82 protein-coding genes, 1 tRNA gene, 5 pseudogenes and 1 other annotated feature (1 of these 89 only partly in view) are annotated in these 94,676 nt (G+C 43.9%); of the genes and pseudogenes, 80 read left to right on the top strand and 8 right to left on the bottom strand.

Going from position 1 to position 94,676, the window contains the following annotated elements; all coding sequences use genetic code 11:
* The first annotated feature begins 608 nt into the window (after window positions 1-608).
* On the top strand, window positions 609-2,576 hold the full coding sequence (gene thrS, locus DXA18_RS06125; RefSeq protein WP_118383147.1) for a threonine--tRNA ligase: 1,968 nt from the start codon (window positions 609-611) through the stop codon (window positions 2,574-2,576).
* 92 nt (window positions 2,577-2,668) lie between these two features.
* Here thrS and DXA18_RS06120 read toward each other — a convergent pair whose 3' ends face one another.
* Entirely contained in the window at window positions 2,669-3,556 is an 888-nt protein-coding gene (locus tag DXA18_RS06120) for a LysR family transcriptional regulator (protein WP_118383146.1), read from the bottom strand.
* A 240-nt stretch (window positions 3,557-3,796) separates the two neighbouring features.
* Here DXA18_RS06120 and DXA18_RS16715 point away from each other — a divergent pair, with 240 nt between their 5' ends.
* The 22 genes and pseudogenes from DXA18_RS16715 (at window position 3,797) to DXA18_RS06025 (ending at window position 26,342) form a co-directional block, all read left to right on the top strand.
* Entirely contained in the window at window positions 3,797-4,252 is a 456-nt protein-coding gene (locus DXA18_RS16715) for a hypothetical protein (RefSeq protein ID WP_330424437.1), read from the top strand.
* Window positions 4,253-4,275: 23 nt separating this feature from the next.
* Entirely contained in the window at window positions 4,276-4,632 is a 357-nt protein-coding gene (locus DXA18_RS16710) for a hypothetical protein (protein ID WP_330424436.1), read from the top strand.
* Window positions 4,633-4,669: 37 nt separating this feature from the next.
* Window positions 4,670-6,640 carry an FAD-dependent oxidoreductase gene (locus DXA18_RS06110; protein ID WP_118383145.1) on the top strand — a complete coding sequence of 657 codons (1,971 nt, stop codon included), beginning with the start codon at window positions 4,670-4,672 and terminating at the stop codon, window positions 6,638-6,640.
* Window positions 6,641-6,722: 82 nt separating this feature from the next.
* Window positions 6,723-7,598, top strand: a complete 876-nt coding sequence (locus DXA18_RS06105; RefSeq protein WP_118383144.1) for a shikimate dehydrogenase — start codon at window positions 6,723-6,725, stop codon at window positions 7,596-7,598.
* A gap of 27 nt (window positions 7,599-7,625) precedes the next feature.
* A complete protein-coding gene (locus DXA18_RS06100; protein WP_118383143.1) occupies window positions 7,626-8,912 on the top strand; it encodes an MFS transporter in 1,287 nt (428 codons plus the stop codon).
* Between the two features lie 254 nt (window positions 8,913-9,166).
* Complete coding sequence (locus DXA18_RS06095; RefSeq protein ID WP_118383142.1) at window positions 9,167-10,570, top strand: hypothetical protein; 1,404 nt, start codon at window positions 9,167-9,169, stop codon at window positions 10,568-10,570.
* 161 nt (window positions 10,571-10,731) lie between these two features.
* Window positions 10,732-10,854: a hypothetical protein gene (locus DXA18_RS16325; protein WP_278337062.1), complete on the top strand. Its 123-nt coding sequence runs from the start codon at window positions 10,732-10,734 to the stop codon at window positions 10,852-10,854.
* A gap of 71 nt (window positions 10,855-10,925) precedes the next feature.
* Window positions 10,926-11,606 (top strand): orotate phosphoribosyltransferase, encoded by a 681-nt coding sequence (pyrE, locus tag DXA18_RS06090; RefSeq protein ID WP_118383141.1) that lies wholly within the window; start codon window positions 10,926-10,928, stop codon window positions 11,604-11,606.
* Between the two features lie 14 nt (window positions 11,607-11,620).
* Complete coding sequence (locus DXA18_RS15775) at window positions 11,621-11,773, top strand: hypothetical protein (protein ID WP_199665545.1); 153 nt, start codon at window positions 11,621-11,623, stop codon at window positions 11,771-11,773.
* Window position 11,774: 1 nt separating this feature from the next.
* On the top strand, window positions 11,775-12,257 hold the full coding sequence (locus DXA18_RS06085; protein ID WP_118383140.1) for a VanZ family protein: 483 nt from the start codon (window positions 11,775-11,777) through the stop codon (window positions 12,255-12,257).
* Window positions 12,226-12,621, top strand: a complete 396-nt coding sequence (locus tag DXA18_RS06080) for a DUF6142 family protein (RefSeq protein WP_118383139.1) — start codon at window positions 12,226-12,228, stop codon at window positions 12,619-12,621. Before DXA18_RS06085 ends, DXA18_RS06080 begins: the two co-directional genes overlap by 32 nt.
* Window positions 12,622-14,688 carry an aminopeptidase gene (locus DXA18_RS06075; RefSeq protein WP_118383138.1) on the top strand — a complete coding sequence of 689 codons (2,067 nt, stop codon included), beginning with the start codon at window positions 12,622-12,624 and terminating at the stop codon, window positions 14,686-14,688.
* A gap of 124 nt (window positions 14,689-14,812) precedes the next feature.
* Complete coding sequence (purE, locus tag DXA18_RS06070; protein ID WP_118383155.1) at window positions 14,813-15,325, top strand: 5-(carboxyamino)imidazole ribonucleotide mutase; 513 nt, start codon at window positions 14,813-14,815, stop codon at window positions 15,323-15,325.
* 91 nt (window positions 15,326-15,416) lie between these two features.
* Window positions 15,417-16,442, top strand: a complete 1,026-nt coding sequence (purM, locus tag DXA18_RS06065; protein WP_118383137.1) for a phosphoribosylformylglycinamidine cyclo-ligase — start codon at window positions 15,417-15,419, stop codon at window positions 16,440-16,442.
* Window positions 16,436-17,065, top strand: a complete 630-nt coding sequence (gene purN, locus DXA18_RS06060) for a phosphoribosylglycinamide formyltransferase (RefSeq protein ID WP_118383136.1) — start codon at window positions 16,436-16,438, stop codon at window positions 17,063-17,065. The genes purM and purN overlap by 7 nt, the downstream gene beginning before the upstream one ends.
* 23 nt (window positions 17,066-17,088) lie before the next feature.
* Window positions 17,089-18,360 carry a phosphoribosylamine--glycine ligase gene (purD, locus tag DXA18_RS06055; RefSeq protein WP_118383135.1) on the top strand — a complete coding sequence of 424 codons (1,272 nt, stop codon included), beginning with the start codon at window positions 17,089-17,091 and terminating at the stop codon, window positions 18,358-18,360.
* A gap of 126 nt (window positions 18,361-18,486) precedes the next feature.
* On the top strand, window positions 18,487-19,908 hold the full coding sequence (locus DXA18_RS06050; protein ID WP_158567098.1) for an MATE family efflux transporter: 1,422 nt from the start codon (window positions 18,487-18,489) through the stop codon (window positions 19,906-19,908).
* 58 nt (window positions 19,909-19,966) lie between these two features.
* Window positions 19,967-20,341, top strand: coding sequence for a GntR family transcriptional regulator (locus tag DXA18_RS06045; RefSeq protein ID WP_118383133.1), 375 nt, complete (start codon window positions 19,967-19,969; stop codon window positions 20,339-20,341).
* Between the two features lie 6 nt (window positions 20,342-20,347).
* Window positions 20,348-22,779 (top strand): annotated as a pseudogene (locus tag DXA18_RS06040) (ATP-dependent Clp protease ATP-binding subunit).
* A 75-nt stretch (window positions 22,780-22,854) separates the two neighbouring features.
* A complete protein-coding gene (locus tag DXA18_RS06035) occupies window positions 22,855-23,268 on the top strand; it encodes an endosialidase (protein ID WP_118383132.1) in 414 nt (137 codons plus the stop codon).
* A 106-nt stretch (window positions 23,269-23,374) separates the two neighbouring features.
* Window positions 23,375-24,731 (top strand): annotated as a pseudogene (radA, locus tag DXA18_RS17340) (DNA repair protein RadA).
* Between the two features lie 252 nt (window positions 24,732-24,983).
* Entirely contained in the window at window positions 24,984-26,342 is a 1,359-nt protein-coding gene (locus DXA18_RS06025) for a sn-glycerol-1-phosphate dehydrogenase (protein ID WP_118383131.1), read from the top strand.
* A gap of 237 nt (window positions 26,343-26,579) precedes the next feature.
* Here DXA18_RS06025 and DXA18_RS06020 read toward each other — a convergent pair whose 3' ends face one another.
* The 3 genes from DXA18_RS06020 to DXA18_RS06010 are packed head-to-tail and all read right to left on the bottom strand — an operon-like array spanning window position 26,580 to window position 29,468.
* The gene (locus DXA18_RS06020) at window positions 26,580-27,254 is read right to left on the bottom strand and encodes an allulose-6-phosphate 3-epimerase (RefSeq protein ID WP_118383130.1); all 675 of its coding nucleotides are present in this window, start codon (window positions 27,252-27,254) and stop codon (window positions 26,580-26,582) included.
* A gap of 21 nt (window positions 27,255-27,275) precedes the next feature.
* The gene (locus DXA18_RS06015) at window positions 27,276-27,833 is read right to left on the bottom strand and encodes a hypothetical protein (protein ID WP_118383129.1); all 558 of its coding nucleotides are present in this window, start codon (window positions 27,831-27,833) and stop codon (window positions 27,276-27,278) included.
* Window positions 27,834-27,848: 15 nt separating this feature from the next.
* Window positions 27,849-29,468 carry a BglG family transcription antiterminator gene (locus tag DXA18_RS06010; protein WP_243007051.1) on the bottom strand — a complete coding sequence of 540 codons (1,620 nt, stop codon included), beginning with the start codon at window positions 29,466-29,468 and terminating at the stop codon, window positions 27,849-27,851.
* A gap of 797 nt (window positions 29,469-30,265) precedes the next feature.
* On the opposite strand from DXA18_RS06010, the gene DXA18_RS06005 reads away from it, so the two are divergent.
* From DXA18_RS06005 to DXA18_RS05985, 5 genes are all read left to right on the top strand, one after another.
* Window positions 30,266-30,703, top strand: coding sequence for a PTS sugar transporter subunit IIA (locus tag DXA18_RS06005; RefSeq protein ID WP_118383127.1), 438 nt, complete (start codon window positions 30,266-30,268; stop codon window positions 30,701-30,703).
* 1 nt (window position 30,704) lies between these two features.
* Window positions 30,705-31,217, top strand: coding sequence for a PTS system mannose/fructose/N-acetylgalactosamine-transporter subunit IIB (locus tag DXA18_RS06000; RefSeq protein ID WP_243007050.1), 513 nt, complete (start codon window positions 30,705-30,707; stop codon window positions 31,215-31,217).
* Window positions 31,218-31,249: 32 nt separating this feature from the next.
* The gene (locus tag DXA18_RS05995) at window positions 31,250-32,056 is read left to right on the top strand and encodes a PTS mannose/fructose/sorbose/N-acetylgalactosamine transporter subunit IIC (RefSeq protein WP_118383126.1); all 807 of its coding nucleotides are present in this window, start codon (window positions 31,250-31,252) and stop codon (window positions 32,054-32,056) included.
* A 16-nt stretch (window positions 32,057-32,072) separates the two neighbouring features.
* Complete coding sequence (locus DXA18_RS05990; protein WP_118383125.1) at window positions 32,073-32,915, top strand: PTS system mannose/fructose/sorbose family transporter subunit IID; 843 nt, start codon at window positions 32,073-32,075, stop codon at window positions 32,913-32,915.
* Between the two features lie 206 nt (window positions 32,916-33,121).
* On the top strand, window positions 33,122-33,688 hold the full coding sequence (locus tag DXA18_RS05985; protein ID WP_118383124.1) for a DUF4428 domain-containing protein: 567 nt from the start codon (window positions 33,122-33,124) through the stop codon (window positions 33,686-33,688).
* A gap of 249 nt (window positions 33,689-33,937) precedes the next feature.
* Here DXA18_RS05985 and DXA18_RS05980 read toward each other — a convergent pair whose 3' ends face one another.
* Complete coding sequence (locus tag DXA18_RS05980; RefSeq protein WP_118383123.1) at window positions 33,938-34,831, bottom strand: PD-(D/E)XK nuclease family transposase; 894 nt, start codon at window positions 34,829-34,831, stop codon at window positions 33,938-33,940.
* Between the two features lie 554 nt (window positions 34,832-35,385).
* Between DXA18_RS05980 and DXA18_RS05975 the strand changes: the two genes are divergently transcribed.
* The 26 genes and pseudogenes from DXA18_RS05975 (at window position 35,386) to DXA18_RS05855 (ending at window position 61,089) form a co-directional block, all read left to right on the top strand.
* Window positions 35,386-36,576 carry a MalY/PatB family protein gene (locus DXA18_RS05975; protein ID WP_330424438.1) on the top strand — a complete coding sequence of 397 codons (1,191 nt, stop codon included), beginning with the start codon at window positions 35,386-35,388 and terminating at the stop codon, window positions 36,574-36,576.
* Window positions 36,569-37,351, top strand: coding sequence for an ABC transporter ATP-binding protein (locus DXA18_RS05970; protein WP_118383121.1), 783 nt, complete (start codon window positions 36,569-36,571; stop codon window positions 37,349-37,351). The genes DXA18_RS05975 and DXA18_RS05970 overlap by 8 nt, the downstream gene beginning before the upstream one ends.
* A gap of 149 nt (window positions 37,352-37,500) precedes the next feature.
* Entirely contained in the window at window positions 37,501-38,607 is a 1,107-nt protein-coding gene (locus DXA18_RS05965) for an ABC transporter substrate-binding protein (RefSeq protein ID WP_118383120.1), read from the top strand.
* A gap of 23 nt (window positions 38,608-38,630) precedes the next feature.
* Window positions 38,631-39,392 (top strand): ABC transporter permease, encoded by a 762-nt coding sequence (locus tag DXA18_RS05960; protein ID WP_118383119.1) that lies wholly within the window; start codon window positions 38,631-38,633, stop codon window positions 39,390-39,392.
* A 176-nt stretch (window positions 39,393-39,568) separates the two neighbouring features.
* Window positions 39,569-40,393 (top strand): MetQ/NlpA family ABC transporter substrate-binding protein, encoded by an 825-nt coding sequence (locus DXA18_RS05955; RefSeq protein ID WP_118383118.1) that lies wholly within the window; start codon window positions 39,569-39,571, stop codon window positions 40,391-40,393.
* A gap of 54 nt (window positions 40,394-40,447) precedes the next feature.
* On the top strand, window positions 40,448-41,410 hold the full coding sequence (locus tag DXA18_RS05950; protein WP_118383117.1) for a methionine ABC transporter ATP-binding protein: 963 nt from the start codon (window positions 40,448-40,450) through the stop codon (window positions 41,408-41,410).
* Between the two features lie 9 nt (window positions 41,411-41,419).
* The gene (locus tag DXA18_RS05945) at window positions 41,420-42,091 is read left to right on the top strand and encodes a methionine ABC transporter permease (RefSeq protein ID WP_118383116.1); all 672 of its coding nucleotides are present in this window, start codon (window positions 41,420-41,422) and stop codon (window positions 42,089-42,091) included.
* 25 nt (window positions 42,092-42,116) lie between these two features.
* A complete protein-coding gene (locus tag DXA18_RS05940) occupies window positions 42,117-43,232 on the top strand; it encodes a uroporphyrinogen decarboxylase family protein (protein WP_118383115.1) in 1,116 nt (371 codons plus the stop codon).
* Window positions 43,229-44,092 (top strand): uroporphyrinogen decarboxylase family protein, encoded by an 864-nt coding sequence (locus DXA18_RS05935; RefSeq protein ID WP_118383114.1) that lies wholly within the window; start codon window positions 43,229-43,231, stop codon window positions 44,090-44,092. The genes DXA18_RS05940 and DXA18_RS05935 overlap by 4 nt, the downstream gene beginning before the upstream one ends.
* Before the next feature lie 19 nt (window positions 44,093-44,111).
* Complete coding sequence (locus tag DXA18_RS05930; RefSeq protein ID WP_118383113.1) at window positions 44,112-44,762, top strand: corrinoid protein; 651 nt, start codon at window positions 44,112-44,114, stop codon at window positions 44,760-44,762.
* A 12-nt stretch (window positions 44,763-44,774) separates the two neighbouring features.
* Window positions 44,775-45,791: a methylcobamide:CoM methyltransferase MtbA gene (locus DXA18_RS05925; protein ID WP_118383112.1), complete on the top strand. Its 1,017-nt coding sequence runs from the start codon at window positions 44,775-44,777 to the stop codon at window positions 45,789-45,791.
* Window positions 45,784-47,382, top strand: coding sequence for an ASKHA domain-containing protein (locus DXA18_RS05920; RefSeq protein WP_118383111.1), 1,599 nt, complete (start codon window positions 45,784-45,786; stop codon window positions 47,380-47,382). Before DXA18_RS05925 ends, DXA18_RS05920 begins: the two co-directional genes overlap by 8 nt.
* 113 nt (window positions 47,383-47,495) lie before the next feature.
* Window positions 47,496-47,708 (top strand) — a binding site (T-box leader).
* Between the two features lie 110 nt (window positions 47,709-47,818).
* Entirely contained in the window at window positions 47,819-49,258 is a 1,440-nt protein-coding gene (gene proS, locus DXA18_RS05915) for a proline--tRNA ligase (RefSeq protein ID WP_118383110.1), read from the top strand.
* Between the two features lie 99 nt (window positions 49,259-49,357).
* Entirely contained in the window at window positions 49,358-50,683 is a 1,326-nt protein-coding gene (locus DXA18_RS05910) for a CCA tRNA nucleotidyltransferase (protein WP_118383109.1), read from the top strand.
* 72 nt (window positions 50,684-50,755) lie between these two features.
* Window positions 50,756-51,742 carry a MarR family transcriptional regulator gene (locus DXA18_RS05905; protein ID WP_118383108.1) on the top strand — a complete coding sequence of 329 codons (987 nt, stop codon included), beginning with the start codon at window positions 50,756-50,758 and terminating at the stop codon, window positions 51,740-51,742.
* A gap of 125 nt (window positions 51,743-51,867) precedes the next feature.
* Complete coding sequence (locus DXA18_RS05900) at window positions 51,868-52,143, top strand: HU family DNA-binding protein (RefSeq protein WP_118383107.1); 276 nt, start codon at window positions 51,868-51,870, stop codon at window positions 52,141-52,143.
* 121 nt (window positions 52,144-52,264) lie between these two features.
* Window positions 52,265-52,504, top strand: a complete 240-nt coding sequence (locus tag DXA18_RS05895; RefSeq protein ID WP_118383106.1) for an RNA-binding S4 domain-containing protein — start codon at window positions 52,265-52,267, stop codon at window positions 52,502-52,504.
* A gap of 115 nt (window positions 52,505-52,619) precedes the next feature.
* Entirely contained in the window at window positions 52,620-52,904 is a 285-nt protein-coding gene (gene yabP, locus DXA18_RS05890; protein ID WP_118383153.1) for a sporulation protein YabP, read from the top strand.
* Between the two features lie 9 nt (window positions 52,905-52,913).
* Window positions 52,914-53,234, top strand: coding sequence for a spore cortex biosynthesis protein YabQ (gene yabQ, locus DXA18_RS05885; protein ID WP_118383105.1), 321 nt, complete (start codon window positions 52,914-52,916; stop codon window positions 53,232-53,234).
* Between the two features lie 96 nt (window positions 53,235-53,330).
* Window positions 53,331-53,654 carry a septum formation initiator family protein gene (locus DXA18_RS05880; RefSeq protein ID WP_118383104.1) on the top strand — a complete coding sequence of 108 codons (324 nt, stop codon included), beginning with the start codon at window positions 53,331-53,333 and terminating at the stop codon, window positions 53,652-53,654.
* A gap of 75 nt (window positions 53,655-53,729) precedes the next feature.
* Window positions 53,730-55,131 (top strand): annotated as a pseudogene (locus tag DXA18_RS17335) (SpoIIE family protein phosphatase).
* Between the two features lie 48 nt (window positions 55,132-55,179).
* Window positions 55,180-55,356: pseudogene (locus DXA18_RS17330) on the top strand (hypothetical protein); the annotation flags it as partial.
* Window positions 55,299-56,657, top strand: a complete 1,359-nt coding sequence (gene tilS / locus DXA18_RS05870; protein WP_330424428.1) for a tRNA lysidine(34) synthetase TilS — start codon at window positions 55,299-55,301, stop codon at window positions 56,655-56,657. The pseudogene DXA18_RS17330 and the gene tilS, both read left to right, overlap by 58 nt.
* Window positions 56,641-57,168: a hypoxanthine phosphoribosyltransferase gene (gene hpt, locus DXA18_RS05865; RefSeq protein WP_118383103.1), complete on the top strand. Its 528-nt coding sequence runs from the start codon at window positions 56,641-56,643 to the stop codon at window positions 57,166-57,168. Before tilS ends, hpt begins: the two co-directional genes overlap by 17 nt.
* Window positions 57,169-57,183: 15 nt before the next feature.
* A complete protein-coding gene (gene ftsH, locus DXA18_RS05860; RefSeq protein ID WP_118383102.1) occupies window positions 57,184-59,025 on the top strand; it encodes an ATP-dependent zinc metalloprotease FtsH in 1,842 nt (613 codons plus the stop codon).
* Window positions 59,026-59,046: 21 nt separating this feature from the next.
* Window positions 59,047-61,089 carry an alpha-glycosidase gene (locus tag DXA18_RS05855; protein WP_118383152.1) on the top strand — a complete coding sequence of 681 codons (2,043 nt, stop codon included), beginning with the start codon at window positions 59,047-59,049 and terminating at the stop codon, window positions 61,087-61,089.
* 38 nt (window positions 61,090-61,127) lie between these two features.
* Here the strand turns inward: DXA18_RS05855 and map are convergent, their stop codons facing one another.
* Entirely contained in the window at window positions 61,128-61,937 is an 810-nt protein-coding gene (gene map / locus DXA18_RS05850; RefSeq protein ID WP_118383101.1) for a type I methionyl aminopeptidase, read from the bottom strand.
* Window positions 61,938-62,178: 241 nt separating this feature from the next.
* Here map and dnaX point away from each other — a divergent pair, with 241 nt between their 5' ends.
* From dnaX to DXA18_RS05820, 6 genes and pseudogenes are all read left to right on the top strand, one after another.
* Window positions 62,179-63,741, top strand: a complete 1,563-nt coding sequence (gene dnaX / locus DXA18_RS05845) for a DNA polymerase III subunit gamma/tau (RefSeq protein ID WP_118383100.1) — start codon at window positions 62,179-62,181, stop codon at window positions 63,739-63,741.
* A gap of 25 nt (window positions 63,742-63,766) precedes the next feature.
* The gene (locus DXA18_RS05840) at window positions 63,767-64,114 is read left to right on the top strand and encodes a YbaB/EbfC family nucleoid-associated protein (RefSeq protein WP_118383099.1); all 348 of its coding nucleotides are present in this window, start codon (window positions 63,767-63,769) and stop codon (window positions 64,112-64,114) included.
* A 2-nt stretch (window positions 64,115-64,116) separates the two neighbouring features.
* Complete coding sequence (gene recR / locus DXA18_RS05835) at window positions 64,117-64,713, top strand: recombination mediator RecR (protein ID WP_118383098.1); 597 nt, start codon at window positions 64,117-64,119, stop codon at window positions 64,711-64,713.
* A 144-nt stretch (window positions 64,714-64,857) separates the two neighbouring features.
* Window positions 64,858-65,694, top strand: coding sequence for a transketolase (locus tag DXA18_RS05830; protein ID WP_118383097.1), 837 nt, complete (start codon window positions 64,858-64,860; stop codon window positions 65,692-65,694).
* A pseudogene (locus DXA18_RS05825) lies at window positions 65,682-66,619 on the top strand (transketolase family protein). Before DXA18_RS05830 ends, DXA18_RS05825 begins: the two are co-directional and overlap by 13 nt.
* 299 nt (window positions 66,620-66,918) lie before the next feature.
* Complete coding sequence (locus tag DXA18_RS05820) at window positions 66,919-68,784, top strand: AAA family ATPase (RefSeq protein ID WP_118383096.1); 1,866 nt, start codon at window positions 66,919-66,921, stop codon at window positions 68,782-68,784.
* Between the two features lie 55 nt (window positions 68,785-68,839).
* On the opposite strand, the gene hcp is transcribed toward DXA18_RS05820, so the two are convergent.
* Window positions 68,840-70,477, bottom strand: a complete 1,638-nt coding sequence (hcp, locus tag DXA18_RS05815) for a hydroxylamine reductase (RefSeq protein WP_118383095.1) — start codon at window positions 70,475-70,477, stop codon at window positions 68,840-68,842.
* A 220-nt stretch (window positions 70,478-70,697) separates the two neighbouring features.
* Here hcp and DXA18_RS05810 point away from each other — a divergent pair, with 220 nt between their 5' ends.
* The 13 genes from DXA18_RS05810 to DXA18_RS05750 all read left to right on the top strand — a co-directional run bounded on the left by DXA18_RS05810 (window position 70,698) and on the right by DXA18_RS05750 (window position 86,367).
* Window positions 70,698-72,428: an ABC transporter ATP-binding protein gene (locus tag DXA18_RS05810; protein WP_118383094.1), complete on the top strand. Its 1,731-nt coding sequence runs from the start codon at window positions 70,698-70,700 to the stop codon at window positions 72,426-72,428.
* Window positions 72,425-74,164: an ABC transporter ATP-binding protein gene (locus tag DXA18_RS05805; RefSeq protein WP_118383093.1), complete on the top strand. Its 1,740-nt coding sequence runs from the start codon at window positions 72,425-72,427 to the stop codon at window positions 74,162-74,164. Before DXA18_RS05810 ends, DXA18_RS05805 begins: the two co-directional genes overlap by 4 nt.
* Before the next feature lie 223 nt (window positions 74,165-74,387).
* Complete coding sequence (locus DXA18_RS05800; protein WP_118383092.1) at window positions 74,388-75,533, top strand: LysM peptidoglycan-binding domain-containing protein; 1,146 nt, start codon at window positions 74,388-74,390, stop codon at window positions 75,531-75,533.
* An 83-nt stretch (window positions 75,534-75,616) separates the two neighbouring features.
* A complete protein-coding gene (locus DXA18_RS05795) occupies window positions 75,617-76,873 on the top strand; it encodes a DUF5711 family protein (protein WP_118383091.1) in 1,257 nt (418 codons plus the stop codon).
* A gap of 10 nt (window positions 76,874-76,883) precedes the next feature.
* Window positions 76,884-77,801 (top strand): CvpA family protein, encoded by a 918-nt coding sequence (locus DXA18_RS05790; protein WP_118383090.1) that lies wholly within the window; start codon window positions 76,884-76,886, stop codon window positions 77,799-77,801.
* Window positions 77,802-78,156: 355 nt separating this feature from the next.
* Window positions 78,157-79,032, top strand: coding sequence for a pyridoxal 5'-phosphate synthase lyase subunit PdxS (gene pdxS / locus DXA18_RS05785; protein ID WP_118383089.1), 876 nt, complete (start codon window positions 78,157-78,159; stop codon window positions 79,030-79,032).
* Between the two features lies 1 nt (window position 79,033).
* Entirely contained in the window at window positions 79,034-79,600 is a 567-nt protein-coding gene (pdxT, locus tag DXA18_RS05780) for a pyridoxal 5'-phosphate synthase glutaminase subunit PdxT (protein ID WP_118383088.1), read from the top strand.
* A 136-nt stretch (window positions 79,601-79,736) separates the two neighbouring features.
* Window positions 79,737-79,808: transfer RNA gene (locus tag DXA18_RS05775), tRNA-Asn, on the top strand.
* Window positions 79,809-80,051: 243 nt separating this feature from the next.
* A complete protein-coding gene (locus DXA18_RS05770; RefSeq protein WP_243007048.1) occupies window positions 80,052-81,608 on the top strand; it encodes an ABC transporter substrate-binding protein in 1,557 nt (518 codons plus the stop codon).
* Between the two features lie 23 nt (window positions 81,609-81,631).
* Complete coding sequence (locus tag DXA18_RS05765; RefSeq protein WP_118383087.1) at window positions 81,632-83,473, top strand: dipeptide ABC transporter ATP-binding protein; 1,842 nt, start codon at window positions 81,632-81,634, stop codon at window positions 83,471-83,473.
* A 49-nt stretch (window positions 83,474-83,522) separates the two neighbouring features.
* Complete coding sequence (locus DXA18_RS05760) at window positions 83,523-84,479, top strand: ABC transporter permease (protein WP_330424425.1); 957 nt, start codon at window positions 83,523-83,525, stop codon at window positions 84,477-84,479.
* On the top strand, window positions 84,476-85,291 hold the full coding sequence (locus tag DXA18_RS05755) for an ABC transporter permease (protein WP_118383085.1): 816 nt from the start codon (window positions 84,476-84,478) through the stop codon (window positions 85,289-85,291). Before DXA18_RS05760 ends, DXA18_RS05755 begins: the two co-directional genes overlap by 4 nt.
* A gap of 131 nt (window positions 85,292-85,422) precedes the next feature.
* Window positions 85,423-86,367, top strand: a complete 945-nt coding sequence (locus tag DXA18_RS05750; RefSeq protein WP_118383084.1) for a DMT family transporter — start codon at window positions 85,423-85,425, stop codon at window positions 86,365-86,367.
* Between the two features lie 63 nt (window positions 86,368-86,430).
* On the opposite strand, the gene DXA18_RS05745 is transcribed toward DXA18_RS05750, so the two are convergent.
* Window positions 86,431-87,393, bottom strand: a complete 963-nt coding sequence (locus DXA18_RS05745; RefSeq protein ID WP_243007047.1) for a helix-turn-helix domain-containing protein — start codon at window positions 87,391-87,393, stop codon at window positions 86,431-86,433.
* Between the two features lie 368 nt (window positions 87,394-87,761).
* Here DXA18_RS05745 and DXA18_RS05740 point away from each other — a divergent pair, with 368 nt between their 5' ends.
* The 7 genes from DXA18_RS05740 to DXA18_RS05710 form a co-directional block, all read left to right on the top strand.
* Window positions 87,762-88,880, top strand: a complete 1,119-nt coding sequence (locus DXA18_RS05740) for a phosphotransferase enzyme family protein (protein ID WP_118383083.1) — start codon at window positions 87,762-87,764, stop codon at window positions 88,878-88,880.
* Complete coding sequence (gene nagA, locus DXA18_RS05735; protein ID WP_118383082.1) at window positions 88,870-90,003, top strand: N-acetylglucosamine-6-phosphate deacetylase; 1,134 nt, start codon at window positions 88,870-88,872, stop codon at window positions 90,001-90,003. Before DXA18_RS05740 ends, nagA begins: the two co-directional genes overlap by 11 nt.
* Before the next feature lie 20 nt (window positions 90,004-90,023).
* A complete protein-coding gene (gene nagB, locus DXA18_RS05730; RefSeq protein WP_118383081.1) occupies window positions 90,024-90,752 on the top strand; it encodes a glucosamine-6-phosphate deaminase in 729 nt (242 codons plus the stop codon).
* Between the two features lie 157 nt (window positions 90,753-90,909).
* Window positions 90,910-92,238 carry an ABC transporter substrate-binding protein gene (locus DXA18_RS05725; RefSeq protein ID WP_118383080.1) on the top strand — a complete coding sequence of 443 codons (1,329 nt, stop codon included), beginning with the start codon at window positions 90,910-90,912 and terminating at the stop codon, window positions 92,236-92,238.
* Between the two features lie 92 nt (window positions 92,239-92,330).
* The gene (locus DXA18_RS05720; RefSeq protein ID WP_118383079.1) at window positions 92,331-93,233 is read left to right on the top strand and encodes a carbohydrate ABC transporter permease; all 903 of its coding nucleotides are present in this window, start codon (window positions 92,331-92,333) and stop codon (window positions 93,231-93,233) included.
* Window positions 93,233-94,075 (top strand): carbohydrate ABC transporter permease, encoded by an 843-nt coding sequence (locus tag DXA18_RS05715; protein WP_118383078.1) that lies wholly within the window; start codon window positions 93,233-93,235, stop codon window positions 94,073-94,075. The genes DXA18_RS05720 and DXA18_RS05715 overlap by 1 nt, the downstream gene beginning before the upstream one ends.
* Before the next feature lie 50 nt (window positions 94,076-94,125).
* Window positions 94,126-94,676: the 5' portion of a Gfo/Idh/MocA family protein gene (locus DXA18_RS05710; protein ID WP_118383077.1), read on the top strand. Its footprint extends 481 nt past the window's final position; only the first 551 of its 1,032 coding nucleotides appear in the window; the start codon lies at window positions 94,126-94,128; its stop codon lies beyond the right edge, outside the window.

Raw genomic sequence — 94,676 nt, 5'->3', positions numbered from 1 at the left:
GTGGTAACACATGTAGCTGACTGATACTAATCGGTCGAGGGCATAACCAAGACGGAGATAGGTAAGAAGATGTAGAGTTTCTTGTATACGGTTTTGAAGGTATATATGAGTAAGGCTGTAGACCATAAGGTTTGCAGTCTTTTTTAAAGAATAAGAAATCAGTAAGATTCATATTGACTATTGGGGTGTTTCGTACTAATATATTAAAGAACACGAAGAAGAGACGAGTAGCATGTGTTGAAGGACACAGAGAAAGAAGCATTTGGTGGAAGCTTCTTGACTGATCATATGTGAAGACCAGCTCTGAGTGACCCTAATCCGGTCCGGTGATACCGTTATCATCAGTAATGAGATTTTCCATAGATGATTTATACATAAGTAATTTATGCATGGATAATTCTAGTTGAGATATGACTTAGGAGATGGAAGATGAAGATGGGTGGAACCACGATAGATATATCGTCCCTGACATTGTTTTAAGACAGTGCCAGGGACTTTTTTATATGGCAAAGAGGGTAGAAAGTCAGAGGCACGATCTTAAAATCAGAAGTATCTATTTTATGCTCATATACAGGAGCGCACATTTATATCATGAGGAGGAAATTAAAATGAAGATCACATTAAAAGACGGATCTGTCAAAGAGTATGCAGAAGCAAAATCAGTATATGATATTGCATCAGACATCAGTGCAGGTTTGGCAAGAGTTGCCTGTGCAGGAGAAGTGAATGGAGAAATCGTTGATCTTAGAACGGTAGTAGATCAGGATTGCGAATTGAATATTGTAACAGCTAGTGATCCGGAAGGACTCAGAGTTATCCGTCATACAGCATCTCACGTGCTGGCTCAGGCGGTTAAGAGAGTGTTCCCAAATGCGAAGATCGCTATCGGACCGGCAATCGACGATGGTTTCTATTATGATTTTGAAGCAGAACCATTTTCAAGAGATGATCTGGATAAACTGGAAGCAGAGATGAAGAAGATCATCAAAGAAGGACATGAATTAAAGAGATTTACACTTCCTAGAGAAGAAGCAATTGCATTTATGAAAGAGAAAGATGAGCCATTCAAGGTAGAGTTGATCGAAGATCTGCCGGAAGGTGAAGAAATCTCATTCTATGATCAGGGAGAATTTGTAGACCTGTGTGCAGGACCGCACCTGATGAGCACAAAGGGCATCAAGGCATTTAAGCTGACATCATCATCTATGGCATACTGGAGAGGTGATTCCGAAAAAGCACGTTTGCAGAGAATTTATGGTACTGCATATAATAAGAAAGAGGAACTGAAAGCACACCTCGAGAAAATGGAAGATGCAAAACGCAGAGATCACAATAAACTTGGCCGTGAGATGGAATTATTTACAACGGTAGATGTGATTGGACAGGGACTTCCACTCTTCCCACCGAAGGGAACGAAGATGATCATGAAGCTGCAGAGATGGATCGAGGATCTGGAAGATAAAGAGTGGGGCTATGTACGTACCAGAACTCCGCTGATGGCCAAATCTGATCTGTATAAGATTTCCGGACACTGGGATCACTACAAAGACGGAATGTTCGTACTGGGTGATGAGGAGAAAGATAAAGAAGTGTTTGCACTTCGCCCGATGACTTGCCCATTCCAGTACTATGTATATAAGAATACACAGAAGTCATATCGTGATCTTCCTTACAGAATGAGTGAGACATCTACGCTGTTTCGTTCAGAGGATTCAGGAGAAATGCACGGACTGACACGAGTTCGTCAGTTTACAATTACTGAGGCTCACAATGTTATCCGCCCGGATCAGGCTGAAGAAGAATTGAAGAACTGTCTGGATCTGGCATACTATGTGCTGACTACATTAGGACTGCAGGATGATGTGACATATCGTCTGTCTAAATGGGATCCGGCTAATAAAGCAAAATACCTTGGTGATGACAATTACTGGAACAGCACACAGGATGCGTTGCGTGCCGTACTTCATGAGAAGAATGTGCCATTCGTAGAGGCTGACGGAGAAGCTGCATTCTATGGTCCAAAGATCGATATTCAGGCTAAGAATGTATATGGTAAAGAAGATACCATGATCACAATTCAGCTTGACTGTGCGATTGCTGAGAACTTCGATATGTATTACATTGATCAGAATGGCGAGAAGAAACGTCCTTACATCATTCACAGAACATCAATGGGGTGCTACGAGCGTACACTTGCATGGCTGATCGAGAAATACGCTGGCAAGTTCCCGACATGGCTGTGTCCGGAGCAGGTACGTGTACTTCCTATTTCTGAGAAATACGCAGACTATGCGAATGAAGTATGCAAAGAGCTGAAGAAAAATGATATCGACGCTACAGTTGATAATCGCTCAGAGAAGATTGGATTCAAGATCCGTGAGGCGAGACTGGATAAGCTGCCATATATGCTAGTAGTCGGACAGCAGGAAGAAGCAGACGGAACAGTGTCTGTAAGAAGCCGTTATGCAGGCAATGAAGGAACCAAGCCACTTGCTGAGTTTGTTGATGCAATCTGTAAAGAGATCCGAACAAAAGAGATCAGAAAAGAATTGCCGGAAGAAGAAAAGGCAAGATAATAATTAGAATGAAAATAGCTGGTACACAGTGCTGTTAAGAATCGTAGATTCAATGTGCTGTGTACCAGCTATTTATTTGCATTTGGCATGCATTATACTTCGGCATGGTCGGAGACATACTTTTTAAAATTCATAACAACCGGTGCCTGGTATACATTTTTTAAAGTAGCCATATAGAAGAGTCTTTCCCAGGATGGGGTTGCGATGTCTATGATGGATACAGGCATGTAGGAAAGAATCGGCATCTTCGGAACGACAGCAATACCAAATCCGGCACCGACAAGTCCGGCAACACCCTGATCTTCTTCCATAGAATAAGCAATCTCCGGATAGCCGCCACATTTTTCAAATAGTTTATCAATGACCTGCCTTAGACCACTTCGTTTAGAAAAGACGATATGTGGATAAGCAAGTGACTCTTTCAAATCTATAGAAGTCTTACCTTCCAAAGGATGTTCTTTGGGTACAATCAGTACGAGCTCCTGTTTGGCAACAGGGGTAAATTCGATCAAGGGCTCATTATCCATCTTTGAACAGAATGCAATATCATATTTCCGCTCTTTTAATCCCTGGATCATGTCAGAGGTAAGACCGATCGAACTGTGAAAATAAAAATCAATCTTCTTATTAGGTGTGGAATCTAAAAAACCTTTCACAAAGTTAGGTACAACAGTGCTGCTGAGTACACGAAGTTCAGCAATGTCTATCCGACCTTCCCCCAATCCTGTCATTTGAAGCTTATTGACGCTGGAATCAAGCATATCCAGAGCCTGTTCAACATCAATCAGAAAAGCCTGTCCACATTTGGTAAGTACCACATTGCGGCCATCCTTTTCAAAAAGCTTGACACCGAGTTCCTTTTCCAGAGATGAGATTGCATGACTCAGGCTGGGCTGGGTAATGGATAGGATTTCAGCTGCTTTTGTATAATGTTCCAGATGAGCGAGAGTAGCAAAATATCTGAGATGATAGAGATTCATAAGATATTCTCCTTTTCTGATTAATATTTGTATCTTCCCGTTATTTGTAAGTGAGTATTCAGTTATATTATCGTACCATGAATTGCCAATAAAATCCATAAACAAAATCTATTGATTGTGACAGAATTATCAATTTGTCTTTTATTTAACGATTGAGTATAATACAGGCATAGAAAATATTACAAGATTGAACAACCAAATCAACGGTATAGTATTCAATTTCACAATGGAGGTAGAATTATGTCAAAGAAGAACCCAATCACAGTAAGCTCATGGACACTTGGAGATCAGTGTAAATTTGAAGATCGTGTAATTGCTGCCAAAGAAGCAGGATATGAAGGAATCGGTCTTCGTGCAGAGACTTATGTTGATGCTTTGAATGAAGGACTTCATGATGAAGACATTCTTGCAATTCTTGACAAACATGACATGAAAGTAACAGAGGTAGAGTACATTGTTCAGTGGTGTGAAGAACATCGTTCATACGAACAGAAGTACAAAGAGCAGATGTGTTTCCATATGTGCGAACTCTTTGGAGTAGGTCACATTAACTGCGGACTGATGGAAAACTATTCTGTAGAGTACACAGCTCAGAAGTTAAAAGAACTGTGCCAGAGAGCCGGCAAATACATCATTGGTGTTGAGCCGATGCCATACAGTGGAATTCCGAACCTCAGAAAGGATGGGAAGTTGTAAAAGCTTCCGGATGTGACAATGCAATGCTGATTCTTGACACATGGCACTGGGTAAGAGCTGATCAGCCGTATGATATTCTGACACCGGAAATTGCTAAGAAAGTTATTTCTATCCAGATTAATGATGCTTATGACAGACCGTATGCAGCTTCAATCTTAAGAGATGAGTCTATGCATGATCGTCTTGCACCGGGAACAGGAGCAAAGGATACAGCAGGATTTGTTAAGATGATCAAAGACGCCGGAATCGATCCAAAGGTTGTTGGTGTAGAAGTAATCTCTGATGAGATCCTTGGAAGAGGAATTGATGCAGCAGCTGCTTATACATATGAAAACACAGAAAAAGTATTAAAAGAAGCTTGGCCAGAACTGGTAGACTAATTTAGAAAACAGATTCATTGAAAAGAGAGGTAAAATAATGAAATTCAAAAATATGTTTTCTCCGATTCAGATCGGACCTATGACAGTTAAGAATCGTTTTGTAGTTCCCCCGATGGGAAATAACTTTGCTAATTCAGATGGAACATGGAGTGATCAGTCCGTTGCATATTACAGCGAACGTGCAAAAGGACAGTTTGGCCTGATTACGATTGAAGCAACTGTAGTACATAAAGGTGCTAAGGGTGGTCCTAAGAAGCCTTGTCTGTATGATGACAACAGTATTGAAAGCCTGAAGAGAATTACAGACGCCTGTCACGCAGAGGGAGCTAAGATTTCTATCCAGCTTCAGAATGCAGGACCGGAAGGAAATGCTAAGAATGCGGGAGCACCAATCGAGGCAGCTACAGCAATTGCTTCAGCAGATGGAAAAGACATTCCGGAAGCAGTACCAACAGAAAAAGTGTATGAACTTGTAAAAGGATATGGTGATGCAGCAGTTCGCGCGATGAAGGGCGGCGCTGATGCAGTAGAAATCCACATGGCACATGGTTATCTTGTGAATTCATTCATGTCACCAAGAACCAATAAGCGTGTTGATGAATTTGGTGGAAGCTTTGAAAACAGAATGAGATTTTCTCGTCTGATCATTGAAGAAGTTAAGAAGAAAACAGAAGGAAAGATTGCCGTTCTTGCACGTATCAACAGTACAGAAGATATGTTTGGCGGACTTGATAATCACGATATGTGTGCAGTAGCAGCTTACCTGGAAGAGTGTGGAATTGACGGACTTCATGTATCTCGTGCAGTACATCTGAAAGATGAGTATATGTGGGCACCTACAGGTATCCACGGCGGTTTCTCTGCAGAGCTGGTTGCTAATATTAAGAAGTGTGTATCTGTTCCGATTATTACAGTTGGTCGATATACAGAACCACAGTTTGCAGAACAGATGATCAAACTTGGCAATGCAGATCTGGTAGCATTTGGACGCCAGTCATTGGCTGATCCTCATACTCCGGAAAAAGCGCAGGAAGAAAGACTGGAAGATGTGACACCATGTATCGCCTGTCTGCAGGGATGTGTTGCCAATATGTATGCCGGTAAGCCACTTTGCTGTCTGGTGAATCCAGTACTTGGTCGTGAGGTTGAAGGACTTCCGAAGGCTGAAAAAGCGAAAAAAGTATACGTGATCGGTGGCGGTGTAGCAGGTATGTGTGCAGCATTCACAGCTAAGAGACGTGGTCATGATGTTACTTTATTTGAAGCAACAGATAAACTTGGCGGTAATATGAGACTGGCTGCTTACCCACCGGGAAAAGGTGATATCACAGGCATGATCAGAAGCTACATTGTAAAATGTGAAAAAGCCGGCGTTAACATCAAGATGAATACAAAGGTGACAGCACAGATGTTAAAAGAAGACACACCGGATGCAGTTATCCTTGCAACAGGATCAGAGACATTAGTACTTCCATTCATCAAAGGTATCCACAATCCGGATATTGTATATGGTGTTGACTGTCTGGAAGGAACACGCCCGGTAGGACACAAAGTCTTAGTTGTTGGTGGCGGTATGGTAGGTGCAGAGACTGCGGACTTCCTTGCAGAACAGGGACATGAAGTAGCTGTTATCGAAATGAGAGATGCGATCGGACCGGATGTAATTCATGAGCACCGTGTATTCCTTATGGAAGCATTTGAAAAATATGGTATCAAGCAGATCACAAGTGCTGCTGTATCAGAGATCTTCTCAGATGGTGTAAGCTACAAGAATGCTGCAGACAAATCTGACGAGACAATCTATGAGGCAAGAGGATTTGATACCGTAGTTCTGTCTATGGGATTCAGCTCACGCTATACACACCGTGATGGTCAGAACGTAGTATATGACTTCGCGGAAGAATTAAAAGACATCGTACCAGAAGTTCACTTGGTAGGTGACGCTGTAAGAGCACGTCGTGCACTGGATGCTACAAAAGAAGCATACGATGTAGCATTAAAATTGTAAATCTTATAATAACATACATATTCATATGGCAGTCCGTGATATACGGGCGCTCATAAAAAAGAAGACCAGGAGGATTAGGATCATGGAAAAAAGAATTTCCGGACACACAGGCTTAATGGGATTATTTGGAACACCGGTAGGACATTCAGGATCTCCGGCAATGTACAACTTCAGTTTCCAGCATGACGGACTGGATTATGCATATCTGGCATTTGACGTAACGGAAGAAGAGATGCCAAAAGCATTTGATGCAATTCGTTTATTCAAAATGCGTGGTGGTAACTTTACTATGCCATGCAAAAATATTGCGGCAGAGTTAGTAGATAAGCTTTCTCCGGCAGCAGAGATCATTGGTGCCTGCAATGTATTTGTTAATGATGACGGTGTGATCACAGGTCATATTACAGATGGTGTTGGATTCGTTAAGAATCTTGAACTTAACGGAGTACCTGTAAAAGATAAAAAGGTAGTTGTACTTGGCGCCGGCGGAGCAGCTACAGCTATCCAGGTTCAATTAGCACTTGACGGAGCAAAAGAGATCAATATCTTCAGCATTCAGGATAAGTTCTTCGAGAGAGCAAAAGGAACACAGGCTAAATTAGCAGAGAAGTGTCCGGAATGCGTTGTTACCGTTGATGATCTGGATGACAAGGCAAAACTGGAAGAAGCAGTTAAGGCTTGTGATATTCTGGTAAATGCAACAATTATGGGAATGAAGCCACATGAGGATGTAACACTGGTTGACAAATCATTGTTCCGCAAAGACCTGGTTGTAGCAGATACAGTATATAATCCGGAGAAGACAAAGATGATCGTTGAAGCAGAAGAAGCCGGATGCAAAGCAATCGGTGGTGTAGGAATGCTTCAGCAGCAGGGTGCAGTAAACTACGAACTGTTCGTTGGAAAAGAGATGCCACTTGCCGAGTATCAGGAATTTCAGAAGGCACAGGCAAAATAAAACAATTCGACAAAGGAGATTGAGGGAATGAAAGCAAAAAAATATTTATTGTCTATCATTTGTGTCTATTTTTGTTATTTGACACATGGTATTCAAGCTATTATTTTAAGCCAGAATAACGTAAATTTTGCTAAACAGTGGGGATTCAATATGTCAGACCCACAGTCTGCAGCATATGCAGCGGGTATTGCAGCGGTTAGTACAGCAGTTGCATGGACCGGTTTCGGTAAATTCGTCAGTGTGTGGATCGGTGGAGAAATCTCTGACCGCGTAGGACGTAAGAAATTAATGATCGGCGGAGCTATCTTATATATCATCTGCTTCCTCGGATTCCTATTTACAAGCAGTGCTGTAGTTGCTTCTGTCTGTGGATTTGTTGCTGGAGTTGCAACCTCAGGATTCTGGGATGCATCCGGATACCCGGCTGTACAGGAAGCTTATCCTGCAGCACCTGGTTCTGCACTGATCGGAATCAAATTCTTCGTTTCATTGTCTGGTATGGTGTATCCGCTCCTGGTTGTACATAACGCAAGCAATGGAAACTGGAAATTAAATGTAATCATTCCGGTTGTATTGTCAATCGTTTGTTTAGTACTTGCAATTGTTGCTCCATTTGTTTATGATGATCAGAAGAAGGCATCAGAAGAAAAAGGTGGCAAATCAAATGATGCAGTACAGGCAGAGATTGATGCAGCTAAGGCAGCGATGCTTACTAAGCCAAACAAATTTGTAGTATTTCTGGTAATGTTTTATGCATTCCTTTGCATGGCGATCATGTATGGTGCACAGCAGTATACAAAGGCATTTGGATTATCCGTATGTGGACTTTCCGAGATGCAGGCAGCTGGTATGACTTCCATTTATACAATTGGATCTATCTGTGCAGTAATTTTCTGGGCATTCATGATGGCTAAATTAAAATGGAGTCCGCTGAAAGTTATCCTGATCGATTCTATCTGTACAGCAGCTGCACTTGCAGGTGTACTGTTTATCCATCAGGTAGCAATCATTTACATCGCAATTGCAATGTTAGGATTCTTTGCAGCAGGTGGTGCTCTTCAGACAGGTCTTGCAGTAGTTCAGTTGTTTAACCCAGGACCAAAGGGAAGAAACACGGGTATTTATTACACATTCATGGGTGCAGCAAGCTACCTGATCCCGGTAGTAGCAGCACAGCTTACAAAAGCATCAGGTGAGGCTAATGCAGTTTACACCCTTATGATCATGTTATTAGTATTTGCAATCCTTGCTATTTTAAGTTCCCTCTACTTAGTAGCTCAGCACAAGAAAATCTTCGGAAAAGGTGCAGTGTAGAATATAATAAAGAAAATTGGGACTGGCGTTCCGAAAGATGTTATCATCTATAAGAATACAGTCCCGTTTTTTTTAGAATGTATTGTTAAAAAAAAGACATTCATAAAAATTACAGTTAAAATAAGAGGAAAACCCAGTTATTCTATAAAATTTATCTATAAAATAACTGGCATTGTGTTTAGGCGACTGAATTGCTGGAAGTATATAGTACAATACTGTGTAATAAATTATAAGATAAAGGAGGACGCTCAAAGATGAGTCCGAAAAGAGCAAAAAGAGCTAATGAACTTCCATATATTCCACTTGGCCCATTTCAGTGGAGAATTCCAGGGGTTCATTATAAAATTGAGTATGTAGAGTTTTTTCAGGGTCTGATCCTTGGCGCTACAGCTTTAAGTTCGATTCCGTACCTGACTGATAATCTTGGACTTCCATATGAACTTGCATGGAGCTGTGTCATCATTGAAGTATTTATGTATATGCTTCACGGATGGCTGGGAGATCCGGTTGTTCCTGGATGGATCACCCCGACCCTGCCATTTACTTTGGCATATTTGAATGGATTTGAAAAAGGACCTGAGCGAATTCAGGCAATGATCGCATTGCAGCTGCTGGTAGCCTTTGTATTTATATTTATGGGAATCACTAAGCTTGCAGATAAATTTGTAAATGGTGTGCCGAATTCTATCAAAGGTGGTATTTTGATCGCAGCACCGATTACAGTATTGCAGGGACAGTTGTCTGACGGAAGTCAGTTGATGACTGCACCGATAGCGACACTTGCAGGTACCTTGTTACTTGCATTTCTGAGTTTTTCACCGTTCTGTGAAAAGAACAGAGATAAATATAAAATACTGGATATTATGGCGAAATATGGTAATTTATTCCCATATCTTGTTGCTATGTTAGCCGGAGTTGCACTTGGAGAATTGTCAAAACCGGTTCTGGAACTTGGAACAGTTATCAGAATTCCTGATTTCAGTAATATCTTCCATACAGTCAGCATTTTTGCAGTCGGATTCCCTCCGATTTCAAAATTCATCAGTGCACTTCCGTTAGCATTGATCTGCTATGTACTGGCATTTGGAGATTTTGTTACGTCTAAGACACTGGTAGCAGAGGCACAGGAGAGCCGAAGTGATGAATATATTGACTTTAACTCAAGCAGATCGAACCTGATCAGTGGTCTGAGAAACCTGATCCTTGCAATATTCGCACCGTTCCCACCACTGGCCGGACCGCTCTGGGTAGGTATGACAGTATCCGTTGCTATGCGTTATAAAGAAGGAAAGAAAGCAATGAAATCTCTGATCGGTGGAATGAGTTCTTTCCGTATGGCAACATTTCTCAGTGTTATTTTGGTGCCGATCGTGTCATTCATGAAGCCGATCATGGGTGTTGGTTCAGCAATCACTCTCTTATTCCAGGCATATGTATGTGCAAGAATCGGTATGGAATATTGTAAGACAAGCACTGATAAGAGTATTGCAGGTGTTATGGCAGCAGTTCTGGCATTCAAGGGTTCAGGCTGGGCATTGGTTGTAGGTTTTGCAATGAACCTGATGTTATCGAACATGGAATTCCAGAAGAGAAAACTGGGATTGGTTGACACAGAGAATGTAGATCAGATTGAAACAAAGGACAATGAGCCTTCATAATATATGACAGCGTAACAGGGAAAACCGGAATGAGTCCGGCTTTCCCTGTTTTTCAGTTGTGAAAAGATTGCGACCAACCTCTTCCTATGGTAGAGTATATTATATGTAGAGAATACTATTATTATCATATATTAATAGAGAAAACAGTCGGAGGAACGGACATGAGACAGGAAGCATGCGCAATGTGTGATTCCACGTCGGGAATGATGCTTGCAGCTGATCTTACAGAAGTTGCGTTGGAGGACGTTTGCAAATTGGCCGGAGTTCACAGATACTTCATTTGAAAATGTGTATCACTTGTGGTAAAATTGTAGAGTTAATAAAAGATTGATAATGTGATGGAGGTTAATAGATAATGGAAGCATATAAACAGGAATTTATTGAATTTATGGTAGAGAGTAATGTATTGAAATTTGGCGAATTTACATTAAAGAGTGGCAGAAAATCTCCGTTCTTTATGAATGCAGGAGCATATGTGACCGGTTCGCAGCTTAAGAGACTGGGGGAGTATTATGCAAAGGCGATCCATGATACTTATGGTGATGATTTTGATGTGCTGTTCGGACCAGCATATAAGGGGATTCCACTTAGTGTAGTGACTGCTATTGCATACAGTGAGCTGTACGGAAAGGAAGTGCGTTACTGCTCAGATAGAAAAGAAGAGAAGGATCATGGTGCAGATAAGGGTAAATTCCTTGGAAGCAGCCTGCAGGATGGTGATCGTGTAATCATGATCGAGGATGTAACCACTTCCGGTAAATCAATGGAAGAGACTGTACCGAAGGTAAAAGGCGCAGCTAATGTCGAGATTGTAGGCCTGATGGTATCTCTGGACCGTATGGAAGTCGGCAAAGGCGGCGTGAAGTGTGCGCTGGATGAAGTGAAGGATCTGTATGGATTTGAGACAAAAGCGATCGTTACGATGAAAGAAGTCGTAGAGCATCTGTATAACAGAGAGTGTCAGGGTAAGGTTGTGATTGATGATACTTTGAAAGCTGCGATTGATGCATATTATGAGAAGTATGGAGCAAAATAGCAGGAGGTGTAAGTATGAACGAAAAGGCATATAAGACAATGGGACTTACGGGAGCAGCGAATATCGCGATCGGTATCGTGGTGATGGTTATCGGCGTGGCAGCCGGCGTGGTAGCTGTGATCGGAGGAGCAAGACTTCTGAAGAACAGAGAGGGACTGATGTTCTAATATGAGTAGAAATAAAAGGGGAAAGGGCATGCGCCTTCTGGGGAAGGTGCTGTTCGTATTATATATAGGATTTATCATTTATTTCCTCCTGTTTTCAGATCTCTATGGTCGAACAGGTGTTATGGAGGAATATCGATATAATCTGGTACTGTTCAAGGAAATTAAAAGATTCTGGCAGTACCGTGAACAGCTTGGATGGTATGCGATGTTCACAAATCTTTTTGGAAATGTGATTATTTTTATGCCATTTGGGTTCTTCCTGCCGATGGCGAGTAAATACCGCAGCTTTTTTGCAGCGGTATTTTACAGTTTTACACTGAGCCTGTGCGTGGAGACATTTCAGTTGTTGACGAAGGTGGGAAGTTTTGATGTGGATGACCTGCTTCTGAATACAATCGGTGGAGTGGCAGGATATATTATATTTGTTATTTGTGCAGCAGTAAGGAGGCGGCATGTTAGACTATCTACGAGAAAGCGCAGATGAAAGAGCGATACGAAGAGAACATACGAAGCGCGAAAAGGAACGCAGGAAGAGAAGAATACACAAATACGGTCAGATGGAACTGAAGTATTCCAGAAGAGGATGCGTCTCCTGTATGCTGGCAGTTCTGTCTGCGTTTTTGTTGATCAGTATTTTCTCTGTGTCATATCTCAGACATGGTAATGTGAATATTCTGATCGGCATTGCAGGGCTTCTGGCACTTGTGCTTGCCGTATCCGGACTCAGACGGGGAATCGAAGGCTTCAAAGAACGCAATAAAAATTACATAACCTGCAAGGTCGGAACGGCATGTAATGGAATCCTTTTGCTCATTTATCTTGCAATATTTATAAGGGGGCTATTTTAAATGACAACAGAACGATATGAACTGGCAGCAGAGCGAATCAGACAGATACCGAAGGAAGAGGCGGTCAGCCTTCCTTTCCGGCGGTATTTTCAGAGTGTGTCTGAATTTGTTCTGCTGCTTCTTGATTTGAAGAAAATGATGGAAAACGGAAGCTATGGGAAGCTTTCGATAGAAGAAAAGAAAGAATGGAACTATAAGCTATATGCAGATATTCTGCCGGAGCAGTATGAAGAGAGTTATGCGAATCCGACATATGCAGTGGAGGAGCTTGGCGAGGATTACGGCCAGATCTTAAGCTTCCTGTATGCAGAAGTTCGTGGAGGAATTGCCTGGGTATTTGAAGGAAAAGAAGAATACCTGACGATTCTGATGGAACTTTTTCTGGAGGTCTATAGCTGCTTTGCGGTGGCAGAGGCTGAAGAAGGGCGTGAGGTTTCACTTCATGAACTGAAAGATATTCTGTATTGGTATGCCAGTGATTACTGTGATGTATTTGCGGCGGATCGAATCTGTGATCAGATTGATCCGTCCAGGGATTTTGCACAGAACATTATTGAGAATGCAGATCTTACGAACGCAGAGTATTTGTACAGCTTTGGGGAATATATTGGCGAGAACCAGATCCGTACAGCAGAGCATCTGGCAGAGCTTCCGGAGGAAGTGATCCGTAAGATGGCAGAGGTGTATACCGAAGGTTACCGCATCGGTTTTATTAATACGGGCAAAGATCTGTCTAAGAAATCGGTTGTCAGTATCCGTTACGTGCTGGGATTTGAACGCGTGATCAAGCTTGCGATTGCAAACTTTGCGAAGATGGGACTGAAGCCTGTAATCTATCGCGCGGGCGTCAGCGTCCTGACAAAAGCGAGAAATGGACGCGCCGGATATTATGGAGGTATCCCGAATCCACAGTATGATTATGACCATAAGGATGATATGGGATTATTTTTGAATAAACGATTCATCGAGCGGAAGCTGGAAGTAATGAAGCATACGTATGAGGAACACAAGGAGCTGGCAGCGCAGTTTGCTGGACCGGCAGTGATCGAGACCTTTGGCGAGAAACCATTTATCCCGGAAGTTAAGGAAGAAGCGGTAACGCTGAATGAGAAGCAGGAAAAGATCTTCCTGTCTTACACCAGCAAAGCGGGGCAGCTCATGAATACCTATATCAAGGGTGAGGAAAGAAGCTTCACGATTGTGGCTTATCCGGTGCCGGAGATTGGCTCGAAGTATGAAGAAATCTTCAACGAGACGATCCGGATCAATACGCTGGATGCGGCATTGTACACGAAGGTACAGCAGACGATCATCGATGCGCTGAATCAGGGAACTTCTGTGCATATTCTCGGACGTGGCAAGAATAAGACAGATCTTACCGTACAGTTGCATACGCTTCAGGATCCGGAGAAGGAGACTATATTTGAAAACTGTGTGGCAGATGTGAATATTCCGGTGGGTGAGGTGTTTACTTCACCACAGCTACAGGGAACGAATGGTAAGCTGCATGTGACACAGGTATATCTGGGTGAATTGCAGTACCTGGATCTGGAAATGGATTTCCTGGATGGTAAGATCGCAGATTACCGTTGCAGTAATTTTGATAATGAAGAAGATGGTAAGAAATATATCGCAGACTATGTACTGCATAATCATGAGACACTTCCGATGGGTGAATTTGCCATTGGCACGAATACGACTGCCTATGTGATGGGAAGAAAATATGGCATCGAGGACAAGCTGCCGATCCTGATCGCGGAGAAGACGGGACCGCATTTTGCAGTAGGCGACACCTGCTATAGCTGGTGTGAGGATGTCAGAGTCTATAATCCGGATGGAAAAGAGATCATTGCAAAGGATAATGAGATATCCCTGCTCCGGAAAGAGGATGTGTCGAAAGCATACTTCAACTGCCATACGGATATTACCATTCCGTATGATGAGCTGGGAAGTATCCGTGTGCAGACAGCAGAGGGAAAAGAACTCTCAATAATAGAAGACGGAAGATTTGTGCTGCCGGGCACAGAGGTGCTGAATGAGCCGCTGAACCAGGAAAATGCATTATAACTGGTCATTAATTCATCTAATAAGTAACTTGGGTAAATGCATTGAATAATTAGTTCTGCTTATGCTATGATATGAGCGTAAATAGGAAAACAGACACATTTTCGGAAGAGAAAGGATGAAAAAGATGCCAAAAGTAGGAATCGTAATGGGCAGTGACTCGGACTTAAAAGTAATGAGCAAAGCCGCTGACATGCTGGATAAACTTGGAATCGAATATGATATGACGATCATATCCGCACATCGTGAGCCGGATGTATTTTTTAAATATGCGGGATCAGCAGAGGAGAAAGGCTATAAAGTAATTATTGCGGGCGCAGGAATGGCAGCACATCTGCCGGGAATGTGTGCAGCGATATTCCCACTTCCGGTCATCGGCGTACCGATGTCCGGCAAGAATCTGGATGGACAGGACGCACTCTATTCTATCGTACAGATGCCGCCTGGAATCCCAGTTGCGACAGTAGCAATCGACGGAGGCATGAACGCAGCAATCCTGGCAGCCAGAATGCTGGCTGTATCTGATCCAGAGCTCCTTGACAGACTGAAAGCATATACGACAGAGATGAAAGAGACCGTACAGGGTAAGGATGCAAAGCTTCAGAAACTCGGACATAAGGAATATATGGAACAGAAATAGTAACTATTCAGCCCCGCCAGAACACGTGCGGTTCTGCGAATGGACGGGCGGGGCTGATTTGTTACTAAAAAATAGATAAAGGAGATTCGAAATGGATTATAAGAACGCGGGCGTAGATATAGAAGCAGGTTACAAATCAGTTGAGCTTATGAAAGAGCATGTAAAGAGAACCATGCGTGCAGAAGTACTGGGCGGTTTAGGTGGATTTTCCGGTGCGTTTTCACTGGCAAAGATCAAAGAGATGGAAGAGCCGGTACTGCTTTCCGGTACAGACGGATGTGGTACAAAGGTAAAGCTTGCATTTCTGATGGACAAGCATGACACGATCGGTATCGATGCAGTGGCAATGTGTGTCAATGACATCGCATGTGCCGGTGGAGAACCATTATTCTTCCTGGATTACATTGCATGTGGCAAGAACTATCCGGAGAAGATTGCAGCGATCGTAAGCGGTGTGGCAGAGGGCTGTGTACAGTCTGAGGCGGCGCTGATCGGCGGCGAGACAGCAGAGCATCCGGGACTGATGCCGGAGGAAGAATATGACTTGGCTGGATTTGCAGTTGGCGTATGTGAGAAGAAAGAACTGATCACAGGCGAGAATCTGAAGGACGGAGATGTGCTGATCGGAATGGCATCTACCGGTGTACATAGCAATGGATTCTCACTGGTCCGCAAGGTATTTGAGATGACAAAAGAGTCTCTGGATACTTATTATGATGAACTTGGTAAGACTCTTGGTGAGGCACTGATCGCGCCGACCAGAATCTATGTAAAAGCACTGAAGAGTGTAAAGAATGCCGGCGTTACGGTAAAGGCATGCAGCCATATTACCGGCGGTGGATTCTATGAGAATATTCCGCGTATGCTGAAGGACGGTGTACGTGCAGTTGTTGAGAAAGACAGCTATCCGATCCCGCCGATCTTTACCCTGATGGCAAAGAAAGGTGATATCACAGAGCAGATGATGTATAACACATTTAATATGGGAATCGGTATGGTAGTTGCAGTTGATCCGGCAGATGTGGACAAGACCATGGAAGCAATCAAGGCAGCCGGAGATCAGCCATATGTGATCGGACATATCGAGGCTGGAGAAAAAGGAGTTACATTATGCTAAGAGTACTGGTGATGGTATCTGGCGGCGGTACGAATCTACAGGCAATCCTGGATTCCGTGCAGTCAGGAGAGATCACAGATACTGAAATCGTAGGTGTGATCAGTAATAACCCAGGGGCGTATGCATTGGAACGCGCTGAGCATGCCGGGGTATCTGCAGCATGTATTTCTCCGAAGAGTTATGCATCCAGGGCAGAATTTAATCAGGAATTTTTGAAAGCAATTGATAGTTACGAGCCGGACCTGATCGTACTTGCCGGGTTCCTGGTAGTGATTCCGCCGGAGATGATCCAGAAGTACAGAAACCGGATCATCAATATCCATCCATCACTGATTCCGTCGTTCTGCGGAACCGGCTTCTATGGGCTGAAGGTGCACGAAGCAGCACTTGCCCGTGGAGTGAAGGTGGTTGGAGCTACGGTGCATTTTGTAGATGAAGGAACGGATACCGGTCCGATCATTTTGCAGAAGGCAGTGGAAGTGCAGAACGGAGATACACCGGAAGTGCTTCAGAGACGTGTAATGGAACAGGCAGAGTGGAAGATCCTTCCGAGAGCGATTGATCTGATCGCCCACGGCAAGGTCAGTGTGACAGGCGGAAAAGCCATTGTGTCAGAGGATTAGATGACACAGAAGGAGTAGATAGAATGAAAGTACTGGTAGTCGGAAGCGGCGGAAGAGAACATGCGATCTGCTATTGCGTCGCTAAGAGTGAAAAGGCAGATAAGATATATTGTGCACCGGGTAATGCGGGCATTTCTGCACTGGCAGAATGTGTGCCGATCGGCGCAATGGAATTTGATAAGCTGGTGGCATTTGCCAAAGAGCAGCAGATTGATCTGGTGATCGTAGGTATGGATGATCCGCTGGTAGGCGGTCTGGTAGATGAGTTGGAGGCAGCAGGCATCCGCACATTCGGACCACGCAAGAATGCAGCGATCCTGGAGGGGTCCAAAGCATTTTCTAAGGATCTGATGAAGAAATACAATATTCCTACTGCAGCGTATGAGAATTTTACCGATCCGGACAAAGCACTCGCATATCTGGAGACAGCGAAGTTCCCGATCGTATTAAAAGCGGATGGACTTGCACTGGGTAAAGGTGTACTGATCTGTCAGAATCTGGAAGAAGCCAAAGAAGGCGTGAAGACGATCATGCTGGATAAGAAATTCGGCACAGCCGGTAATGAGATGGTCATCGAAGAATTTATGACCGGACGTGAAGTATCTGTACTGTCATTTGTAGATGGCAATACGATCAAGACCATGACTTCTGCACAGGATCACAAGCGCGCAGGAGATGGGGATACAGGACTGAACACAGGTGGAATGGGAACATTTTCTCCGAGTCCGTTCTATACAAAAGAAGTAGAAGCATTCTGTGAGAAATATATTTATCAGGCAACTGTAGATGCGATGAAAGCAGAAGGCAGACCATTCAAGGGAGTTATCTTTTTTGGTCTGATGCTGACAGAGGATGGTCCGAAGGTGCTGGAATACAATGCAAGATTCGGAGACCCGGAGGCACAGGTTGTACTTCCGAGAATGAAGAATGATATCATCGAAGTGATGGAAGCATGTATCGATGGAACACTGGATCAGGTAGATCTGCAGTTCGAGGACAATGCGGCTGTCTGTGTGGTACTGGCGAGCGAAGGCTATCCGGTATCTTACGAGAAAGGCATTCCGATCAGCGGACTGGAAGAATTTGACAGGCATGAGGGCTATTACTGTTTCCATGCAGGAACCAAATTCGACGGAGACCAGCTTGTGACCAACGGTGGACGCGTGCTTGGCGTGACTGCTAAGGGAAAAGATCTGAAAGAAGCCAGAGCCAATGCCTATGCGGCAACCGAGTGGGTACAGTTTGCCAACAAATATATGCGTCACGATATCGGTAAGGCGATTGATGAAGCATAAAGCTATATCAGATGGGAGTTAATCTCCCAGCTGATATAGCCTCCGGCAGGATTGCAGAGGTGCGCAGTTGAAGTATGTCATGCAATTGCATGACGCGCACCTCGCAGCAAGAATGCCGAGGCATTCTTGAATAGAGCTATAAATATTAATAAAAGTAACTGTATGGTTACGGATGATAAAGAGCAGCCTGTGGAGAGCCACAGGCTGTTTGAGTTAGGAGAGTACGTAAGAATGAAGACCAATGATCTGACACAGGGAAGTATCGGGAAAGGATTTGTGCTGTTTGCGATACCGCTATTTCTGGGAAGCCTGTTTCAACAATTGTATAACACGGTAGATATGCTTTTTGTGGGAAATGTGCTTGGCAAGAACGCGGCGGCAGCTGTAGGCGCGAGCAGTATTCTGGTGACCTGTCTGATCAATCTGTTTACCGGAGTGGCAGTAGGAGCTGGGATCGTAATCTCGCAGCTCTTTGGCGCGAAAAAAGAAAAAGATATGAAAGAATCCGTATGGATTGCAGTCCTGGCGGGAGCTGTGGGAGGACTAATCCTTACGGTGATCGGTGTGACCTGTTCCCAAGCAGTATTAGTCAGGCTTCACACGCCAGCTAATATCATTCCGGATGCGGTTCTCTATGTGAGGATTTATTTTCTGGCGGCAATCCCGATGGTGCTTTACAACATGTGTTCCGGTATCCTGCGGGCACAGGGAGATTCCAGGACTCCATTTCATGCACTGGCAGCAGGAGGCGTGCTGAATGTGATTACGGACGCTGTGTTCCTGATATTGCTGGACTGGGGAGTTGCCGGAGTCGCAGTGGCTACGTTATTTTCCCAGAGCATGACAGCAGTATTTCTGTTGATCCATATGCTTCATCATCGCATATTGACTCGTCAGCGTCTGCGGTGGGATCTGCTGGGCAAAATTATCTGTGTGGGAGTTCCGGTAGGGATCCAGTCGATGATCCTCACGCTTTCTAATGTAGTGGTACAATATCATATCAACGGATTTGGGGAAAATGTGATCGCTGCATTTGCAGTATATTTCAAGGCAGAGAATCTGCTGTGCCTGCCAATCATTGCATTCGGTCAGGCGATGGTCACATTTACCGGACAGAATTATGGCGCGGGTAAATATGAGCGCATCCAAAGAGGTATTTTAGTGTGCAATGGAATCGCGGCAGCAGTGCTGGTGGTGTTATCCTGGTCAGCATTAGCAGCAGGTAACTGGATCCTCAGTGCATTCTGTCCGGATCAGCAGGTTGTAGCAGAAGGAATGAGGATCATTAGCGTGACATTTCCGGTGTATTTTGTCTACAGTCTGTTTGAAGTGACCGGAGGTGTGGTGCGTGGAATCGGCAAGTCGGTGCCATCTATGGTCATTGTCATTGTGAACTTATGTGTAATCCGTATTCTCATGCTGGAGATCAGTGACCGGGTATTCCACAGTGTGCAGGCGGTGGCAGCGGTTTATCCTCTGACGTGGCTGATGGCAACATTGTCATTTGTAGGATATTATCTGTATGTCCGGAAACAGATGTTGCAATGAAATAATGCCTGTGCTACTATGGGTATAACAAAATTGTAACAAAGGAAGCGATGAGACGATGATTATTGAAATTGACTTCAATAGTGATGAAGCAATCTACATACAGCTCAGGAATCAGATCATTATGGGAATCGCCACATCTGAGATACAGGAGGGTGAATCTCTTCCATCGGTGCGTCAGCTTGCAGAGACGGTGGGCATTAATATGCACACGGTCAACAAAGCCTATACGGTACTGAAGCAGGAGGGATATATTCAGCTTGACAGAAGGAAGGGAGCTGTGATCTCTCTTGATGTGAATAAGATCGAGGCGGTGGAGAAGATGAGAGCACAGCTTCGAATCCTGTTGGCGAGAGGACTCTGCAAGGATATCAGCAGAGTAGAAGTACACGAGATGGTGGATGAGATCTATGACGAGATGATAGGAGGATAATACAGAATGAATTATACAACACAGGCACAGGAAGTGCTGAAGCTTGCGGCTGAGTCGGCGAAGCTGATGCAGCATCCTTATATCGGCACGGAGCATTTGCTGATCGGGCTCAGCAAGATCTATTCCGGCGTGGCCGGCCAGGTGCTGGATATGAATGGAGTCAAAGAGGAAGACATGCTGAAGATCATGAATGAACTGGTGACTCCGCCGGAAGATATGGAGATATCCGGCAAGCCGATGGAGAGTCCGAGACTGCAGTTTATCTTAGAAGAGGCAGCAGGAGAAGCGCAGCATCTGAAAGCAAAAGAAGTTGGAACCGAGCATTTGCTCCTTGCTGTTTTAAATGATGCTGACTGTGTGGCGTCCCGGATCCTGCAGACGTTAAATGTGAATATGCAGAAGCTGTATCAGGATATTATGCTGGCAGTGGGTGCAGATATAAATGAATATATGTCAGATCTTCAGGGTGAGGGAAGAAAGAAAGGTGTGCTGGAGCAGTTTGGTACAGATCTTACGGAACAGGCAGCAGAGGGAAAGTTAGATCCTGTGATTGGGAGAGAGCAGGAGATTGGCAGACTGATGCAGATCCTCAGCAGAAGAACCAAGAACAATCCGTGTCTCGTAGGGGAGCCGGGTGTCGGCAAGACCGCAGTAATCGAGGTCTGGCACAGCGCATTTCCGGCGGACTGGTGCCGGAAGGCATGAAAGAGAAGAAGATATTTACCATGGATCTTGCCAGCATGATCGCCGGTTCCAAGTACCGTGGTGAATTTGAAGAGCGTATGAAGAAGCTGATCCAGGAAGTAAAGGCAGCAGGTAATGTGATTCTATTTCTGGATGAGGTGCATACCATTATCGGTGCTGGAGGTGCAGAGGGAGCCATGGATGCGTCCAATATCCTGAAGCCGTCGCTGGCAAGAAGTGAGATCCAACTAATCGGTGCGACGACCATTGGTGAGTATCGCAAATATATCGAAAAAGACGCAGCGCTGGAACGGAGATTCCAGCCAGTTACGGTGGAGGAACCAACCAAGGAGCAATGTCTGGAGATTCTGGAAGGTTTAAAGAGTCGTTATGAGAATCATCATCATGTGACGGTAGAGCAGGAAGCATTGGAAAGTGCGGTCGCATTATCCGTGAGATATGTGAATGACCGTTTCCTGCCGGATAAGGCAATCGATGTGTTGGATGAGGCATGCTCAAAGGTAAGCCTCCGTGGCTTCAAAGTGCCGGACAGTATCGAAGAACTGGAGCAGGTGATTGATAATCTGAAGGTCCAGAAAGAAGAAGCAATCCGGGAAGGCAATATGACAGAGGCATCGACTCTCCACAAAGAACAGATTGCAGCAGAAAAGAAATTAGATCAGGCGCGTAACCGTTTTCAGAAGAAGAATAAAGACCGTCAGGTTACAGTTACCGAAGAAGATATCGCTGCTGTTGTATCAGAGTGGACGAAGATTCCGGTGCAGAAACTTGCAGAATCAGAGAGCGAGCGTCTGCGCAAGCTGGAAAAGACACTGCACAAACGTGTGATCGGTCAGGACGAAGCCGTTACAGCAGTTGCAAAGGCAGTAAGACGAGGCAGAGTCGGATTAAAAGATCCAAACAGACCGATCGGATCTTTCCTGTTCCTGGGTCCTACCGGGGTTGGTAAGACAGAGCTGTCAAAAGCACTGGCGGAGGCATTGTTTGGTGATGAAAATGCCATGATCCGGGTAGATATGTCTGAATACATGGAGAAGCACAGCGTGTCGAAAATGATCGGTTCGCCTCCGGGATATGTAGGCCACGATGATGGCGGACAGTTATCTGAGCAGGTGAGAAGACATCCGTATTCAGTAGTCCTGTTTGATGAGATTGAGAAAGCGCATCCGGATGTATTTAACATTCTGTTACAGGTACTGGATGATGGTCATATTACCGATTCCCAGGGAAGAAAAGTAGATTTTCGCAATACGGTAATCATTATGACCTCCAATGCCGGAGCACAGGCAATCATTGACCCGAAGCGCCTTGGATTCGTGACCAAAGAAGACAAAGGTGCGGACTACAAGCGTATGAAGTCTAACGTGATGAATGAGATCAAGCTGGTATTCCGTCCGGAATTTCTGAACCGAATCGATGAGATCATCGTATTCCATTCACTGGGATCAGATGAGATGAAGAAGATTACAGGACTCATGTGCAAAGAAATAACGAAGCGCGCTAAAGAGCAGCTTAATATCACGTTGACCATCCGTGATTCTGTGAAGAAGCACATCGTAGAGACCGGAACCAACCAGAAATACGGCGCCCGCCCGCTCCGCCGTGCGATCCAGAATCAGTTAGAAGATGCACTCGCAGATGCGATCCTGTCCGGAGAGATTAAATCCGGCGATCATGTAGAAGCGGGACTTCATAAAAAAGAAATAAAATTCTTTGTAAAAGTTGAAGCGTAACGGGGAACGATGTGGTACAATGAGCGTATAGCGACGAACGCGCTAGATGAACAGAAATTCCAGGAGGATAAAACTATGGCAGTAGTAAAAGAACTGTTGAGAGCAGAAAATGACGGAACACTTAGCTTTGGAGATTACACATTGGGATCCAAGACCAAACTGGATGGATTCGAATTTCAGGGCGATATATATAAAGTAAAGACCTTTAACGAGATCACGAAGCTTGAAAAGAACGGCATGTTCGTATACGAATCCGTGCCAGGAACAGCGGTAGAGAACTTCAAAGCATCTGCAGATGAAGTAGTATTCAATGTATCTGCTGATAAAGATATTCAGGTAACACTGGAGCTTGAAGCTGATACAGAGTATGTGATCTACATGGACGATGTCAATATTGGAACCATGAAGACGAACCTGAGTGGTAAGATCAGCGTGAGTGCTGAGATGGATCCGGACAGAACCGTAGAAATCAAGGTTAAAAAGAAATAAGTAAAATATGTAAGAGATTGCGAGGGGCAGCAGATTGCGGCCCCTCGTTGCATCATAGTTGGGGACTTGTGAGTTCAACAGCATAATGTTAATGGGAGGTAACCGGGTGGCGAAAGCGAAAAAGAGTATATATTTCTGCCAGAACTGCGGACATGAAGAAAGCAAATGGCTTGGGCAGTGTCCGATGTGCAGGGAATGGAATACATTTGTAGAGGAAAAGGTGACGGTATCAAAGGGTACGGCTGCAAAGAATACAGTGCGTGAAGCAGAGGTTGTGACATTATCCAGCGTGTCTACCGATCAGGAAGACCGGATGCAGACGGAGATTGAGGAATTAGACCGTGTATTGGGCGGTGGAGTCGTACCGGGATCACTGGTGTTGGTTGGTGGAGATCCGGGAATCGGGAAGTCAACCTTGCTGTTGCAGGTGTGTAAGCGGTTATCAGATCAGGGACGAAAGGTGCTTTACATTTCCGGTGAGGAGTCATTAAAGCAGATTAAACTGAGAGCGAATCGGATGGGGACATTCAGTGACCATCTGCTGTTGTTGTGTGAGACGAATCTGGAAACAATTCGCCAGGTGATCGAGAGAGAGCATCCGGCGGTGGCAGTGATTGACTCGATTCAGACCATGTACAGTGAGGAAGTGACAGCGGCACCGGGAAGTGTGTCGCAGGTGCGAGAGGCGACTAATACGCTGATGCAGATTGCAAAGGGATTAAATATTACCATATTTATTGTAGGTCATGTGACCAAGGAAGGTACCGTGCAGGGCCGAGAGTGTTGGAGCATATGGTAGATACCGTGCTGTATTTTGAAGGAGACCGTCATGCGTCATATCGTATTCTGAGAGGCGTGAAGAACCGTTTTGGATCCACCAATGAGATCGGTGTGTTTGAAATGAGGGAGACCGGACTGGAGGAAGTGCCGAATCCGTCGGAATATATGTTGAACGGTCGCCCGGAGGATGCATCCGGATCAGTCGTGGCATGCTCAATGGAAGGAACACGCCCGATTCTGATGGAGATTCAGGCACTGGTGTGTCGGAGTAATTTTGGTATGCCAAGGCGTACAGCAGCAGGTACAGATTATAATAGAGTGAACCTGCTGATGGCAGTGCTGGAAAAGCGAGTGGGACTTCCGCTTTCGAATTACGATGCATATATCAATATTGCGGGTGGTATCCGCATGAATGAGCCTGCGATCGATCTGGGAATTGTCATGGCGATCGTGTCCAGCTACAAGAACCAGTCGATCTCGCCGGGACGATCGTATTCGGTGAAGTGGGACTGAGCGGCGAAGTGCGTGCGGTGAGTATGCCGGAACAGCGTGTGGCAGAAGCAAGAAAGCTTGGATTTAAAACATGTATTATGCCACAGGTGTCCAAAGATATGCTGAAAAAGATCGAAGGAATTGAAGTCATTGGCGTAAAATCGGTAAATCAGGCAATGAATCTGATCTAAATTGGGAAGTGGAAAAATAAATCAGTGTGGTAATGCAGGAAATAGCTTACAAATAATGATTGCGTAATTGAAATATCAATTACGCAATTTTTTTGCGCAAGTCGTTAAAAAAATATTTTGCATTGCGAATTTTATTCGGAGTGTCTGAAGCTTTATGTTTGATAGACTAGGTTAAGGATAGCGTGGACTTGTAATTTTGGTTTGCGTTTTTAGAGAGAACAGATTTTATTAAATTGAAGGAAGGTTAGTGTGATGAGTAAGACATTAAAGCTTGCAGATTATCTTGGAAAACCATTTGATTGTTCATGTGGAAGAACACATTCTACTACACTGGAAGGTGTAACAGTTAGCGCAGGAGCTATGAAGGCACTGCCAGAATATGTAGAGAAATACGGATTTAAGAATTTATACATCGCATGTGATGAGATTACATACGGTATTGCGGGAGAGAAAGTAATGAACATCCTGAAAGATGCCGGAATCAAAGCAAAAGCACATGTATTCAAGGGAAAGAGATTTATCCCGGACGAGAAAGCACTGGGAGAACTTATGATTGATGCAGACAGAGATTGTGATCTGGTTGTAGCAGTAGGAACAGGTTCTATCAACGATATGTGCCGTTTCTTCAGCTTCCAGATGGGAGTTCCTTATGCAATCGTTGCAACAGCAGCACCGATGGATGGATTTGCTTCTTCAGGAGCAGCTCTGATCATCAACAGCATGAAGACAACAATCCCGGCTCAGACACCGCTGTTTATTATCGGAGATACAGATATTCTTTGTGGAGCACCTGCAAGAATGGTATCTGCAGGACTTGGAGATCTGCTTGGTAAATTCACATGTCTGAATGACTGGAGAATCTCTAAGGTAGTTAATGATGAGTACTACTGTGATGAGATCGTAAATCTCGTAACAGATTGTATTGAAAATGTATTAGCTGACGCTGATAACGTAGCATCAAGAGATCCGAAGGTAATCGGAGACATTATGGAAGGACTTGTACTTACTGGTGTAGCAATGAGCTTTATCGGTAACTCTCGTCCGGCAGCGGGATGCGAGCATCATATGTGTCATTTCTGGGAGACACTGGAACTTCAGGAAGGCAAGATCCCGGTACTTCACGGTACAAAGGTAGCTGTAGGTACAGTTATGATCCTGAAGATGACAGAGTTCCTGCGTGAGAACAGACCAGACTTCGATGCAGCACGTGAAAAAGCAAAAGCTTACGATCAGGCAGCATGGGAAGCTAAGATCAATGAAGTATACGGTGCATCTGCAAGCTCTATCATTGCACTGGAGCATGAATCTCAGAAGAATGAGGTGAATGGCAGACTGAAACGTATCGATGCAATCGAAGCTCACTGGGATGAGATCGTTAAACTGATGGATGACAACATGCCAACAGCAGCTCGTATGATCGAGATCCTGAAGAGTCTGGATGCTCCATACCTTCCATCACAGATTGGATTTGATGATGACCGTCTGTATAATGCAATGCTTTACGCAAAAGAGACTCGCGCACGTTACACAATGCTGTCTATGATGGCTGACCTTGGTGTGACAGAGGATCTTGCTAAAAAGGTAGTAGCATTCGTAAATGAGGAAGCCTAATTTACTTATTTATAGTATCCTAATATGCGACCGTTCAGAGACAAGCAGATTTACAGGAAAAGGCAAATTGTGCTTGCACAAATGAGACTTTTTCCTGTAAAATCTATTTGGCGGATACGCTACACCTTCAAAGTGCTGTATAGCAATTTGAAGGTTGCTCTGAAGGGAAGCAAAAAAAGACATTGTTTTGTGGATGGACAATCATCCTTGAAACACTGTCTTTTTCTTTATCATAATTTATGCATTTTCAATATTTCTTATAAGCTGGTAATAAGCTTCGTCCAATGTCAGTCCTTGTTTCATCAGACCAAATAATCCGCTGCCGACAATGTAGGATTCCACACCGACCTGCTTTAATTCCGTGAAATGTTTTTCGTTACACTGTCCATCAGCTTCTACGATGTAATGATAGCCTTTTTCTTTTCTTAATTCCTTCAGCTTACGAACGGTATCAAGAGCTTCCGGGACGAAGATACCTCCAGAAAATCCCGGATCGACCATCATGACGGTGATCTTGTCCAGATGTGAAATGTAAGGATAGATCATTTCAATCGGAGCGCCCGGTACCAGGACTACGCCAAGCTTGCGCCCGTGTTTGTGCAGGTAGTGCGCTGTGCGGAATGCTTCATTCATGAGCATTTCCGAATGGAAGGACAGATAAGTGCTTCCGGCTTCGATCATATCATCCAGATAATAGAATGGATCGGTTAACATTACGTGAATATCGAGGGCAGCGTTTGTAATCTTGCGCATGGCCGCGATAAATGGCAGCGTGATGGAAAAATTCTTGAGATACACGCCATCGATAAAGTCTACATGATACATCGATACGTGTTTGTTAAGTGTCTTAATCTGCTCGCCAAGGTTCATAAGATCCATACACATGACGGAGGGACTGATAATGTAATCCATAATGAATCTCCTTATTAATGTCTATTCGTTGAAGTCATCGGAGTTAAAATCCATAGAAGCTTTTTTCTGTAATTCGATCTCTTTTTTGTCAGAGAATTCTTTGGCTTTTTTCTTACGCTGCTGATTTAGACGTTGTTGTTTGAAAAAGCTGGCATTTAAGATATTTCCGCGAGCGTCTAACTTTAATGAAGTAAGATCGTCTCCGTTAATTCTTGCAACGTGCGGAGAGAGGTTGGCACCTACGTCAGGATCTACGCTCATGGCGAAGGCTTCCTTTCTGGTACGGAAAGTTACTTTGTACTGCATGATCATGCTGGTCTCTTCGCAATTCTCCAGATCACGGATATTCATGCAGATGTCGCGTTTGATACCCGGAATTCCGCATGCAGCGATGACTCGTTGATCGGTAATTACAACGATTCCCGGGAATTTATCACGGCGTGTATAAATATTGGCAATGGCTGCTGCTTCAGGTTTTTCACCTGGAAGCAGCAAAGTCTCAGCGTAATTAACAGAGGCTTTATTAATCAAGCCAGCCTTTTTTTTCTGTGTTTGGGCTAATGCCTCTTTTACTGTCATGTAATGACCTCCTGTTTATTTTTGAAAACTTCCGGCTATTGCTTCTTTCAGAAGCGCAATAAAATGTTCATAGCTCGGATCCGGAAGCAGACGTTCCACGAAGTGCTTGTCTGAAAATACTTTGGCCAGATAGTTCCACAACTGAAAAGCCTTGGAACTGTTCTTGCCGACACAGACCAACAAAACCAGATTGACCATATTTTTCTGATCATCCCATACAACTGCCTGCGGCAATTCCGTAACAGCTACAAAAGAGTCGGAAGATACAGCAGTCAATGGATGCGGTACGGCAATACCATTGCCCCAGTAGGTACTACGCATATTTTCACGCTGGAAGACTGCATCTTTGAATTCAGCTCCGTCCAGTTCGAAGTATTCACTGGATTTCTGACACATGTTTTCAACGATTTTTTCACGTTTTTTGCCATCACCGATACTGTACAGATCTTTGTAGAATATTGAGGTAATATCTTCAATGCTCTGGAAACCATCAATTGCAAGCTTCAGGTTTAGATAATCCTGCTGTCCTGGGAAAGGATCCACATAAAAGGCAAGTCCGGCATCGTAATAATGATTGCGTTCCGTTGTGAGAAAAATGTCATAATCATCCATATCTTTATCTTCAATCTGTTCTGGTGTCTTGAATGTAAGCTCTGAAGTAATATCAGAGAACCAGTTCAAAAGTGTCTGCTTCAGTAGGATATTTTCACTTTGGCGCATGGAAGATATTACTAGCACTTTCTTGTTTTCGCCTTCTTGATGCTGGTTTGCAAGAGCTGTGTACAGATGAATTGCAAGGAAAGCAATCTCATCATCCGTCACTTTTTTATGAAATACTTTCTGCAAATGCGAAGCAAAGTAAATACCAAGATCATATCCCTGCGGGAATGTCTGTTTGATATAATCTACCAGATGGTTCTTTAACTGCATGTTGTATTTGATACGTACAATCAGTGACGCAGTATGTAATGACAATGCAATACGAAGATTCAGATTGTCAGTAAGATCAATATTATACTGGTCACGAATTTCTTCTAATGCATCCAGAATCAACTTATCTACATCGGAAGAAATGACATCGGAAGAATTGAAGCTTCCTTGCCCCTTCATATATAAAGCAAAGTAATTAATCTCAGTCTCAGGAATGCGAAGGAAGAATTCTTTACCTATCCGGCTGAAGATTTCTTTGGAAATCGTATATTCCGGCTCCAGATTCTCGGCAATCTCCATATCGGATGGTTCAATAAAGAACCAGTCCTGCATACGTTCTAATGCGACATACAACTGAATAATCGCATTATTTAATGATGCTTCTGTAATTGGATGCTTGAACGAGACGAATGTTTCTACAAGTATATTTTTTATCTTTTCGATAGAAGAATTACTACCTTGTTCAGATAAAGCAGCAACGGTATTTGTGATAATCAGATTCTGATCCATCAGACAAAGGCGTTTGTTAATTTCGCTTCCATCAATAATTACTTTATTAGAACTGCGTAATAATTCCAGATTATATCTGGCAACTACTTCGGACACGCCTTTCAGGTCATTTAACAAAGTAGAACGAGATACAAATACAGCAGATTCCAGATCATAAAGTGAAATGGCACGATGTTCCTTTAATAACAGATGCAAGATCTGATTGACTCTTCCGTTTGGATAGTTCAATGTTGCAGAACTGAACTGTTGATAATAAGAGTCTTTTAATGCAGAGAAAAGGGAAGAATCCTGAATTAAGATTCTACAGCCTTTTCGCGTAGTAGACTCGAATATTACGCAATTTGTTGATTCGAGCTCAGTTTTGATTTGCCGTATATCATTTTGGATTGTGCGCAGACTACACTGATGTTTACTGGAAAAGTAGGAAGCAGTCATATAAACTTCCGGTTTTTCAAATAATTCTAGTAAAATTTCTAATTGTCGTTGGTTTAATAGCAATATTATACACCTCTCAATAGTTAAGCCCAAAGTCAAATAAATGGAATAATACAAACCACAGCTTAATATATAATAATACATATTACAGCTTATCATTAATAATATAAAGAATTATCCGAAGATATTACGAGTATTTGGCGATAACGCGAAAAAAAGTAATAGAGTAATTGCGTAAATCCATAATTAAGTAATTACTCTATTACAGTGTGGTTGTTTGAGTGAAATTGTGGAAACTGTCAGATGCATATCTGAGGGACTTGCAATTATTGTGCGAAATGACTGAAGAGGGCATTTCGCATATTGCGTAATTATGGCGAAATATATTAAGTCCGAGTCTCTTGAGAAAGATGTTATTATTGATAACAGCATAAGCCACGTTGCATATGACGACAAAGATTGTGCGTCATAACAGGTACGCTGGTTCTCTCTAAACCGTAAGCACGAGCTGGCTTGTGATGAGTAAATAGACAGATAGAGAAAGGAAGAGTTACACAATGGCTGATTCAAAAATTCGTGTAGTACTGGTTTCTCATGGAGAACAGTCAAAAGGAATGTTGAACACGGTACAGATGCTTCTTGGGGAGCAGACAAATATTGCTGCATATTCTTTATATCCAGAGCAGACAATTGATGATCTGACAAAGGTATTAAGAGAGGAAATTGAGAAATACGGAGCGGAAAATATTATTTTCCTGACAGAGTTGAAACATGGCTCTCCGTTCAATGCAGTCGTATCGCTCACAAGAGACTACGACGTTTATCATGTGACTGGAACCAATCTGGCAATGCTGATGACAATCGTGCTGGAACGTGATTTCGAGGGAGCAACCTGTGAGGGACTGTGTGAAGCGGCAATCAACGCAGCTGCAGACAGCTACGTGGATGTTAGAAAAATGTTAATGGATTCTGATGATGACGAGGAGGACGAATAAGATGGCAGAGATGAGAAATGTCGTATTGGCCCGTGTTGATGACCGTCTGATCCACGGAGAAGTGGTAACAGCATGGACACCAACTTTCAAAGCAAACAAAATCATTATTATTGATGATGAAGTTGCAAAGGATACTTTTAATGTACGTGTAGTAAAGGCACTGGCTCCGGCTGGTACAAAAGTAATCGTATACAATGTAGAAAAGGCAGCTGAGAAACTGATGGTTCAGGGTGTGCCTGGAGAGAGACTTCTGCTTTTAGCAAAGACTCCGACTACATACAATCGTCTGATCAAAGCGGGAGTTCCGTTGAAAGAGGTTAACCTCGGAGGAGCTGGTATCCGTGGAGAGAGACAGCCATTCATTAATAACGTAGCATTAAATCCTGAAGAAGTTCTGGCGTGTGAGGAAATGCAGAAAGCTGGCGTTAATGTATATTACCAGCTCGTTCCGGAACAGTCAGTCGTCAAGATTGATGATGCGTTAAAAAAAGCTAAAGATAACTTTGGCTTATAAAAAACTCAATAACTAAAAAGGAGAGATGAAAAATGAGTTTAGGTGTAGCGATTCTTTGTGGAATCATTTATTGGCTCGCTGAAGCAAACCTTCCATTCGTTGGACTTTGGACACTCCAGAGACCACTGGTTTGTGGATTTCTTACAGGATGTTTGCTGGGACAGCCTGTAACAGGTGCGGTTGTAGGTGCAACAATCAACCTGGTATACCTCGGATTTATTTCCGCTGGTGGATCAATGCCTGCAGATATGGCATTGGCAGGTGTACTTGGTGTTGCATACGCAATCACTGGTAACCTTGATGCAGATACAGCTCTTGCAATCGCAGTTCCGATTGGTCTGCTGGGAACAATCGTATGGTATCTGCGTATGACAATTGACTCTGTATTCGTACATATGGGAGATAAATGGGTTGCAGAAGGTAAGTTCAATAACCTGTACCTGTCAAACGTAATCCTGCCACAGATCTTCTCTGCAATTATCTGTGTAACTCCTTGTACACTGGCTGCATACTTTGGTGCTGACTACATTCAGTCATTCATCGATATGTGTGCTGGTAAGCCACTGCAGATCTTCCAGGTAATCGGTGGATTAATGCCTGCACTTGGTATTGCAATCACACTGCAGTACATCTTCAAAGGCGAGGCTCGTATCTTCCTGTTTTTAGGATTTATGATTGCAACAGTTTCTGGAATGACACTGATCGAGCAGGGTATTGTAGGTCTGATCATGGCTATCATCTACATTCAGCTTGCAGGTGGAAAGACAGCAGTAGCTGCTACAGCTGGAGCACCAGCTGATGGAGCATACGACCCGGATTATGATCCGGATGAAGACTAAGAGGAGGTAGAGCGAAATGGCAAAGAAAGAATGGAAACAGAGATTGATTCCTAAGAAAGCCCTGTTTAGAGCCTCCTTAATCTGGGAGACCTGGGTTCAGACATGTTACAACTATGAGCGTATGATGGGTATGGCTTGTGCCTACACATTCCTTCCGGTAGTAAAATACTTATACCCGGATAACAAAGAAAAACAGATTGATGTAATGACTCGTGAAATGGAGTTCTTCAACGTACATCCTGAGTTTGGTTCATGTATCCTTGGTCTGGCTATTTCTCTTGAAGAGGAAAAAGCTATGGGCAACGATATTCCGAATGAATTCATTACAAATATCAAGACTTCCCTGATGGGACCTCTTGCTGGTGTTGGTGATACTATTTGGCAGGGAGTTTTGATCCCGATTCTGCTGGCTCTGTGTATTGATATTACACGTTCCGGTGATGGAAACATCTGGGGAGCAATTATTTACGCAGTACTGATGTTCTTCATTACATATATTTTCTCATATCTTAACTTTATGTTTGGATATAATGCCGGTAGTGAGGCTATCATGGACTTCCTAGAAAAAGGAATTCTGAACAAGCTTCTGAAAGCAGCTTCTATCATGGGTTGTATGGTAATGGGTGGTCTGATCGTTAACTATGTAAAAGTTAAATGTGGTATCACGATTTCTACATCAGGATCAGATTTCTCACTGCAGGAGAGCCTGTTTGACGCAGTACTTCCTAACATTCTTCCACTGGCAGCAACCATGGGTATCTATGGTCTGATGCAGAAGAAATGGACATCTATCAAGATTATTCTGTTAATCGTAGTAGTTGGTGTTGTATGTGGATTCTTCAACATTCTGGTTGCTTAATTGTAACAACGGTTTAAAGAATCAAAAGATATGAATCGAGTAGGAGCAATCCTACTCGATTTTTATCGTTATATCATGTATAATATGGTGATGCTAGTGGAGTGCAAAGCACAAAACAATCCGAAGGAATTCTATAATACGTATTGATTACAGGACTCAATAGTATAAAATGGGAATTACCTCGTTAGAAATGTCAGGAGAGAATTATGGCTGGAAATTGTGATATCTGTGGAGAGAAACTTGGATTTAGAAAATTCCATTGTCAGGATGGTGTAGTATGTAAGAAGTGCTACGCTGTAGTAAGTAATGGATTTACAGAGACCATTACAAAGAAAACACTTGCTGAACTGAAAAAAACATATAAGGCAAATGCGGTTCCGATTGATCTGGGCGAAGATGGTTTTGTAGTTACCCGTAAAATACAGTCACTGTTACTGATCGATGAGCAGAATAAGAAGTTCTGTATTTCTGGAAATCCGACAGTTTCAAAAGAATACAGCAGACCGGAAATCTATCATTATGAAGATCTGATGGGATATATGCTGATTTGTGAGCCTGAGCTTACACCGGAAGAACTGGTACATCTGAAAGAAGATAAAAAGACGGTTAAGGTTATCAAAAAGCTGAAAGTACGCATGAAGATCAAAGGCGTAGGTATCAAGGATCTGGTGGTACTTGCCAGTCCGGTAAGATCATCAACATATGCATTCCGTAAGTCTTATCAGGTGGCGATGGATATATTGAAAGAATTGAATGCAATTAAAGAAGCATAAAGAATAAAAATGTGCTGTTATACTTGTGATTGTTTGAAATTATGAGAATAACAGCACATTTTTATCTCGGTCGAGAAGACTCCCACCTCTTCAGGTGGTGAGTAATAGCAAATTTGTCTCAGTGGGAGTCCAATCTTCGACTGAGATAAACGCTCCGCGAGGATGCGCAGTGATTCTGATAGGAATATGTCAGCTTCGCTGACTAGAATCACGCGCCAAGTCTCACGGACGTTCGACTTGAATTTAATACTATTTCACTGATACACAGTCAGCAGAAAGCCATTCCTGAATCATTTGGACACTGACATTCAAAGCCAGGGAAATCTGTTCCAGAGCCATGCCCATATGTTGCAGATTTTTTGCTGTTTCTTTTTGGGTATGCAGGATACCTTGGGCTTCTCCGATTAGGATACCGCGCTTTTCACCTTGAGCTTCACCAATTAAGATTCCTTCATTTCTTTCTTCTACAATCAGTTCATTTAATTTATCACACATAATATCAACTCCTTTTTGCGTTTCTTTTAGTTCTTTTACTCTTCGAGCGAGAATCTTGCTATACATATCTTGTGAATTGGGGCAATGCAGGTCATGCATAAGTCTGCCGAGGGCAGTATCATCCTGGACAGATGAATTAACATAGATGATATGTAGTTGATCAGGGCAAGACTGCCCGGTTTCTTCGAATATTCGGTTAATGTGACAGATTGGTAGATTGAATCCAAGGGTATCATTTGTCGTAATGAAAATGATATAGGTATCAGGTAGATCGTTAGGAACCTGACCAGTTTCCAATGTGGTGGCATCCACTAAGCTACCGTGATAGCGGGCTCTTTTCAAAGAGGCACCGCTGTCTGCATTCTGAAATTCAATGTTATATTTTCTGCCGGAATTATCTAAGGCTATGCAATCAAGTATGGAAGAACGTCCTTGAAGATTTTTGTAGTCCGCCTGAAGGATCTGGTCTTCTAATTTTAAATTATCCTGGTCCATAATGACCTTTAATATGTATTCTGTACAGGCACTGTCTTTTAGAACGTTGCGCATAAAAATATCGTCCATGATAGTGAGGTCTTTTAGAATACTCAGGTAAATTTCACGTTGTAGTAGTAGCGTGCCTGGCTGCAAGGATGTAGCTGTTGTCATATAAGAAAATACCTCCGTGTATGAATGGTGAAAGCATTTTCGTTTAGAATAGTATATCATCATAAACGATGCTTTGCAATGTGAAAAATGAAGATTACGGTACCGGGTAGAAACAATATAGCATAACTATGTGAACTGATCAAGAACTTTATGTTGAAAAATAAAAATAATTTATGTGAATTAAATAGAAATGTAATATAAGAAAATGGTAAAAGAAAATGCTGATGATATCCATTAGGATTACCGCAAAATGATGATTTAAATGGAACATTTCTGCGCGGAGACTAATTATAATTATCTGCTGAAGTAGCGTGTGTTTATAGATGACATCTATTAATAGATGTGAAAAACCTATTATGCACACTCTCTTAAATTTGATATAATTTTTAATAGAAAGAAACAAAAGATTTTAAGTTGTCCTTCCCCCAGCTACTTACACGTATGCGGACACCCAGGTGAAAATCATACATGCTATGAGAATATGGAAAAGGACAATTTTTTTGTGTCTTATTTCGGAGAATAAAAACTGAATAAAGGATGTGCAAGGAGTGGAAATGATGGAAGAACTGATATATGTAGACAGACGAAATTCTAACTGTAATAAGTGGGATGGTCAGACGGCGATGTTTGGCGAGGAAGGACTTCACGCTATGTGGGTTGCTGACATGGATTTTAAGATTCCGCAATGTGTTCAGAAAGCATTACATGATTATGTGGATTTTGGAACAGTTGGTTATTATCGGATTCCAGATGGATATTATGATGCATTTATTAACTGGGAAAAGGCACATTTTAATTTCGAAGTGAAAAGAGAATGGCTGCGTTTCGCACCGGGTGTGGTAGCTGCATTTAACTGGATGCTCCAGATTCTGACAGAGCCAGACGAGGCAGTGATCGTAATGACTCCTGTGTATTATCCATTTTTGCAGGCAGTAACAAATAACGAACGTAAGCTGATCACATCGGAACTGGTGAATGAAGATGGTAAATACACGATTGACTTTGAGGATTTTGAAAAGAAAATAATAGACAACGATGTAAAAGCGTTTATTCTGTGCTCACCACATAACCCAGTGGCAAGAGTCTGGACGAAGGAAGAACTCACAAGGATGTTTGAAATCTGTCACAGACATCATGTGTATGTAATCTCCGATGAGATTCATCAGGATTTTGTGTTTGGTGACAAAGTGCAGATACCGTCTTACCAGGCAACAGAGCATTGGGATGAAATGGTTGCGATCACAGCTCCGTCCAAGACATTTAATCTCGCGGGAGGTCAGAATTCATTTATGATCATTGCGGATGAAAAGCTTCGTGCGAGATGGGATGATTTCGCTAAGAGAATCCGTCTGATGACAGGTAATGCGTTTGGGTTTGTGGCTGCGGAGGCGGCTTACAAAGGCGGTCAGGACTGGCTTGATAAAGTAAAGAAGCAGATTGTCGATAACGATCAGTATTTGAGAGAGCTGTTTAAAGAGAATCTTCCGGAGATTGTGGTAACCCCGCTGGAAGGTACTTATCTGGTATGGATTGATCTGCGGGCATATGTGAAGCCGGAAGATACGAGAGAGTTTATACAGAAGAAATGCCGTCTGGCGGTAGACTTTGGAGACTGGTTCGGTGGTGAACAGTTTAATGGATTTATCCGCATGAATCTTGCCACTTCGAGAGAGAATGTAGAGATTGGTGCGAAGCGTATTATGGATGGGATTTTGAAAGAGAGAAAGGCTTTTATACATGAGTAGTATTAAGATTAACAACTTATCATTTGCATATGAAAGTGGCGGCAAATTAATTTTAAAAGATATTAATACGGAGATTGGAGACGGAGAATTTGTCTGCATTCTGGGACAGTCCGGATGTGGGAAAAGTACACTTCTTCGTCTGTTGGCTGGTCTTGAGACGGCAACAGAGGGCGAGATTTTGAATGATGGTGAGGTGATCGGTAGCCCGAGCCTCAACAAGGGAGTGGTATTCCAGGATTACGGTCTGTTTCCGTGGATGACAGCAGGTGAAAATATCATGCTGGCATTGAAACAGAAGTTCCCGAAAAGGGATAAAAAGGAATTAAAGGAAATTGCTATCAACATGATAAAAGCTGTTGGATTGGATGAAGCAGTATATAAGAAGCTTCCGAAAGAACTGTCTGGTGGTATGAAGCAGAGATGTGCAATCGCACAGGCATTTAGTATTGATCCGCCAATCCTGTTGATGGACGAGCCGTTTGGCGCATTGGATGCGGTAACTCGTGCAAGACTTCAGGATTTGATCCGAGAACTCTGGGCACAGGAAGAAAAGAAGAAAACGGTATTTTTCGTAACACATGATGTGGATGAAGCCCTTCTACTGGCGAACCGTATTCTGGTACTTGGACAGTCACCGAGTCATATTATTTATGATGTTACGATTCCGGAAGAACAGCATCCGACTCGTGACACATTGTTTGAAAATATGGAAATGATGAAGCTGCGGATGACATTGATCAATCAGATCAACAAAGATGTAACGACACATATTTAAAATGGCGATGCGTAAGGATGAGCGGAGCTAATTATGGTATATACAGGGACGCCTGTTATATATAATGCGTTATCCGAAAATGAATGGAGTAGCTGACCATCAGATGGGTAATGTGGTAGGTTTATTTATTTTTTAGAAGGAGAAAGATTATGAAGAAGAGAGTATTAGCAATGGTGTTAGCACTCGGCATGACTTTTGGACTTGCAGGATGTGCTGGCAGTGACAAAGCCACAGACACAAGCGACAAGAAAGCAGAATCAGCTGACACAGAATCTAAGGATGAACTTACAACTGTAAAATGGAACTATGGTTCAAGTGGTAACGTTCTGGTAACGATCGCAGAGGAAGAAGGATACTTTGAAGACGAAGGAATCAAGATCGAGCCGGTAGAAGCTACACAGAACATGGATGCTATGGCACTTCTTGCGGCTGGTAAGGTAGACGTAGTATCAAATGCAGGTACATCTAACCCACTTCAGCAGATCGCACAGGGTGTAGACCTTACAATCTTCGGCGGACACATGGTAGAAGGTTGTATGCCGGTTATCGCAAAAGCAGGAACAGAGTGGAACGGTATTGAGTCATTCATCGGTGAGTCTGTGGCTGTAAATCCAAGCTACTTTGCATTCACAGGTGCGGTTATGGATCTTGGATATGACAATCCTCTGGATGTAGTAGACTGGAAAGTATACTCAAGCTATGATGATGCTCTTGTTGCTGTACAGAACGGTGAAGTAAAATACGCTCTTATGGGAACACAGAACAACTATGGTATCAAAGAGCTGGTAGACGCTGGCGAGATCGAGATCGTAAGCTACCAGAGCGAGATCATGGAAAACTACTCTTGCTGCCGTATGGTTGGACAGACAGAGTGGGTAAATGATAATCCTGATACAGTAAAGGCTATAATCCGCGCATTACTTCGTGCTCAGTCATGGTATGAGGCTAATAAGGAAGAGGCTGTTTCTCTGCATGCTAAGAAGATCGGTCAGGATGATGACTATGTTGCAGCATACATGCTGGATGACGAGCATTACTTTGTAAACGTTGATCCACTTAAGAACAGCGTTGTACGTGCATGGGGCATCCTTGACAAGACAGGATACCTTGGTGATGACTGCCAGATCAACATTGAAGATCATATTAACACAGATCTTTATGAAGAAGCTCTGTCTGAAGCGAAAGATGCTTACGGCGATGAGGCACCGGACTTCTACGATGCACAGCAGAAATTCTTTGAAGAAAATGACAAATAGTATATTTTAGGAGAGATGGGTAAATGAAAACGATTACAGGCTTTGTAAAAAAATATTGGATTACAGCGTTGATCTTCGTCGGATTAGTGTTTACATACTACTATGTGGCAGATGTGAAGAAACTGAATCCGTATTTGTTTCCGGCAACGGAAAAGATTGTGACAGCCTTTATGTCGAACAAGCATGAGATGCTGACAAATATGTTCGCATCATTCAGATTGCTGATCCCATCTGTGATCATTTCTCTGGTGGTAGCAGTTGTGCTTGGTACAATCATGGGAATGAATAAAAAGATTCGTGAAGTGTTGCATCCGGTAATTTATGCATTTAGTGTAATTCCATCGATTTTGTTATCGCCGTTTGTATTGTTGCTGTCACCGAGTTTGTTTTCAGCATCCGTATTTCTGGTTGTATATAATATTGTATGGGCAACATTATTTGCTACAATTACGGGAATCATGACGATCGATAAGCGTTATCTGGATAAAGCAGCTACGTTGGAACTGACAGGGGTAAAGCGCTTTGTGAAGGTAATATTGCCAGCAGCAAGCCCGTCGATTCTGGCTGGATTTGTAAATTCACTGAGAAGTTCATTTGTAATGCTCGTATTCGCTGAGATGTATGGCGGTGGTTCCGGAATGGGTTATTTTGTAAAAAAGAATTCCGAACTTGGAGTATTCGCAAATACCTGGGTTGGATTTGTATTCATGGTAATTGTATTGGTGGTTGTGATGCAGATATTTGAGAAGATAAAAGAACGTCTGCTCAAGTGGACAATCGACTAAAATATTGTGTAGGAATAAGGCGGGTGTCAGGGTTGGCATTCGCCTTTACTGATAAAAATTATCATGTATTGATAGAATCTATAAATGAAGATTATTATTGGAATTGTCGATTTTACTTCTCAAATGGGTGGGAGTATAATATTGAATGTAATCATTGACTAGATAGGGAGGGCAATATGAAAAAGAAAGTATTAGCAGCTATGCTGCTTGCAGCAATGACAGTTTCGTTGGTTGCATGTGGAAGCAACAGTGACAAATCAGACAAAACAGAGAGTGATAACGGTGAGAAAACCAAGATTGTAATGGGTACAAGCTCTGTGTCAAAAGATCTGGCTGAGTCTGGAAAAGAAGAACTTGAGAAAAAAGGTTACGAAGTAGAGATCAAAGTGTTTGATGATTACGTACTTCCAAACGATGCATTGGTAGAGGGAAGTTTGGATGCAAACTTCTATCAACATGAACCGTATATGAACAATTACAATGATTCTAATAATGCGGATATCGTTATGTTAGAGCCAAAGTTATATAATTATTATTCAGGATTATATTCAACAAAAGCAGATACATTGGAAGATCTTCCAGAAGGTGGAAAAATTGGTATTGCAGAGGATGCATCTAATATCAGCGAGCAGTTGCAGCAGATTGAAGAAGCCGGATTGATTACATTAAGTGATGAGCCATCATCTGGTGAATTCTATACAGTAGCAGATATTGTAGAAAATCCGAAGAATTACGAGTTTGTATCTGGTGACGGCAATAAATATAAAAACATGGATGATTACACAGCTATTATTGGAACATCTAATACTATGGCTGAAGCCGGAGTAGATCCGACAGAACATCTGTTAAAGAAATTTGTTAATAATGACCTTGCACAAGGCATTTGTGTTATGAAGGCAAATAAGGATGCAGACTGGGTAAAGGATATGATGGACGCATATGCATCTGATGCTGCAAAAGCAAATGTACCAGCATCAAGTGGTTTTGAACCAGCTGAGTAAGAATAAGAAAAAATGCAGCAGATAATGCTGCATTTTTTGTTTATGGAGAAAATAATGATAGAGATAACTAATTTGAAAAAATCATTTGGGAATTTAAATGTATTGACTGATATTAATCTTCAGATACAAGATGGAGAGATTTATGGTCTGGTTGGAAGAAGTGGTGCGGGAAAATCAACACTCCTTCGTTGTATTAACAGACTGGAAGAATATACAGCCGGAAGTATTAAAGTGGACGGCGTAGAAGTAAATTCGTTAGATAAAAAAGAAATAAGATTATTTCAGAAAGATATTGGTATGATCTTTCAGCAGTTTCCGCTTTTATCGAGGAAAACTGTGTATGAAAATATTGCATTTCCAATGAGATGTTGGAAATACAGTAAAACAGATATAGATACCAGAGTAAGGGAACTTGCAGAAATTGTTGGTATTGTTGATAAATTAAACGAGAAACCATCTTCACTTTCTGGTGGACAGAAGCAAAGGGTTGCAATCGCAAGGGCATTATCAATGAATCCTAAGATTTTGTTAAGTGATGAGGCAACATCTGCGTTGGATCCTGTGACAACGAAATCAATACTGGATTTGCTAAAGCAGATTAATGAACAGTTGGGAATTACGATTGTAGTAGTTACTCATCAGATGGAAGTCGTTCGTCAGGTATGTCAGAAAGTTTCACTGTTAGAAAATGGGAAATTGGTACTCAGTGGAGCTGTGGAAGACCTGTTTATCCAACAGCCGCCGGAATTGAGGAGATTTCTCGGAGAAACAGCTGAGGTGCAGTTAAAAGATGGAGCAAACTATCAGATATTATTATCAGATGATGATAAATCTAAAAAAATATTGTATCATCTTGCTAAGGATCTTAATGTTGAATATGAAATATGCGGTGGCAAGACGGAAATGTACAGAGAAAAGGAACTTGGCTTATTAATGATTAATGTGGATGTATCTGAAGCTTCGAAAGTAGAAAAATATTTTACAGAAGAGAAGATTACATTTTACAGACGTAAGTAGGGAGAGCGTATGCAGACATTATTTGGACCTAATGCAGGAAACTTCTGGAAAATGATTATGATTCCTGCTTTTGAGGCAACTTTTGAAATGGTAATCATTACAACAATTGCAGGCACACTGTTGGGATTCCTGGTAGCAATTATTTTGTTAGTGACAAATGAAAATGGAATGTATCCCAATCGGATTATTTACAGACTCATGGCATTTGTGGTAAATGTAGTTCGATCTTTTCCATTTATTATACTAATGGTGTTTTTGATGCCGTTTACAAAGGCTGTGATGGGAACATCGATTGGAGTAAAGGCAGCGGTAGTACCGTTGACAGTTTCGGCAACGGCATTTATTGGGAAATTGATTGAAGGAGCTATGCAGGAAGTGGATCCGGCGCTTGTGGAAGCTATGAGATCATTTGGAATATCAGATACACAGCTGATAGTTAAAGTAATTATATCAGAGGCGGCTCCGGCGATCATATCTGGAATAATTTTGGCAACAATATCAATTCTTGGAGCAACTGCCATGGCAGGAACTATGGGCGCAGGAGGAATCGGAAGCGCAGCTATTACATATGGATATCAGAGCTTTAATTATGAAGTAATGTATACAATTGCGTTGATACTGGTTGTTTTTGTAGAAGGTATTCAGGGAATTGGAAATGTTGTGTACAGAAAAATGAAATAGAAAAATGAAACAGGAATGAGTATTGATGACAAAAGAAGAATTATATGCTGAATTAAAAGCTATGAAGCCGGAGCTGACTCCGGATGAACGTATTGCAGAATATTTAAAAGGGAATGATGTGGATTGTATTCCGTATGCATTTTTAGCACCAGATGATGCACTTGCAGTAATCTGGGGATATTCAAAGGGTGATCTGCGTCGCTCATTTGAGGCACGGTGCAATATGATTGAACGGAAAAAGGCAGAGTATGGTTTTACCGGTTTGTCAATATCTATGGGATTGAGAGGAATAGGAGAGGCGGCAGGATCTATTTTGAAATATCCAGAAAATAAAACAGATTATGTCGAAAAATATGTTGCGGACAATTATGATAACATTGATCTTTCAGAACCATTGAATGTGCATAGTCATTCAATATTAATGAATAAGCTGGAAAATGGAAAACGTATGATGGAACGTTTTCCAACAATGGGTATTAGCACGGATGTGGCAGGACCGATTACGACAGCATCTGCGATCAGACCAGTTGAATTAATATTGCGTGATATGAGAAAAAATCCAGAGAAACTGAATGAATTATTGCAATACTCTGTAGATTCTTCTTTGGAATGGGTAAAGGTTTTTGTGGAAGAAACGGGAAGCAGATCAGTAGGAATATCAGATCCGGTAACTAGTACGGATGTTTTGGGTTATAAGTATTTTCTTGAATATTCACAACCGTATTTTGATAAATTGTTTTCTGGGATTGTACAGATTACAGGGGAAAAACCATCTGTACATATATGTGGTCATACAAAGAAAATATGGAAAGATCTTCAGAAAATAGGTGTTGATAATTTCAGTATAGATAACTGTGAGGATATGGAAGAGGCAAAATGTATGATTGGCGACTCTGTATTCCTGTCAGGAAATATTCCACCGGTGGACGTGATGTTGAATGGAAGTATCGATGACGTGATTGAAGCAGTGAGAACGACCATAGCAAAAGCAGCAGACAGTCCGAATGGGTTTATGCTCATGACGGGATGCCAGGTGCCGATGGGAACGCCGAAGGAAAATATGGATGCATATGTATATGCGGCACAGAAATATGGTGCTGGAGCGAAGCTTGGAAAGATACCGGAGGCGTTGAATATATGATATCAGATTTTCGTTGTACATTTGATAATGCAATCGGTATTTCTACGGAGATTACAAAAGATTTGAAGCTGTCCTTTCCGGATGCTTATATGCATGCGGATACTATGGCGAAAATCGCACATGCTATGAAGCAGAAAGAAGGAGCAGCTTTTTGCATGCTTCCGTTCTGCCATACAGTAGAAGCAGAAGCGATGGGGGGCATTGTTAATATGGGAGATGGTAATTTGGGTCCGCGGGCAAAGGAATACTGTTGTACCTCTGCGGCAGAATTACTGGAACTTCCGGAAATTGATTGTTCAAAAGGCCGGATTTATGAGGTGCTTAAAGCGTGTCAGAGACTTCGGGAACAGGGAGAGCATGTGGCATTGATGATCTCCGGACCGTTTACGATATTCAATGTATTGATTGATCCGAAATATGTCTTTAAGGCAATGCGCAAACAGCCGGAACTTATGCAGGATATCTTTCAAAAGATAGAAAGAGAATTACTAACCTATATTAAAATTGCTGTTGAGTATGGTGTGGATATGATCAGCTATGCAGATTCATCGGGTGGGGTGAATATTCTCGGACCGAAGATGGCAGAACAGGTAGTGATGGATTTTACGTATGACTTTTTGAAAAAGGCTATAGAGTTGTTGGATGGAAAAGCAATGCTGTTATTGTGCCCGAAGACTACTCTTGCGCTGATCGGCACAGAAAAAGCCTGTTATGTGGATCATGAATTGCCGGAAGTGATGCGTTACGGCGAAGCTTGTGTATCATTGATCGGACAAGTTCCAGTGGCAGGACAGATGTGCATTAAGAATATTGATTATCAATTGGAAAATAAAAAGTTTAGAGAAATCAGGCTTTATTAAGCAGAGGGAGGAAAAGCTTATGAGCACAAAGGAAGAACTGTTGAAACGTCTTTCAGAGGGTGTGTTGGAAATGGAAGAGGATGATGTGGCGGAGGCTGCGCAGGAATATATCGATGCGGGATATCCGGCACTGGATGCGATTAACCAGGGATTGATCGATGGAATGAACCAGGCCAGCGAATTATTTGAGGAAGAGGAATATTTTGTAACAGATCTGCTTCTTTGCTCGGATGCCATGTATGCAGGAATTAATGTGCTCCGTCCATATTTGCCGGAAGAAAAGAATGATGTTAAGCATAAATGTGTGATTGGCGTTGTAGAAGGAGATACTCACGATATTGGTAAGAACCTGGTCAAGATTATGTTGGAAACAGCAGGTTTTGAAATGATCGATCTTGGCAGGGATGTTCCGCTGCAGAAGTTCGTGGATACCGCGAAGGAAAGAGAAGCGGAATTGATCTGCCTGTCTACGCTGATGACAACTACCATGCCTGGAATGGAAGAAATTATTCATCTGCTGGAAAAGGAAGGACTCCGTGACAAAGTCAAAGTTATGATCGGAGGCGGACCGGTTTCACAGAATTATGCGGATAAGATTGGTGCAGATGGATATTCAACGACAGCTGTAGAAGCGGTTAAATTAGCGAAACGTCTGCTGGCAATTGCATAAGAGGGAATAAAAGTGAATCCAAAGAAACGATTAAAAATGAGCCTGAACGGAGAGCGCGTAGATCGTCCGCCGTGTATCTGTCCGGGTGGAATGATGAATATGGTTACGGCAGAGTTGATGGAACGGGTGGGAATCTATCTTCCTGAGGCGCATACGGATGCTAGGAAAATGGCGGATCTTGCGAAAGCAGTATATGAGCAGGGCTGTTTCGAAAACTGTGGTGTTCCATTCTGCATGACTATTGAAGCGGAAGAAATGGGAGCGAGGGTGGATCTTGGTTCTCAGATATATGAACCGCATGTGGTAAAATATGCGATTGATTCAGTATCTGATTATAAGAAACTGACGGGGATCGATCTGACGAAAGGCCGTGCAAAGGTAGTGCTGGATGCAATCGGAATATTAAAAGAAGAAGTGAAAGATATGCCGATCATCGGTAATCTCACTGGACCAATCAGTACGGCGAGTTCAGTTATTGAGCCAGTCGTATTTTATAAAGAATTGCGCAAAAAAAATGCAGAGGCACATGCGTATATGAATTTTGTGACCGAGCAGCTGATCGCATTTGGCAGGGCGCAGGTGGAAGCGGGTGCAGATGCCATTACAATCGCGGATCCAAGCGGTACCGGAGAGATTCTCGGGCCACGATTTTTTAAAGAGTTTGCAGTGAGGTATATTAATCAGCTGCTGGACGGACTGGCAGATCTGCATGTGGAGACGATCGTGCACATTTGCGGACATATGAAGAATGTATACAAAGAAGTAAGTGAAGTGCACAGCAATGCATTGAGTTTCGATTCAGCGGTGCCGATGATGGATGCGAGAAAGAATCTGGCTGACCGTGTGCTGATGGGAAATGTCAGTACCTATACGTTAGAGTTTGGCAGTGAAGAAGCAGTCAGGAGACTGGCTGGAAACTGCATAAAATGTGGCTCTGATATTGTGTCACCTGCGTGTGGACTCGGCATGAGTTCTCCGCTTCGCAATATTCAGGCACTGCTTTCAAGTGTGGAGGAATCTGATGGTTAGGATTGTGATTGTAAATGATGGGACGGTCAGAAACTGCGAAGAAGGTGCAAATCTGTTGGCAGAATTACTGCGGGCAGGAGCATTTGTGGATAACCCATGCAATGGAACGGGTATATGTGGAAAATGCAAAGTGCGAATTGTAGATGGAGAGGTGTCGAAAGTATCTGCGACAGAACAGAAATTACTCAGTCAGGAGGAACTGACGCAGGGTATCCGTCTGGCATGTATGACATGTGTTTCCGGTGATATTCAGGTTGAATTGCTGCAAAAAGAACGGAAGCATAAAGTTCTGACAGAAGGATATGTTCCAGAATTTACTCGTGATGAGCATGACAGAGGATATGGTGTTGCAATTGATATCGGAACGACAACAGTTGTTACGTCGCTGGTAGAACTGGCGAGTGGAAGAGAGATTACATCCGCATCTATGATCAATGCGCAGAAGCATTTTGGATTGGATGTGCTGACACGGATCACTTATGAATATGAGCATGCAGAAGAGGGAATTGAACACCTTAGATGTGCAATCGTAGATTCTGTAAATGATATGCTTGCGCAGGTGTGTAGGGACGCAGGAATTTCAACAGAAGAGATTCTGGAAATAGATATAGCAGCTAACTGTACCATGATGCATATGTTGTTGGGAACGGACGCCAGAAGTATCGGGCGTTCCCCATATCAGCCGGTGTTTTTAGAAGCGCAGAAGCGCAGTGCCGGTGAGATCGGTCTGCACGCTGGTATGGATAACAGTGCGTTGGTATATTGTCTGCCGCAGGTATCTGCGTTTATCGGTGCGGATATTGTGGCAGGAGCCTATGTATGTGAATTGGAAAAACAGAATGGGAATGTTTTGTTTATTGATATAGGAACAAACGGAGAGATCGTTTTGTCACAGAAGGGCAGATTATTATGTTGTTCCTGTGCGGCAGGACCGGCACTGGAAGGTATGAATATCAGTTGTGGAATGCGGGCGGCAGAAGGTGCTATCGAAGATGTGAAGATCACAGAGCATGGAGTAGAGTTTACCTGTATCGATGGAAAAGAACCGGTGGGTATCTGCGGAAGTGGAATTCTGGCAGTGCTGAAAGAACTGATCCGGACAGGACTTGTCAGAAAAAATGGCGCATTTGTCAAAAAAGAAAATATTCCTGAAGAAGATTACCGTTATCCGATGATACGCATGAACGGAAAAAAGAGAGAATTCTTGATATGCGAGGCACCAGAACTGGTGGTGACACAAGGAGACATCAGACAGGTACAGCTTGCAAAAGGTGCGATTCTGTCAGGCTTTCTGGCGTTGTTAAATAAAGCCGGGATTCGCATGGAAGAACTGGATAAAGTGATGATCGCAGGACAGTTTGGCGCACATCTGCCGGCTGAATCATTAACGGGAACGGGTATTCTGCCAAAAGAAGTGGAGAATAAAATTATCTATGTGGGTAATTCATCCAAGACCGGTGCATATATGACATTACTCTCTGAACAGGTGAAGGAAGAGATGGAAGGGCTCGCTGAACGAATGGAATATATTGAACTTGCGGAGACGGAGAATTATGAGAAGATATTTGCCGAGAGTATGCGGTTTGTATAGCCAGAGTAGAACTTGGAATTTAATCCTCACTTCACCCCTTGACAAACATCTGTCTTTCTATTAAAATTACGTTTAATGAAAATATCTGCCGGTAATGATAGTTACAGAAAGCAGAGTTGGTGTTGAAAAGGACTAGTAATCGTGAGGACGTTCCACAGAGAAGAGATTGTTAGCTGAGAGATCTCCGAACCGAGAGACGGTGAACCTGCCTTGGAGCCTCTGTATGAAAGTACAGCGTATGCATTGGCGTTAACGATGTGAAGAGAGAACTGCAGCTATATATGCAGTTAATTAGGGTGGTACCGCCGAATATTTCGGTCCCTTAGCGGGGACAGAAGTGTTCGGCGTTTGTTTTTATACAACAAAAGTCACGAAGGAATCCCCCTCAACAAGCAGTGGAGCAAGGGCTCTGCGAAGAAAGAAAAGGAGAAGAGATATGGCTAAGGAAAAAATGGTAAAGAACATTACTTCAAGAGAAGAGAATTTTGCACAGTGGTACACAGATGTAGTACGCGAGGCAGAGCTTTGTGATTACTCTAGTGTAAAGGGATGTCTGAATTATCTGCCGAACGGATATGCGATCTGGGAGCTGATTCAGTCAGATCTTGACAGAAGATTCAAAGAGACAGGTGTAGAGAATGTATCATTGCCAATGTTGATTCCAGAATCATTATTAGAGAAAGAAGCAGATCATATTGAAGGATTCGCACCGGAAGTAGCATGGGTAACTCACGGTGGAATGGAGAGACTTCAGGAGAGACTTTGTATTCGTCCTACATCAGAGACTCTGTTCTGTGATCTGTGGGCAAGAACTGTAAAGTCTTACAGAGACCTTCCAAAGGTATGGAATCAGTGGAATTCCGTTCTTCGTTGGGAGAAGACTACAAGACCATTCCTTCGTTCCAGAGAGTTCCTGTGGCAGGAAGGACATACCATTCATGCAACATATGAAGAAGCAGAAGAACGTACTATTCAGATGTGGCATGTATACGAAGATTTTTATAAAGAAACTATGGCTATTCCTTATGTGTCAGGAAGAAAAGCAGAGCATGAGAAATTTGCCGGAGCACAGGATACTTATACAGTAGAAGCACTGATGCATGATGGTAAGGCACTGCAGTCTGCTACCAGCCACTTCTTCGGTAACGGATTCCCGGATGCATTTGATATTAAATACGTAGATAAGAATAACCAGCTGCACAGTGTATATGAGACTTCCTGGGGATTATCTACAAGAAGTATCGGAGCGCTGATCATGGTACATGGTGATGATGATGGTCTTGTATTACCACCGCATCTTGCACCGGTTGAATGTCGTGTGATTCCGATCGCTCAGCACAAGGAAGGCGTGCTTGACAAAGCAAATGAACTGTTTGCTGAACTTAAGAAAGCCGGATACAGAGTGAAGATCGATGATTCTGAGAAGAGTCCGGGATGGAAATTCTCTGAGCAGGAGATGCTTGGTATCCCAACACGTATCGAGATCGGACCGAAGGATATTGAGAATAATCAGGTTGTAGTTGTACGTCGTGATAACCGTGAGAAGATCGTAGTATCTATGGATGAGATCGCAGTGAAATTACGTGAGATTCTGGAAACTATCCAGAATGATATGTATAACAGAGCGAAAGACTTCCTGGATACTCATATTTACACAGCAACCAATCTGGATGAGATGAAGGAAGAATTTACTAAGAAACGTGGATTTGTAAAGGCATGCTGGTGTGGAGATCCGGAATGTGAAGGCGAAGTGAAGTATGTAACCGGCGGAGCAGCTACCAGATGTCTGATCGAAGACGAAGAATTTGTATCTGACAAATGTATCTGGTGTGGTAAGCCGGCGAAACATATGGCATACTGGGGCAAATCATACTAAAACGTATTCAAAGATATGTTATGGGAAAAGGGCTGTTTGAAAAAACAGCCTTTTTCTTTTATAATGAAATAAATATGATGAAATGAGAGGAAAAGTTACATGGTTGAAATACAGATCCCTGAAAAAGTAAATAAGATCATTCATACACTTCAGGAACATGGTTATGAAGCGTATGCAGTAGGTGGGTGTGTGAGGGATTCGTTTCTCGGAAGGGAACCAATGGATTGGGATATCACGACATCTGCGATGCCGGAGGAAACAAAGGCATTATTCCCACATACATTTGATACAGGGATCGAGCATGGAACAATCACGGTGCTTCTCGATCACGAAGGCTTTGAAGTGACAACCTATCGTGTGGATGGCAAGTACGAAGACAGCCGTCATCCGAAAGAAGTTATATTTGTCCGCAATCTGCAAGAGGATCTGCTACGCCGGGATTTTACTATTAATGCGATGGCGTACAATGAAAAAGAGGGGCTTGTAGATATCTTTGGCGGTATGGATGATCTGAGAGCAGGCATCATCCGATGTGTAGGCAATGCACAGGCGAGGTTTTCAGAAGACGCACTTCGTATCTTGCGAGGAATCCGTTTCGCAGCGCAGCTTGGGTTTGAACTGGAAGATGAGACCAGAGAAGGCATGCGGCTGCTGGCACCGACGCTTAGGAAGATTAGTGCAGAACGAATCCAGGTAGAACTGGTGAAGACATTGACTTCGTCAAGACCGGATCTGCTGCGGGAGGCATGGAAGCTTGGCATTACAAAAGAATTTTTGCCGGAATTTGACCTCGCCATGGAGACAACGCAGGAGACTGCTCATCATATGTACACGGTGGGCGAGCATATCCTGCATACACTGCTGGAGGTAAGACCGGATCGGATTTTACGTCTGACGATGCTTCTCCATGATATAGGTAAGCCATATATGAAGACAATGGATGCAGATGGAGTTGCGCATTTTAAGGGACATCCAGAGAAGAGCAGTGAGCTAGCCAATGAAATTCTGCATCGGCTGAAATTCGATAATGATACGATCCGTAAGGTGACGAAGCTGGTGCGTTATCATGATCACAGGATGCCTGTGACTCCTGCACATGTGCGCCGTGCGGTTCATGAGATTGGAGAAGATTTGTTCCCGCTTTATCTCGAGGTGCGCCGTGCGGACGTGGCGGCACAGAGTATGTATCAGCACAAGGAAAAAGTTGCTGATATTGACGGCGTGGAAAAACTCTATCATGAGATTATGGAGAGAAAGGAATGCGTGTCGTTAAAGATGCTGGCAGTGACAGGTAAAGATTTGATCGCTGCCGGAATGAAACCGGGAAAAGAGATTGGTCAGATGCTGGAACATTTTCTGGATCTGGTGCTGGAACATCCGGAACTTAATCAGAAAGAAGAGCTTTTGAAGCGGATAGAGTTATAAGTATAAAGTCATAATAATCCCCCTGCCCTCATACATTGAAAAGAATGGATTGTGAGGTGCGGGGGGATTGTTATGCAGGAATATGAACTGAAAATACTGGATCGCTATGCTTTGAATGTGAAAAGCACCCGGAGAGTCAGGGGTGCATTTTTTTGCGAGGCAGAGGAGGGATTGTTCCTGCTTAAAGAGGCAGGAATATCCGAAAAGCGGGCAGACGCATTATATAAATTAGGGGAAATGTTGATTGCAGCCGGATATCGGGGAATTGATCAGTTGAAGCCGAATGTGGAAGGCGGACTGGTCACCGTCTCAGAAGAAGGCGGACGCTATCTTGTGAAGCGGTGGTTCTCAGCCAGGGAATGTGATGCCAGAAGGACCAGAGAACTTATGATGGGAGCAAAGAATCTTGCAAGACTTCATCTTTTAATGCGTGAACCAACAGATGGTGTGACCATGCAGGACGAAAGTCTGAAACAGATATATGAACGTCATAACAGAGAGCTACGGAAGGTGAGAAGCTTTGTGCGCAGCCGCAGGACGAAGGATGAGTTCGAACTCCGGTTTCTTCAGGAATATGAGGGCTTGTATCAGTGGGCAGAAATTGCTATGGAGGTACTGCTTGAATCCCGATGTGAGGAACTGTATCAAGACAGTCTGCGCGAGAGGGTAATGGTTCACGGAGAATATAATTATCACAATATTCTGATCTGCACAGACGGAATCGCGACATCGAATTTTGAAAAATTCCGTATTCATGTGCAGATGGAGGATTTTTATTATTTTCTAAGGAAGACGATGGAAAAGCATGAATGGGACGCGAGATTATTTGATCATATGATGAATGCATATAGTGCAATCTGCCCGGTAACTGACCGGGAAATGGAATATCTGAAAGCCCGGTTTATTTATCCGGAAAAATTCTGGAAGATTGCAGGATCATATTACAAATCCAACAAAGCATGGACATCTGTAAAGAATGTAGAAAAGTTCCAGATGTCTGTATCACAAATGAAAGAAAAGGAAAAACTACTGGAAGAAATATTTGGTTTTCACAGGTAGTGGAAAACCTCGATAAATCCCATGAAATAAGGGATTTCAGACTTTATTTCCTTGACAAGGATATGGAAAACTGTATAATAAGACTAGAGCATAATGATGCCAAGAGACAAGAGGAGGAAATATACATGAATAAAACAGAATTAGTAGCAGCAATCGCAGAGAGAGCTGAGCTGTCAAAAAAAGATTCAGAAAAAGCTTTGAAAGCATTTGTAGATGTAGTAGCAGAAGAATTGAAAAAAGGTGAGAAGATTCAGTTAGTTGGATTTGGTACTTTCGAAGTTTCTGAAAGATCCGCAAGAGAGGGAAGAAATCCTCAGACAGGCGAGACAATGAAGATCAGTGCTTGCAAGGCTCCTAAGTTCAAAGCTGGTAAGGCTCTGAAGGATGCTGTTAACGCTTAATAGTGTTTTGAAGAATGTGTATATGATGGCATCGGGATTTTCCCGGTGCCTTTTTGTATCGCGTCGAGCAGGCGTCAGCCTGCTCGATTAGCGTGGCGAGTCAATAAATGAGGAGAATGATATGAGACTGGACAAATTTTTAAAGGTATCCCGGTTGATCAAGAGAAGAACCGTGGCTAATGAAGCCTGTGATGCAGGAAGAGTTCTGGTAAACGGAGCAGTTGCCAAGGCGTCTGCAAAGGTAAAGGCGGGAGATATTATTGAAATTCAATTTGGCACAAAGTCGGTAAAAGCTGAAGTACTTGATATCCGTGATACGACAAAGAAGGAAGAGGCAAAGGATCTGTTCCGTTATCTGTAAGTCAGATGTTACTGCCGACGAATGAATAAACAGTAATAAATCTTCGCAGCTGTTCATAACCTTATTTACAGGACAACGATAAGGCAGAGTGAGAAGGGGAAAGGTTGTGAAGAATATGGAAGAGAAGCAGGTACGTGGTCCGCACAAGCTGGTGATCAACAACCGGCAGACAAGTCTGGTGACAGGGGTGCTGGATGTATTGTCATTTGATCTGAATGAGGTGCTGTTAGAGACGGAACAGGGGATGCTGATGGTAAAAGGAATGGATCTGCACGTGAACCGCCTGAATCTGGAAAAAGGCGAAGTAGATCTGTCGGGGAATATTGACAGTGTGGCGTATTCGGAGGCTGGCAGCAGAGGGAAAAACGAAGAGTCTCTGTTTGGTAAGCTGTTCCGTTAGGTGGTCGGGATGCAGGAGCTTGGAACCGAATTAAGAGGTTTGGCGACAGCGGTACTCAGTGGGATGACGATGGTATGTGCATATGTATGTATCAGGAACCTGAGGAAGGTATTCCGACATTCCAGAATATTGGTAAATGTGGAAGATGCGGTATATTGGATCTGTATGGCATGGTATCTGTTTGAACAGATTTATCATGTGAGTAATGGCGTGATCCGGTGGTATTTTGTGGTTGGAATTATTGTGGGAGCTGCTGTATTTTATACAGTAGAAAAAAGGATTCGAAACAGGGTAAACAGATACGTCAAAAAAAGAAAAAGAATTCCCTGAAAACTATTGAAATCGACTATAAAAAAAGATAAGATAAATATAACATTATGATAAGGGGTAATCCGATAGGGGTATCGGAACAGGGTGAGTATATAAATGAATAAGATTAAACAAAAGAGTCAGGCGAGGCGGAAGAAGAACCGGCTTCGCAGACATAAGGCAAGCGTATTGGCAGTCAGCGGAGTATTGCTTTTGCTGGTAGCTGTTGTTACCGTCAGCAGTATATCACTGCGGGCAAAGAATAAGGCATACATTGCACAGGAACAGGAGCTGCAGGAGCAGATTGACGCAGAGGAAGAAAGATCCAAAGAGATTGACAGCGTAGAAGAGTATGTAGGTACAGACGAGTACATTGAACAGACTGCTAAAGATAAATTGAATCTTGTGCATGAGAACGAGATCATATTTAAAAAGAAATGATAAAAGAATAAAGAATCAGGCAAAAGAGAATGTGTGAAAGCACATTCTCTTTTTTGGCAGAAAAGGAGAAATGGTATGGAGTATGTGAAGGACCGGGAATTATTTTCCAATCCATACATTATACAGATGGATCGTTTTGCAGAGTCTCTGAAGCATCTGTCAGAGACGTTCTTGTATTTGGAGGATTATAAAGGGAGTTTCACGAAAGATGAGATTGAGGAGATGTTCCGGCGAGTGTCGGAGCGTGTCTGTACGAATTGCGAAAAGCGGAACTGGTGTCTGTGTGAGAACCGCATTCAGACCTGCCAGATGGTCTGTGAGATTCTGTGTACGGCAGAAGAGTTTGGCGCGGAACTGAATGTGGAGATAAAACGGAAACTGCAGAAAAAATGTGATCGTGCGCCAAGGTTTCTAAGAGAGACGCTGGAGGTCTTTGGAGATGCCAAACAAAAGCTTCTGTGGAATAACCGGATCGTGCAGAATCGGGAAGGCTGTGCCAGGTCGCTGATCTCGTTTGCAGATACTATCAGTCAGGCAGCGAGGGAGCTCGGAGCCGGGATTTATTCGGACGAACGGTTGGAAAAGAAGATTGTCAATCAACTGAAAAAGGTCGGGATACGGGTAATCAGCAGTGTGTTTTATATGACAAAAGCGGGAAAATGTGAGGTGCATCTTACGCTGAAAGCGGCAAAAGGACACTGTGTGGCTACCAGAGAAATGGCGAAAATAGTCAGTAATTGTGTGGGCAGATCCATGTATCCGGAAGCGAGAGAACAGCCAATTATATGGGAAGAATACACAACTATTATTCTGCGGGAAGCGGCAAGATATCATACCCTGCAGGGAGTGGCAAAGATCGGAAAAGGCTGCGAGCAGATCTCAGGGGATACATTTCTGATGACGTATCTGCCGGCGGCAGGGAGAGCGTGATGTTATCGGATGGAATGGGATCCGGGGAAGAAGCATTTCGTGAGAGCGCTATGGTGGTAGAAATGGCGGAGGAACTGTTGGTGGCAGGATTCCCGGAGAAAATGGCAATTCAGCTTTTGAATACTGCACTGGTTATGGGACGGGAGGAAGTGTATTTCTCGACGGTGGACATGTGTGTGTTCGATCTCTATGAGGGAAGCTGCAAATTCTTAAAGGCGGGGGCGTCGACGACATTTATCCGTCATGGCGGAAAGGTGGAGAAGATTACTTCGACTACTTTGCCTGTGGGAGTGATGCAGAATATAGAGATTGACTGCGTGACCAGAAAATTATCGGATGGGGACTTTGTGGTTATGGTCACAGATGGTGTGATGGATGCGCTGCCAGTGGGAGAACAGGAAGCACAGATTGGCGGATATCTGTGCGAACTGAGCAGTCAGAATCCGAAAGAAATGGCGCATCATGTGCTGGAACGAGTGCTGGAGAGTACCGGGGAATTGCCAATGATGATATGACAGTTATAGTGATCGGAATCTGGGAAATGTAGCGGAATCAGAGGTTATCCTATATTTTTCCATATAAGCATGATAAAATAATGCTGTTATGGAAAGGGAAAGCTATGTATGAGAAGATAAAAACGTATATACGCAGATATAGCATGATAGAAAAAGAAGATGTGGTGATTGCAGGCGTATCCGGAGGAGCTGACTCGGTATGCCTTCTTCTGCTTCTGGAAAAATTGAAAAAAGAATGGGACTTTGGACTGGCAGTGGTGCATGTGAATCACTGCCTGCGGGCAAGGATGCGGATGCAGATGAAACATTTGTACGGAATCTCTGTGAAAAAATGGATATTCCGATCCTGTGTGTACGGGAAGATGTAAAAGCCTATGCAGAGCAGTATAAACTGTCAGAGGAAGAAGCTGGACGTGAGGTGCGCCGGGCAGCGTATCGTCAGGCAATGGATGCTTATAACGGCACGAAGATCGCACTTGCTCATCATATGGATGATAATGCTGAAACGATGCTCTTGAACCTGGCAAGAGGTACCGGCATGAAAGGTATGGCAGGGATTCGACCGGTCAATAGCAACTATATCCGACCGCTTCTTGCTGTGCGCAGAAGTGAGATTGAGGAATATCTCCGGAAACAGCATACAGGATATCAGACAGACAGTACGAATCTGGAGGATGCATATACCCGCAACCGTATCAGGAATCATGTGATTCCATATCTGGAGAGTCATGTGAACCGGAAAACGGTCGAGCATATGCAGGAATATGCAGAGCAGATGGAACAGGCAGCGGGCTATCTGGACCGTCAGACGGATAAGCTGTGGAATGCATGTGTGAAAGATTCGGATATAGGATATCAGATTGCGCTGAAACCATTTCGGGAAGAGGACAAGGCATTGCATCCCTACCTGATTCGTCGGGTGATCGCAGCAGCGGCAGGAAGAGAGAAGGATATTGAGTCAGTTCATGTGAGAAATGTGGCAGAACTCTGCGACAGACAGAGTGGAAGGCGTGTGATGCTCCCTTACGGACTGGAAGCCGTGCGGGAATATGATACGATATGGATACGAAAAAAGAAGTCAGAAATGGAACGATGGGGAAATGGAAAAAATGGAGTAAAAGAATGCGAGGGAAAGTTGTCAGAAGTGCTGCTCTGTAGACCTGGCAAGGATGCATTTGACCGTCAGACGGAGGAAGGAGTGCACTTGCGGGTATTTACCTGCGAAAAAATCCCGGATGCATTTGAGGAACGACTCTACACGAAATGGTTTGATTATGATATAATACAGAGTAACGTTGTCTTACGGGGACGCAGATCGGGAGATTATCTGCAGATTGATGCGCAGGGACATACGCAGAAGCTGAAGAATTATCTGATCAATGCAAAGATTCCAAAGGGGCAGCGAGACCAGATACCGCTGATCGCAGTGGGACAGGAGATTCTGTGGATCATAGGATACAGACAGAATCAGAAATACCAGGTGACAGAACATACAAAGAGGATCCTGGAGATTCAAGTAGAAGATTACGGAGGAAAAGAAGATGGCAGAGCATATTAAAGTATTAGTATCTGAAGAAGAAGTAGATAAAAGAATCAGAGAACTCGGCGAGCAGATCAGCAAAGATTATGCAGGGAAAGACGTGCATATGATCTGTGTACTGAAGGGCGGAGTATTTTTTATGTGTGAACTGGCAAAGAGAATTACCGTTCCAGTCAGCATGGACTTTATGAGCGTATCAAGCTATGGGGATGATACGAAGTCGAGCGGTGTGGTACGAATTGCAAAGGATCTGGATGAACCGCTGGAAGGCAAAGACGTACTGATCGTAGAGGATATCATTGATTCAGGAAGAACATTGTCTTACCTGATGAAAGTATTACAGGAGAGAAAGCCGGCGAGCATGCGTCTGTGCACACTGTTGGATAAGCCGGACAGACGTGTCAAGATGGTGGATGTAGATTACACAGGATTTAACATTCCGGACGAATTTGTAGTAGGATATGGTCTGGATTATGCACAGAAATATAGAAATCTTCCGTTTATTGGTGTTGTGGAAGGTGTAGAGTAGGAGGAATATACAGATTTGGAGAATAATAAAAGACGTGGAGCGGGTGGCATCACATTTCTGATGTTGATTGTGATCCTCTTTGGTGCGCTCTGGTTTACCAATCAGATAGAACAGAAGGAGCGGGAACTGAGTTACAGCGAATTCCGTTCTCTGGTGGAAGAGGGCAATGCAGTGGATGTGACGGTCGTGCAGAACCGGGATGTTCCGACCGGACATGTAGAATTGAACAAAAAAGGTGATGATTCCGGTAATGAATGGCAGTTAAATGTAGCAGATGTCAAAGAAATCTGTAATTATCTGGATGAACAGAATGTGGAATATCAGTTGGAGGATGTGCCGGAAGAGAACTGGATGGTGACATCTCTGCTTCCATCGGTCATTATGATTGGTGGTATTCTGTTGTTGTTCTACATGATGAACCGTCAGAATGGAGCCAATAATAAAGCAATGAATTTCGGCAGAAGCAGAGCAAAGCTTCATACAGGCGGAAAAAGTGTGACATTTGAAAATGTTGCAGGACTTCAGGAAGAAAAAGAAGAATTGGAAGAGATCGTAGATTTCTTAAAGAATCCGAAGAAATATATCCAGGTGGGAGCACGTATCCCAAAGGGTGTCCTGTTAGTAGGACCTCCGGGAACAGGTAAGACGCTTCTTGCCAAAGCAGTCGCAGGTGAGGCGGGGGTACCGTTCTTCAGCATTTCCGGATCTGATTTTGTGGAAATGTTTGTCGGTGTCGGTGCTTCACGAGTGAGAGATCTGTTTGAAGAAGCCAAGAAGAATGCACCTTGTATCATTTTCATCGATGAGATTGATGCGGTGGCAAGACGACGTGGTACCGGTATGGGCGGCGGACATGATGAGCGTGAACAGACACTGAATCAGTTGCTGGTGGAGATGGACGGATTCGGTGTGAACGAAGGTATTATCGTAATGTCTGCGACTAACCGTGTGGATATTCTGGATCCTGCAATTCTGCGTCCGGGAAGATTTGACCGTAAAGTGGGCGTTGGACGTCCGGATGTAAAGGGAAGAGAAGAGATCCTGAAGGTGCATGCCAAGGGCAAGCCGCTTGGTGATGATGTGGATCTGACGCAGATCGCACAGACGACAGCAGGATTTACCGGAGCGGACCTGGAGAATTTGATGAATGAAGCTGCGATTACAGCAGCAAAAGAGAATCGCATGTATATCCGTCAGGCAGATATCCGCCAGGCATTTGTCAAAGTGGGTATTGGAGCGGAGAAGAAGAGTAAAGTAATCTCTGAGAAAGAAAAGAAGATTACTGCATATCATGAAGCAGGGCATGCGATCCTGTTCCACGTGCTGCCGGATGTGGGACCGGTGTACAGCGTATCCATTATTCCTACGGGAATGGGTGCGGCCGGCTATACGATGCCGCTGCCGGATCAGGATAATATGTTTGAGACACGGGGCAGTATGCTTCAGGATATTACAGTTGCACTTGGAGGACGTATCGCAGAAGAAGAAATCTTTGGAGACATTACAACTGGCGCATCACAGGATATTAAACAGGCGACCGCAACAGCCAAATCTATGGTGACGAAGTTTGGTATGTCTGAGAAGCTTGGCCTGATCAATTACGATAATGACGGTGATGAAGTATTTATCGGACGTGATCTGGCACATACTGGCAGAGGTTACGGTGAAGAAGTGGCTGGTGAGATTGACAGAGAGATCCGAAGTATTATCGATACCTGTTATCAGCGTGGACAGTACATTATCCGTAAGTATCATGATGAACTGGATGCATGTGCGAAGCTTCTTATAGAAAAAGAGAAGATTACAAGAGAAGAATTTGAAGCCCTGTTTGAAGGTGTGGAGATATCAGAAGATTAGAATTGTGTGGCGAGAGATGTTATGAACAGAGATGCATTATTTTGTGACGGAACGGGAAGCTACGTTATTCCCCCGGAGCCGAATGAGGAAGAGACGATAGATCTGCTCTTCCGTACTGCGGCATCGGATGTGGACTGTGTGGAACTGTATACGGACGGCAACTATTATGAAATGAAGAAGACAGATATGGGGTCTGTATTCGACTATTACCGGATCAGCTGGAAGCTCGGAACGGATATGATGAAGTATTCTTTTCGGGTGACTTCCGGAGATGAAGTGGTATATTTTAATCGTTTTGGCGTAACTGATAAGTGGATTGAGATGTATGACTTTCGGATTACTCCGGGATTTACAACGCCGAACTGGGCGAAAGGTGCCGTTATGTATCAGATCTTTACAGACCGATTCTGTAACGGTGATCCGTCCAATGATGTGCTGGAACGGGAATATTCCTATATTCACGAGCCAGTAAGAAAGGTCGATGACTGGAATCATTATCCGGAAGCTATGGATGTACGTAATTTTTATGGAGGTGATCTGCAGGGAGTCTGGGATAAGCTGGACTATCTGCAGGATCTGGGAGTAGAAGTTATTTATTTTAATCCGCTTTTTGTCTCTCCGTCTAATCACAAATATGATATACAGGATTATGATTATATTGATCCGCATTTTGGAGTGATCAGGGAGGACGCAGGTGATGTGCTGGCGGAAGGTGATCTGGATAACAGACACGCAACCCGCTACCAGAGCCGTGTAACTAACTGGGAAAATCTGGAAGCAAGCAATGAATTCTTTGCGCAGTTAGTGGCAGAGATTCATCGCAGAGGTATGAAGGTGATTCTGGACGGCGTGTTTAATCATTGTGGTTCTTTTAATAAATGGATGGACAGAGAACAAATTTACGAAGGGAAGGACGGTTATCAGCCGGGTGCTTATGTGTCTGCGGACAGTCCATATCATACATTCTTTGATTTCCGGGGTGCAGGTCCGGAACAGTGGCCGTATAATGGTAATTATGACGGATGGTGGGGACATGATACACTGCCGAAATTAGACTATGAACATTCTGAAGCTTTGGAAAAGTATATTCTGCATATTGCCAGAAAATGGGTATCTGAGCCATATAGTGTAGATGGCTGGAGACTGGATGTGGCAGCAGACCTGGGACACAGCAACGAATATAACCATGAATTCTGGAAGAAGTTTCGTAAGACAGTAAAGGAAGCGAATCCTGATGCGCTGATTCTTGCGGAACATTATGGCGATCCGGCAGAATGGCTGGATGGTGAAGAGTGGGATTCGGTTATGAATTACGATGCATTTATGGAGCCGGTGACCTGGTTTCTGACTGGTATGGAGAAGCACAGTGATGAAGAACGTGCTGACCTTAGAGGCAATGGATATGCCTTCAGTCATTCAGTAGCGCACAACATGGCAAGTTATCTGAACTCGTCCATGCAGGTGGCTATGAATGAATTGTCTAATCACGATCATTCCAGATTCCTTACCAGAACCAATCATGTGGTGGGACGAATCGGAGCTTTCCGGCCGGAAGATGCTGAGCAGAATGTGAATCCGGCGGTTATGCGGGAAGCGGTTGCGATCCAGATGACCTGGGTGGGTGCGCCGACCGTATACTATGGCGATGAAGCCGGTGTGTGTGGATTTACTGATCCGGATAGCAGAAGGACCTATCCGTGGGGAGATGAAGATCAGGAGATGATCGCGTTTCACAGAGACATGATCGCAATCCACCGTAAGTATCCGACACTTCGCATTGGATCAATCAAATTGCTGCTGGCTGGAGATAATGTGCTGGCGTATGCCAGATTTGATGACCAGGCGCAGATCGTTACAGTGGTGAATAACAGTGATGAACTGCAGCAGGTGTGTATCCCGGTGTGGCAGGCAGAATTGCCGCAGAAAGGCAGTATGCGGAGATTGATCTACAGCTATGAAAATGGGTATACGACAGAACACGAAGAATATCTGATCCAGGATGGAGAAGTTGTTGTGAATCTGGGAGCGTACTCGGTGTTAGTGCTTAAGAATATGGAATACTGATAAAAAGGCAGCCCATTGGGCTGCCTTTTAAATGTCATTTATTTGGTCAGTACTTCTACACCTTTTTCGGTTACCAGTACCATGTATTCGATCTGTGCGGATAAACCGTCATCCAAGGTATATACAGTCCAGCCATTGTCTTCATCTACGAAGAACTCTGGTGTACCTTCGTTGATCATCGGCTCGATGGTGAACATCATGCCCGGTACCAGTACCATCTCAGTGCCTTTCTTGGTAACGTAGCTGACGAAAGGTTCTTCGTGGAATTCCAGTCCGATACCATGTCCGCCGATCTCTTCTACTACAGAATAGCCATTCGCCTGTGCATGGGAATTGATTGCATGAGCAATATCTCCCAGGTGACCCCAAGGCTTAGCTGCTTTTAATCCCAATTCTACGCATTCTTTTGTGACACGCATAATCTTCTCGCTGCGTTCGTCAAGATTGCCGATAGCGAACATACGTGATGCATCAGAATAATAGCCATTTAATATAGTGGAAACATCTACATTGATGATATCGCCATCCTGAAGAATCTCATCTTCGCTTGGAATACCATGGCAGATTACGTTGTTAATAGAAGTGCATACGCTCTTCGGAAATCCTTCATAGTTCAATGGAGCCGGAATGCCACCGTGCTCGGTTGTAAAGTCATATACTAATTTATCAATCTCGGCAGTTGACATGCCTGCTTTGATGTGTGCTGCTACGTGATCAAGAACAGCAGTGTTCAGATCTGCACTCTTTCTGATCTCAGCGATCTGTTCCGGTGTCTTGAGTAAACTTCTGTCCGGTACGATCTGTCCTTTGGATGCAAGATTCCAAAGCTTAATATCTAATCTATCCATGGATATATCCATCTCCTTTACCATTCTCGCTATCGTTTATTGTAGCACAATTCCGGGGGGTATGCTATAATAGATTTGCTTTTGGCAGACATTGATAAAATGTTATAAATTAAGGAGTAACTGATTCAGCTCCCAAACACACATGAGCAAAATTAGCTGCGAAGCAGCGAGAAAGCACGAAATTGTGCGGTTTTGCGAATGTGTGCAGGGGAGCAGAACGGTTCAACAGGGAGTTAGATACATGGGTTATACAGCATTATACCGCAAGTTCCGACCGACTGAATTCGAGGATGTGAAGGGACAGGATGCGGTTGTTAAGACATTAAAGAATCAGATCAGGACAGGCAGGATCAGCCATGCATATCTGTTCTGTGGAACAAGAGGTACCGGCAAGACGACGGTTGCCAAGATATTTGCCAAAGCGGTGAACTGTGAACATCCGGTGGACGGAAGTCCGTGCGGAGAATGCGAGATGTGTAAGGCAATCGCAGCAGGCACATCGATGAATGTGATCGAGATCGATGCGGCGTCTAATAACGGCGTGGATAATATCCGAGAGATCCGTGAAGAGGTAGCATATCGTCCGACGGAAGGCCGATATAAGGTTTATATTATCGATGAGGTGCATATGCTGTCGGCGGGAGCGTTCAATGCGTTGCTGAAGACACTGGAAGAACCGCCGGAGTATGTTATTTTTATACTTGCGACTACAGAGGCACATAAGATTCCGGTTACGATTCTGAGCCGTTGTCAGCGATATGATTTCAAGAGAATTTCGATTGAAACCATCTGTGACAGATTGAACGAACTGATTGAGAAGGAAGGTCTGGATGTAGAAGACAAAGCAGTCCGCTACATTGCCAGAATGGCAGACGGAGGCATGCGTGATGCACTGAGTCTGCTGGATCAGTGTGTGGCGTTTTATATCGGAGAGCGTCTGACCTATGACCGGGTACTGGAAGTGCTTGGCGCGGTAGATGTGGATGTGTTCAGCCGCATTTTTAAAGAGCTTGTGGCGAGAGATGTAAAAGGCGTGATTGAGACACTGGATGAGCTGATCATGCAGGGACGGGAGTTGTCGCAGCTTGCGGCTGATTTTACCTGGTATCTGCGTAATCTTCTGTTGTTGAAGAGTTCGGAGAATATGGAAGATGTGCTGGATGTTTCGACAGAGAATCTGGCAAGGATGAAGGAAGAGGCGGAATTAATCGAGATGGATGAATTGATCCGCTATATCCGCATTTTCTCGGATCTGACGAATCAGTTGAAGTTTTCATCGCAAAAGAGAGTGCTGTTGGAAGTAACATTTATCAAGCTGTGCAGACCGCAGATGGAGAGTGGACCAGATGCATTATTATCCAGAATAAGGGCATTGGAAGCAGAAGTGGAAAAAGGACTTTCTGCGCCGCAGACAGAGCGGGTTGTGTACCGGGAAGCAGTGGAAGAGAAGCCGGCCGGACCGAAGCCGGAGCTTCCGAAGGCATTATCCGAAGATATTCGGAATGTGGCAAAGAACTTCCGCAGTATCGCAGATAATGCGTCGATGATGCTGAAGCAGTATCTGAAACAGGCAAGACTCAGCGCAGGTGAGAATGACAGGCTGCTGATCGTGTTGCCAGATGAAGTAAGTGCCGGATTCGTGGCGAAGCCGGAGCACAAGGAAGAGATTATACATCTCATTGAAGAAAAAATCGGCAAGACTATGGAGATAGATGTCCGCCACGTGGAAGAAGGCAGACATTTTGAAGATAGTTTTGTGGATATACAAAAAATGGTTCACATGGATATTACCATTGAAGACTAACAGAGATTAAAGGAGGATACAGACCATGGCAAAACGTGGTGGATTCCCAGGCGGAGCAATGCCTGGAAATATGGCAAATCTTATGAAACAGGCGCAGAAGATGCAGCGCCAGATGGAAGAACAGGCAAAAGAAATGGAAGCGAAAGAGTACACGGCTACAGCCGGAGGCGGTGCGGTAGAGGTGAAGGTATCTGGCAAAAAGCAGCTTCTTTCTGTAAAGCTTGACGAAGAAGTAGTAGATCCGGATGATGTTGAGATGTTAGAAGATCTGATCGTAGCTGCTGTCAATGAAGCGTTGACACAGGTAGATCAGGCTGCAGCAGGAAGTATGTCTAAGCTGACAGGCGGCATGAATATGCCGGGAATGTTCTAATTATGGATTATTATAGTAGTCAGATTTCGAAACTGATCGAAGAACTGTCCAGACTTCCGGGCATTGGTCCGAAGTCTGCGCAGCGTCTGGCATTTCACCTGATCCATATGCCTAAAGAGCAAGTGAAAGAGCTTGCAGATTCTATGGTTGACGCCAGAGAGAATGTAAGATATTGCAGCTGCTGTTACACACTTACGGATCAGGAACTCTGCCCGATCTGTCGCAACAGCAAGCGTGATCATAAGACCATTATGGTAGTAGAGACGACCAGAGATCTGGCGGCTTATGAAAAGACGGGCAAATACGAAGGAGTCTATCATGTGCTTCACGGAGCTATCTCGCCGATGCTCGGTATCGGTCCCGGAGATATTAAGTTGAAGGAACTGATGCAGCGTCTGCAGGGAGATGTGAACGAAGTGATCATTGCGACTAATTCCAGCCTGGAAGGCGAGACAACAGCGATGTATATCAGTAAGCTGATCAAGCCGACCGGGATCAAGGTCAGCAGGATCGCGAGTGGGGTGCCGGTCGGAGGCGATCTGGAGTATATTGATGAAGTGACATTGCTTCGCGCGCTGGAAGGCAGAACAGAACTCTAAGTGAAATAAAACGCAAATGTGTTCTGAACATTTGCATAAAATGTGGCAATTTTGGAACATCTATTGACCGATATTATTTTTGTGGATATAATAAAAATACTTGGGTTACTAAGAAGGAAGCAAACATAATAGGAGGCAATTTTCATGAACAAAGTTGAATTGATGAAGACTGCTAATGAAGTACGCAAAGGCATCATTGAGGCCGTACATAGCGCAAAATCCGGACATCCGGGTGGTTCATTATCAGCAGCAGATATTTACACATATCTGTATTTTGAAGAAATGAATGTAGATCCAAAAGATCCTAAGAAGGCAGACAGAGACCGTTTTGTATTGTCCAAAGGACACACAACTCCAGGTTACTATTCTGTACTGGCACAGAGAGGATATTTTCCGGTAGAAGATCTTAAGACATTCCGTCATGTAGGATCTTACCTGCAGGGACACCCATGTATGCAGCATACTCCAGGTGTAGATATGTCTTCAGGTTCTCTGGGACAGGGAATCTCAGTTGCAGTCGGTATGGCTCTTTCAGCTAAGCTCTCTGGAGAGGACTATCGTGTATACACACTCCTTGGAGATGGAGAGATTCAGGAAGGACAGGTATGGGAGGCATCTATGCTTGCAGCTCATAAGAAACTGGACAACCTGGTAGTGATCGTTGATAATAATAACCTGCAGATCGATGGAGAGATTACAAAGGTTAATTCTCCATATCCGATCGATAAGAAGTTTGAAGCATTCAACTTCCATGTGATTAATGTAGACGGACATGACTTTGATCAGCTTGCTGCTGCATTTAAGGAAGCAAGAGAGACAAAAGGACAGCCGACAGCAATTATCGCCAAGACTGTAAAAGGTAAGGGCGTATCCTTTATGGAGAATCAGGCTAAATGGCATGGCTCAGCTCCGAACGATGAGCAGTATGCTATTGCTATGGAAGATTTGAAGAAAGTAGGTGAAGCGATATGTCAGAAGTAAAGAAGATTGCAACAAGAGAAAGTTACGGTAATGCATTAGCAGAACTTGGTAAAGAGCATGCAGACGTTGTAGTACTGGACGCTGACCTTGCCGGCGCTACTAAGACAGCTGTATTTATGAAGCTTTCCCGGAGCGTCATATCGACTGTGGTATCGCAGAGGCTAATATGATGGGTGTGGCAGCAGGACTTGCTACTACAGGTAAAGTACCATTTGCAAGTACATTTGCAATGTTCGCAGCAGGACGTGCATTTGAGCAGGTACGTAATTCCATCGGATATCCACACCTGAATGTTAAGATCGGTGCTACACATGCTGGTATTACAGTAGGTGAAGACGGTGCTACACATCAGTGCAATGAGGATATTGCTCTTATGAGAACAATTCCGGGAATGACAGTTATCTGCCCATCAGATGATGTTGAGGCAAGAGCAGCTGTATTTGCAGCATATGAATATGAGGGACCTGTTTACATGAGATTTGGTCGTGCAGCAGTTCCGGTAATCAATGACAAGCCGGATTACAAGTTCGAGATTGGTAAAGGAGTTACCCTCAGAGAAGGTAAAGACGTTACAATCATCGCAACAGGTATCCTGGTAGCTAACTGTCTGGAAGCAGCTGAGAAGCTTGCAGCAGATGGAATTGATGCAGAAGTAATCAACATCCACACAATCAAACCTATCGATGCTGATCTGATCGTTGCATCAGCTCAGAAGACCGGTAAGGTTGTTACAGCAGAAGAGCACTCTGTAATCGGTGGACTTGGCGGAGCAGTAGCAGAAGTTCTTACTGAGAAAGCGCCTACAAAGCAGCTTAGAATCGGAATCAACGATGTATTCGGCGAGTCTGGTCCGGCAGCGGAACTGGTTAAGAAATATGGCTTAGATGCAGACAGCATTTATGAGAAAGTAAAAGCATTCGTATAAGAGATATATGATATGTAGGACAGGCGTCCCGGCAATAGCCGGGGCGTTTTTGCTTTACAGGAAATTGCTTTCCTGTAAAGTAAAAACCGCTCCGCGAGGATGCGCACTGCGGCAGATAAGGTAGATGTCGCAAGCGACCGCCGCAGGCGCGAGAATGTGCCAAGGCACATTCTTTGTTCTGCAAAAAGCATATTATAATCCGCAAAATATCAAAATAAATTGATATTTTGCGGATTGCGGAGTATAATATTCGAAGAAAGTAATATACTTATCGATATAAACGTGGGGAGGTGCCCGACATGAAAACCTGTAAAGAGAAAGCAATGGAATGGGGGATTTCAGACCGTTCCGTGAATAACATGTGCAAGACTGGGAAGATACCAGGTGTGATGAAGGAAAAAGGTGTCTGGAAGATACCGGATGATGCAAGCAGACCTGTAGATAAAAGAGTCATTTCAGGAAAGTATATAAAAAGAGAAGTGCAGGGAGAGATAAAGCCGCTTCCTATCGGTATCTCGGATTATGTGCGTGCGCAATCAGAATATTACTATGTTGATAAGACATTGCTGATTAAGGAATTTCTGGATCAGAAGCCGTTAGTGTCATTATTCACACGACCAAGGAGATTTGGCAAGACCCTAAATATGGATATGCTCCGAGTATTTTTTGAGATCTCGGAGGAGAATACAGCGAAATATTTCGTGGATAAAAAGATATGGAGATGTGGTGCGGAATATCGCGCGCATCAGGGAAAGTATCCGGTTATATTTCTTACATTTAAGGATGTGAAGTTTGACACATGGGAAGCAACGCTTGATAAGATCCGTGGTCTCTTGCAGGAAGAATATGGGAGACATCAAGAACTGATCACCAGTGACAGACTTGTGGAATATGAAAAAGAATATTTTCAGAAGATACTTAGTGGAACTGCGGGTGAAGTGGAGCTTACAACGTCCCTGGAAAGATTGTCAAAGATGCTTTGTACTTATTATGACAGAGCACCGATCATTATTATTGATGAATATGACACACCGATTCAGGAGGGGTATTCTAAGGATTTCTATGAAGAGATTATAGGATTCATGCGCAATTTCTTCTCGGGAGCATTTAAGGATAATAAGAATCTTTCGTATGGCTTTCTGACGGGCATCCTTCGGATAGCACAGGAAAGTATTTTCAGCGGCCTTAATAATTTGACGGTTAATTCTGTGATGGACGAGGAATATGATAATTATTTTGGCTTTACTGAAACGGAAGTACAGGCGATGCTGGAATATTATAAAGTGCCTGAGAAGAAAAAGGAACTTCGTGAATGGTATGACGGATATTTATTTGGTAAGGAAGATATCTACAATCCGTGGTCAGTCATTAATTATATTTCCAGAGGATGTATACCGCAGGCATACTGGGTGAACACCGGGAAGAATGAGATTCTGGAAGACGTGTTAAAGATTGCCACAGACGATATAACCGAGAAATTATATTCACTTCTGCAAGGCGAAAAAGTAGTTGCGAGGATTGACCAGAATGTAGTCTACAGATCGATCGCAGAAGATCCGGCTAATATTTACAGCCTGCTGTTAGTAGCTGGATACTTGAAGACACCCAAAAAGGAACTGCAGATGGACGGTTCGTATCTGTGTGAGGTATCAATCCCTAACAGAGAGATCGCAGCAGTCTATAAGACGGAGATTCTGTCACATTTGCTGCAAATCGGAGTGATTACAAGAACCACAGCCAATAAGATCGCGGAAAGTCTTTTTACAAACGATCACAGTAAGCTTCAAAAGGCAATTGGTGAGTACATGGATAAATCCATCAGTTTTTATGATGCCGGGGCAGAAGGATTCTATCACGGTCTGGTATTGGGACTGATCGCATTGATGGATAATCAGTATAAGATAACATCGAACCGGGAATCCGGAGATGGAAGATATGATATCAGTATGTTTCCGAGAGAAGCGAGATATCCGGGAATTATCATGGAACTTAAATGGCAGAAAGACATGGATATAGAATCTTTGGATGTGCTTGCAGATGAAGCGTTGGACCAGATTGATCGTAAAAGATATGATGCTGATATGAAGAACGATGGGATGAAAGATATATTGAAGTTTGGAATTGCATTTTCAGGGAAAAAAGTAAGTGTAAAGATGAACAGATAAATAAAACGGATGTGTAAAATCAAAGTAGATTTTTGCACATCCGTTTTTTGCATAGTTAATTACCGAAAAACAGATTCATATCTTCTTCTACGGTAGTAATTCCTGCGATTCCAAAGTTCTCAACCAGCACTTTGGTAACATTTAGGCTTAAGAATGCTGGCAGTGTCGGGCCGAGATGGATATTCTTGATTCCGAGAGACAACAGCGCCAGCAGCACCAATACAGCTTTCTGTTCATACCAGGCAATATTGTAAATGACCGGAAGCTCATTAATATCATCCAGACCGAACAACTCCTGCAATTTCAGCGCGATGACGGCAATGGAATAAGAGTCGTTACACTGTCCGGCATCCAGTACACGTGGGATACCGTTAATATCGCCGAGATCTAATTTGTTGTAGCGGTATTTGGCGCAGCCGGCGGTCAGGATGACAGTATCGTCCGGGAGTGCTTTGGCAAATTCCGTATAATATTCGCGACTGTTAAAACGTCCGTCGCATCCTGCCATGACGACGAAGTTGCGTATGGCACCGGAACGGACGGCGTCTACGATCTGGTCGGCGAGTGCGAAGACCTGTGCATGGGCGAAACCGCCGACGATCGTGCCGCTTTCCAGTTGCTCCGGAGGTGGGCATTTTTTTGCGTGCTCGATGATCTCCGAGAAATCTTTCTCTTCTCCGATTCCGCCCGGAATGTAATGGCAGCCAGGATAGCCCACAGGACCAGTGTTGTAGATACGGTCCTGATAACTGGAATTTGGCGGAACGAGACAGTTGGTGGTCATGAGGATCGGACCGCGGAATGCTTCAAATTCTTCTTTCTGTTTCCACCAGGAACCGCCGTAATTGCCATAGAAATGATTGTATTTCTTGAAGGCGGGATAGTAGTTGGCAGGAAGCATTTCGGAGTGGGTATAAATGTCGATGCCACTGTCTTTTGATTGCTCTAAGAGCATTTCCAGATCCCGCAGGTCGTGACCAGATACCAGAATGCCCGGGCGTGTTCCAACATCAATTCGGACGTTGGTAATTTCAGGATTCCCGTAAGCGTCGGTGTTAGCTTTGTCCAGGAGTGCCATTCCCTCGACACCGTGTCTGCCGACTTCCAGAGTCAGATCTACAAGTTCAGGAACAGTCAGTTCATCATCTAAGGTATCGGCTAATGCCCGTTGGATAAATGCATCCAGTTTTTCACTGTCCTGAAGCAGGGCGTTGGCGTGCTTTGTGTAAGCGGATAATCCTTTGAGTCCGTACGTAATCAGAGCCCGAAGCGAGTTGATATCGTCATCATCACTGGATAAGATGCCAGATTCTGCAGCTTTTTCGGTAAAGGTATCGACAGCCCCATACCAGGTCGAAGCGTCCGGAAGATCAGAAGTATCCTTTAACTGACGTAGAAGAAGCTGCGTCTGTTCGAGAGTTTTAATGATGCGATCAGTAATGAAGTCTTCGTCGAAATTGGCATTGGTGATTGTCACAAACAGATTGAATGTAACAAGATGGTTGACATTACCGGAGACTGGCATTCCTTCCTCACGGAGTCTGGTTGTAACTGCGGATAGTCCTTTTGTGACATACACTAAGAGATCCTGCAGATTCGATACGGAAGGCCGTTTGCCGCAGACACCGACGCGTGTACAGCCGGAGCCTCCGGCAGTTTCCTGACATTGATAACAGAACATGTTGTAATCCATAAATGGTTCCTCCTTGAATTGTGTCAATAATATCATAGGTAGTTTCTCCCATTTTTTCAGTTGTTAAACGTGGTTTGGAATACAATTTTCAGGGCAATATAAAGTAGTAATATTTGAAGTTCAAGGCGATCTGTAATATACTGGAAATGTTATAAAGTTATAGAATGTAAAATGCAGGTAACTGTATGGAACAGTTACGGGACAACAGGAGAATGAGAACGTGAAATATCTGATACCGTATTTGAAAAAATACAAAAAAGAAAGTATACTTGCGCCGCTGTTTAAGATGCTGGAAGCATGCTTTGACTTGATCGTGCCACTGATCGTGGCAGATCTGATCGATGTGGGAATTGCGGGCAGGGATACACATTATATACTGACACATTTCGGATTACTGCTTGTGATGGCACTGCTTGGACTTACCTGTAGCTTTACCGCACAGTATTTTGCGGCGAGAGCGGCAACGGGAACATCCGCAGGACTTCGGCATGAACTGCTGGACAAGATCCAGAGTCTCAGCCTAACGGAATTTGATCAGACAGGAGCGGCAACGCTGATCACACGTATGACCAGCGATGTGAATCAGGTGCAGAATGGACTGAATATGACATTACGTCTTTTCATGAGAAGCCCGTTCATTGTATTTGGCGCGATGATCATGGCATTTACGATCAATGCGAAGATGGCATTGCTGTTTGTTGCAGCGATTGTGGTACTGTTTATTATCGTGTTTGGTGTAATGAAGCTGACGGCTCCGTTATATAGACGTACGCAGCAAAAGCTGGATAAGATCACCGAGGCGACAAGGGAAGATCTGACAGGTGTACGTGTGATTCGTGCATTTGGAAGAGAAGAGACGCAGATTACGAACTTTGCAGAACGCAACAGTAAGCTGCTGCACGCGCAGATTCATGTGGGAGATATGTCGGCAATCATGAATCCACTGACTTATGTGACAATTAATGCAGTTATCATTGCTGTTCTTTGGTTTGGTTCCGATATGGTAGAGGGGGGTGTGCTCTTTTCCGGAGACATTATTGCACTGATCAACTATATTAATCAGATTCTGGTGGAACTTGTGAAGCTTGCTAATCTGATCGTTATCATCAGCAAGTCACTTGCAAGTATGGGACGTGTCGGTCAGGTATTGGATATGGAAAGTTCAATGACCTTTGAGGGAAATGCAAAAGGAACTGAGACAGCAGAGGCAGTTCGGTTTGAACATGTAGATATGCGCTATGCAGGTGCGGGAGCAGACTCCCTGACGGATATTACATTTACGGCAAAGAAAGGACAGACGATCGGAATCATCGGAGGTACGGGAAGTGGTAAATCTTCGCTGGTGCAGTTGATCCTGCGATTTTATGATGCGGCGAAGGGGAATGTCTATTTGAACGGTGAGCCGATCCAGAACTGGAGTCAGGAGGCGTTGCGGGAGAAGGTGGCAATCGTGCCTCAGAAGGCACAGCTGTTTACCGGGACAATCCGAAGTAATCTTCTAATGGGAAAAGCGGATGCTACAGAGGATGAGATGTGGAGAGCATTGGAGATTGCTCAGGCAGCTGAAGTGGTCCGCGGAAAGGCTGGCGGACTGGATGAGCCGGTAGAACAGGGCGGCGCTAATTTCTCCGGCGGACAGAAACAGCGTCTTACCATTGCAAGAGCGTTGATCGCCCAGGCGGATATCCTGATATTAGATGACAGCTCATCGGCGCTGGATTACGCGACCGATGCGGCACTTCGGAAAGCATTAAAAACATTGCCGGAAGAAACAACCGTGTTTATCGTCAGTCAGCGTGCAGGAACGATCGCTCATGCAGATCAGATTCTGGTACTGGATGACGGACAGATGGCAGGTATTGGCACTCACGAAGAACTGCTTGCATCTTGTCAGGTATACCGGGAAATTTATGAAAGTCAGTTTGAAAAGAAAACGGAGGTGAGATCATGAAAGAAAAACGTACATGGAAAAAGATATTATTTCTGATCCGCCCTTATAAGTTATATGTGCTGTGCAGCCTGCTGTGTGCACTGCTCAGCGTAACGGCGAGTCTGCTGATCCCGGTGTTTACGGGGAATGTGATCGATACCTTTGCAGAAGGAGCAGCGGCGCATGGCGACCGTGATCATTATCTGCTCATCCTTGGAGTGGTAGCTGTGATCGCGGCAGCAGCGCAGTATATTATGGCGGCATTTAATAACCGGGTTACGTACCGGGTGTGCCGAGATATGCGTGATAAGGTCAGCAGGAAAATGCATCGTCTGCCACTTGCTTATCTGGATAATCATCCGACCGGAGATCTGGTCAGCCGTATGGTAGCGGATGTGGATACCTTTGCGGACGGTCTGCTGATGGGATTTACCCAGTTATTTTCCGGAGTGATCACGATTGTAGCGATTCTTGGAATTATGCTGTATCTGAATACACTGATTGCACTGACGGTATTGATATTGACGCCGCTGTCTATCCTGGTTGCAAGATTTATTGCTTCCGCAACTCATAAGTTTTTTGAGGCACAGGCGGCAATCCGTGGTGAGCAGACTGCCATGATCAATGAGCTGGTAGAAGGACAGCGTGTAGTCAAAGCATTTGGTCTGGAAGAGGAGAAACTTACAGAATTCGATGAGGTAAATGATAAATTACAACAGGTGGCGATGAAGGCAACATTCTTTTCCAGCCTGACCAATCCCAGTACCCGTCTGGTGAATAATATCGTGTATGCGGTGATTACATTGATTGGAGCATTTTTTACAGTATCCGGCGGTATTACCATCGGGCAGTTGAGCGTGTTCCTGAATTATGCCAGTCAGTATGCGAAGCCATTTAATGAGATCAGCAGTGTGGTAACAGAGTTGCAGAATGCGATTTCCTGTGCGGAACGTATTTTTGATATTCTGGAAGAGGCAGATCAAGTGTCGGAAAAAGATCTGGCAATCAGCCTGGAGTGTAAAGGTGAGGTGGAACTTGACCACGTAGCATTCCGGTATGTGCCGGACAGACCACTGATCAAAGATCTGAATCTGAAGGTGAATTCTGGTGAGCGTGTGGCGATTGTCGGGCCGACCGGGTGTGGTAAGACAACGATCATCAATCTGCTGATGAGATTCTATGATGTGGATTCCGGTGAGATCCGTGTAGATGGCGCAGATATCCGGGATATGACAAGACATGATCTGAGGGGAAGATATGGGATGGTGCTTCAGGATACCTGGCTCTGCACCGGAACAGTTCGGGAGAATATCGCTTATGGCAAACCAGATGCCACGGAGGAAGAGGTTATAGAGGCAGCGAAGGCAGCTCATGCAGATTCCTTTATCCGCAGACTTCCGAAGGGATATGACACCATGATCACAGGTGGCGGCGGTAATCTGTCAGCCGGACAGAGACAGCTGTTGTGTATTGCGAGAGCCATGCTGTGTCTGCCAATGATGCTGATTCTGGATGAAGCAACATCTTCCATTGATACACGTACGGAAATGAAGATTCAGTCTGCATTTGCAAAAATGATGAAGGGACGTACCAGCTTTATTGTAGCACACAGACTCTCAACGATCCGAGAGGCAGATGTGATTCTGGTTATGAAAGACGGAAGTATTATCGAGCAGGGGAACCACAAAGAACTGCTGGCAGCAGGCGGTTTCTATGCGAATCTGTATAACAGTCAGTTTGTAACTGTTCAGAGCTGAGCAGATTTTCAGGTGCTCTGAACAGTTGTAGATATCAGAGATATTTCGACATCATCAATAGAATAACGACAGAAGAGAAGCGCCTGCGGCAATTGCCGGGGCGCTTTTTCGCATACCGCAGGAGAAAAAGAAGAAACTTTGTGAAAACAGATTTCACCGATTGCTAAAATACGCGCAGATCACGTGCTATGATAGGCGCAAATATTGGGTGAGGTGAGTATAAATGGAGAGACAATTTCCAAAAAATGTAAAACAGATCGGAAATGTCAGTGACAGTCCGCGCATTTACGTGGAAGATTATGTGGAGACATTTCTGAATCAATTGGAAGAACAGGGAAGAGAAGTGACGATAACGGCATTTTTGCTGGGAGAAAAGGTGCAGATTGAGGGAGAAGAATGTATCTTTGTGACCGGTGCCTTGCAGGTGAAGGATAGTATTTTGGAGGAAATAGATCCAGTGATCACGAAAGAAGAATTGGAAACGGCAAAGGTGGAGAGCCGGGAATATTTCCATGAAATGGACATTATAGGATGGTTTCAGACTGTACCGGACAGACCGCTTGCATTAAGTCGGGAAATGGCAAAAGCGCACGAAAAATTAATGCCGGAAAAGAACAGTTTATTGATCTTGAAAGGACAGGAAGAAGAACTGTATTTTGCCTATAAATTTAAAGAACTGATGGAGATTGGCGGGCATTATATATTTTATGAAAAGAATCCGGACATGCAGAGTTACATGATCCGGGAACGCAGGCAGATTGGCGTGACACCCAGCGAAGTGGTTGAGGATCGAGCTGCAAAGGATTTTCGCAGCACCATAAAAGGGCGGATGGAAGTCAGAGAGCAGAGGCGGGAATCCAGATACGTATATCTGACAAGTGTCCTGTTAGTTGTAATAGTGCTTGCAATCGGTATCTCAACTATGAATAATTATGATAAAATGAATTCCGTGCAGAATTCGATCGAAACGTTGTCTTCGAATATGGGAGCAAACGGATCATCCGGAAAAAATGCGCAGAATAATCAGGATACACAGGAAACGCAGAGCCAGGATGCGCAGAATTCAGATGAGCAGAGTGATCAGCAGATCGCAGAACAGACCGGGCAGGGTGACCAGGGAGAGAATGCGGGCGGAACTGATGAAGCATCGCAGGAGACGAATGGAGGAACCACACCGGATCCGTCTACGATTCAGGAGGAACTGCAGGGCTCATCTGAGGATTATTATGTGGTACAGAAGGGAGATACACTGGATCTGATCAGCAAAAAGCTCTATGGGACAACTTCAGAAACGGATGCAATCTGCAGGATGAATGGATTAAAAGATGGGAATCTGATATTCATCGGACAGAAATTGTTATTGCCATAAAAGTGTGGTATGATAAGGAAGTCTAAGTAGGCAGTAAATGGAATGTTGAATAAAACCGTTACTATAGAGTAAAGGGGATAAAAATGAGACGAAAGAAGAAATCAGATATACATATAGTAGAGAATCATGAGGATGAGACCGATGCACTGATTGATGAAGTGTTGAAGGAGCTCCGGGAAGAGGATGGCGTGCAGGAGGAGATTGACGAACAGGTGCGTAAGCATAGGAAGAGTCAAAAGACAAAGAGGATTATCGCGGCGGTTCTGATCGTCGTCGTAGTTGTAGCAATGGTATTGGTGGTTAATCTGAGAACCTATACGACATCCAGAGTCAGTACGACTTATGAGATCAATGCAGAAGGGAATGTAAGCTATCTGGAATTTGGTAATGGAGTGTTGAAATACAGTAAGGATGGTATCGCGCTGGTGAACCGTAAGGGTGATGAAGAGTGGAATCAACCTTATCAGATTAAGAATCCCATTGTAAATATGTGGCAAGATGAAGCAGCGGTTGTAGCCGACAAAGGTGGCAATACGATCATGGTTATGGATAAAAAAGGTCTGAAAGGCGAGATGCAGACGGCACTTCCGGTAGAAAGGGTATCCGTGTCTTCACAGGGAATTGTCTGTGCAGTACTTACGACCAATGCCTCACCGAAGCTGGTCTGCTATGATGCAGAAGGGAATGTGCTTGTAGAGCTTACCACATCTCTCTCTGGTACGGGATATCCAATGGATGTCAGTCTGTCGGAGGACGGCAAGATGCTTCTGGTATCCTATCTCAGTGTACAGAAAGGTCAGATTCTGACCAAAGTAGTATATTATAGCTTTGATGGAACCAAGGAGAAGAGTCAGGATTATGAAGTGACATCAGACGAGTATCCTGGAGTTGTGGCTGCATCAGCATATTATATGGATGCGGATACATCAGCAGTAGTGACAGATAACAGTCTGCTCATTTACAAAGGTGCAGAGAAGCCGAAGCTTTCCAAGAATATTACAATAAATAAAAAGATCAAGAGTGCATTTCACAGTGACAAATATATCGGTCTGGTTTTAAAAAATGAAGGAAAAGGCGGATACGAACTGTGCCTGTATAATAAATCGGGCAAGAAGATCCTGTCGGAAGACTTTACCGGTGACTATGCCAATGTGAAGATCAGTGGCAGTCAGGTGTTGATGTACGATGGTAAAAAATGTAGTGTTTATACTCGTAACGGCATTCATAAATATCAGGGTGAAGTGGATGATGTTATTCTGGAGATATTCCCTACATTCGGAGTGAACAAATATATAGTGATGAGTGCAAATGGGATGGAAGTTGTCCGGTTTGTAAAGTAAGGAGAAATATATGGATAACTGGTTAGTGGCCGTTGTGGCAGGAGCTTTTTTGCTTGGTCTGATCATAGGTATTGCAAGAGGGGCGATTAAAATCACAGTATCACTTCTGGCAACAATCGTGACATTTGTGCTGGTCTTCTTTTTGACACCGTATGTGAGTAAAGGAATTACAAAGATGACACCTGCACAGGATGTTCTGGAGACAAAGATAGAGTCTACAATTGCCGGGATGGTCATGGGAGACAGCGAAGAAGGCGGAACGAACAAAGAAGACCAGATTCGGAGTGCGCTGAAAGCAGCGGGCGTGGACGAAGACAGACTAAATGAACTTGGCATTACCGTAGAAGATATTGCGAACGGTAGTATCAGCAAGAATGATCTGGCAGAAATGGGAATTTCGCGGAATATTCTGGATGGCATTAATCAGCAGAGTGCAGATAATGGGACTGAGTCACCGGAAAACATCGAAATTCCACGAGATATGCAGATCTCGGCAATCGAGAATGCGGACATACCATCAGTATTTAAGAATCTGCTTCTGACGAACAACAACAGTGAGATCTACGATAAGCTTGGTGTGACCGGATTCGTGAGTTATGTGTCTGCTTATATGGCAAAACTGATCATCAACGTAGCGGCATTTTTGCTGACATTTATAGTTGTTTCGATCATACTTCGGGCGATTATTTTCTCGCTGAATGTGGTGTCGGAGCTTCCGGTAGTTGGTCTGGTGAATCGCCTGGCAGGAGGTGTGCTTGGTATGCTGATGGTACTGATAATCGTGTGGCTGGTATTTCTTGTGATCACAATGTTGTACACAACCGGAATCGGAAAAAGTATGATTGCTATGATTCAGGAAAATGAATTTCTTAAAACGATTTATGAGTATAATCCGGTGCTGAAGCTGGCGACATCCATGAAACTGTAAAATATGCTATTGAGTATAATGGAGACAAAACTAATGATCTCTAATGTTCAGATAGTCTGGAAAAGTTTAAGGAATGCTTTGAATTTTCGAAGCATTCTTTTTTTTGTGCAATAACCAGCTATGCGAGATGACCTTGCAATGAAAAACTGGTCTGGTTAAAAATATAAAAACTGGATATTCAAAACAGTCCATGTTTGGAGTAACATTCATACTAATCCTATAGGTAAGATGTTGGGGGCGGGTCCCAAGGTCTTTCATCCACTTATGAGCGAGCTCATGTGGATTTAGACCTTTTGACCCTGGCATCATAGGTAAATAACGATAATAAATGATAAAAAGCAGGAGGGCTCTGAAAATGAGTACAGAAAGATATGAATTAAATAAACAGCTGGCGCAGATGTTAAAAGGTGGAGTTATCATGGATGTTACGACACCGGAGCAGGCAAGGATTGCAGAAGAAGCAGGTGCATGTGCGGTCATGGCGCTGGAGAGGATTCCGGCAGATATCCGTGCCGCAGGCGGTGTATCTCGTATGAGTGATCCGAAAATGATCAAAGGGATCCAGGAAGCCGTTTCCATCCCGGTTATGGCCAAATGCAGAATCGGACATTTCGTAGAAGCGCAGATTTTAGAGGCCATCGAGATTGACTACATAGATGAAAGTGAAGTGTTGTCACCGGCGGATAATGTATATCATATTGACAAGCATCAGTTCAAGGTTCCATTTGTATGTGGAGCAAAGGATCTCGGTGAAGCACTCAGAAGAATCAATGAAGGTGCATCCATGATCCGTACTAAAGGAGAACCTGGAACCGGAGATGTGGTTCAGGCAGTGACACATATGAGAAAGATGAATCAGCAGATCGCACAGCTTGTGGCGATGAGAGACGATGAACTGTTTGAGGCAGCTAAGACACTTCAGGTGCCATATGAGTTGGTGGAATATGTACATAGTAATGGAAAACTTCCGGTTGTAAACTTTGCAGCAGGCGGTGTGGCAACTCCGGCTGATGCGGCACTTATGATGCAGCTTGGCGCAGAAGGTGTATTTGTAGGTTCTGGTATCTTTAAGTCCGGTGATCCGAAGAAGCGTGCAGCAGCGATCGTAAAAGCCGTTACGAATTACAAGGATCAGAAGATGCTGGCAGAACTTTCAGAAGATCTTGGAGAAGCAATGGTCGGAATCAATGAACAGGAGATTAAACTGCTGATGGCAGAGAGGGGCAAATAAAGTGAGAGTAGCGATACTTGCAGTACAGGGCGCGTTTATCGAACATCGGAAAAAACTGGAATCACTTGGCGCAGAATGTATTGAGCTTCGGAAAAAAGAAGATCTGGAACAACCATTTGACGGTCTGGTACTTCCGGGAGGTGAGAGTACCGTACAGGGAAAGCTTTTGCGAGAACTTGAGATGTACGATTTCTTAAAAGAAAAGATTGAAAGTGGAATGCCGGTACTGGCAACCTGCGCGGGACTGATTCTTTTGGCAGAACATTTAAGCAATGACGAGCACGTGTACTTTGGTACACTGCCTGTCACTGTGCGGCGAAATGCTTATGGGAGACAACTGGGAAGCTTTCATACAGATGCAGAAGTTAAAGGCATCGGAGAAGTGCCGATGACATTTATCAGAGCACCTTATATTGAGACAGCAGACGAGCAGGTTCAGGTGCTCGCCCATGTAGATGACAGAATCGTGGCAGTGCAGTACGGTGCGCAGATCGGCTTGTCATTTCACCCAGAACTGGATGCGGATAATCGGATTCATGAAAAATTCTTGGAATTGATAGCTGACTGAATCATTGACCGTCCGTTATAAAACACAGTTCGAATATAAAAACAACAATTGTAGAAAAAATTAAAAAAATTTGCAAAAACCCCTTGCATTTTTTTACGCAAGGGGTTATATTAAACGAGTGATATGAATCACGTATTCCTCGATAGCTCAATGGTAGAGCACACGGCTGTTAACCGTGGGGTTGTTGGTTCGAGCCCAACTCGGGGAGCTTAAGACCTGTAAAGCATAGCTTTACAGGTCTTTTATATTGTGATGAGATGAAGTTGACAGATGACAGATGACAGATGACAGATGACAGGTGCGGGACAATTGTGTTCCGCGCTTTTGTATTATAAGGTAAACCTGCCTCCTTAACCCTAAGGGGGGCTTGTCTCAGGTCTTTGAAATTTGATAAATTAATATCATAAATCTGGGATATTATCAGATCAATAACGGACAGGAGAGTAAAAGGATGAAGAGATTGTTAGCAGGAGCGTTAGTGCTCAGCATGGCGGTGGGATTAGCAGGCTGTGGGGCATCATCGGAAAAAGGAAAAGGTGAGAATGCGGCAAAGGAAAGTAACGCATTAGTTTATGGAAGCAATGATTATACGAGGATCAATCCGGCGATGGACGAACATGGAGAGATCAATATCCTGTTGTTTAATGGATTGACTGCGCATGATGGCAATAATGAGGTTGTACCGGGACTTGCCAAGAGTTGGGAGTTTGATGAATCAACATACACATATACATTTCATCTGGAAGAGGGTGTAAAGTGGCATGACGGGGAAGATTTTACAGCTGATGATGTGAAATTTACCATCGAGTCTATTATGGATCCGGATAATGGTTCGGAAAATGCACCGAATTATGAAGATGTGCAGGAGATTAATGTGGTGGATGATCATACAATTACATTCAAGCTGGATGCACCGAATGTGGCATTTTTGGATTATATGACAATGGCGATTCTGCCAAAGCATCTCCTGGAAGGAGAGGATATGCAGGAGTCAGAGTTTTTCCGGCATCCGATTGGAACAGGACCTTATAAGTTGGACAGCTGGGACGAAGGACAGGCGATTACGCTGGTAAAAAATGAGGACTATTTTAAAGGTGCACCGAACATTGACAAGATCATATTCAAGATCGTGACAGATGATAATGCCAAAGCAATGCAGATGAAGTCGGGTGATCTGGATCTGGCACTTTTGACTCCAAAGGATGCAAAGGAATTTGCAGATAAGGAAGGGTACACCTGTTATGATATGAAGACTTCCGATTACCGGGGAATTCTTTATAATTTTGCAAATGAGTACTGGCAGGAGAATAAAGACATTATTCCGGCGATAAATTATGGAATTGACCGGCAGGCAATCGTGGATGCGGTACTGCTGGGAGAAGGAATGACAGCGTATAGCCCGATCCAGCGTAATGTGTACAATGATGAAAATATGGAGCATTTTGATTACGATCCGGAGAAGGCAGAAGAGATTCTACAGTCTGTTGGATGTGAGAAGAAGGATGATGGTTATTACTACAGAAATGGCGAGAAGCTTGGATTTGTAATCTGTGTGGGTGCCGGCGATCAGGTTCGTGTGGATATTGCGCAGGCCGCAGCACAGCAGTTGAAAGCAATCGGTATTGATGTGACAGTGGAAGTTCCGGCACAGGTAGACTGGGAAGGACAGATGGCATATCTGATCGGATGGGGAAGTCCGTTTGATGCAGATGACCATACCTATAAAGTATTTGGAACCGGAAAAGGTGCGAATTATTCCAGTTATTCAAATGAAAAAGTAGATCAGTATCTGACAGAAGCGCGTCAGTCAGCAGATCCGGAGGTGCGAAAGGCGGCTTATGCAGGATTCCTGCAAGAGCTTACGCAGGATCCGCCGTATACATTTATCTGCTATATCGATGCTAATTATGTGGCAAAGTCATCGATCAAAGGAATTGAGCCGGACACTGTTATGGGACATCACGGTGTGGGTATCTTCTGGAATGTAGCAGACTGGACGATAGAATAAGCAGGGATAAAGAGGAATGTTAGATGGCAGCAGTACTGGAATTACAGGACTTATCTGTACAATTTCATACAGGAAAAGAGATCGTGCAGGCGGTGCGCGGCGTCAGTCTGGAAGTGCAGGAAGGCGAAGTACTGGCAATCGTGGGCGAGTCAGGATGTGGTAAGAGCGTGCTTTGTAAGAGCGTAATGAAGCTGCTCCCACAGACGGCTCATATTGCAGGCGGACGTATCCTTGTAGATGGCGCGGATATTACCGATTACCGGGAGCGGGAGATGGAGAAGCTTCGGGGAAATGTATTCTCGATGGTGTTTCAGGATCCGATGACTTCACTTAATCCGACGATGAAGATTGGTGCACAAATCGCAGAAGCAGTGCGTGTGCATGAACCAAAGATCCGAAAGGCGGAACTGGATGGAAGAGTTTTGGAACTTCTGGGGCTTGTAGGTATTGATCGTGCAAAAGAAAGGATGCAGCAGTATCCCGGGCAGATGTCAGGCGGTATGCGCCAGAGATGTGTCCTGGCAATCGCATTGGCATCGAATCCACGTATCCTTTTTGCAGATGAACCGACGACGGCACTGGATGTGACAATCCAGTCCCAGATTCTGGAACTGTTCCGCAATATACAGAAGAAGTTCAGGACAGCCACAATTCTGGTATCTCATGACCTGAGCGTGGTCGCTGGAGTGGCAGACCGGGTGGCGGTTATGTATGCGGGGAAGATTGTGGAGATCGGTACAACTGAAGAGATCTTTTATCAGCCGAAACATCCGTATACATGGGCACTACTGCAGTCGCTCCCGGCTCTGTCAAAAGGAAAAGCAGAACTCTTTACCATACCGGGAATGCCGCCGAACCTGGCACATCCACCGAAAGGAGATGCGTTTGCGTGCCGGAATCCTTACGCAGTTGCCAGAGATTATGAGGAAGAACCGCCGATGTTTCGGGTGAGTGATACCCATTATGCGGCTACATGGCTGTTGGCGGAAGATGCACCGAAGATTATGTTTGGACGGGAAAATGGGAAGAAGAGAGTAATACATCAGGAATGGAAGGATGCGGAAGTCCTGTTGGATGTACGACATCTGAATCATGCATTTCCATTGAGTAGAAAGCTTGCGGTAAAAGCAGTGGATGATGTGTCATTTCAGCTTAGAAAAGGAGAAATATTTGGACTGGTGGGAGAGTCTGGTTCTGGTAAATCTACAGTAGCCAGATGTATCATGAATTTATATCATAATGGCTCTGGAGAAGTGTATTATAATGGAATACCGCTGCATGACAGAAAGGCATACCGGAAGATGCACAGGCAGATTCAGCAGAATATACAGATTATTTTTCAGGATTCGACATCCAGTCTGAATCCGCGGATGAAAGTGAAAGATATTATTACAGAACCTCTCGTGATCAATCGTATCCGCCCAAAGCGCGGAACTTACAGAGAAGAAGCAGCATTTCAGATGAAATATGTAGGACTGGATGAAAGTTTTCTGGACAAGTATCCGGGGGAACTTTCCGGCGGACAACGGCAGCGGGTGGCAATTGCCCGTGCGGTTATCATGGAGCCGGAGCTGTTGATCGCGGATGAGCCGATCGCATCTCTGGATGTGTCGATCCAGGCACAGATCGTGAATCTGTTCCGGCATCTGCAGGAAGAGCATGGATTTACGTTTCTGTTTATTGCGCATGATCTGTCTATGGTGGAATATTTGTGTGACCGTGTAGGTGTTATGTATCATGGCAAATTAGTAGAAGTCGGACTCACAGAAGATGTGTTCGCACAGCCGAAGCATTCTTATACAAAGCGGTTGATGGAATCTATCCCATTACCGGAGCCGGGAAGAAAAGAAGAGAGGAGAGCATAAGAATGCGAAAAATCCATGGATTTATTATGGTAAAAAGCTGCTTATATTTGTGGTCAGTATCTTTCTTTTGTCGGTAATTGTATTCTATATAGCAAGGCTTGCACCGGGCGATCCACTGGTATCTTATTACGGCGAGCGGGCAGAGAAAATGACCGCCGGAGAGCGGGCATGGGCAGAAGAGAAGCTTGGTCTTCATGAATCCATCACTGTACAGTATGGTAAATGGCTGGGGCGGGCAGTACGTGGAGATTTTGGCATTTCTTATAAGTATAAAATGGATGTGCTGGAAGTGATCGAAGGCAGAGTCGGGAATACACTGCTGCTTGGCGGAGTGGGATTCGTGCTGATCTTTGTGTTGGCACTGCTTCTTGGAATCTGGTGCGCGTGGAATGAGGAACGCCTGATTGACCGTGCGATCTGCAAGATTGGAACGGTGACCAGTTGTATTCCGGAATTCTGGCTGTCGCTGGTGCTGATTCTGATCTTTGCAGTGGAACTCAAAGTACTTCCAAGCAGCGGAGCCTATACAATAGGAAAAGAGAATGATCTGGGTGACCGTATCCTGCATCTGATTCTGCCGATGACGGTCGTGGTGCTGGGACATCTCTGGTATTACGCGTACTTGATCCGCAACAAACTGCTGGAAGAGGTGCGCACAGATTATGTGCTTCTTGCCAAATCTAAGGGCGTTACCGGGAAAAGTGTTATGTATCGTCATTGTGTGCGCAATATTATCCCTACATATCTGAGTATTATGGCAATATCAGTACCGCATATTCTGGGTGGTACTTATATTATAGAAACAGTATTTTCCTATCCGGGAATCGGTACATTGTCTTATGAGAGCGCGAGATATCAGGACTATAACCTGTTGATGGTAATCTGCTTGTTATCAGGGGCACTTGTGATCCTGTGCAATATGATCGCGCAGACGATTAATGAACGAATTGATCCGCGGATGAAAGGCCCGGATCTGACAGAGGATGCGGAGGTGATCATGCGATGAAGCAGAAAAAGCCGATAATCTCTTCTGTGTTGTTGGGGCTGATCATCCTTGGCTGTATCGGGTGTCGGTTCATCATGACCAAAGATCCTACATATATGGATCTCGCTAATTACAGTCACGCGCCGAATGGTGAATTTTTGTTTGGAACGGATACCATGGGGCGCGATATTTTTTCCATGATCTGGTATGGCGGACGGATTTCTCTGTCGATAGGATTCCTTGCGACGGCGATTTCAACGGCGATCGCAATTGTGTTCGGCGCAGTCAGTGGTTATGCACCGAGATGGCTGGATGAGATATTGATGAGACTGACGGAGATATTTTTAAGTGTGCCGGAACTTCTGATCATTATTTTACTGCAGGCAGTAATTGGAAAAGCAACGATTTGGTCGCTTGCATTTGTAATTGGAATTACGAGCTGGACCGGCATTGCGAAGATTGTGCGGACAGAAGTGATTCAGCTAAAGAACAGTGAATATGTGTTGGCGGCACGCAGTATGGGAGGGAGTTTCTTCTATATATTAATCCGCCATTTGACACCGAATTTTATCTCATCAATCATGTTTATGGTAGTTATGAATGTCCGTGGGGCGATCGTGGCAGAATCGACCTTGAGTTTCATGGGTCTTGGCCTGCCGCTGGAGGTGGTATCCTGGGGAAGTATGCTGTCACTGGCAGATCAGGCACTGCTAAATGGAGCCTGGTGGATCATACTGATACCGGGTGCATTTCTCGTGACAACACTGATGTGCGTGACAAATCTTGGCAATTATCTGAGAATAAGAAATAATCAAGGTGTGAGAAATTTATAAGATAAGGGATGCTAATAATCACATAAGCATTCTGGTGAAAAAAGGTTATTGACAGTGGAAGTCTTCTGGTGCTAGATTCTCTTATAGAGCGTGAAAATGTACGCGATTCTATGAAGTGAGGGAATTAGAAAATGAACAGTGCCTGGAAGAGTTATGGATGTATATTTGTGGCAGGATGTCTGTGGGGAACCAATGGACTTTTCGTAAAACTGATGCAGGGAGCAGGGTCTACATCGGCGTATACCGGATTTGTGCGGATTGCATTGAGCCTGCTGATATTGACGGTGATCACATTAGTGAAAGAGGGACCGAAAGCCTTTAAGATCAGTAAAAATACATTGATCTCCTGCGCACTGTTAGGCTTGGTCTGTCAGGCACTGTACAATTATGTATATAGTTCCGCAATCAACAGTCTGGGCGTATCTTTTGCATGCGTCATGACTTATATGGCACCTGCATTTGCAAGTGTAATATCGTATTTTTTGTTCCGCGAGAAATTCGGACCGAATAAATACCTGGCGATGATCCTGAATCTGGCAGGATGCGTACTGACAGTGACTGGCGGAAGCCTGAAGGGAATGTCGTTTGCAGCTTCAGGATTGCTGTTTGGTCTGGCATCTGCGGCATGCTATTCACTGGTAGGCATTTTTGGAAGATTGGCATCCGGAGAATCTTCTCCGTTTGTTGTGGCAACTTACAATTTCCTGTTTGGAACAATTTTCCTTGGCTTGTTCGGACATCCATGGACGACAGTAGCAGATCCGATGAATTTCAAGATTCTTGCATATGGATTCGTGTATGCACTGATTCCGACAGGAATCTGCTATATCATATATTTTAATGGTGTGAGCAAGATCAAAGAAAGTAGTAAAGTTCCGGTAGTTGCATCCGTAGAGAATGTTGTGGCGGTAATCGTAGGTGTGATGGTGTTCCATGAAAAGGTAGGCATTGGTAATCTCGCAGGAATCGTATTAGTTCTGGGATCAATTGCGGTGATGAATATGGAGCTTCCGGTTTCAGGAAAAAGCATGCCGAAGCGCGTATCTGTGACGTCGCGGGAGCATGCTCATGTATAATAAGTAAGATGTTGGGGCGGGTCCCAAGGACTTTCATCCACTTATGAGCGAGCTCATGTGGATTTAGACCTTTTGACCCTGGCATCTAAGTAATATAGAAATGTTATTTGCCGGCTGTCTCCGGGTCAGACATTGCTTGATAGAAGAGGTATAGTCTGACGGAGTCATGCCGGTTATTTTTTTGAACTGTCTGGAGAAATAATGGATAGATGAATACCCGAGTGTATCCGAAATCTGGGTGAAATTCATCTTCTGCGTGCGAATCATTTCCTTGGCTGCGCGAATTTTTAAATGGGAAAAATGTTCGATAATGCCCATTCCGGTTTGCTGCATAATAAGCTTCTGAAGCTGGGATCTGCTGACCAGATTATCCCGACAGATCTTCTGGATCGTCAGTTTTTCGGAAAGATTTGCTTCCATATATTCAATGACCCGGCGGAAAATCTCCATATCATTGCGGATCTTGGTGGCTTTGATGGCACGGGAATCAGAGACTGTGTCAGACGGAGTCATACTCAGCTGGTGTCTGGTCAAAAAGATCAGAAACTGTTCCAGATAAAGACGAATGAGCTGCTCAGAACCGGTGAAGTCTTCCTGTTCTTTCTTTGGCATATTTTGAAGATAAGGATTGTCCAGCCGACAGTCGAAACAATGTCTTGCTTCTACAATGATGTTGGCAAGCAGTGTGCGTTCCATATCATCTAACTTTAGAATCCTGCGCCGGAAAAACTGCATGGCTTCACTGGTGCATTCAAATGCGACAACGACCAGATTAGGGGCAATATCACCGGTTGCCTTAACATTGTGAAATTCGTTCGGTTCGTGAAATATAACTTCCCCTTTCTTTAATACAATATTGCGCGTACCTGCAGTGATATTTACCTCACCCTTGTCTACGTATACGAACTCCCAGAAATCGTGGGATTCTCCTTCAAATGCAAATGTGCTCATGTATTCAAAATAGTGAATACTGTAGAGTTTTCCTACAGTGAAGACTGTGTTTAATTCGTTACCAATATATGCCATGTAAGTCACCTCTGTGTTGTACGGTACTATTCACAGTCCTCCACGCACATGCGCACTCGTCGCCTTTTCCGAGGCTCCAGTTTCACTCCTGACGGAGTTAAGACTGCTTATGTGGGTGGAGTTCCTGCTTCACAGGCTCGATATATAGATGCTGACAATCGCTTACGTGCAAGCACGACGCTCTTATCAGTATCTGTATATCGGCTGTGAATAGTAACTTTTATACAAATATTTTAACGTATAACTCAAAAAAATGCAAAAAGAATAGGACGATTGTGCAAAAATAGCGAAGAATCAGCTAAAGATTTTTGTGCAATTGTGAAGTACAATACAAACAAACTGGTGGTTTGGATAAAAGGAGGAAAATTATGGCACGGGTGATGAAGGTGCAGAAGAGCGAAGCAATCGCACATTTTCAGTATGAGGGACGACTGATCAAGGACGAACCTTTTGGAAATGGACATATCAACGATACTTTTCTGCTGACGTTCGAATTGAATAAGATGGGACGGATGAAGGCGATTCTTCAGCGGATGAACAATTCAATATTTGAGGAACCGGTTCAGCTGATGGAGAATATTCTGGGTGTGACTGATTTTCTGCGTGAGAAGATAGCGGCGGCCGGAGGTGATCCGACGCGTGAGACACTGAGTGTGATCCCGGCAGTAGATGGCAAGCCATATTATAAAGATTCGTTTGGTGATTATTGGAGATCCTATATCTTTATCACGGACGCGACCAGCTTTGACCAGGTAGAAAGACCGGAGCAGTTTTATCAGAGTGGCGTAGCATTTGGTAATTTCCAGAGAATGCTGGCGGATTATCCGGCAGATACATTGTTCGAGGTGATCAAGGGATTTCATGATACCAAAGCCAGACTGGAAGTCTTCAAGAAAGCAGTCGAAGCGGATGTGGTGGGACGTGCGAAGGATGTGCAGGAAGAGATCCGGTTTGTGCTGGATCGTGTAGATGTGGCCAATTATCTGTGTGATTGTCTGGCTAATGGCGAGATTCCGCTTCGTGTAACACATAACGATACCAAGCTGAATAATGTTATGATTGATAATGTGACAGGAAAGGGATTGTGTGTGATTGATCTGGATACGGTAATGCCGGGACTTTCTGTGAATGATTTTGGCGATTCTATCCGATTTGGTGCAAGTACAGCAGCAGAAGATGAGAAAGATCTGGACAAAGTATCCTGCAGTATGGAATACTTTGAAGCCTATACAAAAGGATTCGTAGAAGGGTGTGACGGTAAACTCACTGCCCGTGAGATGGAGCTTCTGCCAATGGGAGCAAAGACGATGACTTACGAGTGCGGTATGCGTTTCCTGACAGATTATCTGGAGGGAGATCATTACTTTAAGGTACATCGGGAAGGTCATAATCTGGATCGTTGCAGAACACAGTTCAAACTGGTAAAAGATATGGAAGAAAAATGGGATCAGATGAAGGAGATCACAGCAAAGTATTATGATCATTAAGAATGTTAAGAAATATACCGAAAATGGTAACTTTGAAGACGCGGAAATATACATAGAGGGAGAACGGTTTGCCGGATCTGTCACAGAAGATGCTTCGGAGCCAGTGATCGATGGTGAAGGTGCATATGCCCTTCCCGGTCTCATCGATCTGCATTTCCACGGATGCATTGGTGCAGACTTCTGTGACGGATCCAGGGAAGCCCTGGAAAAAATCAGTGAATATGAGGCTTCGGTAGGTGTTACAACGATCGCGCCTGCAACTATGACACTTCCGACAACTGAACTGGAGCAGATTCTTGCAAATGCTGCTGAGTATCAGAAGAATCCTGCACCGGGAGCGGATCTTGTGGGAATCAACATGGAAGGACCATTTATCAGTCCGGCAAAGAAAGGCGCGCAGGATGAGAGGAATATCATTCCGTGTGATGTAGATATCTGCCGCAGATTTTTGGAGGCTTCAAAAGGATTGGTGAAGTTTATTGGCATTGCACCGGAAGAAAGTGAAGATGCGGTATCGTTCATCAGAGAAGTAAAGGATGAAGTCCATGTGTCGCTAGCGCATACGAATGCAGACTATGATACGGCACTTGCGGCATTTCAGGCAGGTGCAGATCATGCGGTGCATCTTTATAATGCCATGCCGCCATTTACACATCGGGCACCAGGTGTGGTGGGAGCAGCTGCAGACTGCGAACATGTGTGGGCCGAACTGATCTGTGATGGCGTTCATATCCACCCGGCAACTGTAAGAGCCACATTTAAGATGCTTGGTGATGACCGTATTGTACTGATCAGTGACAGCATGCGTGCGACAGGTATGCCGGACGGTGTTTATACCCTGGGCGGACTTGATGTACAGGTAAAGGGCAATCGGGCAACGCTGGTATCGGACGGAGCACTGGCGGGTTCGGTGACGAATCTTATGGACTGTATGCGCACCGCAGTGAAGAAGATGGATATTTCATTGGAATCAGCAGTGAAATGTGCAACGATTAATCCGGCCAGATGCCTTGGTGTTGATAAGGAGTATGGCAGTATTACTGCAGGAAAGTATGCGGATTTGGTTCTGTTGGATCAGGATCTGAATATAAAGCGAATTATTAAAAAAGGTGCACTGTTATAAGTGCCGAGAAGGAGGACGTTATGAAAATATACAAAGCAAAAGATTATCAGGATATGAGCAGAAAGGCAGCAAATATTATTTCTGCACAGGTAATCACAAAACCAGACTGCGTGCTGGGGCTGGCTACCGGTTCTACGCCGGAAGGCATGTATGCGCAGCTTGTGGAATGGTACAAAAAGGGAGATCTTGATTTCTCAGAAGTGAAGAGCGTGAATCTGGATGAGTACAGAGGAATGACCAGAGATAACGATCAGAGCTATTATTATTTTATGCACAAACATCTCTTTGATCATGTAAATATTGATCCGGCGAATACACACCTTCCAAATGGTATTGCAGAGGATCCACAGGAAGAATGCATCCGCTATGAGAATCAGATTAAGAGTATGGGTGGAGTGGATCTCCAGCTTCTAGGTATGGGACACAATGGACATATCGGATTCAATGAGCCGGGTGATGAATTTACCAAGATGACCAACTGTGTAGATCTGCAGGAGAGCACAATTGAGGCAAATAAGAGATTTTTCGCATCTGCAGATGATGTGCCGAAACAGGCGTATACAATGGGTATCGGAACAATCATGCGTGCAAAGAAGGTACTTCTGATGGTCAGCGGAGAGGAAAAAGCTGAGACATTAGCAAAAGCACTGTGTGGACCGATTACACCGAAGGTGCCGGCATCTGTCCTGCAACTTCATAATGACGTGGTAGTAGTAGCGGATGAAGCAGCATTGTCCGCTATGAAATAAAGCAAAAATGCACAAAAAATAAACGTTTAAAAATTTGCCGATCTGAAGTATGGAGCTGATTGTGCAAATTAAATAGCTGATAATGCAAAGCAATTTGTGCAAGATTGCGAGAAAATGAATATAGCGTATTATATTCAGTACTAAAGGAGGATAAGGTATGAAAAAAAGGAACCGTATACTTTCTGTTCTGCTTTGTGCGGCTATGGTGGCCGGACTTGCAGGATGCGGAAGCAAGAACGATTCAAAGGATTCGGGCGAAAAGGATGGAAAGATTAAGCTGACATTCTCTACATCCGTATATGTAGAGGAACCACATCAGAAAGCAATTGATGCCCTTCTGGAAGCCTACAACAAAAAGAACCCAGATGTTGAGATCGAGGTTCTGGGAGCTGGTTATGATGGATATTGGGATAATATTACCAATGAGATCCAGTCAGGAACGGCAAGTGACATGATCCAGGTATATCCGGAGAATATCTCTACTTACCAGGCTCTGAAACCAGAAGGAACATTCGTTAATCTTGATGATTACATGAGTGATGATCTGAAATCTAAACTGACCGGACAGGATATGTGTACTGTAGATGGACAGACACTGGCTATCTCAAGTTATGCATGGGGAACTACTGGTATCTTCTATCGCAAGTCTATGCTGGAAGAGAAAGGTATCAACCCGGATGACATTAAGACACTGGATGACTTCAGAGATGCATGCTTAAAGTTCACAAAGGATGGAGGATATGCAACAGGTATCGTATCCGGAACTCATGCATTTACTGTAAGTGAATGGAACCGCCTGGTTGCAAGACCGGTATCCGGTGGACTTTACTTCCCGAATGGAGAGAGTGAGCCTTACACAGCAGACAATGTAAATGTTAACTGTGATGCCAACGTATGGGCTGCTCAGTGGTGGCAGGATTTTATTCTGAAAGACAAAGCTGCTAAGCTTGTAACAGATAAGAGTGATGTGCGTGAGATGTTCTGGAATGGTGAAGTTCCATTCTGTATGGACGGACCTTGGTTCGTAGGTATGACAAGTGACGATGTCCTGGAAGATACAGGCATCATCGCTCAGCCGGATATCGTATACAATGGCGAGACATACAAACCAAACCCGACCAATTATCCACTGGTTACTATGATCAACAAAGACTGCAAGCACCCACAGGAAGCATATGATTTTCTTGAATGGATGACTACAGATGAAGCACAGGCTATTATCGCTGACTGCGGTATGATCCCAAGTAACACAGATTACTCTACAAGTGATGAGTACATTAAGAATCACGAGCTTGAGTACAAGATCGTAGACTTTATGCAGAATAATTACGCAACTCTGGTCGCTGACCCTAACATCCCACAGCTTGGTGAGATCTCTCAGATCATGCTGGATGCATGCCAGCATATGTTCTCAGAGCAGGGAGCAGATGTTAAGAGTGAGATGGATGATGCGCAGTCTAAGATTGAAGAAGTAATGAACAAATAATAAATACGCAATGACGCGAGAATGCCAGCCAGCCTGGCATTCTTGCATATAGAAAGAAATTGAAGCGACAAGCTTCAGGGAGTGGTAGAAACATGGATATGGGAAAAAAGAGACAATTAAAGAAGAAGATGGAACCATACCTTTTTCTGGCACCTTTGCTGGTGATATTACTGGTCTTTCTGCTGATACCGATCGTGAAAGCGGCGATCATGAGCTTCCAGTATTACTACATAGTAAGACCATCTGCAGATGGTAATTATTTTGTGGGATTGGATAACTATAAGAACCTGCTTTCAGATTCGAATTTTTATAATTCTGTTAAGGTAACAGTGATCTATATCCTGGTAACCGTGCTTGGAAGATATGTATTAGGATTCCTTACAGCCCTGCTGCTGAATACCAAGTTTAAAGGAAGAGGAATTGCCCGTGCGCTGGTAATTATTCCGTGGGCAGTACCTGAGGTTGTAGCTTGTCTGGTATGGATGCTGATGTATGACCGAGATTACGGTATTATCAACTTCTTGCTGAATAATGCAGGTATTCTGTCGCAGAACATTGCTTACCTGCAGGACGTAAAGGTTGCATTACCGGCGGCGATGGTGGTTAATATCTGGAAAGGATTTCCATTTGTGGCAATTATGCTTCTGGCTGGTATGCAGAGCATTTCGGAAGATTTGTTTGAAGCTGCTGATATTGATGGTGCTTCATGGCTTCAGAAGGTACGTTACATTATCATACCGGGAATCAAATCCGTATCAACGGTAGTATTCCTGTTGCTGGTTATCTGGACGATCAAAGACTATGCGATCGCATATGTACTTGCAAAAGGCGGTCCGTCCAGAGCGACAGAGATCATGACGATCTTTATCCAGCAGACGGCGTTCAAGTCATTTGACTTCGGTAAGGCAGCCGCAGCCGGTATGCTGATGCTTCTGGTATCGCTTGTCTTTACCTTCTTCTACTTCAGAGCAGTTAACAGAGGGGAGGACGACTAATGAAAACCAAAAAAGGCGGCAAAGCGGTAACGGTTATACTGGTAATTATTGTATGTATATTTGCGCTGTTTCCATTTATATGGATGATTTCTACTTCGTTTAAGACGAATTCAGAGATCTATACAGCAGCACCTACATTCGTTCCGAAGCATCCGACAATGGATGGATATACCAGTATGTTTACGACAGAGACTGCTACATTTAATTTTAAGCAGTGGGCTGCAAACAGTATTTTTGTAGCATTCCTGACAACGATATTTTCCATGATTATAGCTGTGCTTGGCGGATATGGAATATCCAGATACCGGTTCAAAGGCCGGGGGGCACTCAGCTATATCGTATTGACTACGCAGGTGCTTCCGGGATCACTGTTGATGATTCCGCTGTATATTATCATGAGTAATCTTGGACTTTTGAATACCAAGATCGGATTGATGTTAGCGTACGTTACATTTACGGTACCGTTCTGTACCTGGATGATGAAGGGCTTCTTTGATTCGATCCCAATCTCTCTGGAAGAGGCGGCGAGAGTAGATGGTGCGGGAACATTCCGTTGTTTCTTTACCGTAACACTTCCGTTGACGGTTCCGGGACTGGTATCTACAGGATTATTTGCATTTATCAACGGCTGGAACGAGTATCTATTTGCAAGTTCATTTATGCAGAGCTATGATAACTGGACTCTTCCGGTAGGTATCGCCAGTTTCAAAGGCCAGTATGCGACGGATTGGGGAACATTGATGGCTGGTTCGGTACTGATCACCATACCGGTTGTAATCCTGTTCCTGTGTCTGCAGAAACATCTGGTAGGCGGTATGACAGCAGGAGCTGTGAAACAGTAAATAATAAAATTCGTGAAACAGATAGACTGAAAGAAAAGAGGATAAATATTATGGAATTAAAACAGATTAGAATGGGTATTGTTGGAGCTGGTACATGGGGAGCAACACATGCGTCAATTTACGCAGAGCATATCTGCGCTGATCCGGTTGCTATCTGTGATATGAACAAAGAAAAAGCTCAAGCGATCGCAGATAAATACGGAATCCGCAAAGTATATACTGACTATAAGGAACTGGCAGCAGATCCTGAGATCGATGCAGTAGCAATTGTTACACCGGATTTTGCACATGCGGATATTGCCTGCGCAATGGCTGATGCCGGTAAAGACATTCTGATCGAGAAACCACTGGCAACTACAAGAGAAGATATTGACCGTATCTGTGAAGCAGTAGAACGTAATGGTGTACGCTGCATGGTAGACCTTCACAACAGATGGAATGCTCCATTTAACAAAGCAAAACAGGAGATTGCTTCCGGTAAGCTTGGCAAACCATACACAGCATATATTCGTCACAGTGATGTGAAGTGGGTGGCTACAGATATGCTTTCATGGGCTGCTAAATCTTCTATTCTCTGGTTCTTGGGAAGCCACAGTCTTGA

The organism is Dorea sp. AM58-8 (genome assembly GCF_003464045.1).
Taxonomy (GTDB): Bacteria; Bacillota; Clostridia; order Lachnospirales; family Lachnospiraceae; genus Claveliimonas; species Claveliimonas ammoniilytica.
This window is presented reverse-complemented; position numbering and strand designations above follow the sequence as displayed.

What these genes read in the sequence shown, in the direction of transcription:
- thrS (WP_118383147.1), top strand. Translation starts at nt 609, where the DNA reads ATGAAGATCACATTAAAAGACGGATCTGTCAAAGAGTATGCAGAAGCA.
- DXA18_RS06120 (WP_118383146.1), bottom strand. Translation starts at nt 3,556, where the DNA reads ATGAATCTCTATCATCTCAGATATTTTGCTACTCTCGCTCATCTGGAA.
- DXA18_RS16715 (WP_330424437.1), top strand. Translation starts at nt 3,797, where the DNA reads ATGTCAAAGAAGAACCCAATCACAGTAAGCTCATGGACACTTGGAGAT.
- DXA18_RS16710 (WP_330424436.1), top strand. Translation starts at nt 4,276, where the DNA reads ATGCTGATTCTTGACACATGGCACTGGGTAAGAGCTGATCAGCCGTAT.
- DXA18_RS06110 (WP_118383145.1), top strand. Translation starts at nt 4,670, where the DNA reads ATGAAATTCAAAAATATGTTTTCTCCGATTCAGATCGGACCTATGACA.
- DXA18_RS06105 (WP_118383144.1), top strand. Translation starts at nt 6,723, where the DNA reads ATGGAAAAAAGAATTTCCGGACACACAGGCTTAATGGGATTATTTGGA.
- DXA18_RS06100 (WP_118383143.1), top strand. Translation starts at nt 7,626, where the DNA reads ATGAAAGCAAAAAAATATTTATTGTCTATCATTTGTGTCTATTTTTGT.
- DXA18_RS06095 (WP_118383142.1), top strand. Translation starts at nt 9,167, where the DNA reads ATGAGTCCGAAAAGAGCAAAAAGAGCTAATGAACTTCCATATATTCCA.
- DXA18_RS16325 (WP_278337062.1), top strand. Translation starts at nt 10,732, where the DNA reads ATGAGACAGGAAGCATGCGCAATGTGTGATTCCACGTCGGGAATGATG.
- pyrE (WP_118383141.1), top strand. Translation starts at nt 10,926, where the DNA reads ATGGAAGCATATAAACAGGAATTTATTGAATTTATGGTAGAGAGTAAT.
- DXA18_RS15775 (WP_199665545.1), top strand. Translation starts at nt 11,621, where the DNA reads ATGAACGAAAAGGCATATAAGACAATGGGACTTACGGGAGCAGCGAAT.
- DXA18_RS06085 (WP_118383140.1), top strand. Translation starts at nt 11,775, where the DNA reads ATGAGTAGAAATAAAAGGGGAAAGGGCATGCGCCTTCTGGGGAAGGTG.
- DXA18_RS06080 (WP_118383139.1), top strand. Translation starts at nt 12,226, where the DNA reads ATGTTAGACTATCTACGAGAAAGCGCAGATGAAAGAGCGATACGAAGA.
- DXA18_RS06075 (WP_118383138.1), top strand. Translation starts at nt 12,622, where the DNA reads ATGACAACAGAACGATATGAACTGGCAGCAGAGCGAATCAGACAGATA.
- purE (WP_118383155.1), top strand. Translation starts at nt 14,813, where the DNA reads ATGCCAAAAGTAGGAATCGTAATGGGCAGTGACTCGGACTTAAAAGTA.
- purM (WP_118383137.1), top strand. Translation starts at nt 15,417, where the DNA reads ATGGATTATAAGAACGCGGGCGTAGATATAGAAGCAGGTTACAAATCA.
- purN (WP_118383136.1), top strand. Translation starts at nt 16,436, where the DNA reads ATGCTAAGAGTACTGGTGATGGTATCTGGCGGCGGTACGAATCTACAG.
- purD (WP_118383135.1), top strand. Translation starts at nt 17,089, where the DNA reads ATGAAAGTACTGGTAGTCGGAAGCGGCGGAAGAGAACATGCGATCTGC.
- DXA18_RS06045 (WP_118383133.1), top strand. Translation starts at nt 19,967, where the DNA reads ATGATTATTGAAATTGACTTCAATAGTGATGAAGCAATCTACATACAG.
- DXA18_RS06035 (WP_118383132.1), top strand. Translation starts at nt 22,855, where the DNA reads ATGGCAGTAGTAAAAGAACTGTTGAGAGCAGAAAATGACGGAACACTT.
- DXA18_RS06025 (WP_118383131.1), top strand. Translation starts at nt 24,984, where the DNA reads ATGAGTAAGACATTAAAGCTTGCAGATTATCTTGGAAAACCATTTGAT.
- DXA18_RS06020 (WP_118383130.1), bottom strand. Translation starts at nt 27,254, where the DNA reads ATGGATTACATTATCAGTCCCTCCGTCATGTGTATGGATCTTATGAAC.
- DXA18_RS06015 (WP_118383129.1), bottom strand. Translation starts at nt 27,833, where the DNA reads ATGACAGTAAAAGAGGCATTAGCCCAAACACAGAAAAAAAAGGCTGGC.
- DXA18_RS06005 (WP_118383127.1), top strand. Translation starts at nt 30,266, where the DNA reads ATGGCTGATTCAAAAATTCGTGTAGTACTGGTTTCTCATGGAGAACAG.
- DXA18_RS06000 (WP_243007050.1), top strand. Translation starts at nt 30,705, where the DNA reads ATGGCAGAGATGAGAAATGTCGTATTGGCCCGTGTTGATGACCGTCTG.
- DXA18_RS05995 (WP_118383126.1), top strand. Translation starts at nt 31,250, where the DNA reads ATGAGTTTAGGTGTAGCGATTCTTTGTGGAATCATTTATTGGCTCGCT.
- DXA18_RS05990 (WP_118383125.1), top strand. Translation starts at nt 32,073, where the DNA reads ATGGCAAAGAAAGAATGGAAACAGAGATTGATTCCTAAGAAAGCCCTG.
- DXA18_RS05985 (WP_118383124.1), top strand. Translation starts at nt 33,122, where the DNA reads ATGGCTGGAAATTGTGATATCTGTGGAGAGAAACTTGGATTTAGAAAA.
- DXA18_RS05980 (WP_118383123.1), bottom strand. Translation starts at nt 34,831, where the DNA reads ATGACAACAGCTACATCCTTGCAGCCAGGCACGCTACTACTACAACGT.
- DXA18_RS05975 (WP_330424438.1), top strand. Translation starts at nt 35,386, where the DNA reads ATGATGGAAGAACTGATATATGTAGACAGACGAAATTCTAACTGTAAT.
- DXA18_RS05970 (WP_118383121.1), top strand. Translation starts at nt 36,569, where the DNA reads ATGAGTAGTATTAAGATTAACAACTTATCATTTGCATATGAAAGTGGC.
- DXA18_RS05965 (WP_118383120.1), top strand. Translation starts at nt 37,501, where the DNA reads ATGAAGAAGAGAGTATTAGCAATGGTGTTAGCACTCGGCATGACTTTT.
- DXA18_RS05960 (WP_118383119.1), top strand. Translation starts at nt 38,631, where the DNA reads ATGAAAACGATTACAGGCTTTGTAAAAAAATATTGGATTACAGCGTTG.
- DXA18_RS05955 (WP_118383118.1), top strand. Translation starts at nt 39,569, where the DNA reads ATGAAAAAGAAAGTATTAGCAGCTATGCTGCTTGCAGCAATGACAGTT.
- DXA18_RS05950 (WP_118383117.1), top strand. Translation starts at nt 40,448, where the DNA reads ATGATAGAGATAACTAATTTGAAAAAATCATTTGGGAATTTAAATGTA.
- DXA18_RS05945 (WP_118383116.1), top strand. Translation starts at nt 41,420, where the DNA reads ATGCAGACATTATTTGGACCTAATGCAGGAAACTTCTGGAAAATGATT.
- DXA18_RS05940 (WP_118383115.1), top strand. Translation starts at nt 42,117, where the DNA reads ATGACAAAAGAAGAATTATATGCTGAATTAAAAGCTATGAAGCCGGAG.
- DXA18_RS05935 (WP_118383114.1), top strand. Translation starts at nt 43,229, where the DNA reads ATGATATCAGATTTTCGTTGTACATTTGATAATGCAATCGGTATTTCT.
- DXA18_RS05930 (WP_118383113.1), top strand. Translation starts at nt 44,112, where the DNA reads ATGAGCACAAAGGAAGAACTGTTGAAACGTCTTTCAGAGGGTGTGTTG.
- DXA18_RS05920 (WP_118383111.1), top strand. Translation starts at nt 45,784, where the DNA reads ATGGTTAGGATTGTGATTGTAAATGATGGGACGGTCAGAAACTGCGAA.
- proS (WP_118383110.1), top strand. Translation starts at nt 47,819, where the DNA reads ATGGCTAAGGAAAAAATGGTAAAGAACATTACTTCAAGAGAAGAGAAT.
- DXA18_RS05910 (WP_118383109.1), top strand. Translation starts at nt 49,358, where the DNA reads ATGGTTGAAATACAGATCCCTGAAAAAGTAAATAAGATCATTCATACA.
- DXA18_RS05905 (WP_118383108.1), top strand. Translation starts at nt 50,756, where the DNA reads ATGCAGGAATATGAACTGAAAATACTGGATCGCTATGCTTTGAATGTG.
- DXA18_RS05900 (WP_118383107.1), top strand. Translation starts at nt 51,868, where the DNA reads ATGAATAAAACAGAATTAGTAGCAGCAATCGCAGAGAGAGCTGAGCTG.
- DXA18_RS05895 (WP_118383106.1), top strand. Translation starts at nt 52,265, where the DNA reads ATGAGACTGGACAAATTTTTAAAGGTATCCCGGTTGATCAAGAGAAGA.
- yabP (WP_118383153.1), top strand. Translation starts at nt 52,620, where the DNA reads ATGGAAGAGAAGCAGGTACGTGGTCCGCACAAGCTGGTGATCAACAAC.
- yabQ (WP_118383105.1), top strand. Translation starts at nt 52,914, where the DNA reads ATGCAGGAGCTTGGAACCGAATTAAGAGGTTTGGCGACAGCGGTACTC.
- DXA18_RS05880 (WP_118383104.1), top strand. Translation starts at nt 53,331, where the DNA reads ATGAATAAGATTAAACAAAAGAGTCAGGCGAGGCGGAAGAAGAACCGG.
- tilS (WP_330424428.1), top strand. Translation starts at nt 55,299, where the DNA reads ATGCCTTCTTCTGCTTCTGGAAAAATTGAAAAAAGAATGGGACTTTGG.
- hpt (WP_118383103.1), top strand. Translation starts at nt 56,641, where the DNA reads ATGGCAGAGCATATTAAAGTATTAGTATCTGAAGAAGAAGTAGATAAA.
- DXA18_RS05855 (WP_118383152.1), top strand. Translation starts at nt 59,047, where the DNA reads ATGAACAGAGATGCATTATTTTGTGACGGAACGGGAAGCTACGTTATT.
- map (WP_118383101.1), bottom strand. Translation starts at nt 61,937, where the DNA reads ATGGATAGATTAGATATTAAGCTTTGGAATCTTGCATCCAAAGGACAG.
- dnaX (WP_118383100.1), top strand. Translation starts at nt 62,179, where the DNA reads ATGGGTTATACAGCATTATACCGCAAGTTCCGACCGACTGAATTCGAG.
- DXA18_RS05840 (WP_118383099.1), top strand. Translation starts at nt 63,767, where the DNA reads ATGGCAAAACGTGGTGGATTCCCAGGCGGAGCAATGCCTGGAAATATG.
- recR (WP_118383098.1), top strand. Translation starts at nt 64,117, where the DNA reads ATGGATTATTATAGTAGTCAGATTTCGAAACTGATCGAAGAACTGTCC.
- DXA18_RS05830 (WP_118383097.1), top strand. Translation starts at nt 64,858, where the DNA reads ATGAACAAAGTTGAATTGATGAAGACTGCTAATGAAGTACGCAAAGGC.
- DXA18_RS05820 (WP_118383096.1), top strand. Translation starts at nt 66,919, where the DNA reads ATGAAAACCTGTAAAGAGAAAGCAATGGAATGGGGGATTTCAGACCGT.
- hcp (WP_118383095.1), bottom strand. Translation starts at nt 70,477, where the DNA reads ATGGATTACAACATGTTCTGTTATCAATGTCAGGAAACTGCCGGAGGC.
- DXA18_RS05805 (WP_118383093.1), top strand. Translation starts at nt 72,425, where the DNA reads ATGAAAGAAAAACGTACATGGAAAAAGATATTATTTCTGATCCGCCCT.
- DXA18_RS05800 (WP_118383092.1), top strand. Translation starts at nt 74,388, where the DNA reads ATGGAGAGACAATTTCCAAAAAATGTAAAACAGATCGGAAATGTCAGT.
- DXA18_RS05795 (WP_118383091.1), top strand. Translation starts at nt 75,617, where the DNA reads ATGAGACGAAAGAAGAAATCAGATATACATATAGTAGAGAATCATGAG.
- DXA18_RS05790 (WP_118383090.1), top strand. Translation starts at nt 76,884, where the DNA reads ATGGATAACTGGTTAGTGGCCGTTGTGGCAGGAGCTTTTTTGCTTGGT.
- pdxS (WP_118383089.1), top strand. Translation starts at nt 78,157, where the DNA reads ATGAGTACAGAAAGATATGAATTAAATAAACAGCTGGCGCAGATGTTA.
- DXA18_RS05770 (WP_243007048.1), top strand. Translation starts at nt 80,052, where the DNA reads ATGAAGAGATTGTTAGCAGGAGCGTTAGTGCTCAGCATGGCGGTGGGA.
- DXA18_RS05765 (WP_118383087.1), top strand. Translation starts at nt 81,632, where the DNA reads ATGGCAGCAGTACTGGAATTACAGGACTTATCTGTACAATTTCATACA.
- DXA18_RS05755 (WP_118383085.1), top strand. Translation starts at nt 84,476, where the DNA reads ATGAAGCAGAAAAAGCCGATAATCTCTTCTGTGTTGTTGGGGCTGATC.
- DXA18_RS05750 (WP_118383084.1), top strand. Translation starts at nt 85,423, where the DNA reads ATGAACAGTGCCTGGAAGAGTTATGGATGTATATTTGTGGCAGGATGT.
- DXA18_RS05745 (WP_243007047.1), bottom strand. Translation starts at nt 87,393, where the DNA reads ATGGCATATATTGGTAACGAATTAAACACAGTCTTCACTGTAGGAAAA.
- DXA18_RS05740 (WP_118383083.1), top strand. Translation starts at nt 87,762, where the DNA reads ATGGCACGGGTGATGAAGGTGCAGAAGAGCGAAGCAATCGCACATTTT.
- nagA (WP_118383082.1), top strand. Translation starts at nt 88,870, where the DNA reads ATGATCATTAAGAATGTTAAGAAATATACCGAAAATGGTAACTTTGAA.
- nagB (WP_118383081.1), top strand. Translation starts at nt 90,024, where the DNA reads ATGAAAATATACAAAGCAAAAGATTATCAGGATATGAGCAGAAAGGCA.
- DXA18_RS05725 (WP_118383080.1), top strand. Translation starts at nt 90,910, where the DNA reads ATGAAAAAAAGGAACCGTATACTTTCTGTTCTGCTTTGTGCGGCTATG.
- DXA18_RS05720 (WP_118383079.1), top strand. Translation starts at nt 92,331, where the DNA reads ATGGATATGGGAAAAAAGAGACAATTAAAGAAGAAGATGGAACCATAC.
- DXA18_RS05715 (WP_118383078.1), top strand. Translation starts at nt 93,233, where the DNA reads ATGAAAACCAAAAAAGGCGGCAAAGCGGTAACGGTTATACTGGTAATT.